This is a genomic window from Variovorax sp. GW821-FHT10D07, assembly GCF_059415325.1.
Window position 1 is genome coordinate 547,231 of sequence record NZ_JBWKMZ010000002.1, and the last position, 109,658, is coordinate 656,888.

Annotated in this window: 110 protein-coding genes, 2 tRNA genes and 2 pseudogenes (2 of these 114 only partly in view); 49 read left to right on the forward strand and 65 right to left on the reverse strand. The window is 68.5% G+C overall.

The genetic code is table 11. The features are described from left to right. On the forward strand, positions 1–448 hold the 3' end of the coding sequence (locus AC07PU_RS07860; protein ID WP_495316602.1) for a 4-hydroxy-tetrahydrodipicolinate synthase family protein. The gene continues 455 nt to the left of window position 1, outside the view; only the last 448 of its 903 coding nucleotides appear in the window; its start codon lies beyond the left edge, outside the window; it ends in the stop codon at positions 446–448. Here AC07PU_RS07860 and AC07PU_RS07865 read toward each other — a convergent pair. The 7 genes from AC07PU_RS07865 to AC07PU_RS07895 all read right to left on the reverse strand — a co-directional run bounded on the left by AC07PU_RS07865 (position 435) and on the right by AC07PU_RS07895 (position 7,620). Then, on the reverse strand, positions 435–686 hold the full coding sequence (locus tag AC07PU_RS07865) for a MoaD/ThiS family protein (protein ID WP_057595854.1): 252 nt from the start codon (positions 684–686) through the stop codon (positions 435–437). The two genes, AC07PU_RS07860 and AC07PU_RS07865, sit on opposite strands and share 14 nt — an antisense overlap. 5 nt (positions 687–691) lie before the next feature. Continuing rightward, positions 692–1,990 carry a molybdopterin molybdotransferase MoeA gene (locus AC07PU_RS07870; RefSeq protein ID WP_495316604.1) on the reverse strand — a complete coding sequence of 433 codons (1,299 nt, stop codon included), beginning with the start codon at positions 1,988–1,990 and terminating at the stop codon, positions 692–694. Next, a complete protein-coding gene (gene mobB, locus AC07PU_RS07875) occupies positions 1,983–2,522 on the reverse strand; it encodes a molybdopterin-guanine dinucleotide biosynthesis protein B (RefSeq protein ID WP_490876450.1) in 540 nt (179 codons plus the stop codon). Before mobB ends, AC07PU_RS07870 begins: the two co-directional genes overlap by 8 nt. Positions 2,523–2,604: 82 nt before the next feature. After that, a complete protein-coding gene (thrC, locus tag AC07PU_RS07880; protein WP_495316607.1) occupies positions 2,605–4,020 on the reverse strand; it encodes a threonine synthase in 1,416 nt (471 codons plus the stop codon). Further along, on the reverse strand, positions 4,017–5,339 hold the full coding sequence (locus AC07PU_RS07885) for a homoserine dehydrogenase (RefSeq protein WP_495316609.1): 1,323 nt from the start codon (positions 5,337–5,339) through the stop codon (positions 4,017–4,019). The genes thrC and AC07PU_RS07885 overlap by 4 nt, the downstream gene beginning before the upstream one ends. Positions 5,340–5,353: 14 nt before the next feature. Continuing rightward, positions 5,354–6,391, reverse strand: a complete 1,038-nt coding sequence (locus AC07PU_RS07890) for a DUF1176 domain-containing protein (protein WP_495316611.1) — start codon at positions 6,389–6,391, stop codon at positions 5,354–5,356. Continuing rightward, positions 6,388–7,620 carry a pyridoxal phosphate-dependent aminotransferase gene (locus tag AC07PU_RS07895; RefSeq protein ID WP_093342965.1) on the reverse strand — a complete coding sequence of 411 codons (1,233 nt, stop codon included), beginning with the start codon at positions 7,618–7,620 and terminating at the stop codon, positions 6,388–6,390. Before AC07PU_RS07895 ends, AC07PU_RS07890 begins: the two co-directional genes overlap by 4 nt. Before the next feature lie 133 nt (positions 7,621–7,753). On the opposite strand from AC07PU_RS07895, the gene AC07PU_RS07900 reads away from it, so the two are divergent. From AC07PU_RS07900 to AC07PU_RS07935, 8 genes are all read left to right on the forward strand, one after another. Beyond that, positions 7,754–8,137 carry an Mth938-like domain-containing protein gene (locus AC07PU_RS07900; RefSeq protein ID WP_093342966.1) on the forward strand — a complete coding sequence of 128 codons (384 nt, stop codon included), beginning with the start codon at positions 7,754–7,756 and terminating at the stop codon, positions 8,135–8,137. A gap of 199 nt (positions 8,138–8,336) precedes the next feature. Next, positions 8,337–8,813: a peroxiredoxin gene (locus AC07PU_RS07905; protein WP_057595862.1), complete on the forward strand. Its 477-nt coding sequence runs from the start codon at positions 8,337–8,339 to the stop codon at positions 8,811–8,813. A 236-nt stretch (positions 8,814–9,049) separates the two neighbouring features. Further along, positions 9,050–10,828 carry a PhoH family protein gene (locus tag AC07PU_RS07910; protein WP_495316614.1) on the forward strand — a complete coding sequence of 593 codons (1,779 nt, stop codon included), beginning with the start codon at positions 9,050–9,052 and terminating at the stop codon, positions 10,826–10,828. Positions 10,829–10,978: 150 nt separating this feature from the next. Then, complete coding sequence (locus AC07PU_RS07915) at positions 10,979–11,350, forward strand: VOC family protein (RefSeq protein ID WP_208511180.1); 372 nt, start codon at positions 10,979–10,981, stop codon at positions 11,348–11,350. A gap of 6 nt (positions 11,351–11,356) precedes the next feature. Further along, positions 11,357–11,806 (forward strand): EVE domain-containing protein, encoded by a 450-nt coding sequence (locus AC07PU_RS07920; protein ID WP_296791532.1) that lies wholly within the window; start codon positions 11,357–11,359, stop codon positions 11,804–11,806. Between the two features lie 38 nt (positions 11,807–11,844). Beyond that, on the forward strand, positions 11,845–12,294 hold the full coding sequence (locus tag AC07PU_RS07925; RefSeq protein ID WP_495316617.1) for a GyrI-like domain-containing protein: 450 nt from the start codon (positions 11,845–11,847) through the stop codon (positions 12,292–12,294). Beyond that, on the forward strand, positions 12,291–12,773 hold the full coding sequence (locus AC07PU_RS07930; protein ID WP_495316619.1) for an MGMT family protein: 483 nt from the start codon (positions 12,291–12,293) through the stop codon (positions 12,771–12,773). Before AC07PU_RS07925 ends, AC07PU_RS07930 begins: the two co-directional genes overlap by 4 nt. Further along, positions 12,773–13,549: a helix-turn-helix transcriptional regulator gene (locus tag AC07PU_RS07935; RefSeq protein WP_495316621.1), complete on the forward strand. Its 777-nt coding sequence runs from the start codon at positions 12,773–12,775 to the stop codon at positions 13,547–13,549. The genes AC07PU_RS07930 and AC07PU_RS07935 overlap by 1 nt, the downstream gene beginning before the upstream one ends. 12 nt (positions 13,550–13,561) lie before the next feature. Here the strand turns inward: AC07PU_RS07935 and dnaB are convergent, their stop codons facing one another. From dnaB to ppsA, 7 genes are all read right to left on the reverse strand, one after another. After that, the gene (gene dnaB, locus AC07PU_RS07940; protein WP_093342979.1) at positions 13,562–14,959 is read right to left on the reverse strand and encodes a replicative DNA helicase; all 1,398 of its coding nucleotides are present in this window, start codon (positions 14,957–14,959) and stop codon (positions 13,562–13,564) included. A gap of 178 nt (positions 14,960–15,137) precedes the next feature. Further along, positions 15,138–15,590, reverse strand: coding sequence for a 50S ribosomal protein L9 (gene rplI / locus AC07PU_RS07945; RefSeq protein ID WP_093342980.1), 453 nt, complete (start codon positions 15,588–15,590; stop codon positions 15,138–15,140). A 14-nt stretch (positions 15,591–15,604) separates the two neighbouring features. Then, positions 15,605–15,886 (reverse strand): 30S ribosomal protein S18, encoded by a 282-nt coding sequence (rpsR, locus tag AC07PU_RS07950; protein ID WP_007830781.1) that lies wholly within the window; start codon positions 15,884–15,886, stop codon positions 15,605–15,607. Positions 15,887–15,907: 21 nt separating this feature from the next. Beyond that, positions 15,908–16,222, reverse strand: a complete 315-nt coding sequence (gene priB, locus AC07PU_RS07955; protein WP_093342982.1) for a primosomal replication protein N — start codon at positions 16,220–16,222, stop codon at positions 15,908–15,910. Positions 16,223–16,229: 7 nt separating this feature from the next. Beyond that, positions 16,230–16,610 (reverse strand): 30S ribosomal protein S6, encoded by a 381-nt coding sequence (gene rpsF / locus AC07PU_RS07960; RefSeq protein WP_057595983.1) that lies wholly within the window; start codon positions 16,608–16,610, stop codon positions 16,230–16,232. 162 nt (positions 16,611–16,772) lie between these two features. After that, entirely contained in the window at positions 16,773–17,228 is a 456-nt protein-coding gene (locus AC07PU_RS07965; protein ID WP_431512263.1) for a hypothetical protein, read from the reverse strand. Between the two features lie 192 nt (positions 17,229–17,420). Continuing rightward, on the reverse strand, positions 17,421–19,814 hold the full coding sequence (ppsA, locus tag AC07PU_RS07970) for a phosphoenolpyruvate synthase (RefSeq protein WP_208511184.1): 2,394 nt from the start codon (positions 19,812–19,814) through the stop codon (positions 17,421–17,423). 194 nt (positions 19,815–20,008) lie between these two features. Between ppsA and ppsR the strand changes: the two genes are divergently transcribed. Then, positions 20,009–20,830: a posphoenolpyruvate synthetase regulatory kinase/phosphorylase PpsR gene (gene ppsR / locus AC07PU_RS07975; RefSeq protein ID WP_057595986.1), complete on the forward strand. Its 822-nt coding sequence runs from the start codon at positions 20,009–20,011 to the stop codon at positions 20,828–20,830. Positions 20,831–20,854: 24 nt separating this feature from the next. Here ppsR and AC07PU_RS07980 read toward each other — a convergent pair whose 3' ends face one another. From AC07PU_RS07980 to ahpC, 7 genes are all read right to left on the reverse strand, one after another. After that, positions 20,855–21,664 carry a heme ABC transporter ATP-binding protein gene (locus AC07PU_RS07980; protein WP_495316625.1) on the reverse strand — a complete coding sequence of 270 codons (810 nt, stop codon included), beginning with the start codon at positions 21,662–21,664 and terminating at the stop codon, positions 20,855–20,857. Continuing rightward, positions 21,661–22,701, reverse strand: a complete 1,041-nt coding sequence (locus tag AC07PU_RS07985) for a FecCD family ABC transporter permease (protein ID WP_490876694.1) — start codon at positions 22,699–22,701, stop codon at positions 21,661–21,663. Before AC07PU_RS07985 ends, AC07PU_RS07980 begins: the two co-directional genes overlap by 4 nt. Further along, positions 22,698–23,600 (reverse strand): heme/hemin ABC transporter substrate-binding protein, encoded by a 903-nt coding sequence (locus tag AC07PU_RS07990; RefSeq protein ID WP_495316628.1) that lies wholly within the window; start codon positions 23,598–23,600, stop codon positions 22,698–22,700. The genes AC07PU_RS07985 and AC07PU_RS07990 overlap by 4 nt, the downstream gene beginning before the upstream one ends. A 40-nt stretch (positions 23,601–23,640) precedes the next feature. Next, positions 23,641–24,738: a hemin-degrading factor gene (locus AC07PU_RS07995; RefSeq protein WP_495316629.1), complete on the reverse strand. Its 1,098-nt coding sequence runs from the start codon at positions 24,736–24,738 to the stop codon at positions 23,641–23,643. A 34-nt stretch (positions 24,739–24,772) separates the two neighbouring features. Beyond that, positions 24,773–27,049, reverse strand: a complete 2,277-nt coding sequence (locus AC07PU_RS08000) for a TonB-dependent hemoglobin/transferrin/lactoferrin family receptor (protein ID WP_495316630.1) — start codon at positions 27,047–27,049, stop codon at positions 24,773–24,775. A 195-nt stretch (positions 27,050–27,244) separates the two neighbouring features. Further along, positions 27,245–28,801, reverse strand: a complete 1,557-nt coding sequence (gene ahpF, locus AC07PU_RS08005) for an alkyl hydroperoxide reductase subunit F (RefSeq protein WP_093342995.1) — start codon at positions 28,799–28,801, stop codon at positions 27,245–27,247. Between the two features lie 91 nt (positions 28,802–28,892). Continuing rightward, positions 28,893–29,456 (reverse strand): alkyl hydroperoxide reductase subunit C, encoded by a 564-nt coding sequence (gene ahpC / locus AC07PU_RS08010; RefSeq protein ID WP_057595992.1) that lies wholly within the window; start codon positions 29,454–29,456, stop codon positions 28,893–28,895. Positions 29,457–29,729: 273 nt separating this feature from the next. On the opposite strand from ahpC, the gene bfr reads away from it, so the two are divergent. From bfr to AC07PU_RS08040, 6 genes are all read left to right on the forward strand, one after another. Then, positions 29,730–30,206: a bacterioferritin gene (gene bfr, locus AC07PU_RS08015; RefSeq protein ID WP_056583098.1), complete on the forward strand. Its 477-nt coding sequence runs from the start codon at positions 29,730–29,732 to the stop codon at positions 30,204–30,206. Positions 30,207–30,433: 227 nt separating this feature from the next. Continuing rightward, positions 30,434–31,087, forward strand: a complete 654-nt coding sequence (locus AC07PU_RS08020) for a PepSY-associated TM helix domain-containing protein (protein WP_495316632.1) — start codon at positions 30,434–30,436, stop codon at positions 31,085–31,087. A gap of 70 nt (positions 31,088–31,157) precedes the next feature. Then, on the forward strand, positions 31,158–31,658 hold the full coding sequence (locus AC07PU_RS08025) for a DUF2271 domain-containing protein (RefSeq protein ID WP_495317254.1): 501 nt from the start codon (positions 31,158–31,160) through the stop codon (positions 31,656–31,658). Between the two features lie 47 nt (positions 31,659–31,705). Further along, positions 31,706–32,515 (forward strand): DUF4198 domain-containing protein, encoded by an 810-nt coding sequence (locus tag AC07PU_RS08030; protein ID WP_495316633.1) that lies wholly within the window; start codon positions 31,706–31,708, stop codon positions 32,513–32,515. Positions 32,516–32,541: 26 nt separating this feature from the next. Beyond that, the gene (locus AC07PU_RS08035) at positions 32,542–33,570 is read left to right on the forward strand and encodes an FAD:protein FMN transferase (RefSeq protein WP_495316634.1); all 1,029 of its coding nucleotides are present in this window, start codon (positions 32,542–32,544) and stop codon (positions 33,568–33,570) included. Beyond that, the gene (locus tag AC07PU_RS08040) at positions 33,567–34,928 is read left to right on the forward strand and encodes a sulfite reductase subunit alpha (RefSeq protein ID WP_495316635.1); all 1,362 of its coding nucleotides are present in this window, start codon (positions 33,567–33,569) and stop codon (positions 34,926–34,928) included. Before AC07PU_RS08035 ends, AC07PU_RS08040 begins: the two co-directional genes overlap by 4 nt. Positions 34,929–35,069: 141 nt before the next feature. Here the strand turns inward: AC07PU_RS08040 and AC07PU_RS08045 are convergent, their stop codons facing one another. Next, entirely contained in the window at positions 35,070–35,231 is a 162-nt protein-coding gene (locus tag AC07PU_RS08045) for a hypothetical protein (protein ID WP_490876701.1), read from the reverse strand. On the opposite strand from AC07PU_RS08045, the gene AC07PU_RS08050 reads away from it, so the two are divergent. The 7 genes from AC07PU_RS08050 to hemP all read left to right on the forward strand — a co-directional run bounded on the left by AC07PU_RS08050 (position 35,230) and on the right by hemP (position 41,006). Further along, entirely contained in the window at positions 35,230–37,548 is a 2,319-nt protein-coding gene (locus tag AC07PU_RS08050) for a catecholate siderophore receptor Fiu (RefSeq protein WP_398499227.1), read from the forward strand. The two genes, AC07PU_RS08045 and AC07PU_RS08050, sit on opposite strands and share 2 nt — an antisense overlap. 106 nt (positions 37,549–37,654) lie before the next feature. Next, positions 37,655–38,335 (forward strand): Fe2+-dependent dioxygenase, encoded by a 681-nt coding sequence (locus AC07PU_RS08055; RefSeq protein ID WP_495316637.1) that lies wholly within the window; start codon positions 37,655–37,657, stop codon positions 38,333–38,335. Between the two features lie 130 nt (positions 38,336–38,465). Beyond that, positions 38,466–38,738, forward strand: coding sequence for a (2Fe-2S)-binding protein (locus AC07PU_RS08060; RefSeq protein ID WP_082322199.1), 273 nt, complete (start codon positions 38,466–38,468; stop codon positions 38,736–38,738). A 108-nt stretch (positions 38,739–38,846) separates the two neighbouring features. Beyond that, positions 38,847–39,554, forward strand: coding sequence for a TonB family protein (locus AC07PU_RS08065; protein WP_472922543.1), 708 nt, complete (start codon positions 38,847–38,849; stop codon positions 39,552–39,554). Positions 39,555–39,565: 11 nt separating this feature from the next. Continuing rightward, the gene (locus tag AC07PU_RS08070; RefSeq protein WP_057590302.1) at positions 39,566–40,279 is read left to right on the forward strand and encodes a MotA/TolQ/ExbB proton channel family protein; all 714 of its coding nucleotides are present in this window, start codon (positions 39,566–39,568) and stop codon (positions 40,277–40,279) included. A 5-nt stretch (positions 40,280–40,284) separates the two neighbouring features. Then, on the forward strand, positions 40,285–40,698 hold the full coding sequence (locus AC07PU_RS08075; RefSeq protein WP_093343007.1) for an ExbD/TolR family protein: 414 nt from the start codon (positions 40,285–40,287) through the stop codon (positions 40,696–40,698). Between the two features lie 95 nt (positions 40,699–40,793). Continuing rightward, entirely contained in the window at positions 40,794–41,006 is a 213-nt protein-coding gene (gene hemP / locus AC07PU_RS08080; RefSeq protein ID WP_093343008.1) for a hemin uptake protein HemP, read from the forward strand. 200 nt (positions 41,007–41,206) lie between these two features. Here hemP and AC07PU_RS08085 read toward each other — a convergent pair whose 3' ends face one another. Further along, entirely contained in the window at positions 41,207–41,614 is a 408-nt protein-coding gene (locus AC07PU_RS08085) for a GlcG/HbpS family heme-binding protein (protein WP_093343471.1), read from the reverse strand. A gap of 180 nt (positions 41,615–41,794) precedes the next feature. On the opposite strand from AC07PU_RS08085, the gene AC07PU_RS08090 reads away from it, so the two are divergent. Next, on the forward strand, positions 41,795–42,496 hold the full coding sequence (locus AC07PU_RS08090) for a Bax inhibitor-1/YccA family protein (RefSeq protein ID WP_093343010.1): 702 nt from the start codon (positions 41,795–41,797) through the stop codon (positions 42,494–42,496). A 92-nt stretch (positions 42,497–42,588) separates the two neighbouring features. Here AC07PU_RS08090 and rlmD read toward each other — a convergent pair whose 3' ends face one another. Genes rlmD through surE form a run of 5 tightly spaced genes read right to left on the reverse strand, consistent with a single transcriptional unit; the run spans position 42,589 to position 47,584 of the window. Beyond that, positions 42,589–44,037 carry a 23S rRNA (uracil(1939)-C(5))-methyltransferase RlmD gene (gene rlmD, locus AC07PU_RS08095; protein ID WP_495316641.1) on the reverse strand — a complete coding sequence of 483 codons (1,449 nt, stop codon included), beginning with the start codon at positions 44,035–44,037 and terminating at the stop codon, positions 42,589–42,591. A gap of 51 nt (positions 44,038–44,088) precedes the next feature. Beyond that, positions 44,089–45,102, reverse strand: a complete 1,014-nt coding sequence (locus AC07PU_RS08100) for a sigma-70 family RNA polymerase sigma factor (RefSeq protein ID WP_495316642.1) — start codon at positions 45,100–45,102, stop codon at positions 44,089–44,091. A 4-nt stretch (positions 45,103–45,106) separates the two neighbouring features. Next, positions 45,107–46,021, reverse strand: coding sequence for a peptidoglycan DD-metalloendopeptidase family protein (locus AC07PU_RS08105; RefSeq protein ID WP_495316644.1), 915 nt, complete (start codon positions 46,019–46,021; stop codon positions 45,107–45,109). An 11-nt stretch (positions 46,022–46,032) separates the two neighbouring features. Beyond that, entirely contained in the window at positions 46,033–46,824 is a 792-nt protein-coding gene (locus AC07PU_RS08110; RefSeq protein WP_208512137.1) for a protein-L-isoaspartate(D-aspartate) O-methyltransferase, read from the reverse strand. 1 nt (position 46,825) lies between these two features. Then, positions 46,826–47,584: a 5'/3'-nucleotidase SurE gene (gene surE, locus AC07PU_RS08115; RefSeq protein ID WP_093343018.1), complete on the reverse strand. Its 759-nt coding sequence runs from the start codon at positions 47,582–47,584 to the stop codon at positions 46,826–46,828. 130 nt (positions 47,585–47,714) lie between these two features. Here surE and AC07PU_RS08120 point away from each other — a divergent pair, with 130 nt between their 5' ends. Beyond that, a complete protein-coding gene (locus tag AC07PU_RS08120) occupies positions 47,715–48,701 on the forward strand; it encodes an NADPH:quinone oxidoreductase family protein (RefSeq protein ID WP_057590318.1) in 987 nt (328 codons plus the stop codon). A 111-nt stretch (positions 48,702–48,812) separates the two neighbouring features. On the opposite strand, the gene AC07PU_RS08125 is transcribed toward AC07PU_RS08120, so the two are convergent. The 3 genes from AC07PU_RS08125 to AC07PU_RS08135 form a co-directional block, all read right to left on the reverse strand. After that, positions 48,813–49,160 (reverse strand): H-NS histone family protein, encoded by a 348-nt coding sequence (locus AC07PU_RS08125; protein WP_093343020.1) that lies wholly within the window; start codon positions 49,158–49,160, stop codon positions 48,813–48,815. A 347-nt stretch (positions 49,161–49,507) separates the two neighbouring features. Beyond that, a tRNA-His gene (locus tag AC07PU_RS08130) sits at positions 49,508–49,583 on the reverse strand. A 77-nt stretch (positions 49,584–49,660) separates the two neighbouring features. Continuing rightward, complete coding sequence (locus AC07PU_RS08135) at positions 49,661–50,317, reverse strand: YbhB/YbcL family Raf kinase inhibitor-like protein (protein WP_495316647.1); 657 nt, start codon at positions 50,315–50,317, stop codon at positions 49,661–49,663. A gap of 204 nt (positions 50,318–50,521) precedes the next feature. On the opposite strand from AC07PU_RS08135, the gene AC07PU_RS08140 reads away from it, so the two are divergent. Together AC07PU_RS08140 and AC07PU_RS08145 are read left to right on the forward strand one after the other, a co-directional pair. Next, positions 50,522–50,770, forward strand: coding sequence for a GlsB/YeaQ/YmgE family stress response membrane protein (locus tag AC07PU_RS08140; RefSeq protein ID WP_093343024.1), 249 nt, complete (start codon positions 50,522–50,524; stop codon positions 50,768–50,770). Positions 50,771–50,795: 25 nt separating this feature from the next. Next, positions 50,796–51,128: a hypothetical protein gene (locus AC07PU_RS08145; RefSeq protein WP_093343026.1), complete on the forward strand. Its 333-nt coding sequence runs from the start codon at positions 50,796–50,798 to the stop codon at positions 51,126–51,128. 3 nt (positions 51,129–51,131) lie between these two features. On the opposite strand, the gene AC07PU_RS08150 is transcribed toward AC07PU_RS08145, so the two are convergent. The 6 genes from AC07PU_RS08150 to AC07PU_RS08175 form a co-directional block, all read right to left on the reverse strand. Further along, on the reverse strand, positions 51,132–51,806 hold the full coding sequence (locus tag AC07PU_RS08150; RefSeq protein WP_208512135.1) for a histidine phosphatase family protein: 675 nt from the start codon (positions 51,804–51,806) through the stop codon (positions 51,132–51,134). Positions 51,807–51,921: 115 nt separating this feature from the next. Further along, positions 51,922–53,841: a SurA N-terminal domain-containing protein gene (locus AC07PU_RS08155; protein ID WP_296801306.1), complete on the reverse strand. Its 1,920-nt coding sequence runs from the start codon at positions 53,839–53,841 to the stop codon at positions 51,922–51,924. A gap of 76 nt (positions 53,842–53,917) precedes the next feature. After that, positions 53,918–53,993, reverse strand: a tRNA-Val gene (locus AC07PU_RS08160). 38 nt (positions 53,994–54,031) lie between these two features. Next, complete coding sequence (locus AC07PU_RS08165; protein WP_007830705.1) at positions 54,032–54,304, reverse strand: HU family DNA-binding protein; 273 nt, start codon at positions 54,302–54,304, stop codon at positions 54,032–54,034. A gap of 232 nt (positions 54,305–54,536) precedes the next feature. Then, on the reverse strand, positions 54,537–55,622 hold the full coding sequence (locus AC07PU_RS08170; protein ID WP_093343032.1) for a tartrate dehydrogenase: 1,086 nt from the start codon (positions 55,620–55,622) through the stop codon (positions 54,537–54,539). Beyond that, on the reverse strand, positions 55,619–56,533 hold the full coding sequence (locus AC07PU_RS08175) for an alpha/beta fold hydrolase (protein ID WP_093343034.1): 915 nt from the start codon (positions 56,531–56,533) through the stop codon (positions 55,619–55,621). The genes AC07PU_RS08170 and AC07PU_RS08175 overlap by 4 nt, the downstream gene beginning before the upstream one ends. Before the next feature lie 70 nt (positions 56,534–56,603). Here AC07PU_RS08175 and AC07PU_RS08180 point away from each other — a divergent pair, with 70 nt between their 5' ends. Next, a complete protein-coding gene (locus tag AC07PU_RS08180; RefSeq protein ID WP_208512132.1) occupies positions 56,604–57,551 on the forward strand; it encodes a LysR family transcriptional regulator in 948 nt (315 codons plus the stop codon). A gap of 17 nt (positions 57,552–57,568) precedes the next feature. Here the strand turns inward: AC07PU_RS08180 and AC07PU_RS08185 are convergent, their stop codons facing one another. The 3 genes from AC07PU_RS08185 to uvrC form a co-directional block, all read right to left on the reverse strand. After that, positions 57,569–58,453, reverse strand: a complete 885-nt coding sequence (locus AC07PU_RS08185) for a DMT family transporter (RefSeq protein WP_093343038.1) — start codon at positions 58,451–58,453, stop codon at positions 57,569–57,571. Beyond that, positions 58,450–59,016 (reverse strand): CDP-diacylglycerol--glycerol-3-phosphate 3-phosphatidyltransferase, encoded by a 567-nt coding sequence (gene pgsA, locus AC07PU_RS08190; RefSeq protein ID WP_057590401.1) that lies wholly within the window; start codon positions 59,014–59,016, stop codon positions 58,450–58,452. Before pgsA ends, AC07PU_RS08185 begins: the two co-directional genes overlap by 4 nt. An 83-nt stretch (positions 59,017–59,099) precedes the next feature. Then, positions 59,100–61,094, reverse strand: coding sequence for an excinuclease ABC subunit UvrC (uvrC, locus tag AC07PU_RS08195; protein WP_495316649.1), 1,995 nt, complete (start codon positions 61,092–61,094; stop codon positions 59,100–59,102). A 146-nt stretch (positions 61,095–61,240) separates the two neighbouring features. Between uvrC and ggt the strand changes: the two genes are divergently transcribed. Continuing rightward, positions 61,241–63,286 (forward strand): gamma-glutamyltransferase, encoded by a 2,046-nt coding sequence (ggt, locus tag AC07PU_RS08200; RefSeq protein WP_495316651.1) that lies wholly within the window; start codon positions 61,241–61,243, stop codon positions 63,284–63,286. A 24-nt stretch (positions 63,287–63,310) separates the two neighbouring features. On the opposite strand, the pseudogene AC07PU_RS08205 reads toward ggt, so the two are convergent. Beyond that, a pseudogene (locus AC07PU_RS08205) lies at positions 63,311–63,958 on the reverse strand (M20/M25/M40 family metallo-hydrolase); the annotation flags it as partial. A 40-nt stretch (positions 63,959–63,998) separates the two neighbouring features. Here AC07PU_RS08205 and earP point away from each other — a divergent pair. The 3 genes from earP to AC07PU_RS08220 all read left to right on the forward strand — a co-directional run bounded on the left by earP (position 63,999) and on the right by AC07PU_RS08220 (position 66,805). Then, positions 63,999–65,102 (forward strand): elongation factor P maturation arginine rhamnosyltransferase EarP, encoded by a 1,104-nt coding sequence (gene earP, locus AC07PU_RS08210; protein ID WP_495316653.1) that lies wholly within the window; start codon positions 63,999–64,001, stop codon positions 65,100–65,102. Positions 65,103–65,274: 172 nt separating this feature from the next. Next, positions 65,275–65,829 (forward strand): elongation factor P, encoded by a 555-nt coding sequence (gene efp / locus AC07PU_RS08215; RefSeq protein ID WP_007830687.1) that lies wholly within the window; start codon positions 65,275–65,277, stop codon positions 65,827–65,829. Positions 65,830–65,938: 109 nt separating this feature from the next. Further along, positions 65,939–66,805, forward strand: a complete 867-nt coding sequence (locus AC07PU_RS08220; RefSeq protein WP_490876159.1) for an LOG family protein — start codon at positions 65,939–65,941, stop codon at positions 66,803–66,805. Between the two features lie 28 nt (positions 66,806–66,833). On the opposite strand, the gene AC07PU_RS08225 is transcribed toward AC07PU_RS08220, so the two are convergent. The 8 genes from AC07PU_RS08225 to pncB form a co-directional block, all read right to left on the reverse strand. Next, positions 66,834–67,535, reverse strand: a complete 702-nt coding sequence (locus AC07PU_RS08225) for a TetR/AcrR family transcriptional regulator (protein ID WP_490876160.1) — start codon at positions 67,533–67,535, stop codon at positions 66,834–66,836. Positions 67,536–67,544: 9 nt separating this feature from the next. Then, the gene (locus tag AC07PU_RS08230; RefSeq protein ID WP_093343048.1) at positions 67,545–68,000 is read right to left on the reverse strand and encodes a hypothetical protein; all 456 of its coding nucleotides are present in this window, start codon (positions 67,998–68,000) and stop codon (positions 67,545–67,547) included. Between the two features lie 97 nt (positions 68,001–68,097). Next, positions 68,098–69,636 carry an MFS transporter gene (locus tag AC07PU_RS08235; RefSeq protein ID WP_495316656.1) on the reverse strand — a complete coding sequence of 513 codons (1,539 nt, stop codon included), beginning with the start codon at positions 69,634–69,636 and terminating at the stop codon, positions 68,098–68,100. A 128-nt stretch (positions 69,637–69,764) separates the two neighbouring features. Next, complete coding sequence (locus AC07PU_RS08240) at positions 69,765–70,943, reverse strand: MFS transporter (RefSeq protein ID WP_093343051.1); 1,179 nt, start codon at positions 70,941–70,943, stop codon at positions 69,765–69,767. Then, positions 70,940–72,298, reverse strand: coding sequence for a DNA recombination protein RmuC (locus tag AC07PU_RS08245; RefSeq protein WP_495316658.1), 1,359 nt, complete (start codon positions 72,296–72,298; stop codon positions 70,940–70,942). Before AC07PU_RS08245 ends, AC07PU_RS08240 begins: the two co-directional genes overlap by 4 nt. 62 nt (positions 72,299–72,360) lie before the next feature. Continuing rightward, positions 72,361–73,341, reverse strand: a complete 981-nt coding sequence (locus AC07PU_RS08250; protein WP_495316660.1) for a 2-hydroxyacid dehydrogenase — start codon at positions 73,339–73,341, stop codon at positions 72,361–72,363. 13 nt (positions 73,342–73,354) lie between these two features. Continuing rightward, positions 73,355–74,764 (reverse strand): sodium:proton antiporter, encoded by a 1,410-nt coding sequence (locus AC07PU_RS08255; RefSeq protein WP_495316662.1) that lies wholly within the window; start codon positions 74,762–74,764, stop codon positions 73,355–73,357. A 52-nt stretch (positions 74,765–74,816) separates the two neighbouring features. Further along, positions 74,817–76,037, reverse strand: a complete 1,221-nt coding sequence (gene pncB / locus AC07PU_RS08260) for a nicotinate phosphoribosyltransferase (protein WP_093343057.1) — start codon at positions 76,035–76,037, stop codon at positions 74,817–74,819. Positions 76,038–76,230: 193 nt separating this feature from the next. Between pncB and AC07PU_RS08265 the strand changes: the two genes are divergently transcribed. Then, positions 76,231–76,464 carry a CsbD family protein gene (locus tag AC07PU_RS08265; protein ID WP_057590415.1) on the forward strand — a complete coding sequence of 78 codons (234 nt, stop codon included), beginning with the start codon at positions 76,231–76,233 and terminating at the stop codon, positions 76,462–76,464. Positions 76,465–76,512: 48 nt separating this feature from the next. Continuing rightward, entirely contained in the window at positions 76,513–76,920 is a 408-nt protein-coding gene (locus AC07PU_RS08270; RefSeq protein ID WP_203205268.1) for a hypothetical protein, read from the forward strand. A gap of 60 nt (positions 76,921–76,980) precedes the next feature. On the opposite strand, the gene AC07PU_RS08275 is transcribed toward AC07PU_RS08270, so the two are convergent. Further along, complete coding sequence (locus AC07PU_RS08275) at positions 76,981–77,436, reverse strand: acyl-CoA thioesterase (protein ID WP_495316663.1); 456 nt, start codon at positions 77,434–77,436, stop codon at positions 76,981–76,983. A 246-nt stretch (positions 77,437–77,682) separates the two neighbouring features. On the opposite strand from AC07PU_RS08275, the gene AC07PU_RS08280 reads away from it, so the two are divergent. Together AC07PU_RS08280 and AC07PU_RS08285 are read left to right on the forward strand one after the other, a co-directional pair. Then, the gene (locus AC07PU_RS08280; RefSeq protein ID WP_057590418.1) at positions 77,683–78,237 is read left to right on the forward strand and encodes a phasin family protein; all 555 of its coding nucleotides are present in this window, start codon (positions 77,683–77,685) and stop codon (positions 78,235–78,237) included. Between the two features lie 156 nt (positions 78,238–78,393). Continuing rightward, a complete protein-coding gene (locus AC07PU_RS08285) occupies positions 78,394–79,152 on the forward strand; it encodes a 3-hydroxyacyl-CoA dehydrogenase (RefSeq protein WP_057590419.1) in 759 nt (252 codons plus the stop codon). On the opposite strand, the gene AC07PU_RS08290 is transcribed toward AC07PU_RS08285, so the two are convergent. Further along, positions 79,100–80,047: a YihY/virulence factor BrkB family protein gene (locus AC07PU_RS08290; RefSeq protein WP_093343060.1), complete on the reverse strand. Its 948-nt coding sequence runs from the start codon at positions 80,045–80,047 to the stop codon at positions 79,100–79,102. The two genes, AC07PU_RS08285 and AC07PU_RS08290, sit on opposite strands and share 53 nt — an antisense overlap. An 86-nt stretch (positions 80,048–80,133) precedes the next feature. On the opposite strand from AC07PU_RS08290, the gene dnaG reads away from it, so the two are divergent. The 5 genes from dnaG (at position 80,134) to sugE (ending at position 87,687) form a co-directional block, all read left to right on the forward strand. Then, positions 80,134–82,119: a DNA primase gene (gene dnaG / locus AC07PU_RS08295; protein ID WP_495316665.1), complete on the forward strand. Its 1,986-nt coding sequence runs from the start codon at positions 80,134–80,136 to the stop codon at positions 82,117–82,119. Positions 82,120–82,428: 309 nt separating this feature from the next. After that, positions 82,429–84,804, forward strand: coding sequence for an RNA polymerase sigma factor RpoD (rpoD, locus tag AC07PU_RS08300; protein WP_093343063.1), 2,376 nt, complete (start codon positions 82,429–82,431; stop codon positions 84,802–84,804). A 108-nt stretch (positions 84,805–84,912) separates the two neighbouring features. Continuing rightward, entirely contained in the window at positions 84,913–86,148 is a 1,236-nt protein-coding gene (locus AC07PU_RS08305) for a multidrug effflux MFS transporter (RefSeq protein WP_093343064.1), read from the forward strand. Between the two features lie 52 nt (positions 86,149–86,200). Continuing rightward, the gene (locus AC07PU_RS08310; RefSeq protein ID WP_495316668.1) at positions 86,201–87,337 is read left to right on the forward strand and encodes an HPP family protein; all 1,137 of its coding nucleotides are present in this window, start codon (positions 86,201–86,203) and stop codon (positions 87,335–87,337) included. 29 nt (positions 87,338–87,366) lie between these two features. After that, complete coding sequence (gene sugE, locus AC07PU_RS08315) at positions 87,367–87,687, forward strand: quaternary ammonium compound efflux SMR transporter SugE (RefSeq protein WP_093343472.1); 321 nt, start codon at positions 87,367–87,369, stop codon at positions 87,685–87,687. 12 nt (positions 87,688–87,699) lie between these two features. Here the strand turns inward: sugE and AC07PU_RS08320 are convergent, their stop codons facing one another. The 3 genes from AC07PU_RS08320 to AC07PU_RS08330 are packed head-to-tail and all read right to left on the reverse strand — an operon-like array spanning position 87,700 to position 90,892. Continuing rightward, a complete protein-coding gene (locus AC07PU_RS08320; protein ID WP_093343067.1) occupies positions 87,700–88,686 on the reverse strand; it encodes a tripartite tricarboxylate transporter substrate binding protein in 987 nt (328 codons plus the stop codon). 38 nt (positions 88,687–88,724) lie between these two features. After that, positions 88,725–89,927, reverse strand: a complete 1,203-nt coding sequence (locus AC07PU_RS08325) for a CaiB/BaiF CoA transferase family protein (RefSeq protein ID WP_495316669.1) — start codon at positions 89,925–89,927, stop codon at positions 88,725–88,727. Further along, complete coding sequence (locus tag AC07PU_RS08330) at positions 89,924–90,892, reverse strand: hydroxymethylglutaryl-CoA lyase (RefSeq protein ID WP_495316670.1); 969 nt, start codon at positions 90,890–90,892, stop codon at positions 89,924–89,926. Before AC07PU_RS08330 ends, AC07PU_RS08325 begins: the two co-directional genes overlap by 4 nt. Positions 90,893–91,022: 130 nt before the next feature. Between AC07PU_RS08330 and AC07PU_RS08335 the strand changes: the two genes are divergently transcribed. The 3 genes and pseudogenes from AC07PU_RS08335 (at position 91,023) to AC07PU_RS08345 (ending at position 93,656) form a co-directional block, all read left to right on the forward strand. Next, a complete protein-coding gene (locus AC07PU_RS08335; protein WP_395348075.1) occupies positions 91,023–91,928 on the forward strand; it encodes a LysR family transcriptional regulator in 906 nt (301 codons plus the stop codon). Between the two features lie 121 nt (positions 91,929–92,049). Beyond that, a pseudogene (locus AC07PU_RS08340) lies at positions 92,050–92,937 on the forward strand (MBL fold metallo-hydrolase); the annotation flags it as partial. Beyond that, positions 92,931–93,656 (forward strand): DsbA family protein, encoded by a 726-nt coding sequence (locus AC07PU_RS08345; protein ID WP_495316671.1) that lies wholly within the window; start codon positions 92,931–92,933, stop codon positions 93,654–93,656. The pseudogene AC07PU_RS08340 and the gene AC07PU_RS08345, both read left to right, overlap by 7 nt. Positions 93,657–93,659: 3 nt before the next feature. Here the strand turns inward: AC07PU_RS08345 and AC07PU_RS08350 are convergent, their stop codons facing one another. The 10 genes from AC07PU_RS08350 to AC07PU_RS08395 form a co-directional block, all read right to left on the reverse strand. Continuing rightward, positions 93,660–93,959 carry a putative quinol monooxygenase gene (locus AC07PU_RS08350; protein ID WP_413763975.1) on the reverse strand — a complete coding sequence of 100 codons (300 nt, stop codon included), beginning with the start codon at positions 93,957–93,959 and terminating at the stop codon, positions 93,660–93,662. Between the two features lie 110 nt (positions 93,960–94,069). After that, the gene (locus AC07PU_RS08355; RefSeq protein ID WP_495316672.1) at positions 94,070–95,767 is read right to left on the reverse strand and encodes a tannase/feruloyl esterase family alpha/beta hydrolase; all 1,698 of its coding nucleotides are present in this window, start codon (positions 95,765–95,767) and stop codon (positions 94,070–94,072) included. A gap of 63 nt (positions 95,768–95,830) precedes the next feature. Continuing rightward, positions 95,831–96,535 carry an ABC transporter ATP-binding protein gene (locus AC07PU_RS08360; RefSeq protein WP_261213685.1) on the reverse strand — a complete coding sequence of 235 codons (705 nt, stop codon included), beginning with the start codon at positions 96,533–96,535 and terminating at the stop codon, positions 95,831–95,833. Then, a complete protein-coding gene (locus tag AC07PU_RS08365) occupies positions 96,528–97,298 on the reverse strand; it encodes an ABC transporter ATP-binding protein (RefSeq protein ID WP_431512225.1) in 771 nt (256 codons plus the stop codon). Before AC07PU_RS08365 ends, AC07PU_RS08360 begins: the two co-directional genes overlap by 8 nt. Continuing rightward, positions 97,295–98,293, reverse strand: coding sequence for a branched-chain amino acid ABC transporter permease (locus tag AC07PU_RS08370; protein ID WP_208509863.1), 999 nt, complete (start codon positions 98,291–98,293; stop codon positions 97,295–97,297). The genes AC07PU_RS08365 and AC07PU_RS08370 overlap by 4 nt, the downstream gene beginning before the upstream one ends. Further along, the gene (locus tag AC07PU_RS08375) at positions 98,293–99,165 is read right to left on the reverse strand and encodes a branched-chain amino acid ABC transporter permease (protein WP_057595671.1); all 873 of its coding nucleotides are present in this window, start codon (positions 99,163–99,165) and stop codon (positions 98,293–98,295) included. The genes AC07PU_RS08370 and AC07PU_RS08375 overlap by 1 nt, the downstream gene beginning before the upstream one ends. 150 nt (positions 99,166–99,315) lie before the next feature. Further along, positions 99,316–100,500: an ABC transporter substrate-binding protein gene (locus tag AC07PU_RS08380; protein ID WP_495316673.1), complete on the reverse strand. Its 1,185-nt coding sequence runs from the start codon at positions 100,498–100,500 to the stop codon at positions 99,316–99,318. Positions 100,501–100,663: 163 nt separating this feature from the next. Next, entirely contained in the window at positions 100,664–101,653 is a 990-nt protein-coding gene (locus tag AC07PU_RS08385) for a PDR/VanB family oxidoreductase (protein ID WP_495316675.1), read from the reverse strand. Positions 101,654–101,690: 37 nt separating this feature from the next. Then, entirely contained in the window at positions 101,691–102,467 is a 777-nt protein-coding gene (locus AC07PU_RS08390; RefSeq protein ID WP_495316677.1) for a GntR family transcriptional regulator, read from the reverse strand. Then, positions 102,464–103,570 (reverse strand): aromatic ring-hydroxylating dioxygenase subunit alpha, encoded by a 1,107-nt coding sequence (locus AC07PU_RS08395; RefSeq protein WP_495316679.1) that lies wholly within the window; start codon positions 103,568–103,570, stop codon positions 102,464–102,466. The genes AC07PU_RS08390 and AC07PU_RS08395 overlap by 4 nt, the downstream gene beginning before the upstream one ends. A 155-nt stretch (positions 103,571–103,725) precedes the next feature. Here AC07PU_RS08395 and AC07PU_RS08400 point away from each other — a divergent pair, with 155 nt between their 5' ends. From AC07PU_RS08400 to AC07PU_RS08410, 3 genes are read left to right on the forward strand one after another with little or no spacing between them, the layout of a single operon-like run. Then, positions 103,726–104,847 carry a 5-methyltetrahydropteroyltriglutamate--homocysteine S-methyltransferase gene (locus tag AC07PU_RS08400; RefSeq protein ID WP_057595676.1) on the forward strand — a complete coding sequence of 374 codons (1,122 nt, stop codon included), beginning with the start codon at positions 103,726–103,728 and terminating at the stop codon, positions 104,845–104,847. Between the two features lie 27 nt (positions 104,848–104,874). Then, positions 104,875–105,540, forward strand: a complete 666-nt coding sequence (locus AC07PU_RS08405; RefSeq protein ID WP_495316680.1) for a glutathione S-transferase family protein — start codon at positions 104,875–104,877, stop codon at positions 105,538–105,540. Between the two features lie 46 nt (positions 105,541–105,586). Next, positions 105,587–106,966 (forward strand): phospholipase D-like domain-containing protein, encoded by a 1,380-nt coding sequence (locus AC07PU_RS08410; protein WP_431512220.1) that lies wholly within the window; start codon positions 105,587–105,589, stop codon positions 106,964–106,966. Here AC07PU_RS08410 and AC07PU_RS08415 read toward each other — a convergent pair. Beyond that, positions 106,944–107,690 carry a TetR/AcrR family transcriptional regulator gene (locus tag AC07PU_RS08415; RefSeq protein WP_495316682.1) on the reverse strand — a complete coding sequence of 249 codons (747 nt, stop codon included), beginning with the start codon at positions 107,688–107,690 and terminating at the stop codon, positions 106,944–106,946. The genes AC07PU_RS08410 and AC07PU_RS08415 overlap by 23 nt on opposite strands. Positions 107,691–107,783: 93 nt before the next feature. On the opposite strand from AC07PU_RS08415, the gene AC07PU_RS08420 reads away from it, so the two are divergent. Together AC07PU_RS08420 and AC07PU_RS08425 are read left to right on the forward strand one after the other, a co-directional pair. Then, positions 107,784–108,800, forward strand: coding sequence for an HlyD family secretion protein (locus AC07PU_RS08420; protein WP_495316684.1), 1,017 nt, complete (start codon positions 107,784–107,786; stop codon positions 108,798–108,800). Further along, positions 108,797–109,658, forward strand: the 5' end (the start) of a protein-coding gene (locus AC07PU_RS08425) for an ATP-binding cassette domain-containing protein (protein WP_495316686.1). It continues 926 nt past the right edge of the window; only the first 862 of its 1,788 coding nucleotides appear in the window; the start codon lies at positions 108,797–108,799; its stop codon lies off the right edge, out of view. The genes AC07PU_RS08420 and AC07PU_RS08425 overlap by 4 nt, the downstream gene beginning before the upstream one ends.

Below are 109,658 nucleotides of genomic sequence, written 5' to 3' on the forward strand. Positions count from 1 at the left end.
CACGATCGCGCGCGACACGCTGCTGGCGCTGGCCGCCAACCCGCGCATCCGCGGCATCAAGGACTGCGGCGGCGACGCGGGCAAGACCCGCGCCGTGATCGCCGATGGCCGGCTGCAGGTGCTCGCGGGCGAGGACGGCCAGATCTTCGGCACCGTGGCCGAGGGCGGCGTGGGCGCGATCGCGGCCAGCGGCCATGTGCAGACGGCGCGCTTCGTGCGGCTGATCACGCTGCTACGCGAGGGCCGGCTGGCCGAGGCGCGCGCGCTGTGGCAGCCGCTGCAGCCGCTGGTCGAGGGCCTGTTCACGGAAGCCAATCCAGGCCCGCTGAAGGCCCTGCTGGCGCACCAGGGCGCGCTGCGCGACGAGCTGCGCTCGCCGATGACGCGCGCCTCGGACGCGCTGCGCGAGCGCCTGGTGGCGCTCGATGCGGCCCTCAGCCGCCCGTGACGGGCGGGAAGAACGCGACCTCGCAGCCTTCGTGCGGGGCCGCGGCCTCGTCGCTCATGGTGTGGTCGAGCGCCATGCGCAGCGCGCGGCCGCGCGCGAGCACCGTGGCGTAGGCGCCGCCGCGCGCGATCAGCTCGTCGCGCAGCGCGGCCAGCGTGGGCGCCGCGGTGTCGATGGTTTCGTCGCTCTTGCCGAGCGCTTCGCGCACCGAGGCGAAATAACGGAGATGGACCTTCATGCGCGTCAGGACAGCAGGGCTGCGAGGGGAATGAACTCGACCGGATCGCCGGCCCGGATGGTCTGGCCCGAGGGGTTGTCGACCAGCCCGTCGCCCCAGACCATCGAGGTCAGCACGCCCGAGCTCTGGTTGCCGAACAGGTCGAGCCCGCCCTGGGCATTGCGGCGCGCGCGCAGAAACTCGCGGCGCTTGTCGGCGCGCGGCCAGTCGAAGTCGGCGCGCATGCGCACCGGCTCGGGCGTGACGCGGCTGGCGCCTTGCAGGGTCAGCAGGAAGGGCCGCACCAGCATCAGGAAGGTCAGGAAGCTCGACACCGGATTGCCGGGCAGCCCGGTGACATGGCAGTGGCCCTGCGCGTCGCCCTGGCCCGAGCGCGGGATGGAGCCGTAGGCGAAGGGCTTGCCCGGCTTCATCGAGAGCGACCACAGCTCGATCTCGCCGAGCGCCTGCAGCGCGGCACGGATGTGGTCCTCCTCGCCGACCGACACGCCGCCGGTGGTGATGATCAGGTCGTTGTGGTCGGCCGCCTCGCGCAGCGCCTCGATGGTGGCCTCGCGCCGGTCGGGCACGATGCCGAGGTCGTGGACCTCGCAGCCCAGCCGGTGCAGCAGCGCGCGCATGAAGAAGCGGTTGGAGTTGTAGATCGCGCCAGGCTTCATCGCCTCGGGCGCGACCTCGCCGGGCATCACGAGCTCGTCGCCGGTAGACAGCAGCGCCACGCGCGGCTTGCGCGCCACCGGCAGCCGGTCGAAGCCGATGCTGGCCGCCAGCCCCAGCGCGGCGGGCGTGAGGCGCTCGCCCTTGCGCAGCACCACGTCGCCGGCCGCCACGTCCTCGCCGGCGCGGCGGATCCACTGGCCGGCCGCGGGCACGATCTCGATGCGCACGCTGCCCAGGCCGCCCTCCTCGGCGATGGCGGCGGTGTCTTCCTGCATCACGACCGCGTCGGCGCCCTCGGGAATCTGCGCGCCGGTGAAGATCCGCGCCGCGGTGCCGGGCAGCAGCGGCGTGCCGACCGTGCCCGCGGGAATGCGCTGCGCCACCTTCAGCAGCGCGCCGGGCGCGGCGCAGTCGGCCACGCGCAGCGCGTAGCCGTCCATCGCGCTGTTGTCGCGCGGCGGCACGGTGAGGCCGGCCACGAGGTCCGCGGCCAGCACGCGGCCGTCGGCATCGAAGGTGCTGACCAGCTCAGACGGCAGTGCCGGCCGGGCCTTGGCGAGCAATTGGGCGATCGCGTCGTCGAGCGGCAGCAGCGGCGGCCGGCGCGAGGAGGCGGCGAAGGGAACAACGGGAGAGTCAGCCATGGTGCTCGGGGTTGTAGTCGAAGCGCTCGCCGCTGTCGATCAGCCAGCGCGCGATGGCCTCGGCGTCGTCGAGGTCGAACACGGGCCGCTCGGTCGGAACCGGCAGGCTGGCGTTGGCGGCGATCGCGACGACGAAGGGATCTTCGGGATAGAGCGAGGGCCGCGGATCCTCGCCCTCGCCGGACGGGCGCCAGACCTCGATCTTGAGCAGGTCGCTGTGGCGGAAGCCCTCGACCAGCACCCAGTCGGCGCCGCTGTAGAGCTCGGCGATCAGCTGGTGCACGTCGAGATCGACCGGGGTCTCGAACTCGCGCATCAGCGCCAGCCGCCGGTCGGAGGCGACCACCACCTCGAAGGCACCGGCCTCGCGGTGGCGCCAGGTGTCCTTGCCCGGATGGTCGATGTCGAACTTGTGGTGCGCGTGCTTGACCACCGAGACGCGCAGTCCGGCGCGCTTGAGCACGGGAATCAGCCGCTCGACCAGCGTGGTCTTGCCGGCGCCCGAGTAACCGGCGAAGCCGACCACTTTCATCCGATGTCTCCGATGCTATTCAGGGGATAGCTTTGAATGCCAATCGGGGGCGGCCGCCCGGCCACCCCTTGGTGTCGATCGCTCAGTCGCAGTGTTCCGCGATGTAGGCCTTGACCGCTTCGGCATCGGCCGGCAGCTTGACCACGCGCTTGGGCAGCGCCTCGATGCCCTCGAACTTCGCGGGCCGCGCGGGTTCCTCGCCCAGGGCCTCGACCAGCGTGGCCGCGAACTTGATCGGCAGCGCGGTCTCGAGCACCACCATCGGCACGCCCGGCGCCAGGTGCGCGCGCGCGGCCTTGAGGCCGTCGGCGGTGTGCGGGTCGACCAGGGTGGCGAAGCGCTTCTCGGTGTCGCGGATGGTGGCGAGGCGGTCGGCGTGCGTGCTGCGGCCGCTGCGGAAGCCGAAGCGCGACGCGGCCTGCGCGAAGGCGGGATCGGCGCTCAGGTCGAAGAAGCCCTGGAGGCCCAGGTCGTCGACGAACAGGCGGCGCAGCTTGCCGCTGTCGCGGCCGACCAGGTCGAACACGAAGCGTTCGAAGTTGCTGGCCTTGCTGATGTCCATCGACGGGCTCGAGGTCTCGTGCGTGTCGGCGGCGCCGCGCACGCGGTAGACGCCGGTGCGGAAGAACTCGTCGAGCACGTCGTTCTCGTTGGTGGCGGCCACCAGCGTGTGGATCGGCAGGCCCATCATGCGCGCCACGTGGCCGGCGCAGATGTTGCCGAAGTTGCCCGAGGGCACGGTGAAGCTCACCGGCTGCTCGTCATTCGCCGTGGCCTGGAAGTAGCCGGCGAAGTAGTAGACCACCTGCGCCAGCAGCCGCGCCCAGTTGATCGAGTTGACGGTGCCGATGCGGTACTTGCGCTTGAAGGCGAGGTCGTTCGAGACCGCCTTCACGATGTCCTGGCAGTCGTCGAACACGCCCGCGATGGCGATGTTGTGGATGTTCTCGTCCTGCAGGCTGAACATCTGCGCCTGCTGGAACGGGCTCATGCGGCCGTCGGGCGAGGTCATGAAGACGCGCACGCCCTTCTTGCCGCGCATGGCGTACTCGGCCGCGCTGCCGGTGTCGCCGCTGGTGGCGCCCAGGATGTTGAGCTCGGCGCCGCGGCGGGCCAGTTCGTACTCGAACAGGTTGCCCAGCAGCTGCATCGCCATGTCCTTGAAGGCCAGCGTGGGGCCGTTGGACAGGGCTTCGAGGTAGACGCCGTCTTCGAGCTCGCGCAGCGGCACGATCTCCTCGGAGCCGAAGACCTCGGCGGTGTAGGTCTTCGCGCAGAGCGCCTTCAGGTCGGCCGGCGGGATGTCGTCGATGTAGAGCGACAGGATCTCGAAGGCCAGCTCGGCATAGGACAGCGAACGCCACTTCGCGAGCGTGGCGGCATCGACCTGCGGATAGCGCTCGGGCAGGTAGAGGCCGCCGTCGGGCGCGAGGCCCTCGAGCAGGATTTCGCAGAAGCGCTTGCGGTCGGGATGGCCGCGGGTGCTCAGGTAGTTCACTTCAACTCTTCCTTGCGGATGCGCACGATGGGCTCGAGCACGGTCGGCAGCGCCTGCAGCTCGGCCATGACTTCGTCGACCGTGCCTTCGCGCGCGTCGTGCGTGAGGATGATCAGGTCGGTCTGGGTCGAGCCCTCGCCGCCGACCTCGTCGGCTTCGCGCTGCAGCACGGCGTCGATGCTGATGCCGGCGGTCGCGAGCAGGCCCGTGACCTTGGCCAGCACGCCGGCCTGGTCGGCCACGCGCAGGCGCAGGTAGTAGCTGGTGACCACCTCGGCCATCGGCAGCACCTGCAGGTCGCTCAGCGCATCGGGATGGAAGGCCAGGTGCGGCACGCGGTGCGCGGCATCGGCCGTGTGCAGGCGCGTGATGTCGACCAGGTCGGCGATCACCGCGCTGGCGGTGGGCTCGCTGCCCGCGCCCTTGCCGTAGTAGAGCGTGGTGCCGACGGCGTCGCCATGCACCACCACGGCGTTCATCGCGCCCTCGACGTTGGCCAGCAGGCGCTTGCTCGGCACCAGCGAGGGATGCACGCGCAGCTCGATGCCCTTGGCGGTGCGCTTGGTGACGCCCAGCAGCTTGATGCGGTAGCCGAGCTGCTCGGCGTACTTGATGTCCTGCGCGGCCAGCTTGGTGATGCCCTCGATGTGGGCCTTGTCGAACTGCACCGGGATGCCGAAGGCCAGCGCGCTCATCAGCGTGACCTTGTGGCCGGCGTCGACGCCCTCGATGTCGAAGGTGGGATCGGCTTCGGCGTAGCCCAGGCGCTGCGCCTCCTTGAGCACGGTTGCGAAGTCCAGGCCCTTGTCGCGCATCTCCGAGAGGATGAAGTTGGTGGTGCCGTTGATGATGCCGGCCAGCCACTGGATGCTGTTGGCCGTGAGGCCTTCGCGCAGCGCCTTGATGATCGGGATGCCGCCGGCCACCGCGGCCTCGAAGGCCACCATTACGCCCCTGGCATGCGCGGCCGCGAAGATCTCGGTGCCGTGCACCGCGAGCAGCGCCTTGTTGGCCGTGACCACCTGCTTGCCGGCCGCGATGGCCTCGAGCACGAGTTGCTTGGCGATGCCGTAGCCGCCGATCAGCTCGATCACGATGTCGATGTCGGGGTTGGCGATGACCTCGCGCGCGTCGCCGACCACCTTGACGCCGTCGCCGGCCACTTCGCGGGCGCGCGCGGTGTCGAGGTCGGCCACCATGGTGATCTCGATGCCGCGGCCGGCGCGGCGCTTGATTTCCTCCTGGTTGCGCTGGAGCACCTTGAAGGTGCCGCTGCCGACCGTTCCTGCGCCGAGCAGGCCTACTTGGATGGGTTTCATGGGGAGAGTCGCGTTCATGGTTTGGATGGGGTGGTGGACGGCGCGGCGCTCACGACGCGGCTGACGTAGCGCGGCAGCGACCAGGCGCCACCGGCGAAGCCGCGGCACATCTGGTCGCTCTCGGCGGCCGTGCGCACGAAGCCCTGGCCGTCGAAATGCCAGGTCTCGCTGGACCAGCAGTCGCCGATGCCGCGGCCCTTGAAGCTGGAAGTGATGCTGGCGTCCTTGTCGTCGTACTCGCCGTTGGCCTCGAGCGCGACCGGCGCATAGGGCGGCTTGTCGTTGGCGAGCCATTGCAGGCTGGAGTAGTTGTAGGCCCCCATGCCGCAGCCCAGCGACAACAGCATTCTGGTGCCGGTGAGGCGATGCACCTCGAGCGACTTCGGGTCGACCTTCTCGCTGTTGTTGCAGTACTCGATGGCCTTCTTGAGGTCGAGCGAGGGGAAGATGCGCGCGGCCAGGGCGTCGTCGCCGGGCTTCGGCTTCGCGGGCTGGACCGCGCGCACGACGGGCGCGGGCACGGCCGCCGGCACCGTCGATTCGGCCTTGCCGCCGGGGCGCACCAGCGCGCCGGGGGTGTCGATGCGGCCCTGGGCCTCGTCCATCTTGAGCAGCACGGCATTCAGGCCCGAGAGCGAGAGCTGCCATTCGCGGCCGCCGCCGGCCGTGAGCTTGGCGCTGTCGGCCTTGAGCAGCTCGGGCAGCACGGTGCGGATCTGGGCGGCATCGAGGCTCAGGGCATCGTTCTTCAGGCCCGGCACCACGGCCTTGCCGACCGTCAGGCGCAACGGGCCCTTGACGTCCTCGGTGCCGATCTGCAGGTCGATCTCGAGCGCGGTGCCCGGCCCGGCGGCACGCGTGATGCGCATCGAGACCGGCTCGTTGGCGCCGGTTTCGGACTGGTAGCCGGCCGCGCGGCAGGTGCGCGTGTTGTCGCAGGCCAGTTCCCAGTCGTTGTGCGTGAAGGACACCGGCGCCTTGGCGGCAGGCCCGGCGGCCGAGGCGGACAACGCGGCGAGCGACAGGGCCGCGGCGGCGCAGGCGGCTTTCATGACTCCGTCTTGCGGCGCAGGCGGTACTGCTCCAGGAACTTCGCGATGCGATTGATGGCTTCGCGCAGGTCGTCCTCGTGGGGCAGGAACACGATCCGGAAGTGGTCGGGCGTGGCCCAGTTGAAGCCGGTGCCCTGTACCAGCATCACGCGGGTTTCCTTCAGCAGCTCGAGGAAGAACTGGCGGTCGTCCTCGATCGGGTAGACCTTCGGATCGAGCTTCGGGAACATGTAGAGCGCGGCGCTGGGCTTGACGCAGCTCACGCCGGGGATCGCGGTGATCAGCTCGTAGGCCAGGTCGCGCTGGCGGCGCAGCCGGCCACCCTCACCCACCAGTTCGTTGATGCTCTGGTAGCCGCCGAGCGCGGTCTGGATCGCCCACTGGCCGGGCACGTTGGCGCACAGCCGCATGTTCGAGAGCATGTTCAGTCCCTCGATGTAGTCGCGCGCGGCGCGCTTGTCGCCCGACACCACGAGCCAGCCGGCGCGGTAGCCGCAGGAACGGTAGCTCTTGGACAGCGAATTGAAGGTCAGCGTCAGCACGTCGCTCGACAGGCTGGCGATCGCCGTGTGCTTCACGTCGTCGTAGAGCACCTTGTCGTAGACCTCGTCGGCGAAGATCACGAGGCCGTGTTCGCGCGCGATCTCGACGATGCTCTTGAGCAGCGCGTCGGAATACAGCGCGCCGGTCGGGTTGTTCGGGTTGATGACCACGATGCCCTTGGTGCGCGGCGTGATCTTGGCGCGGATGTCCGCCAGATTGGGCATCCAGCCGTTGTCCTCGTCGCACAGGTAGTGCACCGGCGTGCCGCCCGACAGGCTCGTGGAGGCGGTCCACAACGGATAGTCGGGCGCCGGCAGCAGCAGCTCGTCGCCATCGTTGAGCAGCGCATTGGTGGACATGGCGATCAGCTCGCTGGCGCCGTTGCCCAGGTAGATGTCGTCGAGGGTCACGCCCGCGATGCCCTGCTTCTGCGTCTCGTGCATCACCGCCTTGCGCGCGGCGAAGACGCCCTTGCTGTCCGAGTAACCGGCCGAGGTGGGCAGGTTGCGGATCATGTCCTGCTGGATTTCCTCGGGCGCATCGAAGCCGAACACGGCGAGATTGCCGATGTTGAGCTTGATGATCTTCTGGCCGTCCTCCTCCATCTGCTTCGCCGCGTCCATGATCGGACCGCGAATGTCATAGAGCACGTTGGCCAGCTTGGCCGATTTCTTGAGCTGCTTCAAAGGGCCCTCCCGGGCGCGGTTCATGCAAGAAAGTGTGAAGACTGCGTGGATCGCCGCGCGGCCCGCAAAGGCCCTGGCGAGCCTCGTGTCACTAGGGAAAACCTATAATTTGACCACAGTTCCCAGTGCCCCGATGAAGCTCCAGCCCGACAAATCCGACACCCAGACCCTCACCGCGCACGGCCCGGGCTGGGTCGCCATCAACAACGAAAAGGTCGAGGGCAGCGTGGTCGTCGGCTCGCGCGGCGAGCGCTTCGAATGGAACTGCAGCCGCTTCGAGGACCTGGGCCCCGAGCACTTCGCCCAACTGGCCGCGCTGGGCGCCGAACTGGTCATTTTCGGCAGCGGCGCGCGCATCCGCTTCCCGCAGCCCGCGTGGCTCAAACCCCTGATGGCCCAGCGCACCGGCGTGGAGACCATGGACACCCCCGCGGCCTGCCGCACCTACAACATCCTGGCCGGCGAAGGCCGGCACGTGGTCGCGGCCCTGCTGGTCGAGCGGCCCCAGGGTGGCTGAGAGAGGGGTTTTCGGGGTAAAATCTCGGGTTGCGAACCGCCTGGCGCGCTCCTTTTGGGGGCCACCGGGCACCCAGAGTTAGCAACGACCAATCTTCCATCAACCGAGGACCCGAGATTTTGGCGAGTGGCACCGAAAGGCGCTTCAGCTCGACACAGGCAGGCTCGGGCAGTGGAAACAAACGGAGAAAACAAGTTTCATGGCGATCGTTGTCAACAAACCCATTCCCGAATTCGACGCCAACGCCACCGGTGGCCTCAAGGTTTCGAATACTTCGCACCTCGGCCATGTCCTGGTCCTGTATTTTTACCCGAAAGATAACACTCCGGGGTGCACGACCGAAGCCATGCAATTCCGCGATCGCTACAAGGACTTCGAAAAAGCCGGCGCCACGGTGTTCGGCGTCTCGCGCGACAACATGAAGTCGCACGACGAATTCAAGGCCAAGCTCGAGCTGCCGTTCGAACTGATCGCCGACACGGAAGAGAAGATGTGCCACATGTTCGGCGTGGTCAAGAACAAGATCATGTACGGCAAGAAGGTCAAGGGCATCGAGCGCAGCACCTTCCTGATCGGCGCCGACGGCATCCTGAAGGCCGAATGGCGTGGCCTCAAGGTGCCGGGCCACGTCGACGAAGTCCTCAAGGCCGTCAAGACCCTGAAGAAGCCGGCCTGAAGCCACCGAGTCCGCCCGGTCGAAGGTTTCACCCGCGTGTCAGGCGTGCGCAATTGCGCTTTCGCGTGGGGAATGTCCAACGAACGGCGTAAAGTGGTCCTGACGCCCCAGAGGCGGTGTGCATAATGGCCGCATGCTGTTGAGCTCCACGACCGCATCCTCCGAACAAAGCCGCCTGGGTCTTCAGGCGGCTTTTTCGTTTTCTGGTTCCCACCTTTTTGCGAGCGACCTGACACATGCCATTGCCCCCCGCCCCCACGAAACGTGCCGCACTGCTTTCTCCGGACGCGATTGACGCGCCCGCCCGTTCTTCGCACAGGGGGTCCCGCCGGTCCGGCGATGCACGCGCCGACGCCGAGGCGCCGAGCGGACCGCAAGCGCTGGAACTGTTCGACCGGCATTCGGCCGAAGTCCCCGGCGGCGGCCTCGAAGCCCCGCCGGCACCGGCCGCCCGCCCCCGCCGCAAGCCCCGCTCGACACCCGCGCCCACCCCGGCGCCACAACAGCAGCAGGCCCTGACCCGTTCGGCGCCGGCCGAAGCCCCGCGTGCCGAGGCGCCCGCGCCGCAGCCGGCACCGAAGCCTAAGCGCAGCCGCTCGAGCGGCCCCGCCAAGCTCTTCGTGCTCGACACCAACGTGCTGCTGCACGATCCGATGTGCCTGTTCCGCTTCGAGGAACACGACATCTACCTGCCGATGATCGTGCTCGAGGAGCTCGACGGCCACAAGAAGGGCACGACCGAGGTCGCGCGCAACGGCCGCCAGACCAGCCGCACGCTCGATGCCCTGGCCGCCGCGCAGGACGCCGACATCGCCAAGGGCCTGAAGCTCGACACCACCGGCCATCGCGAGGCCGGCGGCAAGCTGTTCTTCCAGACCGAGCCGCTCGACTACGCGCTGCCGCTGAGCCTGCCCCAGGGCAAGGCCGACAACCAGATCCTCGGCGTGGTGCACGCGCTGCGCGACCTCTACGCCAAGGAGGCGCCCGACCGCGCCAGGCGCGAGGTGGTGCTGGTGTCGAAGGACATCAACATGCGCGTCAAGGCGCGCGCGCTGGGCCTGGACGCCGAGGACTACCAGAACGACAAGACGCTGGAAGACGGCGACCTGCTCTATTCGGGCTCGCTCGCCCTGCCGCCCGACTTCTGGACCCGCCAGAGCAAGACGGTGGAGAGCTGGCAAAGCGGCAGCAGCACCTTCTACCGCATCAGCGGCCCGATCGTGCCCAACCTCTACATCAACCAGTTCGTGTTCTTCGAGGCGCCCGGCGAGCCGAGCATGTATGCGCGCGTCACCGAGATCCGCGAGAAGACCGCGGTGCTCAAGACGCTCAAGGACTACAGCTCGGGCAAGAACGCGGTGTGGGGCGTGAACACGCGCAACCGCGAGCAGAACTTCGCGATGAACCTGCTGATGGATCCGGAGATCGACTTCGTCACGCTGACCGGCACGGCCGGCACCGGCAAGACGCTGATGGCGCTGGCCTCGGGCCTCACGCAGGTGCTCGACGACCGCCGCTACACCGAGATCATCATGACCCGCGCCACCGTGAGCGTCGGCGAGGACATCGGCTTCCTGCCCGGCACCGAGGAAGAGAAGATGGGCCCCTGGATGGGCGCGCTCGACGACAACCTCGAGTTCCTGGCCAAGGGCGACGGCGGCGGTGCCGGCGAATGGGGCCGCGCGGCCACCAACGAGCTGATCCGCAGCCGCATCAAGGTCAAGAGCATGAACTTCATGCGCGGGCGCACCTTCCTCAACAAGTACGTGATCATCGACGAGGCGCAGAACCTCACGCCCAAGCAGATGAAGACGCTGATCACGCGCGCGGGTCCGGGCACCAAGATCATCTGCATGGGCAACCTCGCGCAGATCGACACGCCCTACCTCACCGAAGGCTCCTCGGGCCTGACCTTCGCGGTCGACAAGTTCAAGGGCTGGCCGCACGGCGGGCACATCACGCTGGCGCGCGGCGAACGCTCGCGACTGGCCGATTTCGCGAGCGACGTGCTCTAAGACACCGCCTCGCCGGCCCCGAGCCCGCGCCCGCTCCCCGGAGCAGCGCGGGCTTTTCTTCGTCGCGCGATGACAGGCTCCTGACAAGACGTTGTCAGGAGCCGGTCCGCACCATCGAGGCTCTTCATCACCAACGAAAGAGAGCCCTTCATGTCCAAGACCATCAGCTGGTTCGAGATCCCCGTCGCCGACCTGGACCGTGCCCAGGCCTTCTACGAAACCGTGCTCGGCCGCAAGCTGCGCCGCGAGACCCTGGGCGGCGACCCCTTGGCCGTGTTCCCCTACGACGATCCCGCGACCGGCGGCGCCCTGCAAGCCGGCGCGAAGGGCGCGGCGAAGGCGGGCACCGGCATCCGCATCTACCTCGACTGCGCACCCAGCATCGACGCCGTGCTGTCGCGCATCGAGGCGGCCGGCGGGCAGATCGTGGCGCCCAAGTCGGCGCTGCCGCCCGGCATGGGCTTCATTGCCCATCTACGCGACACCGAAGGCAACGAAGTCGGCCTGCACGCCCTCGCCTGAAGCGCCATGCCGCAGCGCAACTGGATTGCAGTCGCGAGCGCCGAGCATGCCCGGCGCGGGCGCGACCACCGACCGCAGGGCTTCATGCAGACCTGCCACGGCAAACCGGGCCCGCTCCGGCGGGTCGCCGCGGGCGACCGCGTGGCCTACTACTCGCCGGCCACGGTGTTCGGCGGCACCGACAGGCTGCAGAGCTTCGTGTCGATCGGCATCGTGCAGCCTGGCGAGGTCTACGAATTCGACATGGGTGGCGGCTTCGTGCCCTGGCGCCGCGACGTGCGCTATGCCGTCGCGCACGAGACACCGATCGCACCGATGATCGAGCGCCTCGCCTTCATCGAGAACCCGAAGCAATGGGGCTACAAGTTCCGCTTCGGCCTGTTCGACATCGGCGATGCCGACATGGCCTTGATCGCGCGCTGCATGAAGGCCGACCTGAAGACACTGGCGCTTTGAACCAGACAACCCGAACACCTCCGCAGGAGAAGATCCCCATGGAACCCGTGCGACTACATCACGACGCCTTCGCGGTCGCAGGCCTCACGGTCCGCACCACCAACCGCGAAGAGAACGACCCCGCGACCGCCCGCATCGGCGCGCTGTGGGGGCGCTTCTTCGGCGAACAGACCTACGAAGCGACGCCGCATCGCACGGGCGACACGCGCATCTTCGGCGTCTATTCCGCCTATGAATCCGATGCCCACGGCCCCTTCGACCTGACGGTGGGCGTGGCCGTCTCGGGCGGCGCGGACGGCGTGGCCATCGAGGCCGGCGACTACCTGGTCTTCGACGGCCAGGGCGAGATGCCGCAAATGGTGATCGCCACCTGGCAGCGCATCTGGCAGTATTTCGAGGCGCACCCGGACATCGCGCGCCGCTACCGCAGCGATTTCGAAGCCTACGACGGGCCGGACAAGGTGGCGATCCACATCGGAGTTTCATGAGCCCCCCGAAGCGCTGGCGCGACCGACTGGCCAGCTACCCCCACCTGCCGAGCGTCAAGCCGATCCCCGACGCGCTGCGCGCGCGGCGCGGCGAAGGCACCATCGCCACTCCCTCGCCGGCCGAGGTCGAGGCGGCGATGCGCGATGTGCCCGAAGGGCGGCTCGCCACGGTCTTCGGCATCGGCGAGGACATCGCGGCACGGCACCAGGCCAGCATCGGCTGCACCGTGACCACGGCGATCTTCGCGCGCATGGTGGCCCACGCGGTGGAGGAATCGGCCGGCGGCAAGGGGACGGCGCGCGATGCCGCCGTGCCCTGGTGGCGCACGCTCAAGAGCGGCGGCGAACTCAATGCGAACTACCCCGGCGGCATCGAGGCGCAGATGTCGCGGCTCGAGGCCGAGGGCCACACCGTGGTGCAGCGCGGCAAGCGCTACTTCGTCGAAGACTTCGCGAAGAAGCTGGCGGGAGCGCGCTGATGCGCCGTGCCGATCGCCTGTTCCAGATCGTCCAGCTGATCCGCGGCCGGCGCCTGACCACGGCCGCCTTCCTGGCCGAACGGCTCGAGGTCTCGGAGCGCACGGTCTACCGCGACATCGCCGACCTGCAGCACCAGGGCGTGCCGATCGAGGGCGAGGCCGGCGTGGGCTACCGGCTCGGCGCGGGTTTCGAACTGCCGCCGCTGATGTTCACGCAGGACGAGGCCTCGGCGCTGGTGGCCGCGGCCCGGCTCGCGCAGAGCTGGGTCGATCCGGCGATGGCGCGCGATATCGAGACCGGACTCGGCAAGATCCTCTCGGTGCTGCCGCCCTCGGCGCGCGTGTCGGCCGAGGCACTGGCGCTCTACGCACCCGCGCTGGGCCTCAGCGACCTGCTGCGCGAACGCCTGCAGACGCTGCGCGAAGCGGTGCAGTCGCACCACAAGCTGCACTTGGTCTACCGCGACGTGGCGGGCGAGCCCAGCGAACGCACGGTGCGGCCGCTGGGCTGCTTCTACTGGGGCAAGGTCTGGACGCTGTCGACCTGGTGCGAGCTGCGCGAGGACTTCCGCGGCTTTCGCATCGACCGCATCGACGCGGTCGAGGTGCTGGCCGAGCGCTTTCGCGACGAGCCCGGCAAGACCATGGCGGACATGCTGCGGCAGGTGAAGACCGAGGCCGCCGAGGCCAAGCGGCTGCAGAAGAGCTGGCCCGAGGGCGCTCCTACCGCATCCGATGCGGGTGTCGCGCTCGCGCGCTCCACCGAGCCGCGTTGAGGGGGCGCGAACTCAGAAGTCGTCGCTGCCCATCGCCATGTTCTCGAACTTGGTGAGGGGCTTCAGGAAGGCCAGCTTGACGGTACCCGTCGGGCCGTTCCGGTGCTTGCTGATGATCACCTCGGCCACGCCCGGCTCCTTCGACTCCTTGTTGTAGTAGTCGTCGCGGTAGATGAACATGATGATGTCCGCGTCCTGCTCGATGGCACCCGATTCGCGCAGGTCGCTCATCATCGGGCGCTTGTCGGTGCGGCTCTCGACGCCGCGGCTGAGCTGCGACAGCGCGATCACCGGGCACTTGAGTTCCTTGGCCAGCATCTTCAGGCCGCGCGAGATTTCGCCCACGGCCGTGGCCCGGTTCTCGTCGCCCGACATGCTGGTCGACATCAGCTGCAGGTAGTCGACCACGATCAGGCCGAGGCGGCCGTACTGGCGTGCCAGCCGGCGCGCATTGGCGCGCAGTTCGCTGGTCGACAGGCCCGGGGTCTCGTCGATGTGCAGTGACACGGTGCGCAGCTTCTCGATGGCCTCGGTCAGGCGCGGCCATTCCTCGTCGGTGAGCTTGCCGGTGCGCAGGTGGCCCTGGTCGATGCGGCCGATCGAGCCGACGATACGCACCGCGAGCTGCGAGGCACCCATTTCCATCGAGAACACCGCCACCGGCAGCCCCTCGTTGAGCGCCACGTGCTCGGCGATGTTGATCGCCAGCGAGGTCTTCCCCATCGACGGACGCGCGGCCAGCACGATCATGTCGCCGGGCTGCAGGCCCGAGGTCATCTTGTCGAACTCGTAGAAGCCGGTGCGAACACCCGTGATGTCGTTCGGGTTGTCGGCCATCTCGGTCACGCGGTCCAGCAACTCGACCACCAGGGCATCCATGCTCTGGAAGCCCTGCTTCATCCGCGTGCCTTCCTCGCCGATGTTGAAGATCTTCTGCTCGGCCTCGTCGAGGATCTTGTCGACCGTCTTGCCCTGCGGATTGAAGGCGTTGGTCGCGATCTCGTCGCTGGCCGAGACCAGCTTGCGCAGGATCGAGCGCTCGCGAACGATCTCGGCGTAGCGGCGGATGTTGCTTGCGCTCGGCACGTACTGCGCGAGCGAGTTCAGGTAGACCAGCCCGCCGCTCTCGTCGGCCTTGCCGAGCGTCTGCAGCTGCTCGTAGACCGTGATCACGTCGGCGGGCTTGCTGCCGTTGATCAGGCCGCCGATGGCGGCAAAGATCAGTTTGTGCTCATGGCGGTAGAAGTCGCCGTCGACCAGCAGGTCGCCCATGCGGTCCCAGGCCGTGTTGTCGAGCAGCAAGCCGCCCAGCACGCTCGATTCGGCCTCGATCGAGTGCGGCGGAATACGCAGCTGCGCGACCTGGCGGTCGGAGGGATCGTTGTCGGCGTAGGAGAAGACGGCGGCCATGGGCTTCCTTGCAACCCTCCATGCTAGCCCGCGCACCCCGCGGCGTCACGTGGACAAGGTTGTGAATAACAGGTGAACTTCCGGTGCAGCGGGCGGGACAACTTCCGCCGGCAGGCACAAAAAACAAAAGCCGCCCGAAGGCGGCTTCTGGCAGCGCATCTAGGACGCGCCGGAACGATCAGGCGGTTTCGCCGTAGACCGTCACGTTGATGTCGACCACCACGTCGGTGTGCAGCGAGACGCTGACGGTGGTGTCGCCCACGGTCTTGATCGGGCCGTTCGGCAGGCGAACCTGCGACTTCGCGACCTTGTAGCCTTGCTTGCCCAGCTCCTCAGCGATGTCGCTGTTGGTGACCGAGCCGAACAGGCGGCCGTCGACGCCAGCCTTCTGCGTCAGCTTGACGGTCGTGCCGCCGAGCTTTTCGCCCTGGGCTTGCGACTCGGCCAGCTTGGCAGCGGCTGCCTTTTCGAGTTCGGCGCGCTTGGCTTCGAACTCGGCCTTGTTGGCGGCGGTGGCGCGGCGGGCGCGGCCCGACGGGATCAGGAAGTTGCGGGCGTAACCGTCCTTGACCTTGACGATTTCACCGAGGGTGCCGAGGTTGACGACCTTGTCCAGAAGAATGACTTGCATGCTGTGTCTCCTTCTTAGACGCGGTGCTGGTCGCTGTACGGGACCATGGCGAGGAAGCGGGCACGCTTGATCGCGGTGTTGAGCTGACGCTGGTAGATCGCGCGGGTGCCGGTCAGGCGGGCCGGGATGATCTTGCCGTTTTCGCTGATGAAGTCACGCAGCGTGTCGATGTCCTTGTAGTCGATTTCCTCGACGCCAGCGACGGTGAAGCGGCAGAAACGCTTGCGCTTGAACAGCAGCGACTGGGTGTTGCGCTTCGGGCGCTTGTCTTTGTTGAATTTCTTGAACGTGGCCATTGTGGGACCTCTTGTCGAAAATTAATCTTGCTGAAAATCCTGGATGTGCAGGACCGGAAGCTTGCCATTAGCCGGTGTCGAGAGGAACCCCTGGAATCGCCAGAGACTTCCCATCGACTGCTTTGCGAGCCGCTCGGCGATGGCGCCGAACGCAACGGCCTTGAGGGCCGTCTTCACCTGCCTGGACTGTCCCGCCACCTGAAGGGTCGACTCGTGTTCGAGCTTCAGGTCGATGGCGGGCAAACCGGCCGGGGTGAATCGCAAGGCACCGAGTTCGGCAACATGGGCGGACAGCAGAAGCTGGTTGACCCCGGTTGCCGCAGCGGCAGCACTCACGCCGACATCAGTTGTTGTTGTTGGCGGCGGCGTATTCGGCCTGTTGAGCCTTGCGGGCTTCTTCGCGCTCGACCGTCTTCATCATCGACGAAGGACCGGTGTCGGCCTTCTTCTTCTGAACGGTCAGGTGGCGCAGCACGGCGTCGTTGAACTTGAAGGCGTGTTCCAGTTCGCTCATCACGGCCTGTTCGGCTTCGATGTTGACGCACAGGTAGTGCGCCTTGTTGAGCTTGTTGATCTGGTAAGCCAGTTGACGACGGCCCCAGTCCTCGACGCGGTGGATCTTGCCGCCGCCGGTCGTGATCAGGCCCTTGTAACGCTCCAGCATGGCCGGAACTTGCTCGCTTTGATCCGGGTGGATCAGCAGAATGATTTCGTAGTGACGCATGGCACTCCTTGTGGGTTTCTTCTTCCGCTTTTTGCCCGGAAGAAGGGGTTGAAGCCACCCGCAGCGTCGGCGCAGTGTGGCAAGGCAAAGCCGGCTATTGTAGCCATATCTTTGGCGAAACGCCAAATCGGGCGCTCGAGCAGTCCGGATGAGCGCCCAGATTCAGTCGTAGAGCGCCCGGTCCAGCGGTTCGGCCTTCTCGGGCCCGACCGCCGCGCGGATCTTCGGCGCCAGCGCCACGAGGTCCTCGTAGCCCCCGGCCCCCTCCACCTGCAGGTTGAGCCGCACGCCCTTGAGCCCGAGGCTGGCCGTGAGCCGCGTGGCGATGGGATAGGCGTCCGTATAGCGCTGCTGGCTGCTGCGGCCGGAACCGGCCTTGGGCGCGCCCTCGGCGGAGCTCGCGGGCGTTTCCGCGACGGCGCCGCCCAGCGGGCTCAGCAAGCCCAGCGCGACCATCTGGTCGATGTCCTCGCGCGCGATGCCCGCGCCGGCCGCGATCACGTCGTCGACCGAACGCTTGCCGTCGAACAGGATGAAAGCGGTGCGCTGCCGCGGCGACAGCGGGACCGAGCGGTCCTTGAGGACCTGCTGGCCGGTCTCCGTCTTGACAAGAATCATGCGTGTCTCCCGGCGGTGCTGTGACCGACGCCCGCTGCGCGCGGGATCGCCGCGCGCCACGGAAGGAAGGCCGGTGCGCGCCGCTTCGTGATGAATTTCACGAGTCTGACACCGGAAACGCCATTCCCGAAGATGGGCACCCGCCTGACACGGGAATCCCCCGATGGGGATTCCCGCAGGTCGGTCGCCGGCTCAGCGCTTGGCGAGCTGCTGCCAGGTGTCGATCACGCTGTCGGGATTGAGCGAGATCGACTCGATGCCCTGCTCCGCCAGCCACAGCGCGAAGTCGGGATGGTCCGACGGGCCCTGGCCGCAGATGCCGACGTACTTGCCCTTGTCCTTGCAGGCCTTGATGGCGCGGCTCAGCATGGCTTTCACGGCCGGGTCGCGCTCGTCGAAGTCGGCCGCCAGCAGCTCGAGGCCCGAGTCGCGGTCCAGGCCCAGCGTGAGCTGGGTCAGGTCGTTCGAGCCGATCGAGAAGCCGTCGAAGTACTCGAGGAACTCGTCGGCCAGGATGGCGTTGCTCGGCACCTCGCACATCATAATCAGCTTGAGATCGTTGTCGCCGCGCTTCAGGCCGTACTTGGCCAGCAGGCCGGTCACGCGCTCGGCCTGGCCCAGCGTGCGCACGAAGGGCACCATGATCTGCACGTTGGTCAGGCCCATGTCGTTGCGCACGCGCTTGAGCGCCTCGCATTCCATGGCGAAGGCCTGGCCGAAGTCCTCGCTGAGGTAGCGCGCCGCGCCGCGGAAGCCCAGCATCGGGTTCTCTTCCTCGGGCTCGTAGCGGCTGCCGCCGATCAGCTTGCGGTACTCGTTCGACTTGAAGTCCGACAGGCGCACGATCACCTTCTTGGGCCAGAAGGCCGCGGCGATGGTGGCGATGCCCTCGGCCACCTTGTCGACGTAGAAGGCGCGCGGCGAGGCATGGCCGCGGGCCACGGACTCGACGGCCTTCTTGAGGTCGTTGTCGACGTTCGGGTAGTCGAGGATCGCCTTCGGGTGCACGCCGATGTTGTTGTTGATGATGAACTCGAGCCGCGCGAGGCCCACGCCGTGGTTGGGCAGTTGCGCGAAGTCGAAGGCCAGCTGCGGGTTGCCGACGTTCATCATCAGCTGGATGTCGATCTCGGGCATCACGCCGCGCTGCACCTCGGTGACCTCGGTCTCGAGCAGGCCGTCGTAGATGTAGCCGGTGTCGCCCTCGGCGCAGCTCACGGTGACCAGGGTGCCGTCCTTCAGCAGGTCGGTGGCGTCGCCGCAGCCGACCACGGCCGGAATGCCCAGTTCGCGCGCGATGATGGCCGCGTGGCAGGTGCGCCCGCCGCGGTTGGTGACGATGGCCGCGGCGCGCTTCATCACCGGCTCCCAGTTCGGGTCGGTCATGTCGGTCACCAGCACGTCGCCGGCCTGCACCTTGTCCATCTCGCTGATGCTGTGGACCAGCCGCACCGGGCCGGTGCCGATCTTCTGGCCGATCGCGCGGCCCTCTGCCAGCACGGCGCCGCGGCCCAGCAGCTTGAAGCGCTGCTCGGCCTTGCCCTGCTGCTGGCTCTTCACGGTCTCGGGACGCGCCTGCAGGATGTAGATCTGGCCGTCGGTGCCGTCCTTGCCCCACTCGATGTCCATCGGGCGGCCATAGTGCTGCTCGATCACCAGCGCGTACTTCGCGAGCTGCTCGACCTCGTCGTCGGTCAGCGAATAGCGGTTGCGCTGCTCGGCCTTCACGTCGGTGGTCTTGACCAGCTTGCCGGAGGCCTTCTTCTCCTCGGGCGTGGCGAACTCCATCTGGATCAGCTTGGAGCCCAGGTTGCGGCGGATCACCGCGCGCTTGCCGGCGTTGAGCGTGGGCTTGTGGACGTAGAACTCGTCGGGATTCACGGCGCCCTGCACCACGGTCTCGCCCAGGCCGTAGCTCGAGGTGATGAACACCACGTCCTCGAAGCCCGACTCGGTGTCGATGGTGAACATCACGCCGGCCGCGCCGAGGTCGGAGCGCACCATGCGCTGCACGCCGGCCGACAGCGCCACCACGTCGTGGGCGAAGCCCTTGTGCACGCGGTAGCTGATGGCGCGGTCGTTGTAGAGGGAGGCGAACACCTCCTTCATCTTGTGCAGCACGTCCTCGATGCCGACGACGTTCAGGAAGGTCTCCTGCTGGCCGGCGAAGGAGGCGTCGGGCAGGTCTTCGGCGGTGGCCGAGGAACGCACGGCGAACGAGGCCTGCGGGTTGCCGGCGCTCAGGGCGGCGAAGGCGTCGCGGATGGCCTTCTCGAGGTCGGCCGGGAACGGCTGGGCCTCGACCATGGCGCGGATCTCGGCGCCGGCGGTGGCCAGCGCGCGCACGTCCTCGGTGTCGAGCGCGGCCAGGCGCTTGCTGATCTTGTCGGCCAGGCCGTCGTGGGCCAGGAACTGGCGGAAGCCATGGGCGGTGGTCGCGAAGCCCGTGGGCACGCGCACGCCCTGGGGCAGCTGCGAGATCATCTCGCCGAGGCTGGCGTTCTTGCCGCCAACCGCCTCGACGTCGGTCATTCTCAGGTTTTCAAACGGTACGACCAGGGCGGTCGCGTCGAAAAGTGCAGACATGGGAAAGCTCCAGAAGTTGAAACCTGCTGCATTCCATGCGGACGGCGCGGCACGATCGTTGTCGTTGCTTTGGGTGCGGACGCGGTGGGCATGGAAGGAAAGATACGGTGGGGGCCGAGGGGCGGAATCCCGATAATGGGGCGGATTGTAGGCGCGCCGGGGCCGCGCGCGTCGCAGGACAACACCGCCAGACCATGCACACACGAACTGTCTTCTTCGTTTCCGACGGCACGGGCATCACGGCCGAGACTTTCGGCAACGCCGTGCTCGCCCAGTTCGAGATGAAACCGCGCCACGTGCGGCTGCCTTTCACCGACACGGTCGACAAGGCCCACCAGGCGGTGCGGCAGATCAACCACACGGCCGAACTCGAGGGCGTGCGCCCGATCGTTTTCACCACGCTGGCCAACATGGACGTGCTGGAAGTGATCGAAACCGGCTGCAAGGGCATGTTGCTCGACATGTTCGGCACCTTCGTGCGCCCGCTCGAGATCGAGCTGGCGATGAAGTCCAACCACCGCATCGGCCGCTTCAGCGACGTCAGCAAGAGCAAGGAATACAACGACCGCATCGCCGCGATCGACTTCAGCCTGCAGCACGACGACGGCCAGAGCAACCGCGACCTGCAGGGCGCCGACGTCATCCTGGTGGGCGTGAGCCGCAGCGGCAAGACGCCCACCTCGCTCTACCTGGCGATGCAGCACGGCCTGAAGGCGGCCAACTACCCGCTGATTCCGGAAGACTTCGACCGCCGCCAGCTGCCGCCAGCGCTCATGCCGCACCGCAAGAAGATCTTCGGCCTGACCATCCAGCCCGAGCGGCTCAGCGAGATCCGCAACGAGCGCCGGCCGAATTCGCGCTACGCCAGCATCGAGAACTGCCGCCACGAGGTCAGCGAGGCCGAGGCCATGATGCGGCGCGCCGGCATCCGCTGGCTCTCGACCACCACCAAGTCGATCGAGGAGATCGCGACCACGATCCTGCAGGAGCTGCGGCCGGAGCGGCTGACCTACTGACCGGCTGACCGCCCGTCCGCGGTCCTAGCCGAACAGGTACTGCACCGTCCCGTCCGCGCCGACCACGCTTTGGCACGGCATGCGCCAGACCGCCTCGATCAGCCCGGGCGCCAGCACTTCGCCGGTCGGGCCCTGGCACAACCCGCCGGGCACGTCAGGCACGCCCAGCACCACCACCTCGTCGGCATAGCGCCGCGCCAGGTTCAGGTCGTGCAGCACCACCACCACGCCGACGCCCTGCCCGGCCCAGCCGCGCAGCAGCCGCATCGCGGCATGCTGGTGGGCCAGGTCGAGCGCGGCCGTCGGCTCGTCGAGCAGCAGCCAGCGCGCGGCCCCGTCGGCGGGCGGATGCCACAGCTGCGCCAGCACCCGCGCCATGTGCACGCGCGCCTTCTCGCCGCCCGACAGCGTGTTGAGGACGCGCGGCGCGAGCGCCGACACGTCGGTCAGAGCCATGGCCGCGGCGACGATCGCGTCCTCGTCGGGCGCGGGCGCCAGCCGGTGCGGATAGCGGCCCAGCGCGACCACGTCGCGCGCGCTGAAGTCGAAGGCCACCGCGCTTTCCTGCGGCATCAGCGCGCGCCGCAGCGCGAGCGCCGGCATGCCGTGGGCGCGCAGCGGCCGGCCGTCGAGCAGCACCCGGCCCGCCGTGGGCTCGCGCTGCCCCGACAGCACCGACAGCAGGGTCGACTTACCCGCGCCATTGGGGCCGAGGATCGCCGTCACCCGCCCCGGCGCCAACTGCACCGTGGCCCGCGAGAGCAGCGCCTTGGCGCCGATGCTTACCTCGGCATCCTCGCAGCGCAGCCCGAGGTTCAGGTCCGGCGCCTTCATATGCGCCCCCGGAAGTGCCGCAGCATCAGCAGGAACATCGGCACGCCGATGAAGGCCGTGAGCACGCCCAGCGGCAGCTCGGCCGGCGCCATCGCGGTACGCGCCACCGTGTCGGCCACCAGCACCAGCGCCGCGCCCAGCAGCGCCGAGGCCGGCAGCACCACCCGGTGATCGGGCCCGGCCACCATGCGCACCCAGTGCGGTGCGATCAGGCCGATGAAGCCGATGATCCCGGTGGTGGCCGTCACGGCGCCCACCGCCACCGCCGTGACGACGATGGCGCGCCGCTTGATGCGCTCCACGTCCACGCCCAGCAGCGCCGCCTGCGATTCGCCCAGCGCGATCGCGTTCAGCGGCGCGGCCAGCGAGGCCGCCGCCACGCAGGACAGCAGCACCGCCACGCCGACCAGGATCACCGCGCTCCAGCGCGCGCCGCCCAGGCTGCCGAGCAGCCAGAACTGCAGGCTGCGCAGTTGCTCGTCGGTGGCCATCACACTGAGGAAGCCGAGGCCCGCGCCCGCCAGCGCATTGACCGCGATGCCCGCGAGCAGCATCAGCGCCATGCGCGTGCCGCCCTCGCTGCGCGACAGCGCGTAGATCAACAAGGTGACCGAGAGGCCGCCGCCGAAGGCCATCACCACCAGCGTCCAGCTGCCGAGCGTGCGCGGCAGCACCGGCATGAACCAGGCGCCCAGCACGATGGTCACGCCGGCCGCCAACGCGGCGCCGCTGCTGATGCCCACCAGGCCGGGATCGGCCAGCGGGTTGCGAAACAGCCCCTGCATCAGCGTGCCCGCCATGCCCAGGCCCGCGCCGGCCGCCACGCCGAGCACCAAGCGCGGCAGGCGGATGTTGACGAACACCAGGTATTCGGGCGACCTGTCGGCCGCGGCGCCCTGCCCCAGCGAGCTCAGCACGTTCCAGAGCTGCGGCAGGCTGATCGCGTAGGCGCCCGACACCGCGCCGAGCGCCAGCGCGAAGGCGAGGAGCAGCGCGCAGCCGGCCAGCACGGCCCGCGGCGGGAAGCGCTGGCTCATGCCACCGCGGCCATGAACTTCGGATGCAGCTCGGCGATCGCCGCCGGCATGCGCGGGCCGAAGCCCAGCAGCAGCAAGGCGTCGAGCGTGACCAGCGAGCGCTTCCTGAACGCGGGCGTGAGCGCCAGTTCGGGCCGCTGCCAGAAGCGCTCGATGCCGCCATGGGCCTCGATGCTCTGGTCGCTGGTCATGACGATGTCGGGCGCGGCCGTGGCCATGGCCTCGGCCGTCATCGGCCGGTAGCCCTCGAAGCCGCCGAGCGCATTGACGCCGCCCGCATAGCCGATCACCGCGTGCGCCGCGGTCTTCTCGCCCGACACCTGCGGGCTCGCGCTGTGCGAGAGCACGAACAGCACGCGCGGCTTGCGCCCCTGGGCGGCCGCCACGCGCTGCTGCACCTGCGCCCATTCGGCATCGAGCTTCACCTGCAGCGCGCGCGCCTGCGCCTCGCGGGCCGCGGCGCGTCCCACCACCTGGATCTTGCGCTGCACCTCGCCCCAGCTGTGGTCGGCCTGCACGATCTCGACCTTGACGCCGGCCGAGCGCACCTGGTCGAGCACCACCGGCGGGCCCGACTCGTTGGTGGCGATCACGGCATCGGGCTTGAGCGACAGCAGCCCCTCGGCCGAGAGCTGCCGCATGTAGCCGACCTTGGGCGTGCCGCGCGCCGCGGCCGGATAGAGGCTGGTGGTGTCGGTGCCGACGAGCTGGCCCTCGGCGCCGAGCAGGTACACCACCTCGGTGATGGCGCCGCTCACGGTGATGAGCCGCGGCAGTTTCTTCGCCTCGGGCGACTGGGCGAACAGGGGCAGCGCGGCGGCGCCGAGCGAGGCCGCGGCGGCGAGGCGCAGTGCGTCGCGGCGGCGGACGATGGAGGGGGAGATGCGTTCTTCGGTCATGGAGAAAAAACGTGGGGCAAGGAGAAAAGCGTCCGCGCGATCAGGCCGCCGGGGCCTTCGTGGGCAGCCGCGCGAGCCCGCGCACCAGCTTGCGCCAGTCCTCGCGCTCGGGCACGCCAGGCTTGCGCGCGCCGAAGAACATCGCCATCAGCTCGCCCTCGCCGTCGAAGGCCTCGACCGAGGTCACATGGCCGTCGCTCGTGGGTTTCTCGACGATCCACACGCTCGCGATGCGGTCCTCGCGCAGGTGCAGGTTGAAGCCGGGGTCGAGCACGTTGAGCCAGCGCATCGGCGCGGCGTCGCCACGCGCCGGCATCTCCATCGGCTCGACGCACACCACCGGCCCGGTGTGGATCTGGATGCAGCCGGGGCTGCCCACGAAGACCATGATCGGCGTACCGCTGAAGGCCGCTTCCTGCAGCAGGTCGCCCACCGCATGCAGCGCGGCGCGCTGCGTGAACTCGCCCTCGGTGAGCCGGAAGCTCTGCTGGCGCTCGGCATCGAACTTCTTGAGCAGGCCGAAGAATTCGTGCGTGTCCTGCATGCCGCGCCAGGCCTCGGCCAGCGCGCCGGCGTCGATGGCGGCGTCGGCGCGCGGCGCGGGCTTGGGCTCGGCCGGCTTGAACGCCACCTGAAGCTCCGGTGCCGCATGCGCATCGATCACCGCCTGCAGCGCGCCACGGTCGGTGGCCTCGCGCACGAAGATCTTGTGCACCGCCAGGCCGTGCGCATCGAAGAACTGCAGGCTCAGCGAGGACGGCACGCCGGGATTGGCGGCCGCCTCGTCCACCGCGAAGCCCGCGTGCCAGCGGCTGAAGAACAGCCGCAGGTCGATCGCCTCGCCGAGCGCGAGCCCCATGGCCTCGCCGCCCGAGAGCTTCTCGTAGATGCCGGTCTTCTCGTGCACCGTGGTCTCGTTGCGCGTGAGCGCCAGCAGCGGCCCGCAGGCCTCGAGCGACTGCAGCAGCGCCAGCCACGGCCCGCGCAGCGGCGTGGCGCGCAGGGCCTGGTCGTGCGCGCCCGCATGGGCCGCGATCGCGGTGCCCTCGGCCAGCCCCATGGCCGCGGCGGCGTCCTTGTGGCGCATGCCCTTGGCGCGCAGCTCGGCGAAACGGTGGCGGATGTCGTCGGCATTCATCGTTGGTGGTCCTTCCTGGGTTGAATTCGGTGGCTCAGAAATCGGCCACGAGCGAGACGTTGAAGCTGCGTCCCGGCTGCGTGTAGGCGTCGCGGATCAGCGCGGTGGAGGTCAGGCCGCGCACGTCGCTCCACATCCAGTAGCGCTTGTTCGTGAGGTTCGTGATCGAGGCGTTCAGCCGCAGGTCGCGGTTGATGCGCCACTGCGCGCTCAGGTCCAGCGTGGTCGCCGAGGGCGTGAGGAACTGCACGCCGCCGGTGGTGATCTCGGCCGCATCCACGTCGGAGCGTTTCTTGGCCGCATGGTGCACCGCGTCGAGCCGCACCGACCAGGCCGGCGCCTTGTAGGCCAGGCCGAGGTTGATCTTGCGCGGATCGATGGAGTTCAGCGGCCGGTTGTTGCTGCGGTCGCGCCCGCGCGTCTGGCCCCAGGCGAAGGGCACCGAGAAGCCCATGCCGTTGTCGGTGAAATCGAGCTCGCCCTTGACCTCGAAGCCGCTGATGCGCGCGCGGCCGATGTTGACCGACTGGAAGGTGGCCGGGTTCACGCGTGAGCCGAACACGCCGCCGACCTGGCGGTCGTTCTCGATCAGGTCCTTGTAGTTGCCGCTGAACGCGGCGACGTCGAAGTTCAGCAGGCCGGTGCGCCCGCGCACGCCGAGCTCGACGTTCTGGCTCTTCTCGGGCTTGAGGTTGGGGTTCGGGATCGTGCGGTAGCCCGAGATCGTGTTCTCGAAGAAGTTGTTGACCTGGAATGCGTTGGGCGCCTTGAAGCCCGAGGCGTAGTTGCCGTAGACGCTCCATTGCGGCGTGGCGCGGAACAGCACCCCGAGCTTGGGCGAGACCGCCGAGCCCGAGAGCGAGACCGCCTGTGCGCTGAAGCCGGCCTGGTCGGCATCGAGCGAGAAGCGGTCGAAGCGGATGCCGGGCGTGATGCTCCAGCGGTCATGAATGAACTCGTCCTGCACGTAGAAGGCCGAGGAGGTCTCGCGCGTGTCGGGGAAGCGCTTGAGCGGGTAGCTCTCGCCCGCGGGCGGCACCAGGCCGGTCTGCAGGTTCTCGACGTTGGTGCGCGCGTAGTCGAAGCCGTAGGTGATCTTCTGGGCCCAGTCACCCGTGCGCACCAGCTTGTCGGCCTGCAGGCCGAACTGCCAGGTGCTCTCGTCGTAGGTGACGTCGCGCGAGCGGTCGGCGGCGCTGAAGCGGTCCTCGAAGATGTACTCGCGCGACTTCGACTTCTGGTAGCTCACCGTGGCCTGCAGGCTGTCGGCCATCACCGAATTGAGGCGCAGCCGGCCGTCGTAGGTGAAGCGGTCGCGCTGCAGGTCGGTGCGGGCGTTGAGGCCGACCACCGAGGTCGAGGCATAGGGCGGCTTCGCGAGGCCCGACAGCAGGTCGTAGCGGCTGGTCTTCTCGATGTGCTCGAAGGTGAAGCCGTGGCGCTGGTCGGCATCGGGCGTGAGGATGACCTTGGCCAGCAGCGCCCCGCTGCGGTCGCGCTGCGGGTTGGGCGTGGTGCGGTCGGCGTTGGGCGCGTTGTAGCTGCCGCGGTTCTCGAGCTCGTGCGAGCGGCCGAGGTTGGCCGAGAGCAGCCACTGCAAGGTCTCGCTGGGCTTGCCCGCGAGCGTGACGCCGGCGCGCCGGCCGTTGTCGTCGCCGCTGTAGCCCAGGCTGGCGCTGCCGCCGAAGCTCTTGCCGTCGCGCAGGAACGAGGACGGATCGCGCGTGATGAAGTTGACCAGGCCCGCGAGGCCGTCGGAGCCGTAGAGCGCGGAGGCCGGGCCCTTGAGGATCTCGATGCGCTCGATCAGGCCGATGTCGAAGTAGTCGCGGCCGAAGGCGTTGGCGCTGAAGACGTAGCTGCGCGGTGTGCGGATGCCGTCGGTCAGCAACAGCACGCGGTTGCCGTCGAGGCCGCGGATGTTGAAGCCGGCGTTGTTGTCGCGGCCGGTGTTGCCCTGGGCGAGCCCGAAGCGCGCCGGCGAGCGCTTGACCGAGACGTTCGGCAGGTCGCGCACCGCGTCGCGGATGTCGTTGATCTGCTTGGACTCGAGGGTCTCGCGGTTGAGCACTTCGACGCTGACCGGCAGCGCGTCCTTCTCCTGTTCGGAGCGCGAGCCGCTGACCACGATCTCGCCGAGCGCGGCGACCTGCTGCGGGGGCGGCTGCTGGGCCCAGGCGGGCGCTGCGGCGCCGAAGCCGCTGGCGATCAGCCAGGGCAGCAGCGCGAGGCGTGCGCGCACGGGTCGGGAAGAGGAAGAAGAGGAGAACGGGCGCTCGAAGCGCGAGGAACGTGTAGAGGTGGCGGCCACGAAGAAAGGTCCGGCAAGCGTTGGAATGGACAACGGCTTGCTGGACCTCGGCGCAGCGGAAGCTGCGCGGCTGACCTGGCTGGCGGCGGGAGGCTCGGTTCCCTTTTCTTGGTGTTCTCGCCGCGATGCGCGGCGTGCGAGCCTCTGAAAACTATTTTATGAGAATAATTCTCATCTGACCGCCGATGTACCCACTCAAGCTGGGGCTGAAGTGCGGATCAGGTGATCGAATGCACCGAGTGCCGCCTTCGCGCCGTCGCCGGCCGCGATGATGATCTGCTTGAACGGCACCGTGGTCGCGTCGCCCGCGGCGAACACGCCGGGCACCGAGGTCTGGCCCTTCGCATCCACCACGATCTCGCCGTGCTTCGACAGTTCGATCGTGCCCTTGAGCCAGTCGGTATTGGGCACCAGGCCGATCTGGATGAACACGCCCTCGAGGTCGACGCGCTTGGCTTCGCCGGTCGCGCGGTCCTTGTAGACCAGGCCGTTGACCTTCTGGTCGCCGGTGATCTCGGTGGTCTGCGCGTTGGTGAACACGTCGACGTTCTTCAGGCTGTGCAGCTTGCGCTGCAGCACGGCGTCGGCGCGCAGCTGCGTGTCGAACTCGATCAGCGTGACGTGACCCACGATGCCGGCCAGATCGATCGCCGCCTCGACGCCCGAGTTGCCGCCGCCGATCACGGCCACGCGCTTGCCCTTGAACAGCGGGCCGTCGCAGTGCGGGCAGTAGGCCACGCCCTTGTTCTTGAACTCGTGCTCACCGGGCACGTTGATGTTGCGCCAGCGCGCGCCGGTCGAGATGATCACGGACTTGCTCTTGAGCGACGCGCCGCTCTCGAGCTGCACCTCGATCAGGCCCTCGCCCGGAATCAGCGCCTTGGCGCGCTGCAGATTCATGATGTCGACCTCGTAGTCGCGCACGTGCTCCTCGAGCGCATGGGCGAACTTCGGTCCCTCGGTCTCCTTGATCGAGATGAAGTTCTCGATGCCCATGGTGTCGAGCACCTGGCCGCCGAAACGCTCGGAAGCCACGCCGGTGCGGATGCCCTTGCGCGCGGCATACACGGCCGCCGCGGCGCCAGCGGGGCCGCCACCGACGATCAGCACGTCGAACGGGTCCTTCGCGGCGATCTTCTTGGCTTCGCGCTCGACGCCGCTGTTGTCGATCTTCGCGAGGATCTCTTCCAGGCTCATGCGGCCTTGGCCGAACTCGGTGCCGTTGAGGAACACGGTGGGCACGGCCATCACTTGGCGTTCCTTCACTTCTTCCTGGAAGGTGCCGCCCTCGATCATCGTGGTGCGGATGCGCGGGTTCTGCACCGCCATCAGGTTCAGCGCCTGGACCACGTCGGGGCAGTTGTGGCAGGTCAGCGAGACGTAGATCTCGAACTCGAAATCGCCATCGAGCGCCTTGATCTGGTCGAGCACGGCCTGCTCGACCTTCGGCGGGTAGCCGCCGATCTGCAGCAGCGCGAGGATCAGCGAGGTGAATTCATGGCCCATCGGCAGGCCGGCGAAGCGCGGGCCGTGGTTTTCGCTCGGGCGGTTGACCGAGAACGAGGGCTTGCGATGGTTGTCGTCGCGACTTTCGCTCAGGCGGACCAGCGGCGAGGCTTCCGCCACGTCCTTCAGCAGCGACAGCACTTCGTCCGAGGCCTTGCTGTCGTCGAGCGAGGCGACGATCTCGATCGGCTGCGTGGCGCGGTCGAGGTAACTCTTCAATTGGGCTTTGGTGCTGGCGTCGAGCATGAGGAACTCTCTTTCGATAACTGGAAACTATCAACTGGGGACAAGAAAGCCCGGGGGCCTCGTGAGCGCCCGGGCTTTCGCGCGGAGCGCCTTAGATCTTGCCGACGAGGTCGAACGACGGGGCGATGGTCTTGTCGCCTTCATTCCACTTGGCCGGGCAGACTTCGTTCGGGTGGGCGGCGGTATAGACCGCTGCCTTGAGCTTGCGCAGGGTTTCCTTGACGTCGCGGGCGATCTCGTTGGAGTGCACTTCGGCGGTCTTGATGATGCCTTCGGGGTTGATCACGAAGGTGCCGCGCAGTGCCAGGCCTTCTTCGGGGATGTGCACGCCGAAATTGTTGGTCAGCGTGTGGGTCGGGTCGCCCACCAGCGGGAACTTGGCCTTGCCGACGGCCGGCGAGGTGTCGTGCCAGACCTTGTGCGAGAAGTGCGTGTCGGTGGTCACGATGTAGACCTCGGCACCCAGCTTCTGGAATTCGGGGTAGTTGTCGGCCGCGTCTTCGACTTCGGTCGGGCAGTTGAAGGTGAAAGCCGCCGGCATGAAGATCAGCACGGACCACTTGCCCTTGAGCGTCTCGTCGGACACATCGATGAACTTGCCGTTGAGGTAGGCCTGGGTCTTGAAGGGCAGGACTTGGGTGTTGATCAGGGACATTGCTGGTTTCCTTGGTGGTGATGAAAAAAGCGAACCATGAGTATAGCTACCAAATGGCATATTTCAATAGTTCATAGCTATTGATTGCATTGCAGCCCCCTATGTCTTGCGATGGGCGGACCGCATGCCACGCGGCATGAATCCCCCTCCGGATACGAACGTGTATCAGCATCAAACGCATGCAGAGCGCGAATGCATGGCTTTGCTTGCGCCACCCTCCTTCGCGCTCCGACAATCGCGGCCTTTACTGCTTTCATAACAAGGAAAAACACCATGAAGGGCGATCCCAAGGTCATCGAGCATCTGCAGGCGCAGCTCAAGAACGAGCTGACTGCGATCAACCAGTATTTCCTTCACTACCGCATGCTCAAGCATTGGGGCCTCGACAAGCTGGCCAAGAAGGAATACGAAGAATCGATCGGCGAGATGAAGCATGCCGACAAGCTGATGGACCGCATCTTCATGCTCGACGGCCTGCCGAACCTGCAGGACCTCGGCAAGCTGAACATCGGCGAAGACGTGCCCGAACTGCTGCGCTGCGACCTCGGCGCCGAGACCGGCGCGCAGGCCACGATCAAGGACGGCATCGCGCATTGCGAATCGGTGCGCGACTATGTTTCGCGCGACCTGCTGCAGGAAATCCTCGACGACACCGAGGAGCACATCGACTTCCTCGAAACCCAGATCGACCTGATCGACCGCGTCGGCCTGCAGAACTACCTGCAGTCGCAGATGGGCGAACTCGAGTAAGCCTCGCCCTCGCAAGCCACACGGCACGCCACGAACAACTGCGGGACTTCGGTCCCGCTTTTTTTGGCCCGGCGTTTCGCTTTACCAAACTTCACATGCTATTGAATCGATAGCATAAGACAAAGGATTTACCTTCGATCCCGAGGGATCGACCGCCTCGGCAAGGGTCGGGCCCGATTGCCAAACGAAATCAATTCTCATTTGCGAGCCTAAAATGCCGGCCGCCAATGAATGCCGCCCCGACCGACAACCGCCGCCGTGCCTACTGGCTCAAGACCCTGCACGAATGGCACTGGGTCAGCTCCGCCATCTGCCTGATCGGCATGGTGCTGTTCAGCGTCACCGGCTTCACGCTCAACCACGCGGGCCAGATTGAGGGCAAGCCGCAGGTCACGCGGCTGCACGCGAGCATCGACGAGGCGCTGCGCACTCGCCTCGAATCGGCCATGGCCGAGGTCAAGTCGAACACCGCGATCAAGGGCAAGGCCGCGCTGCCCGCCGAACTCCAGGCCTGGGCGCGCCAGCGCTGGGACATCGACACCGCCGGCCGCGAGGCCGAATGGTCGGACGACGAGATCTACCTGTCGCTGCCCCGCCCCGGCGGCGACGCCTGGCTGCGCCTGAGCCTGGCCGACGGCGAGGCCGAATACGAGCGCACCGACCGCGGCTGGCTCTCCTACTTCAACGACCTGCACAAGGGCCGCAACACCGGCACCGCCTGGAGCTGGTTCATCGACATCTTCGCGGGCGCTGCATTGGTCTTCTCGATCACCGGCCTGTTCATCCTCAAGATGCATGCGGGCAACCGCCCCTTCACCTGGCCGATGGTGGGCATGGGGCTGGTGGTGCCGGTGCTGCTCGCGCTGCTTTTCATCCACTGACTTTGGTTTCGTCCGTTTCGTGAAAGAGGTTTCTCTCGTGCACATCCGCTACTCGCTCGCACCGCTCGCCATGTCGGCGCTCTTCGCCGCCCCGGCCTTCTCGGCCAGCCTCGGCGTCAACATCGAGGTGCCGCGCCTCAATGTCTCGGAGTACCACCGCCCCTATATCGCGACCTGGATCGAGCGCGCCGACAACACCGTGGCCGGCACGCTGGCGGTCTGGTACGACGTGCGCACCAAGACCAACAACCCCGAGGGCGAAGGCACCAAGTGGCTCAAGGACATGCGCCAGTGGTGGCGCCGCGGCGGCCGCGACCTGTCGGTGCCGATCGACGGCGTGACCGGCGCGACCAAGCCCGCGGGCAAGCACCAGCTGAACTTCAGCGACGGCAGCGCGCCGATGCCGAAACTGGCGCCGGGCAGCTACAAGCTGGTGGTGGAAGCCGCGCGCGAAGTCGGCGGCCGCGAGGTCGTGAGCATCCCCTTCCAGTGGCCGCCGACCAGCGCCTCGCAGCCGAGTGCTTCGGGCAAGGAAGAACTGGGCGAGATCAAGCTCGAGCTCAAGCCCTGACCGCCGCACCGCCCCGCACCTTTGCAGCCCCATCTCAAGGAATCGCCATGAACACCCTCCGCCTGCGCGCCGCCGCCATTGCCGCCGCCTTCGTCGCCATCGCCCCGCTGTCCCACGCGCACAACGCCTGGCTGCTGCCCTCGGGCACCGTGTTCTCGAAGGCCGACACGGTCAGCGTCGATGCCGCGGTGTCGAACGACCTGTTCGTCGCCAACCATGCGCCGCTGCGCCTCGAGGGCCTGCAGATCACCGCGCCCGACGGCAGCGTCATCAAGCCCGAGAGCGAAGCCAAGCTCAAGCAGCGCAACGTGTTCGACGTGCCGGTCGCGCAGCCCGGCACCTACCGCATCGCCGTGATCAACGGTGGCGCCTTCGCGAGCTGGAAGGACAAGGCCACCGGCCAGAACAAGCGCGCGCGCGGCACGCCCGAAACCATCGCCAAGGAAATCCCGGCCGACGCGCAGGACGTGACCATCACCCAGTCGGCGGGCCGCATCGAGACCTTCGTCACCGTCGGCAAGCCCTCGGCGCTGAAGCCGATCGGCCAGGGCCTGGAGCTGATCGCCAGCGGCAGCCCGACCGACCTCGTGAAGGGCGAGAAGGCCAGCTTCACGCTGCAGCTCGACGGCCAGCCCGCCAAGGACCTCGAAGTGACGGTGACCGCGGGCAACACGCAGTACCGCGACAAGCTCGAGGAGCTCAAGGTCAAGACCGACGACAAGGGCCAGTTCAGCGTGACCTGGCCGAGTGCCGGCATGTACTGGCTCGACGTGTCCACGCGCGACAACAAGACCACCGTGCCGAACGCCAAGGAGCGCCGCCTGAGCTATGCGGCCACGCTCGAAGTGATGCCCTGACCCCGAGCGACGTTTCGCGCACCGCCTTGGGCATTTCGTTCGCCTCCCGCAGTTCCTGGCACGGCGGCTACGCCGACGCGGTCGTGCCGCGCCTTGCCGATCCGGCCCGCCTGCACCAGCTGGCCGGCCGGACCATGGGCACGACCTGGTCGCTGCGCTTCGACAACCCCGACATGCGGCCGCTCGCCACGGTGCGCGAGGCGGTCGAGTCGGCACTCGCCCGCGTGATCGCGCAGATGAGCCACTGGGAGGCCGACGCCGAGATCTCGCGCTTCAACCGCGCGCCGGCGGGCACGCGGCACACGCTGTCGGCCGAGTTCGCGCGCGTGATGGCCTGCGCGCTGCAATGGGCCGAGGACAGCGGCGGCGCGATCGATCCGACGGTCGGCGCACTGGTCGCCAGTTGGGGTTTCGGCCCCGATGCAAACGATGGCCCCATCGACACGGACGCCCTTGAAGCGGCACGCGAGCGCACGGGCTGGCGAAAGCTCGCCTTCGACATGGCCGATGACGCAACGGCCACGCTGACCCAGCCTGGCGGCTTCGCGCTCGATCTGTCGGGCATCGCCAAGGGCTTCGCGGTCGATCACGGCGTCGAGGCCCTGCAGGCACTGGGCCTCGAGGATTTCCTGTTCGAGATCGGTGGCGAGCTGCGCGGCGTGGGCCGCCGTCCCGGCGGACAGCCATGGCGCGTGCAGGTCGACGGCGAACTGCCCGCGCCGGTGCACGTGGCGCTCGACGGCCTCGCGATCGCCACCTCCGGCGACCGCTGGCACCAGCGCGAGCACGCAGGCCGCCGCTGGTCGCACACCATCGATCCGCGCAGCGGCGAGCCCGTGCCCGCCGGGCTCGCGAGCGTCACGGTGCTGCATGCGCAATGCATGCACGCCGACGCGCTGGCCACGGTGCTGACGGTGCTCGGGCCCGAGGAAGGCTTCGCCTTCGCCGAGGCGCGTGGCATCGCGGCGCTGTTCGTCGCGCATGCGGCGGACGGCGACGGACCGCCGAGCCTGCATGCGACCTCGGCCTGGACCGAACGGACTGCTTCCGCATGAACGACACGCTGCTGCGCGCGCTGGTCGCGGGCTCCACCGTGGCCGCTTACGGCGCGATGTGCCTGGCGATCTACACGCGCGAACGCCGCGCCGTCGCGGCCACCGCGCGCGCCGCGCAGGCACTGGCGGGCGATGGCACGGTGCCTTCGACGCTGGTGCTGTTCGCCAGCCAGACCGGGCAGGCCGAGGCCATCGCCTGGCAGACCGCGCGCCGCCTGCGTGCGGCCGGCACGCCCGTGCGCGTGATGGAACTCAATGCGCTCGATGCCGCCACCCTGTGCGACGCGCGGCAGGCGCTGTTCGTGGCCAGCACCTATGGCGAAGGCGATGCGCCCGATAGCGCCAGCCTGTTCGCCGAAAAGGCGATGGCCGAGCAGCCCGATCTGTCCGCGCTGCGCTATGCGGTGCTGGCCCTGGGCGACCGCCAGTACGCGAACTTCTGCGGCTTCGGGCGCCAGCTCGACGACTGGCTGCAAGGCCGGGGCGCGACACCCTCCTTCGCGCGCGTCGAGGTCGACAACGGTGATCCCGAAGCGCTGGCCACATGGCATGCCCAGTGGGGAGATGGCGAAGTCGCGCACGCCGAGGAAGAAAGCGGCGCCTTCGTTCCGTGGCGTCTCATGCATCGCAGCCTGCTCAATCCCGGCAGCGCGGGCGCACCGGTCTTCCTGCTCGGCCTGGTGCCGCAGGCCGGCGCGATGCCGGCCTGGGACTCGGGCGACCTGGTGCAGATGGCGGTCGCGAGCGATCCCACGCGACCGCGCGACTACTCGATCGCCTCGCTGTCCGCCGACGGCGAACTGCAGCTGCTGGTGCGGCAGGAGCAGCACCCCGACGGCTCGCTGGGCACGGCCTCGGGCCATCTGACCTCGACGCTGGCCATCGGCGACACGGTGGCGCTGCGCCTGCGCGCGCACCGCGGCTTCCGCCTCGAGGGCAATGCTTCGCGCCCGCTGATCCTGATCGGCAACGGCACCGGCCTCGCCGGCCTGCGCGCCCATCTGCGCGCGCGCGTCGCGGCGGGCCGGCACGAGAACTGGCTGGTGTTCGGCGAACGCCACGCGGCGCACGACTTCCTCTGCCGCGACGAGATCGAGGCCTGGCAGCGCGAAGGCGCGCTGACGAAACTCGACATGGTGTTCTCGCGCGACCAGGCCGAGCGGCTCTACGTGCAGCACCGGCTGCTGCAGCGCGCCGATGCGCTGCGCGAATGGCTCGCGCGGGGCGCGGCCGTGTACGTGTGCGGCAGCCTGCAAGGGATGGCCGCGGGCGTGGATGCGGCGCTGCGGCAGGTCGCGGGCGAGGCGCTGTGGGCCGAGCTGGTCGGCTCAGGGCGCTACAGGCGCGACGTGTACTGAGCCACGCGAGGTCCACCGGCCTCCGTGGAGGCCTGACAGCACGCCTACCAGCGACTCCGCGCTGTCAACAATTCCCCCAGAATTAGAGTTGCTTCAGTGCAACAAAGTATCTACTTTACAAAGCGCCTGCCGGCAAAAGTACTAAGCCCCGTATTGATAAACATTATCATTTGATACGGTTTTTACCTTTGCCCTTCCGCAGGTCAACTCACCCAGCCAGCCCCCGGTGCCTCCTCGGCACGCGCGCAGGGCATCGCCAGTCGAGTTCTCAGGGCCGTTTTTTCCTTCTTCGAGAACCTTCATGGCCAACTCCTATATCAAGAGCCGGAAGCACGCTGTCGCGCGCGCCGTTCCCCAGGTCTCGGGCGCCGCAGCCGCCACGCTGATCGCCCTCTCCGCCCCCGCCATCGCCCAGCAGCAGCCCTCGCGCGTGCTGCCCGAGATCCGCGTCGAGGGCTCGGTCGCCGCCGACTTCAAGGCCGACACCTCGGCCAATCCCAAGTTCACGGCACCTCTGGTGAACACGCCGCAGACCGTGCAGGTGATCAAGGAACAGGTGCTGCGCGACCAGGGCGCCACCACGCTGACCGAAGCGCTGCGCAACACCCCCGGCGTGGGCACCTTCTTCCTCGGGGAGAACGGCAACACCAACACGGGCGACGCGGTGTTCATGCGCGGCTTCGACAGCTCGAGCGCGATCTTCGTCGACGGCATCCGCGACGTCGGCTCGATCTCGCGCGACACCTTCAACATCGACCAGGTCGAAGTCGTGAAGGGCCCCTCGGGCACCGACGTGGGCCGCACCTCGCCCACCGGCTACATCAACCTCGTGACCAAGAAGCCCAAGCTCGACGACAGCTTCACGGGCTCGCTGGGCTTCGGCAGCGCCGACTTCAAGCGCGGCAGCATCGACTGGAACAAATCGCTCAGCGGCGAGAACGGCATCGGTGCGGCCTTCCGCCTGAACGCCGTGGCCGAGGACGCCGGCGTGGCCGGCCGCGATTTCGTGAAGAACAAGCGCTGGGCGATCGCACCCTCGCTGGCCCTGGGCCTGAACAGCCCGACGCGCTTCTACTTCGATCTGGTGCACGTCAAGCAGAACAACATCCCCGACGGCGGCGTGCCCACCATCGGCCTGCCAGGCTACTCGACGCCCGATCCGAAGCGCGGCTACCTGAGCTACGCCGCGCCGGTGCGCTCGAAGAACTTCTACGGCACCAGCGCGGACTTCGACAACGTCACGACCGACATGTTCACCGCGCGCGTCGAGCACGACCTGACGCCGGACATCACGATCCGCAACACGACGCGCTATGCCAAGACGCAGCAGGACTACCTGCTGACCTCCTTCATGGGCAGCACGGCCAACCTGCTGACGCCCAATCAGTTCCTCCCCCTCGGCTGGACCGTGGCGCGCAGCTCGCCCACCAACAAGGACCAGGAAAACACGATCTTCACGAACCAGACGAACGTGAGCGCGAAGTTCAACACCGGCAGCGTGGGCCACACGCTCAATGCCGGCGTCGAGCTGATCCGCGAGAAGCAGGACTCGAACGGCTACTACGGCCAGAACGTCAAGGTCTTCAACGTGCCCGGCTTCACCAACAGCGGTGCCTGGCCAGCGGCCAACGTGTACGCACCGAACCCCTATGTGTTCGGCGGCTACAACCGCATCCAGAACGGCACCACCACCTCGGGCGAGACCACCACCGTCGGCGCCTACGTGTTCGACACGGTCAAGTTCAACGAGCAGTGGATGCTGACCGGCGGCCTGCGCTACGACCACTACTCGACCAAGTTCGACTCGACGGCACTGAACGCCACCACCGGCGCGCTGACCCCGACCAACCTCAAGCTGTCGGACAGCCTGTGGTCGGGCAAGATCGGCCTGGTCTACAAGCCGACCGAGAACGGCAGCGTCTATGCGGCCTACGGCACGGCGGCACAGCCTCCGGGCGGCGCCAACTTCCAGCTGGCCGCGGGCGGCACCGGCAACAGCGCCGCGCGCACCGACTTCCTGCCGCAGAAGGCCAAGACCTACGAACTCGGCACCAAGTGGGACGTGCTCAACAAGCACGTGGCGCTGACGGCCGCGCTCTACCGCACCGACGTCAGCAACGAGGTGGTGCAAGACTCGATCTCGCAGCAGTACTACCAGACCGGCAAGAAGCGCGTGCAGGGCATCGAACTCGGCGTGTCGGGTGCGATCACCGACAACTGGGGCGTGACCACCGGCTTCACGACGATGAACACCCGCGTGCTCAGCGGCCCCTCGGTGCTGGCCGACGGCTCGACCTCGCTGGCCTACACCCCGAAGCGCGCCTTCACGCTGTGGACCACCTACCAGCTTCCGTTCGGCCTGACGATCGGCGGCGGCGCGCGCTACAACGGCAAGCTCTACCGCGGCACGGACGGCGCGGTCGGCACGCCGGCCTACGTCGAGTCGTACTGGGTGGTCGACGCCATGGCGTCCTACCGGATCAACAAGAACGTCGATCTGCAGCTGAACGTCTACAACCTGTTCGACAAGGACTACGTGGCGGCCATCAACAAGTCGGGCTACCGCTACACGCCGGGCACGCCGCGCTCGTTCAAGGTCACCGCGAACTTCGCGTTCTGATCGTTCGCCACGGCGCGCCACCGGCCAGGGCCGGTGCGCCGCGCCGCGGTGCGACACTCGAGCCCCGGCCCGCGCCGGGGCTTTTTTCCTTCCGGAGTTCCCGAAGATGATGCTGCATGTGCCCGAAGTGCTGAGCCCGGACCAGGTGCGCAGGATGCGCGCCACGCTCGATGCCACCCAGTGGGTCGACGGGCGCGAGACCGTCGGCGACCAGGGCGCGCAGGTCAAGCGCAACCGGCAGCTGTCCGAGCATTCGCCGGTCGGGCGCGAGCTCGCCAAGACCGTGCTGGCCGCGCTGGCGCGCAATCCGCTGTTCTTTTCGGCCGCCCTGCCCGCGCGCTTCGTGCCGCCGCTGTTCAACCGCTACGAGGGCGGCGAGCACTACGGCCTGCACGTCGATGGCGCGGTGCGCGCCGTGCCCGGCAGCGAGCAGCCGCTGCGCACCGACCTGTCGTGCACCCTGTTTCTCTGCGACCCCAACGACTACGACGGCGGCGAGCTCGAGGTGGTCGACACCTACGGTTCGCACGAAGTCAAGCTGCCGGCCGGCGACCTGATCCTGTATCCGTCGAGCAGCCTGCACCGGGTGCATCCGGTGACCCGGGGCGCGCGCGTGTGCGCCTTCTTCTGGGCCCAGAGCATGGTGCGCAACGACCAGCAGCGCGCGATGCTGTTCGAACTCGACCAGAACATCCAGAAACTGCGCGCCCGGCTGGGCGAATCCGAGGAAACCGTGGCCCTGACCGGCCACTATCACAACCTGCTTCGGCTCTGGTCGGAGATATAGCCGGACCACCCCTCATAGCGAATAGCTGTCGCGCCGGGCGCTGACGAATACGATAGTTATTGCAAATGCGAGGGATTCTTATTTATAATCGCTACATCCAACAGCCAGCCAAACTGCCGCTTTCACAGCCATGATCGTTTGCATTTGCCGCCGAGTCTCCGACCGCGAAATCGCACGCCATGTGCGCGCGGGGATGACCTTCGACGAAGTGCAATTCGAGCTCGGCGTGGCCACCCAGTGTGGCCAATGTGAAGGATGTGCGCGCGATATCGTCGCGCAGTGCAGCGCTTCGCACCCGGTCGCGGCCCTGCACTGCGAATCGGAACCGAAGTCGATCCAGCTTGCCAACTCCATCAAGGAAAGCAAAGCATGGAACTCGTCTCTGCACTCGGCGGCAGCCTGATCCTGGTGGCGGGCTCCGTCTGGTGGATCCTTCGTAAATAGAAGTAGACGTCGTCGTAGCGGTTTTGCTGCAATCGGGGCACGTACCCACGTGCTCGCACTCGAATGGTTGATCGTGTCTGACCGCTTTGCCCCCCCTCCCTCCGTTTTCGGCCTCTCGCGCAACGCTGCCATCGCTGGCGGCGTGATCGTCTTCCACGCCGCCGCGCTCTGGGCGCTGCAGAGCGGCCTGCTCCGCCGGGCCGCCGAAGTGGTGATCCCGGTCGAGATCATGAGCCAGTTCGTCGAGCCGCCGAAGCCCACGCCTCCCCCGCCGCCTCCCCCACCGCCGCCGCCCCAGCCGCGCGTGAAGGCGCCGCCGCCGCCCCGGCCGCAGGCCATCCGCGAGCCCAAGCCCACGCCGGCGCCGCAAGCCCCCGTGGGCGATCCGGAACCACCGCCGCCGGCACCGACACCGCCCTCGCCGCCGCCCGCGCCTCCCGCGCCGCCGGCTCCTCCGCCGGCGCCGCCCGCACCGCCCAAGGTGGTCGAAGTGACGGCCGCGCAGGCGCAGTGGCTGCGTCCTCCGGCCCCGGTCTATCCGCAGTTGAGTTCGCGGCTCGGCGAGGCCGGCACGGTGACCATTGCCGTGTACTTCAACCGCAGCGGCCTCGTGCGCCGTGCCGAAATCCTCAAGTCCAGCGGCTACGACCGCCTCGACCGCGCGGCCCGCGATGCGGTGCTGAAGTCGTCCGTGACCGTGAGCAACTATCCGAACGCGAGCGACGAGACCCTCTTCATGCTGCCCGCGCCCATCGTTTTCAACCAACCTAAGTAACTGAGACCCCTATGGATTCCCAATTTGGCTTGATGAATGTCTGGCACCAAGGCGACTTCGTCACCAAGGCCGTCGCGGTGCTGTTGATCGCCATGTCGCTCGCGTCGTGGATCGTGATCATCGTCAAGGCGCTCGACGTCATCCGCTACAAGCGTCTCGCCAAGCAGTCGCAGGACTTCTGGCACAGCGAGGATTTCGCCACCGCGCTCAACAAGCTCGGCAAGGACGACAGCAATCCCTTCCGCGCCCTGGCGCTCGAGGGCCGCGAGGCCGCCGCGCATCACCGCAACACCAAGGCGCACCTGCATGACGCGCTCGACGTCAGCGACTGGATCACGCGTTCGCTGCGCAACGGCATCGACGCCTTCACCGCGCGCCTGCAGACCGGCCTGGCCGTGCTGGCGTCGGTCGGTTCGACCGCCCCCTTCATCGGCCTGTTCGGTACCGTCTGGGGCATCTACCACGCGCTGATGAGCATCGGCTCGGCCGGCCAGGCCACGATCGACAAGGTCGCGGGCCCGATCGGCGAAGCGCTGATCATGACGGCCCTGGGCCTCGCGGTCGCCATCCCCGCCGTGCTCGGCTACAACGCCCTGGTGCGCGGCAACAAGTTCGTGCTGACCAAGCTCAACGCCTTCGCACACGACCTGCACGCCTACTTCGTGACCGGTGCCCGCGTCCAGAGCGGTGCCGAATCGATCGTGGTTCCGCTCAAGAAGGGCTGAGCATCATGGCTTTCGGAACCCAAGACGAACCTGATGAGGTGATGAACGAGATCAACATGACGCCGCTGGTCGACGTCATGCTGGTGCTCCTGATCATCTTCATCATCACCGTGCCGGTGATGAAGCACGCGGTGAACATCGACCTGCCGCGCGCCACCAGCGAACCCGAGCAGCCGAAGCCCGAGAACATCCTGTTCAGCGTGACGGCCGAGGGCGACTACTACTGGAACGACCAGAAGATCTCCGACAGCGAGCTGCCCACCCGCCTCGCCGCCGAGGCCGCCAAGGAGCCGCAGCCGGAGCTGCACATCCGCGGCGACAAGGCGGTGCGCTACGAGCGCGTGGCCAAGGCGATGTCGGAGGCGCGCGAGGCCGGCGTGCGCAAGATCGGTTTCATCACCGAGCCCGACGCGAAATAACTGCCCCGCGGGTCACAAAATTTTTCATCGCAGCGATTGACTTCTTGTTGAGAATTATTATCATTCAACCATCGCTTCGATAAGAGGAATTCGAGATGCCAGCCACCACCAACGCCTTTGCTGTTCTGAGCCACCCTTCGCTCGATCAATCGGGCGGCGGTCACGCCACCATCCAGGCTCAACGACCGGTTCCGATGGTCGAGAGCACCGAACTGCTCAAGGGCAGCAAGACCGTCGGCATCATGCACAACGGCTCGCTGTACCGCCTGCAGGCCACCAAACTGGGCAAGCTGATCCTGACCAAGTAGGTCCCGGTCAGCCCGCCCCTCGCGCAAGTTTCATCGTGGGGCGACTCCAGGAGATTCATTTCTCCGAAGGGTCGTTTTTTGCTAGCCAACGGTTCGCCGACTAGCCAAGCTTTTTTTCACGCTGAACGTCCAATGCAAAACGCCGACTCTCGAGTCGGCGTTTTCGTTCGTGCAGGGCGCCGAGGCGCCCGTGCGGCAGCTCAGAGACCGAGAGCCGCGATACCGGCCTTGGCGACCTGCGCATCCTCGTTCGACTTCACGCCGCTCACGCCCACGGCACCGATCACGTGGCCGTCCTTCACGATCGGCACGCCGCCTTCGAGCAGGCCGTGCACCAGCGGTGCCGTCAGGAAAGCGGTGCGGCCGCCGTTGATGATGTCCTCGTAGACCTTGCTCTCGCGGCGGCCCAGGGCGGCCGTGTGGGCCTTGGCCGGTGCGATGTGCGAGGACAGCGCGGCCGCGCCGTCGAGGCGCTGCAGCCACAGCAGGTTGCCCGCATCGTCGGCGATGGCGATCGTCACGGCCCAGTTGTTCTTGAGTGCCTCGGCTTCGGCGGCGGCGGCGATCAGCTTGACATCGGCGAGTTCAAGGAATGATTTGGTTTGCATGATGGTGATCAAAGTCTTGTTGCGTCGAACCCCAGAGCATACCGGCCCGCCGTGCGGCCTCCCCCTGTCGGACGGCGCGCCGTCTAAGGAACACCCCCCATACGGTCTTTGCGGGCCACGCTCTTGCAGACTTCTAGAATGCGCCCAACTGCTACGGCAGCAACCACAGGAGCTTCGGCCATGAACGACCGCGTTACAACCCTCGACACTTCCACCGGCTACGGCCAGGTGCTGCCGCAGGCTGACCGCCAACGCGTGCTGCGCAACACCTACTGGCTGCTGGCGCTGAGCCTTCTTCCCACCGTGCTGGGCGCCTGGCTGGGCGTGCAGACCGGCATCACCCGTTCGCTGACCGGCGGCCTCGGACTCATCGTCTTCCTCGGCGGTGCCTTCGGCTTCATGTTCGCGATCGAGAAGACCAAGAACTCGGCCGCCGGCGTGCCGGTGCTGCTGGCCTTCACCTTCTTCATGGGCCTGATGCTCTCGCGCCTGATCTCGATGGTGCTGGGCTTCAAGAACGGTCCCGAACTGATCATGACGGCCTTCGGCGGCACCGCCGGCGTGTTCTTCGTGATGGCCTCGCTGGCCACCGTGATCAAGCGCGACCTGTCGGGCATGGGCAAGTGGCTCTTCGTCGGCGCGATGGTGCTGATGGTCGGCGCGGTCATCAACGTGTTCGTCGGCTCGACCGCCGGCATGTTCGCGATCTCGGTCGCCGCCATCGGCATCTTCTCGGCCTACATGCTCTATGACCTGAAGCAGATCATCGACGGCGGCGAAACCAACTACATCAGCGCGACCCTTGCCCTGTACCTCGACCTGTTCAACGTGTTCCAGAGCCTGCTGGCGCTGCTGGGCCTCGCGGGCGGCGAACGCGACTAACGCTTCCTCTTTCGATGGCCTCGTAGGCCATCGATCGGTGAAAAAAGAAAGGGCCCTTCGGGGCCCTTTCTCATTGCGGCGTCAGGTCCGCCTCATTCGCGCTCGAACACCGCGATCGACTCCACGTGCGCCGTGTGCGGGAACATGTTGACCACGCCCGCGTGCGTGCAGCGATAGCCGGCCTGATGCACCAGCAAGCCGGCATCGCGGGCGAGCGTCGACGGATTGCAGCTCACATAGACGATGCGCTTGGGCGGCGTCCAGCCGCCGGTGCGCAGCTCAGGTTGCTGGTGCAGGTCGGCCATCGCCTTGGCCAGCGCGAAGGCGCCCTCGCGCGGCGGATCGACCAGCCACTTGTCGGCCTGCCCGTCGGCGACCAGCATCTCGGGCGTCATCTCGAACAGGTTGCGCGCCACGAACGACGCCGGCGACAGCGCGCGCCGCGCGGATGTCGCGGGCTGGTTCTTGCGGAAGTTCTCGGTGGCCCGCGCCACCAGCGTGTCGCTGCCCTCGATGCCCAGCACCTCGCGCGCGCGGCTCGCCAGCGGCAGCGTGAAGTTGCCGAGGCCGCAGAACCAGTCGATCACGCGCTCGTCGGACTGCACGTCGAGCAGCCGCAGCGCCTTGCCCACGAGCGCGCGGTTGATGTGGGGGTTGACCTGCGTGAAGTCGGTGGGCCGGAACGGCATCGTCACGCCGAACTCGGGCAGCCCGTAGGCCAGCGGTGTGCCGCCCTCCTCCAGCAGCCGCACCGTGTCGGGCCCCTTGGGCTGCAGCCACCATTGCACCTGCTCGTTCTTCGCGGCGAAGGCCTTGAGGCGACCGATGTCCGCAGCCGACAGCGGCTCGAGATGCCGCAGCACCAGCGCGATGGTGCCGAGCGCCTGGGTGCCTGGCGCATCGCCGCAGGCCAGTTCGATCTGCGGGCAGGTATCGCGCGCGTCGAGCGAGGCGATCAGCGCGCGCAGCGGCATCAGCATCTGGCTCACCTGCTTGGGCAGCACGGGACAGACCTGCATGTCGGCCAGGTAGCGGCTCTTGCGCTCGTGAAAGCCGATCAGCACCGTGCCCTTCTTGACCACGTGGCGCACCGACAGCCGCGCGCGGTAGCGGTAGTGCCAGGCCGGGCCCTCGAGAGGACGCAGCAGGTTCTCGGGGCGGACCTTGCCGAGGTGCCAGAGGTTGTCCTCGAGCGCGCGCTGCTTCACCGCCACCTGCGCCGCGGCGTCGAGGTGCTGCATCTTGCAGCCGCCGCAGGCGCCCGTGTGCAGGCCGAAGTGCGGGCAGCCGGGCCGCACGCGCTGCGAGGACTCGCGCCGGATCTGCGTGACCGTGCCCTGCTCCCAGTTGTTCTTGCGGCGATGCACGTTGAGCTGCACCTCTTCGAAGGGCAGCGCACCCTCGATGAACACGACCATGCCGTCGGCCTTGTGCGCCACGCCCTGCGCGTCGAGGTCCAGCGATTCCACGTGCAGCCATTCGCCGCCGGCGTTCGTGGGGGTGTCCGTGGGGGATTTATCTTTCTTGATGGATTCCGTCATGCCCCGATTGTCTCAGCGTGGGAAGAGGCACTCGCGCGGAACCCGGCAGGGCTAGAACAAGGCGTCCCGACCCACGCCCGAACGCGCGAGCTGGCGCCGCATCTTCGCGAGCGCCTCGTTCTGGATCTGGCGCACGCGCTCGCGCGTCAGGCCCAGCCGCACGCTGAGCACCTCGAGCGTCTCGGGCTCGCGGTCGTGCAGGCCGTAGCGGCCTTCGAGCACCTCGCGCTCGCGCGCATCGAGCGCGGCCACCCAGCCGTCGAGCAGGCGTTCGACCTCGTGCGCCTGGGTCGCGCCCGTGGGATCGCTCTCCTCGCTGTCGGCTGCGACCGAGTCGGACAGCGCGTAGCTCTCTTCGCCATGCGACTCGCCCGCGTCGAGCGAGCGCGGCGCCTCGGCCAGCGCCAGCAGGTCGGCCACCGACTGCACGTCCGAGCCCAGCAGCGCCGCCACGTCTTCCACGCGCACGCCGTCGGGCCGGCGCGCCAGGAACTCGGGATCGCCCTCGAGCGTGCGGCGCGCGCGCAGCACCTGCTGCAGCTCGCGCACGATGTGCACCGGCAGGCGGATCGTGCGGGACTGGGTCATCAGCGCGCGCTCGACCGACTGGCGTATCCACCAGGTCGCATAGGTCGAGAAGCGGAAGCCGCGCTCGGGCTCGAACTTGGTGATCGCGTGCATCAGGCCGAGGTTGCCCTCCTCGATGAGGTCGGAGAACGGCACGCCGCGGTTGAGGTAGGCCTTGGCGATGTTGACCACGAGCCGCAGGTTGTGCTCGATCATGGACTGGCGCGCCGCGAAGTCGCCTGCCCGTGCGGCGCAGGCAGCCGCGTATTCCTGCTCGGGGGTGAAAAGCTCGGTGCGCCGGATGCGGCGCAGGTAGACGGTGAGCGCGTCGGCCGTGTCGTCGCCGGTGCGCGCGAGCGCTTCGGCGTTCGGCTCGGGCGCGATCAGGCCATCGGGGAACGAGACGGGCGGTGAGGCCTCACCGCCGGATACCGCTTCGGCCGTGCTGCCCGCCGACCGGCGCACGGGCAGCGTGCGACGGGGGCGGGAACCGGCCATGGCATCACCGGTTCGGGAGGTAGCGCGCCGGATCGACCGGCTTGCCCTGGCGACGGATCTCGAAGTGCAGCTTCACGCGATCGGCATCGCTGCTGCCCATCTCGGCGATCTTCTGGCCCTTCTGGACCGACTGGTCTTCCTTCACGAGCAGCGTCTGGTTGTGCGCGTAGGCCGTGAGGTAGGTGTTGTTGTGCTTCAGGATGATCAGGTTGCCGTAGCCGCGCAGGCCCGCACCCGCATACACCACGCGGCCGTCGGCGGCGGCCAGCACCGGGTCGCCGGCCTTGCCGCTGATGTCGAAGCCCTTGTTCTTGGCATCGTCGAAGCCCGCGATCAGCGAACCATGGGCGGGCCAGATCCAGCCGATGTCTTCATCGCCACCCGATGCAGCCGGGCTCGAGGGCGAAGCCGTGACCGGCGGCTTGGCGCCCGCAACAGCGGCACCGCTCGCGGCCGCGCCAGGCACGACCGCGGGCTGCGGCGTCACCGGCTTGGTGACGACGCCGTTCTCGTTCGGCGCCGACGGCGCGGCGGCCACGGTGGAACCCGGGCCCGAGGGCGGAATCACGCGCAGCACCTGCCCCACCTCGATCAGGTCGGGGTTGTCGAGGTTGTTCCAGCGAACGAGGTTCTGCCAGGTCTGGCCGGTGTCGTTGGCGATGCGGCGGATGGTGTCGCCGGGACGCACGGCGTAGTAGCCCGGCTTGCCGAAGTTCTCGATGCCGGCCAGCGGCTTGCCCGAGGCGTCGGTGGTGATGGTCGGACCGCCCGGAACGGGCGCGGCCGCGCCGGGGGCGCGGGTCATCGTGCCGCGGTCTTCGACCGGTGCCGGGCCCCGCGGCGTGGAACACCCCGCGATCACGAGCACGACGGCCAACGTGACGCCAGCGTACCAACTCCGATTGCCAAAACCCTGCATTTGTTATTCCTTCAAGCAACGCCCGATTTTAGGGGGACAAAGTGAACCGCCTCAAGAATGAGGCGCTCGAGACCGCGGGCCGTCTTGTCGATCACGACGAGGGCCTGGCCGCCCTTCGCCGAATGCGTCGGCGCGACGATCCGCCCCCCCACCGCGAGCTGTTCGATCCAGGCTTCGGGCACCGCCTCGCCACCGGCGGCGGCGATGATGCCCGCATAGGGTGCGCCCTTGGCATAGCCGACCATGCCGTCGCCGAACATCAGGTGAACCGTGGCCAGCCGGAAATGCCGCAGATTGGTCCGTGCCCGCTCGTGCAGGCCGCGCAACCTTTCGATGCTGTAGACCTCCGTGGCCACGTGGTTCAACACCGCGGCCTGGTAGCCGCAACCGGTGCCGATCTCGAGCACGCGCCCCAGACGGTCCTGCGGCTTGCCACTCAGAGCCGGGGCCGCGAGCAAAAGTTCGATCATGCGCGCAACGACGCTGGGCTTGGAGATGGTCTGGCCCAGTCCGATCGGCAGGCTGGTGTCTTCATAGGCCTGGTTGACCAGCGCGCTGTCGACGAAGCGATGCCGCTCGACCGCTCCCATGGCGCGCAGCACGCGCGCATCCGAGATCCCCTGCGCGGCCAGCTTCTGCACCATGCGCGCACGCACCGCGTCGGATGCCATCGATGGCGTCGACGGGACCGGCGGCTTGGGCGGCACGGCGGGCTGCCGTCCGCGCAGCGCGGACGAAGCCGGCGTCGAAGCCGAGACGGTGGGCGCGAGGCGAGCCGGAAATCCAGGCCGTTGGGTCGCCATGTCAGTCGGCGAGCCGGACCACCGCGTCGCGCCACTGGCCCAGGTTGGCGTGGTCGGTCAGGTCGATCTGCAACGGCGTCAGCGCCACGTGGCCCTCGGCCGTGGCATGGAAGTCGGTGCCCTCGCCGCTGTCCTTGGCGCTGCCCGCGCCGGCGATCCAGTACATCGTGTCGCCACGCGGGCTTTCCTGCGTGATGACCTTCTCGGCCGCGTGGCGGCGGCCCAGGCGGCACACCTTCACCGGCTTGAGCTCGTCGAACGGCCGGTTCGGCACGTTGACGTTCAAAAGAAAGGCGCCACCCTCGAGCATGCGCTCGCGCTCGATGCGCTGCACCAGGCGGCGCGCCACCTGGGCGGCCGCGTCGACATGGGCCCAGCCCTTCTCGATCTGCGAGAACGCGATCGCGGGAATGCCGAACAGGTAGGCCTCCATGGCCGCGCCGACGGTGCCCGAATAGATGGTGTCGTCGCCCATGTTGGCGCCGTTGTTGATGCCCGAGACCACGAGGTCGGGCCGGTAGCCGAGCAGGCCCTTGAGCGCGATGTGCACGCAGTCGGCCGGGGTGCCGGTCACGTAGCGGAAGCCGTTGTGCGCGGTGTGGACGTAGAGCGGTGCGGCCAGCGTCAACGCGTTCGACTTGGCGCTGTTGTTGTGCTCGGGCGCCACCACCTCGACGTCGGCCAGATCCTTGAGCGCGTCGTGCAGTGCGACGATGCCTGGCGCCTGGAAGCCATCGTCGTTGGAAATGAGTATCTTCATGATGCGGTGCGGTGCAACGGATTGTAGGCGTCGGGTGCGTCGCAGCAGGGACAAGGACACGCGAGGGCGACGCCTATCATCGCGCGCTTCATTGCCTCAACATTACTACCCGTTTCGAAGGAGACCGAGCATGCACGCATGGCTTTGCGAGAACCCCGTCGGCGTCGACGCGCTCACCTGGAAAGAGCTACCCACGCCGACACCCGGCCCGGGCCAGGTGCTGATCGAGATCCGGGCCGCGAGCCTGAATTTCCCCGACCTGCTGATCGTGCAGAACAAGTACCAGATGAAGCCGCCGCTGCCCTTCGTGCCGGGCTCGGAGTACGCTGGGATCGTCCAGGCCGTGGGCGAAGGCGTCACGCACCTCAAGGTCGGCCAGAACGTCGCCTGCCTCTCGGGCACCGGCGGCTTCGCCACCCACACGCTGGCACCCGCGGCACTGTGCATGCCGCTGCCCGAAGGCTTCGGCCATGTCGACGCGGCCGCCTTCATCATGATCTACGCGACCTCGTGGCATGCCCTGATGGACCGCGCGCAGCTCAAGGCCGGCGAAACCGTGCTGGTGCTCGGCGCGGCGGGCGGCGTGGGCACGGCCGCCATCCAGATCGCCAAGGCGGCCGGCGCCAAGGTGATCGCGGCAGCGTCCACCGACGAGAAATGCGAGCTGTGCCGTTCGATCGGTGCCGACGCGACGATCAACTACACCACGCATGCGCTGCCGAACGGTTTCAGGGATGCCATCAAGGCCGCGACCGACGGCAAAGGCCCGGACGTCATATACGACCCGGTCGGCGGCGATTTCGCGGAACCCGCATTTCGCTCGATCGGATGGCGCGGCCGCTATTTGGTCGTGGGTTTTGCGTCGGGCCCGATTCCCTCGCTGCCATTGAACCTCACGCTGTTGAAAGGCGCGTCGCTGGTCGGCGTGTTCTGGGGCGATTTCGCCAAGCGCGAGCCGAAGGCCAACGCGCAGATGATGGCCGAATTGGCGCAATGGTATGGCCAGGGAAAGATCAAGCCGGTGATCGACAGCACGATGCCGATGGCCGAATTGAAAGCCGCCTACGCGCACATGGGCTCGCGCGGCGTCAAGGGAAAGCTGGTGATGGTGAACTGATCGCCACGGACCTGGGCATCGCTAGATGGGTGTCCATGCCCGCAATAAAAAAGCCCGCGCATGCGGGCTTTTTTATTGCGGAATCGGCCAGCGCGTGTTCGCGCACCACGCTCACTTGATCTCGAAATCCGTCAGCGACTTGCCGGCGGCCAGCGCCTCGGTCACCCAGCGCGGCTTGCGGCCACGGCCACCGGACCAGGTTTCGCCGGTCGGGCTGCGGTACTTGGCGGCGGCCTTGGGCGCCGGCGTGCTCGCGGCGCGCTTGACGGAAACGGCACGGCCGGCCGAAAGCTTCAAATCCGACGCGGTCAGACCATAGTCGGCGATCTTCTTGCGAATCTCCTCGATCACCCCGGCACGTTCATGGTTGCGCAGTTCTTCGGCCTGCTTGCGCAATTGCGCGATCTGTTCGTCGTGCTTCTGGATCTGGGAATTGATATCTGCGAGCGTCGAGGCCATTGGCGAACTCCTGTAAATGAAAACGCCCGCAGTTTAATTCAGTTTGCAATTGATTTTGAGCAAACCCGAGCAGAAAAATCCGGACCGCTTGGCGTTTTACAACAGCCGAGGGGGTAAAACGCCCCGTTCCTGGGCAAGATCGGAGGCCGGGCCAGGGTTTTGAACGCTCGGCTGCAATGGCACAGCGAAGAAATTGAATGCCGCGGTACCACTGCGGCCCGTTTCGGCTCGCTCGCGCCTATTCGGAAGAAATGCCCAGCCCGGCATTGCATGCAAAAGGCGCTATAGCCGCGCCCAAAAGAAAAACGGCCCTGGATCGCTCCAGGGCCGTTTCTTCGGAATTCATATGGGGTGGCTGATGGGACTCGAACCCACGACGACCAGAATCACAATCTGGGACTCTACCAGCTGAGCTACAGCCACCGTAATAGAGTCCACGATTATAGCCATAAAAGCCGCGCGCCCGACCCCGGTTTGAAAGAATGATGCGCGCGGCCCACTCAACCCGCCGCCAGCGGGCCGGAAGGCGCCACCTGCGGCGCCTCCTCGTGCGCGGCGTCCTTCTGCCGGATCGAACCGTCCGATCGCTCGAAGGTGCCGATCAGCAGGCCGCTGGCGATCGCATGCGCCTTCAGTTCGTCGACCACCTCGTCCCGCCCGGGCGCCACCGAGAACTCGTGTGCCCGGTCGAGCGCGAACAGCTGGAAGGCATAGCGATGCACACCGTGCCCGGGCGGAGGATCGGGCGGCAGCCAGGCGGCCTGCAGCCCGGAATTGCGCCCGGCATGCACCGTGTCCTGCCCTTCGTTGCCCTGGCTCGGCAGCGCCGCCTCGACCAGCCGGGTGTCGCCGGGCGGCAGGCTGACGACGATGGCATGCACCAGCGGGTTCGGCGTGGGCGAATCCGCGTCCTCCACCACCAGCAGCAGCGAGGCGGTGCCTTGCGGCACGCCCTCCCACTGCAGGGGCGGCGACAGCCCTTCGCCATCCGCCGTGTAGCGCGGCGGAATCGGCGCGTGATCGGCAAAGGCCACGCTGGTCAGCGAAATAGTGGCCATGCCTTCGCGCAGGCCGAGCGTGTTGAAAACGATCTTGTCCAGGCCGGCACGCACGCCGTGCAGGGCCTGGCCGATGACTTCGGGCAAATTTTCGAGCATGCCAAGGGTATAGCGCCCCGTTCGCCGCAGCCCTGTAGGACGCCACAGCGGGCCGGCCGCAGCCAGCGGCGCCAAATTGCGCAGCCTTGCATCCCGATTCGCCGGTACGCGCTTTCGCAGCGCCCGCGCGGCGCATCCGGCCGCTATCATGGCCGCGCCCTGCCATGCGGGCGCCGCTTCATTCACGAACCAAAGGGATCACTCATGAGCATCGTCTGGACCATCCTGATCGGCTTCGTCGTAGGTCTGGTGGCACGCGCCGTCAAGCCGGGCGACGACTCCGCGGGCTTCATCGTCACCACGCTGATCGGCATCGCGGGCTCGCTGATCGTCACCTACGTCGGCCAATCGCTCGGCTGGTACACCGCCGGCCAGGGCGCCGGCTTCATCGCGTCGGTGCTCGGCGCGATCGTGCTGCTGATCCTCTACGGCCTCATCAAGCGCAAGAGTTGAGCCGCCGGGCCATCGGGCGGGGCCGATGCCACGCAAACCCCGCGCGCACCACCATGTCTACGTGGTCGAACTCGACGACCGCGTCTGGAACATCGGCCGCTTCCGGCGCGCCAATCCCGATTACCAGCTCGGCAAGCCCTTCGTCTACGTGGGCATGACCGGGCTCGATCCCGACATCCGCTTCGACAAGCACAAGGCCGGCATCCAGGCCAACAGCTTCGTGCAGGACTACGGCCTGCACCTGCTGCCCGCGCTCTACGAGCGCTACAACCCGATGAACTATGAAGACGCGCGCTCGATGGAAGTCGAGCTCGGCATCGCCCTGCGCAAGGCGGGCTACGGCGTCTGGCAGGCCTGAGCTTCAGGAGTAGGTGACCCAGTCCTCGTACGCCGGCCCGTCGAGATGCGGCAGCGTGTTGTAGGTCACCAGCATGTGGCGCTTGGGCGTGAAGGCGAACTCGGTCACCGACGAGTTGCGGATGCGCAGGTTGAGCTCGATCGTGGTCTCGGGGCTGGTGCCCAGCACATGGCCCACCGCCGTGCTGATCGGGCCGCCGCTCGACACCACGAGCACCTTGGCCCCATGGTGCTTGTCGCGCACGTGATCGAGCGCGGTGGTCACACCCGCGAGAAAGTCCACGTAGCTGGGCATACCGACCGGCTTCGTGCGTCCCTGCATCCAGGCGCCCAGTCCTTCGCGCAGCAGGCGGAAGTGATGCCGGTACATCTCGGGCGAATCGGGCTTCTCGAGCTTGCCTTCGTGGATGGTGGCGATCACCGCCTCGCTGTCGTACTCGTTGAGGCCGGGCCACGGCAGCACGTCGTCGCGCGTCAGACCGAGGCCCTGCGCGATGCCTTCCCAGGTCTGCCGATGCCGGCGCAAGGTGCCGGTGATCACGGCGTCGAAACGCATGCCGCGCTCGCGCCAGTACTCGCCGAGCCGCACCGACTGCCTGTGGCCCAGTTCGCTCAGGTTGTCGTAGTCGGCCGCGCCGAAGCTGGCCTGGCCATGGCGCACGAGGTAGAGAGTTCCCATGCGCGGATTCTGGCAAGAAGCGACCGCAGCGCTTGTCCCACGCGAGACGGAAAAAGCAACGGGCCGCACAAGGCGGCCCGCGAAGGGAAGAGGAAGCGCCTCGCGGCGCGACCGGTCAGCGTGCGCCGGCGAACGGCAGTCCGTCGGTCGCGGGACGCGGCACCAGGATCTCGGCCTTGTAGCGGTCCTTCAGAAGGTTGTAGTAGGCGGCGTCTTCGGCGGCGGCGATCGACTGGCCGACCTGCGCGTTCTCCTGCTTGGCGACTTCCGCCGTCGGCGCGGTGCGCGGCACGGCCTTGGTCACGCGCACCACCGCATAGCCCTGCGTGCCGAGGTCGACGCCGACCAGGGTCGGCAGCTTGCTGGCGTCGGCACGCAGCGCGGCCTCGACCACCACGCCCGGCTGCGCCTTCGCATCGATGCGCGACACGGTGACGGGCGCCGCGAAGTTGGCGCCGTCGGCCTTCGTGGTCCAGGCCGCGAGCTTGGCCTCGCCCTCGGTCTTCGCAAGCGCTGCCGCGCGCTCGGTGACGAGCTGCGCGCGGATCTTGTCCTTCACGTCGGCCAGCGGGATCGGATGCGCGGCCGAGTACTGGGTCACGCGGCCCGAGGCGAGCTGGTTGGTGCCGACCTCGATCGCTTCGGTGTTCTGCTTGCGGCTCAGCGAATCGGGCGAGAACAGCGCGCTCAGGAAGTTGCGGCTCGCGAGCGGCCCGGTCGCACCCGGCGCGGCCGTGCGGCCGATGTTGGTCGCGGTCTGGATCGTGAGCTTGAGCTTCTCGGCCGCCGGCTTGAGGCTGTCGGGCTGCTGGTACACGGCATCGGTGAAGGTCTCGGCAGCCTTGGCGAATTCCTGCGTGGCCTGCTGGGCGCGGTAGTCGTTCTCGAGGGTGGCGCGCACCTGCTCGAACGGCGGCACCACGGCCGGCTTGATGTCGTCCAGGCGGATGATGTGATAGCCGAACTCGGTCTCGACAACGTTGCTGATCTCGCCCTTCTTCAACGCGAACATCGCGTCTTCGAAAGGCTTGACCATCGCGCCGCGCGTGACGAAGTCGAGGTCGCCGCCCTTCTCTGCCGAGCCCGGGTCCTGCGAGTTCTTGCGCGCGACATCGGCGAAGGTGTTGGGCGCCTTGCGCACGTCGGCCAGCAGTTGCTCGGCCTTGGCCTTCGCCTTGGCGCGATCGGCCGCCGGCGCGCTGGCGGCCGCGGTGATCAGGATGTGGCTCGCACGACGCTCTTCCTTGGTGCCAAAGCGCGAGGTGTTCTGGTCGTAGTAGCTCTTGAGCTCGGCCTCGTTGACCGTCACGTTCTTCTTGGCCGCTTCGAGGTCGAGCAGCAGGTACTCGATGCTCGCCTGCTCGGGCGCCTGGAACTGCGACGTGTGGTCCTTGTAGTAGGTCTCGATGTCGGCATCGCTGACCGTGACCTTCGACGCGAAGCCCTCGGGCGCGAAGCGCGACACCTGGATCTCGCGCTGCTCGTAGAACGCGTTGATGGTGGCGGCGGCCAGCGCGGGCGGCGTGAAGGTGGTGCCCGACACGCCCAGCAGCAGTTGCTGCGTCGCGAGTTCGGCGCGCATCGACGCTTCGTACTGCTCGGGGGTGCGGCCGGTCACGCGCTGGAAGGCGTCGCGGTCGAACTTGCCCTCGGGCGTGCGGAAGGTCGCGAGGCCCGGATCCTGCGCGAAGATGCGCGAGAGGCGTTCCTCGGAGACCGTCATGTTGGCCTTGTTGGCTGCCACCGTCAGCACGCGGTCGCGAACCATCTTCTCGAGCGTGGCGTAGCGCAGCGCATCGGAGTCGAGCACCAGCGGGTCGACGTTGGGCGACTGCTGGCGGATGCGGTCGGTTTCCACGCGATGCTGCGCATCCCATTCGGGCCGCGTGATGCTGGCGCCATCGACATGCGCGACGGCCTCGTCCTTGGAAAAGCCCTGGTAGCGCTCGACGCCGAACAGCACGAACGACGGGATGATCAGCAAGAACAAGACAATCATCATGATCTTGTTGTACTTGCGGAAGAAATCAAACATGCTTGAACACTCTCATGCGGTGGCTGTCGGACGGCAATAAAAAAGGCGAACCGTTGTTCGCCTTTGCATCGGGTGGTGGTGGGTGCTGAGGGGCTCGAACCCCCGACCTACGCCTTGTAAGGGCGCCGCTCTACCAGCTGAGCTAAGCACCCCACCGGGAATACTTTTCTTCCGAGTTCTCGTCGTCGACTTAGTTCAACGCGTCCTTGAGGGCCTTGCCGGGACGGAACTTCGGAATCTTGGCGGCCTTGATTTTAATCGCGTCGCCGGTGCGAGGATTGCGACCCGTACGGGCCGCACGTTTACCGACTGCAAAAGTACCGAAACCGACGAGCGACACGGAGCCGCCCTTCTTGAGCGTTGTACGAATGGCGCCGATGGTGGATTCGAGCGCGCGCGTGGCGGCTGCTTTGGAAATATCGGCGTTCTTTGCGATGTGCTCAATCAGTTCGGTCTTGTTCACAAGGGCCCCTTGTAGAAAAAAGTTGGTCGGCTTTCGTCGGCTGGCGAGTCGGTCGCGACGTGGTGCGACGCAGAAGCTTGGCAGGCCTGACGCCCCGGCAGCGCGCTGCCATCGGGGATTACAACCACTGGCCTGCGGGGTGTCAATACGACATCAGCCCGTGCGGCGCAGCGGAGCGCGCGATTCTAGGGGCGTTTCGCGAAGACCTTTTTCCGCCGGGGCCGCAGCCGTCTCACAAGGCCTCGGCGATCGCTTTTCCGAGGTCGCTGGTGCTCGCCTTGCCACCGATATCGGGTGTGCGCGGCGCACCGCTTCCGGGCGCGAGCACCTTCTCGATGGTCGACAGGATCGCGTCGTGCGCGTCCTTGTGGCCGAGGAACTCGAGCATCATCGCGCCGCACCAGATCTGGCCGATCGGGTTGGCGATGCCCTTGCCCGCGATGTCGGGCGCCGAGCCATGCACCGGTTCGAACAGCGAGGGCGTGGTGCGCTCGGGGTTGAGGTTGGCGCTCGGCGCGATACCGATGGTGCCGGTGCAGGCCGGTCCCAGGTCGGACAGGATGTCGCCGAACAGGTTGCTCGCCACCACCACGTCGAAGAAGTCGGGCCGCTGCACGAAGTGCGCGGTGAGGATGTCGATGTGGAACTTGTCGAGCGTCACGCCCGGGTAGGCCTTCGCCATCTCGGCCACGCGCTCGTCCCAGTAGGGCATGGTGATCGAGATGCCGTTCGACTTGGTGGCGCTGGTCAGGTGCTTCTTCGGCCGCGACTGCGCGAGCTCGAACGCGAACTTGAGCACGCGGTCCACGCCCACGCGCGACATCACGGTCTCCTGCACCACGATCTCGCGCGGCGTGCCTTCGTACATGCGCCCGCCGATGCTCGAGTACTCGCCCTCGGTGTTCTCGCGCACGATGTACATGTCGATCTCGCCGGGCTGGCGCGGCGAGCCGTCGCGGCGCACCACCGGCGCGACGATGCCGGGCATCAGGCGCGCGGGACGCAGGTTGATGTACTGGTCGAACTCGCGGCGGAACAGCAGCAGCGAGCCCCACAGCGAGATGTGGTCGGCGATCTTCTCGGGCCAGCCGACCGCGCCGAAGAAGATGGCGTCATGGCCGCCGATCTGGTCCTTCCAGTCGTCGGGCAGCATCTTGCCGTGCTTCTCGCAGTAGTCCCAGCTCGAGAAGTCGAAGTGGTCGAACTTCAGGTCGATGCCGAACTTGCGCGCCGCCGCATCGAGCACGCGCACGCCCTCGGGCGTGGTTTCCTTGCCGATGCCGTCGCCGGCGATGACTGCGATTCTGTGGGTGGTCATGGTCTGGGTCCTTCCGATGGGATGAGCGGTGCAAAGAAGTCGAGTGCCTCGGCGAGCAGTTCGCCCGGCGCCTCCTCGGGAACGTAGTGGCCGCAGGGCAGCGCATGCCCCTCGACCCGGTCGGCGCGCTCGCGCCACAGCGCCAGCACGTCGAAGGCGCGTCCGACCACGCCGTGCGCGCCCCACAGCACGCGCAGCGGCATCGCGAGCCGCGCGCCCGCGGCGATGTCGGCACGGTCGTGATCGAGGTCGATGCCGGCCGAGGCGCGGTAGTCCTCGCAGATCGATTCGGCGCTGCCCGGGATGGCCGCGCAGCGCTCGTACTCCGCGAGCACCTCGGGCGCGAAGGGCGCGAGCCCCGCATGGCGCCCGCCCATCACGCTGCGCACGTAGCGCACCGGGTCGGAGGCGATCAACGCCTCGGGCAGCGGCGGCGGCTGGATCAGGAAGAACCAGTGCCAGTAGGCGCGCGCGAAGGCTTCCGAGGTGTGCTCGTACATGGCGAGCGTGGGCGCGATGTCGAGCAGCAGCATGCGCTCGACCGCCGCCGGATGGTCGGCCGCGAGCCGGTGCGCCACGCGCGCGCCGCGGTCGTGCGCGAGCACGCCGAAGCGCTCGAAGCCGTGGTGGCGCATCGCCGCGAGCGCATCGAGCGCCATCGCGCGCTTGCTATGGTTCTCGTGTGCGGCATCGGCGGCGGGCCGGCCCGAATCGCCGTAACCGCGCAAATCGATCGCCACCACGGTGAAACGCTCGGCCAGCGCGGGCGCGACACGGTGCCAGATCGCGTGCGTCTGCGGGTGTCCGTGCAGCAACAGCAGGGGTGCCCCACTGCCGCCGATGCGGCCATGCACGCGCACGCCATCGCGTTCGATGTCGAAGACGGGAAAGTCGAGGAAGGAGGCGGTCACGCGGCGATTGTGCGTTGCGCACCCGGGTCCATCAAGCAACAATCGGCCAATTCATACTTTCCGTTCTGGCATGAATTCATTGGCACTGGAGCGCGGCGACCTGGCACTGGCGCTCGCCATCCGCGAACACGGCAGCCTCGCGGGCGCGGCCGGCGCGCTCGACGTCGTGCCTTCGGTGGTCACCAAGCGGCTCGGCGCGCTCGAGGCGCGGCTGGGCCAGCGGCTGTTCGACCGCACCACGCGGCGGCTCAGCGTCACGGCCGAGGGCGAAGCGGTGTGCCGGCATGCGAAGCAGCTGCTCGAAGGCTTCGCGGCGCTCGAAGGCGAGCTCGGCGAGCGCCAGAACGAGCTCACGGGCGCGGTGCGGCTGGCCGCCACCTTCGGCTTCGGCCGGCGCTGGCTCGGTCCGGCCCTGGCGGAATTCCAGGCCGGCCATCCGGCCCTGCGCATCGAGCTGCAACTGACCGAGCGCCTGCCCGACCTCGGCGCCGAAGGCTACGACGGCGCGCTGTGGTTGTGGGCGGTGCAGCAGCGCCACGCCTCGGACTGGGTCTCGCGCCGCATCGCGCGCAACCAGCGCGTGCTGGCGGCCGCGCCCTCCTACCTCGCGCGCCGCGGCACGCCGGCCAGCGTCGAGGCCCTGGCCACGCACGACTGCCTGGTCGCGCGCGAGAACGGCGAGATCCACCGGCAGGAGTACGCGCTGTGGTCGCTGCGGCACGGCCGCGACGGCAGCACGGCGCGCGTGCGGGTGCAAGGGCCGCTGTCGAGCAATTCGGGCGAGATGGTGCGCGACTGGTGCCTGGCGGGCCACGGGATCATGCTGCGCAGCCTCTGGGACATCGCGCCGCAGCTGGCCTCGGGCGCGCTGGTCCGGGTGCTGCCGCAGTACGCGATGCCCGATGCCGACATCCACTGGATCGCGCCCTGGCGGCCGAAGACGCCGCGGCGGGTGCGGCTGCTGGTCGACCACCTGGCCGAACGCTTTCGCGGCGAGCCCTGGAAGCCAGCGCGCTAGGCGAACGCCCTCGTGCCTCAGCGGGCCGCGCGCACCACCAGGCTCACGCCCACCGCCGTGAGCGCCGTGCCCAGCAGCGTGGCCAGCGTGATCTGCTCACGGAACAGCAGCCAGGCCATGAGGGCCGTGCAAGGCGGCACCAGGTAGAGCAGGCTCGTGACCGCGGTCGCGGTGCCGCGCTGGATCAGTATGTAGAGCAGCGAGCTCCCACCCAGCGAGAGCGCGAGCACCGACCAGGCCATCGCGCCGATCGAATGCGCGTTCCACGCGATGGCCTCGGGCTCGAGCAGCGCGAACGGCAAGGTCACGACCACGGCCGCCGCCATCTGCACCGCGCTGGCGCTGCGCACGTCGCAGGGCGCGACGAAGCGCTTCTGATAGAGAGTGCCCGCGGTGATCGCCCCCAGCGCCATGAGCGCCAGGCTCATGGTCTCGGCATTGACCTCCGAGCCGTCCCCCAGCTTGCGCCACACCACCAGCACCAGCCCGGCGAAACCCAGGGCCAGGCCCAGCCACTGCCGCGGCGACACGCGCCCGCCGTTGAAGGACATCCAGATCGCGGTCAGCACCGGCTGGATGCCGACCAGCAGCGCGACCAGCCCCGAGCCCATGCCCGCACGCACCGCGGCCCAAACCCCGCCGAGGTAGCCGGCCTGCATCAGGATGCCGGTGACCGCGAGGTGCCCCCACTGCGCCCGCGTCGACGGCCAGGCCACGCGCGCCAGCGCGACCCACAGGCCGAAGCAGAGGAACGAGAGCACGAAGCGCACGGCCAGGAACTTGAAGGGCGGCGCATGCGGCATGCCGTAGCGCGCGACGATGAAGCCCGTGCTCCAGATCAGCACGAAGACCGCGGGCATGGCCCGCAACCAGCCCGCCTCGCGGGCTGAGGCGGCGCTCATTTGGCCCGGGCCCGGATCTCGGGAATGGCCTTTTGCAGGTAATAGACCATCGACCACACGGTGAGCACGGCCGAGACCCAGATCAGCCACTGGCCCCACAGGCCGGTGTCGATGAAGCCGAACAGCTGCCCGTCGTAGAGCAGGAACGGGATCGCGACCATCTGCACGGTCGTCTTGACCTTGCCGATCATGTGCACCGCCACGCTCTTGCTGGCGCCGATCTGGGCCATCCATTCGCGCAGCGCCGAGATCGCGATCTCGCGGCCGATGATGATCAGCGCCACGAACACGTCGGCCCGGTTCAGGTGCACCAGCACCAGCAGCGAGGCGCAGACCAGGAACTTGTCGGCCACCGGATCGAGGAAGGCGCCGAAGGCCGAGGTCTGGTTGAGCTTGCGCGCCAGGAAGCCGTCGAGCCAGTCGGTGGCCGCGAACACGATGAACATGACCGTGGCGATCACATTGCGCATCGGGTCGGCGATGGGCAGGTAGAACACGCCGACGATCAGGGGGATCGCGACGATGCGCGTCCAGGTCATGATGGTCGGCAGGGTCCAGAACATGCGCTCGATTGTGTCACGCGAAAACGATGGATTCGAGAACGGGGACAAAGCAGTGCCGGCGCCCCGCTCCCGCGCCGGCAAGTTCAGTGCAGCGCACGGTAGATTTCCTCGGCCAGGTCGAAGGCGATACCCTCGACCGAGGCGATGTCCTCCACGCTGGCCGCCGCCACGCCGCGGATGCCGCCGAAGCGCTGCAGCAACCGGGCCCGGCGCTTCGGGCCGATGCCCGGGATGTCCTCGAGCTGGCTGCCGCCCACGCGCACCTTGGCGCGCTTGGCGCGCATGCCGGTGATGGCGAAGCGGTGCGCCTCGTCGCGGATCTGGGCCACCAGCATCAGCGCCGCCGAATCCTTGCCGAGGTAGACCTTCTCGCGGCCGTCGGCGAACACCAGTTCCTCGAGGCCGACCTTGCGGCCTTCGCCCTTCTCGACCCCGACGATCAGCGACAGCGGCAGGCCGAGCTCGCTGAAGACCTCGCGTGCCATCGACACCTGGCCCTTGCCGCCGTCGACCAGCACCAACTCCGGCATGCGCGCGCCCCGGGCCCTGGCCGGCGCCGCGGCGCCCTCGACACCCTCGGCACCCTCGGCGCCTTCGCTCTCGGCATCGCCAGGCGGCAACGCCTCGGTCTCGGCGGCCATCGCCTCGGCCAGCTTGCCGTAGCGGCGATGGAGCACTTGGCGCATCGCCGCATAGTCGTCGCCGGGCGTGATGCCCTCGATGTTGTAGCGGCGGTATTCCTTGTTCTGCATCGCGTGGTGCTCGAACACCACGCACGAGGCCTGCGTGGCCTCGCCCGCGGTGTGCGAGATGTCAAAGCACTCGACGCGGAAGTTGTCGAGGTCCTCGCTCGCGAGCTCCAGCGCATCGGCCAGCGCGCGGGTGCGGGCCTGCTGCGAACCCTCTTCGGCCAGCAGCCGCGCCAGTTGCAGGCTGGCGTTTTTCTCGGCCATCTCGAGCCAGTGGCGGCGCTGCTCGCGCGGCTGGAACACGGCCGTCACGCGCGTGCCCGACTGCAGCGACACCGCCTCGATCAGCTCACGGCCCACGGTTTCGCTGAGCACCAAAGTGGCCGGCACCGGCACGTCGATGTAGTGCTGCGCGATGAAGGCCTCGAGCACCTGCACCTCGACCGAATCGGTGACGGCGGGCGCGGCGCCCTCGCCCTCGTCGTTGTCGAGTTCACCGTGCTGCATCAACGAGGCATCCTCGACGTGCACCGGGAAATAGGGCCGGTCGCCCAGGTGACGGCCGCCGCGCACCATGGCCAGGTTCACGCAGGCCTTGCCGCCCTGCACCTTGACCGCGAGGATGTCCACGTCCTTGTCGGAGGCGATCTCGATCGACTGCTGGTGCAGCACGCGCGAGATCGCCGACATCTGGTTGCGCAGCTCGGCCGCCTGTTCGAACTCCAGCTTCTCGGCATGCGAGGTCATGCGCTGCTCGAGCGTGGTGAGCACCAGTTGCGTGTCGCCACGCAGGAAGGCCTCGGCGCTTGCCACGTCCTGCGCGTAGGCCTCGGTCGAGATGTGGTCCACGCAGGGACCGGTGCAACGCTTGATCTGGTAGAGCAGGCAGGGCCGGGTGCGGTTGGCGTAGACCGTGTCCTCGCAGGTGCGCAGCTTGAACACCTTCTGCAGCAGCTGGATCGACTCCTTGACGGCCCAGGCGCTCGGGTACGGCCCGAAGTAGCGGTGCTTCTTGTCGACCGCGCCGCGATAGTAGGCCAGCCGCGGAAACTGGTGCGAGGCGATCTTGAGATAGGGGTAGCTCTTGTCGTCGCGAAACAGGATGTTGTAGCGCGGCTTGAGCGTCTTGATGAGGTTGTTCTCGAGCAGCAGCGCCTCGGCCTCGGAACGCACCACGGTGGTTTCCATGCGCGCGATCTTCGAGATCATGTGGCCGATGCGCGTGCCGCCGTGGCTCTTCTGGAAGTAGTTGGCGACCCGTTTCTTGAGGTTGCGCGCCTTGCCCACGTAGAGCACGGCGCCACCGGCGTCGAAGTAGCGGTAGACGCCCGGCAGTTGCGGCAGGGCCGCCACTTCGCTGAGCAGTTGATCGGAATGCACGTCTGACATGGCGGCTATTGTGGCGCGCGGCGCGCGGCCCCATGGCGCGCCTGCGCGCAAACCCCGTGGTGGGTGGAATGAAATGTGCTGATGATGGATGCGGGCGCGAGGAGCGCCCGTCTCGTTTCAACACAACTACTCGGGAAACTCTCTCCATGACGAAGAAGATCCAGTCGCGCGCCTGGTGGGCGCTCTCGCCCCTGGCGGTGGCATTGACGGTGGCCGGTTGCGGCGGCGGCGGTGGCGGCCAGGACAACGCCGCGCTGATCGCGACGATCGCCGCCATCAACGCAGCCAACACTCCGCCGCCACCGCCCGCAGCCGACAAGGGCTGCCTGATCGGCGACAGCGGCACGCAGGTGGTGGTGGGCTCGGGCGATCCCGGCGATCCGGCCGCGCCCGAACCGGCCTCGGGCTACGTGGTCGGCCACAAGCTGGTCTACGCGAAGAACTACATGGTGGTGGCCAACCACCCGCTGGCCACGCGCGCGGGCTGCGACGTCCTCAAGGCCGGCGGCAGCGCGGTCGACGCAGCCGTCGCTGTGCAGGCGGTGCTGGGGCTGGTCGAACCGCAGTCCAGCGGCCTGGGTGGCGGCGCCTTCATGCTGCACTACGACGCGAAGACCAAGAAGGTGCAGGCCTACGATGGGCGCGAGATGGCGCCCGCCGCGGCCACCGAGAACTACCTGCGCTACGCGGTGCAGACCGATCCCGCCAGCGGACTGCCCAAGCCCAACGCGCGCGCCAGTGGCCGCGCGGTCGGCACGCCGGGCGCCGTGCGCATGCTCGACGTCGCCTACAAGGACCACGGCAAGCTGCCATGGAAGGACCTGTTCAGCTACGGCATCACGCTGGCCTCCGATGGTTTCCCGGTCGGTGGCCGCATGGCCGCGGCGATCTCCTCGTCGGCCTCCAACCTCAAGCGCGACGCCGACGCAACCGCCTATTTCTTCAACGACGACGGCACGCCGAAGGCCCTGGGCACCAAGCTCAAGAACCCGGCCTACGCCAAGACGCTGACCACGCTCGCCAACGAGGGCGCCAACGCGTTCTATACCGGCCCCATCGCGCAGGCGATCGTCGACAAGATCGGCATCACCACCGCGGCCAACGACGGCTCGGCCATCACGCCCGGCGTGACGACCATGGCCGACATGGCCAACTACGTGGCCAAGCGTCGCGACCCGGTCTGCGGCACCTACCGTGACTACTACGTCTGCAGCATGTCGCCGCCCTCGTCCGGCGGCATCGCGGTGGTGCAGGCGCTCGGCATCCTCGAGACCTTCAACCTGGGCCTGTACAAGCCCAGCGCGATCGACATCGAAGGCGGCAAGCCCAGCGTGATGGGCGTGCACCTGGTGAGCGAGGCCGAACGCCTGGCCTACGCCGACCGCGACAAGTACGTGGCCGACACCGACTTCATCCCGCTGCCCGGCGGCTCGGCCGACACGATGCTCAACAAGCCGTACCTGCAGAAGCGGGCCAGCCTGATCAGCCTGTCCAAGAGCATGGGCGTGGCCGCGGCCGGCGACCTCGGCAGCGTGCCGCTGGGCATCGACAAGACCGAGGAGCATGGCACCACCCACTTCACCGTGGTCGACAAGCAGGGCAACGTGGTGACGATGACGACCACGGTCGAGAGCACGCTGGGCTCGTTCCACATGACGCAGGGCTTCATGCTGAACAACCAGCTGACCGACTTCTCGGCCAACCCGAACGACACCACCGACCCGAGCATCAAGGTCGCCAACCGCGTCGCCCCGGGCAAGCGTCCGCGCAGCACGATGGCGCCGACCCTGGTGTTCAAGAAGAACACCGACGGCAGCATGGGCGAGTTCGTGATGGGCACCGGCTCGCCGGGCGGCGGCACGATCATCCAGTACGTGGTGAAGACCGTGGTCGGCGCGCTCGACTGGGGCCTCGATGCGCAACAGGCGACCTCGCTGGTCGACTTCGGCGCCACCAACAGCGTGACCACCAACGTGGGCGGCGAACACCCCGCCATCGACACCTCGAACTCGGGCAACAACGATCCGCTGATCGCCGGCCTGCGCGCACTCGGCCACACGGTGAACTTCGGCGCCCAGTCCAGCGGCATCAGCACCATCATCCGCACCAACGTGGGTGGCCAGCCGGTGCTCACGGGCGGCGCCGATCCGCGGCGCGAAGGCATCGTGCTCGGCGATACCTTCACGCCCTGATCCGGGTCCGAAGCCCGGCGGCGCCTACTTCGCGAGTTCGCTCACCAGCCGGTAGAGGAACTCGCGCCCGTCGTAGAGCCGCTGGATCTCGATGCGCTCGTCCAGCCCGTGGGCGCGCGCATCCGAGGGCTCGAGGAACATGCCGGTCACGCCGTACATCGGAATGCCGGCATTGCGCAGGAAGCGGCTGTCGGTGGCGCCCGTGCTCATCGCGGGAATCACCGGCACGCCCGGCCACATCTGCTCGGTCAGCCGCTCCACCGTCTTCACCAGGTCACCCTGCAGCGGCGACGCCGGGCTGCGCAGCGGCTTGCCGAGGTTGCGCACCACGATCTTGTCGTTGCCCACGGCCTGGGTCAGCAAACGCTCGACCTCGTCCGGATCGTCGTGCGGCAGGATGCGGCAGTTGACCGTGGCCTTGGCCGACTGCGGCAGCGCGTTCTCGGCATGGCCGGCCTGCACCATGGTCGCCACGCAAGTGGTGCGCAGCTGGGCGTTGTAGGCCGGGTTGGCCGTCATGCGCTCGAGCACGCCGGCATCGGGGTTGCCGGTGCCGATGGCGCGCATGTCCTCGGCCAGCTGGCCGGTGGCGAAGGGCGCGCTGCGCGCGAAATAGGTCTTCGTGACGTCGACGAGCTTGATCGGGAAGGCATAGCGACGGCCCCGCGCGAGGGCCATTCAGAAGAAAGGCGCAAGGTGCACACTCGCGGCCATGCAACGCGACTGGGACATCTTCTGCAAGGTCATCGACAACCATGGCGACCTCGGCGTCTGCTGGCGGCTCGCACGCCAGCTCGCCGGCCTCGGCGAACTGGTGCGGCTCTGGGTCGACGACGCCAGCGCGCTGGCCTGGATGGCACCCGACGGCTGCGCGGGCGTGCGCGTGATCGACTGGAGCGATCCGGCCGCAGTGAGCGCGGCCGCGGCCGAGCCGGCGCCGCGGGTGCTGATCGAGGCCTTCGGCTGCGACCCGGCGCCCGCGCTGATCGCGCGCTTCGCCGCAGCCTCGGCCGCCGACGATGCCCCACGCGCCTGGATCAACCTCGAATACCTCTCGGCCGAACCCTATGTGGAGCGGCTGCATGGCCTGCCCTCGCCGGTCTTCAGGGAACCGGGTGCCGGGCTCACCAAGCGCTTCTTCTATCCAGGCTTCACCGAGGCCACCGGCGGCCTGCTGCGCGAACCGGACCTGGCCCGGCGGCGCGCGGCCTTCGATCGCGTTGCCTGGCTGGCGCAACGGCAATTGCCCTGGCGCGAAGGCGAACGGCTGGTGTCGCTGTTCTGCTACGAGCCGCCGGCCCTGGCCGCGCTGCTGGCGCAACTGGCCGATGACGGCACGCCGACCCGGCTGCTGGTGACGCCGGGCCGGGCGACCGAAGCCGTCAGGGCCTGCCTTTCGAGCACGGAATGGCTCGAACGCTCGCCCAGCGAGGCGAGTGCGCTATCGATTTCATACCTGCCGCACCTCGACCAGCCCGATTTCGACCACCTGCTCTGGGCCTGCGACCTGAATTTCGTGCGCGGCGAGGATTCGCTGGTGCGCGCCCTCTGGGCCGGCGCGCCGCTGGTCTGGCAGATCTATGCGCAGGACGACGACGCGCACCACGTGAAGCTGAACGCCTGGCTCGACTGGCTGGAAGCGCCGGCCTCGATGCGGCGCTTCCACCACGCCTGGAACGGCTTCGGCAACGCAGCCCTGTCGCTCGCCGACATCGGCGAAGAATGGCGTCTTGCCGTGACCCGAGGGCGCGAGCGCCTGCTCGCGCAGGACGATCTCGTGACCCAACTGCAGCATTTCGTCGCCGGAAAAAGCTAAAATAGCGGGCTTTGCGGATTTCGGCCCGGATCCTGGGAAATTCCTGGGGGTTCGAGATGCACTCCGCTGAACCTGCCGCGGGACATGTACCGCGGGGCTTTTTCCAACCGGCACTCCTGCCCGGATTCTGGAAGTCCCGCGCACCGAGCGGCTTACATCCAGAGACCCTGATATGAAAATCGCTCAAGAAATCCGCGCCGGCAACGTCATCATGCACGGCAAGGATCCGATGGTCGTGCTCAAGACCGAATACAGCCGCGGCGGCCGCAACAGCGCCACCGTGCGCATGAAGATGAAGAGCCTGATCGCCAACTTCAACACCGAAGTGGTCTTCAAGGCCGACGACAAGATCGACCAGATCGTGCTCGAGAAGAAGGACTGCACCTACTCCTACTTCGCCGACCCGATGTATGTCTGCATGGACGCCGACTACAACCAGTACGAAGTCGAAGCCGAGAACATGGGCGACGCCCTGAACTACCTCGAAGACGGCATGGCCGTCGAAGTGGTGTTCTACGACGGCAAGGCCATCTCGGTCGAACTGCCGACCAGCGTCGAGCGCGAAATCACCTGGACCGAGCCGGCCGTCAAGGGCGACACCTCGGGCAAGGTCCTGAAGCCCGCCAAGATCGCCACCGGCTTCGAAGTGCCCGTGCCGCTGTTCGTCTCGCAAGGCGACAAGATCGAAATCGACACGCGCACCGGCGAATACCGCAAGCGCGTCTGAGCGCCGCCTTCCCCGGCTGACCACCACCCGCAAGAGGCTCCGCAAGGAGCCTTTTGTCTTTGCGGCCCGTCCGCACGCAACGAATCCCGCGCTGCACAATCCCATCCTTATGACCAACAGCACGCACGACCTTCACGACAAGCGCCTCGCCGATGCCTGGGCCACGCTCCAGTCCCATGCCGACAAGGGGCTGCCGCTCGATCCCGATCCCTCGCGCATCGCCTTCGCCGATCCCGAGTTCCTGCTGCGCCGCGAAACCCGCGGCGTGCGCATGCAGCTCGAACTGATGAAGCCCGACATCGAGCAGCGCGCCCACGGCATCGAGAACACCATCGTGGTCTTCGGCAGCGCGCGCTTTCGCAGCGAGGAAGAAGCCGCCGCGCTGATCGTCGAGGCCGACAAGGCCGGCGACACCGCCGCGGCCGAGCGCTGGCGCCGGCTGGCGCGCAGCTCGCACTACTACGAGAAGGCGCGCACCTTCGGCAAGCTGGTCGCGCGCCACAGCGAGAACAAGGAGCCGCAGGACAAGCTCTTCATTTGCACCGGCGGCGGCCCCGGCATCATGCAGGCGGCCAACCGCGGCGCGCACGAGGCCGGCGGCCTGTCGGTCGGCCTGGCCATCGCGCTGCCGATGGAGGAAGCGGCCAATCCCTACGTCACGCCCGCGCTGAGCTTCAAGTTCCACTACTTCGCGATCCGCAAGATGCATTTCATGATGCGTGCGAAGGCGCTGGTGGCGTTCCCGGGCGGCTTCGGCACGCTCGACGAGCTGTTCGAGGTGATCACGCTGGTGCAGACGCGCAAGTCGAAGCCGGTGCCGATCGTGCTGTTCGGCTCGGACTACTGGAAGCGCCTGATCGACTTCGACTTCCTGGTCGACGAAGGCGTGATCTCGCCCGGCGACGTCAATCTCTTCGAGTACGTGGACGCGCCCGAAGACGCGTGGGAAGCGATCAAGCGCTTCTACAAGCTCTGAGCCGGCGCGGGCCGCAGCGCCTCAGGAGCTAAGCGGCCTCGTCCTCATCGTCGTCGTCATCGGGCCGCAGCGCGTGCTCGAAGAAGCGCGTGAGCGCCTTGGCACGCCGGCGCCGCTCGGGCCCCGGCCCGGTCGCGAGGCCCATGGCCACGGCGTCGTCGGCCACGCCGTGCAGCGCATTGAACAGGATCACGGCCGTGAGCGTCGGGTCCTCGACCTCCCACACGCCGGCCGCGTCGCCATGCTTGAGCAGGCCGACCAGTTGCGTGATGACCGCGTTGTCGTTGCGCATGCGCCGGTCCTCGGGCCGGTACTCGTGGAACACCACGTCGTGCAGCGCGACGTTGTCGAGGTAGGTCTCGAGCCCCGTCTCGACCCAGGCCTTGATGCGGCCATGATGGTCCTCGGGACGGTGGCGGTCCATCGCCTCCTGCAGCCGCGCGCAGAAGCTGTCGACGAAGCGCTGCTGCAGCGCGCCGAGCAGCGCCTCCTTCGACGGGAAGTACAGATAGAAGGTGCCCTTGGCCACCTGCGCGCCGGCCGCGATGTCGTCGATGCTGGTGGTGGCGATGCCCTTCTCGATGAACAGCCGCTCGGCCGCGTCCATCAGCGCCGCGGCGCGGGTTTCGGGCGCCTTGACGCGGCGGCGCGGTTCGGACGCCTCCGAAGGCGGTGACGGGTCCGCCGCATCGGGCGTGGAAGAAGTGATGGTGCGGCGCCCCGTCGTCATTCGGTTCCCTCAGGTTGTGGCTGCGGCGGCACGTGCCGCCGCGATGGCCGCGTTCACCGCGGCCGCGTCGAGCGCCAGGCCGCGCGGCGCCAGCACGCGCTCGCCGAGCCAGGCGATGGCCTCGTCGGTGCGCGCGAAGGTGTCGGCCGGCACGCCGAAGAGCTTCTCGACATTCATCTTGCGGATTTTCTCGTATTGATCGGGCGGCACCACGCTGGCCATGCCCATCATATGGCGCCGGATGTCGGCGCCGCGCGCCTGCAGCCACTGCTTCGCGCTCTGCGCGCTGCCTTCGGGATGCACCAGCGCGTCGGCGTCGGCGAACACGCGCAGCGAGGCAAAAGGCTCGCCACGGTCGAGCCAGCGGTTCCAGTCCTCGGTGAAGACCTGCATGTCCTCGAGGGTCTGCAACCCCGAAGACACGCTGATGACCAGCGGCCACTGGCCGAGTTCGTGATGGATCATGGACAACTCCTTGATGACAGTCCGGGAACGAAGAACGGGAAGGCGACGCGCGGACAGGCGCAGCGGCACGCGCGCGGCGGGCATGGAGAGAAGCTCCTCAGGCGCGGGCCGGCAGCGCGGCGGTGCGCGGCCTGACGCCGAGCAGCAGCCCGGCCGCCAGCAGGCCGGCCAGCCCGGCACAGGCCACGGCCGCATGGAAGCCGCCGGCCAGCGCGCCCGACACCAGGCCGTGGGCCAGCGAAGGATCGAGCGCGCCCAGCGCGGCGGTGTCGTGCCGCGCCACGGCGGCCACCGCCATCTCCTGCGCGCGCGCCGCCGGCAGGCCGCTGCGCTCGAGTGCCGCCGCCAGCAGCGCGGTGGCGCGGCCGCTCATCAGCGTGCCGAGCAGCGCGATGCCGATCAGCATGCCGGCCTGGCGCAGCGCGTTCATCGTGGCCGAGGCCATGCCCGAGCGCTGCGCCGGCACCGAGGCGATCACCGCGGTGCTGGTGGCCGGCACCGCCAGCCCGGTGCCGGCGCCGAGAACCACGAACAGCAGCGCGAGCACCACGTAGGGCGTGTCGGCCGCCAGCAGCGTCATCGCGAGCATCGCGGCGCCGATCAGGCCGTAGCCCGCCACCATCAGCGCATGGACGCCATGGCGCCGCGACAGCCGGCCGAACTGCGAGGACACGATGCCGGTCGCGACGAACTGCGGCACCATGCGCCAGCCGGTGTCGGTGGCCGACCAGCCCTGCACCTGCTGCAGGAACAGCGAGAAGAAGAACAGGCTCGCGTAGGCCGAGAAGCCCAGCACGAAGGACGCGAAGTTGGTGACCGAGAAGCGCGCGTCGCGAAACAGGCCCAGCGGCAGCAGCGGCCGCTGCACGCGCGCCTCCACCGCCAGGAACAGCACGAGACCGAGCGCGGCCAGCGCCAGCGATACCGTGGTGCGCCCCGACAGCCAGCCGTGCTCGCCGGCCGCGATCAGCCCGAAGGTCAGCGCGCCGAGCCACAGCACGCTGAGCACCTGCCCCGCCGGATCGAGCGCCGCATGCTCGGGGTGCGAGGTCTCGCGGATGCCCCAGAGCCCCAGGCCCACGGTCAGCAGGCCGATCGGCAGATTGATCAGGAAGATGCTCTGCCAGCCCGTGTGGTCCACCAGCAGACCACCGAGCATCGGCCCGAGGATCAGCGAGATCGCGGTGAACGAGGACCAGCCGCCGATCACGCGCGCGCGGCTCGCCGGCTCGGGAAAGGCATGGGCCAGGATCGACAGCGCGCCCGGGATCAGCAGCGCGCCCGCGATGCCCTGCACCGCGCGGCCGGCCAGCAGCGTGCTCAAGGTGCCGGCCATGGCGCACATCGCCGAACCGATGGTGAATACCACCACGCCGGCCAGCCAGGCGCGCTTGCGACCGTAGCGGTCGCCAAGCGGACCGGCCGAGAGCATGAAGGCCGACAGGCACAGCGCGTAGATGTCGATCACCCACTGCAGGCCCGCGAGGTCGGTGGCGAGCGCGCGCTGCAGGGTGGGCAGCGCGACGTTGACGATGCTCACGTCGAGCGTGGCGATGAAGCTGCCGAGATAGACCGCGGCGACGAGCGCGAGCCGGCGGCGCGGATCGTCGATCGCCGCCCGGGATGGGGAGTCCATGGGACCGCCTTCGGGATTCGTTGAAGAGGCGGCGATACTGACTTCAAGTCACTATCTTGTCAATCAGATGAGAATTGATCTTATTTGGATCAGGATTTCCTGGAAGCCGGCAGTGGCTTCGGCGCCGTTCAGTGCCCCTCCTCCCGCACCTTCAAGCCCCAGGTGGCGCGCGCACCGAGCGCCACCACCCCGCCCACGACCCAGAACACGCCGCCGATGCCGATCAGCGCACCCAGCGAGCCGAACAGCATCGGCATCGCCACGCTCGAGGCATTGATGGTCATCAGCCGCAGCCCCAGCGCCTCGCCATGGCGGCTGTGCGGCGTGATCTGGTGCAGCATGCTCATCACCATCGGCTGCACCGCGCCGAGCGCGAAGCCCAGCACCACTGAGCACACGCCCATGCTCAGGGCCGAGGGCAGCAGCGGGTAGACCAGGAAGACGCCAACCGTGACCAGGGTCGAGACGAAGATCACGCTGCGCTCGGAGGCGCGCGAGGCGATCGCCGGCAGCACGATGCGGATCACGGCCGCCGCGATCGCGAAGGCGCCGAGGATCGAGCCGATCACCGAGGCGCTGATGCCGCGCTCGTGCCCCAGCACCGGCAGCACGAAGGCATGCACGTCCCAGCTCGAGGACTGCAGCCAGTTCACGAACAGCAGGCGGCGGAACATCGGTTCGCGCAGCAGGTCCCAGGCGCGCGTGGGCACGGCCCCGGGCAGCGGCGGCGTGGGCGGCGGCTCGTGGGCGCCGCGCGCCATCAGCCAGCACAGGATCGGCAGCAGCGCCATGGCCGCGAAGCAGACGCGGAAGGCCAGCATGTCGGCGGCCGCGCGGCCCGCGTGGTCGATCAGCAGCCCGGCCAGGAACGGGCCGACGAAGTTCGCCACCGCGGGCGCGATCGCGAGCCAGCTGAACACCCGCTTGAGCTCGGTCGGCGTGGTGGCCGAGCGGCCCACGTGGCGCTGCAGCGCGATCACGGTCGCGCCGGTGGCGCCACCGGTCAGCAGCGCCGCCACGCACATGGCCGGAAAGACCGGGAACGCCCAGACCAGTCCCGCACCCAGCGAGGCCGCGATCACCGACAGCAGCAGCGGCCGCTTGAAGCCGTGGCGGTCGGCGAAGCGCCCGGCCGGCAACGCGAGGAAGACCTGGGTCAGCGCGAACAGCGCGATCAGCACGCCGACGGCCGCCGCGCTGTAGCCCTGCTGCAGCGCCAGCAGCGGCGTCGCCAGCCGCATGCCGGCCATGGTGGCGTGGAGGCAGACCTGCGCGCCGATGACGCGCAGCAGTTCGCTGCCCTTCACGGCTTGCCGCCGCTGTCGGGATCGGCGTCGATGCCTTCGGCGCCCGCGGCCAGCGGCGGCAGCAATGCCTGCGCCTGGCCCTCGGGCAGCGCCTCGACCTTGCGCAGCGCCAGGCGCATCTGCCTGGCGCGCGTATCGGCCTTGTCGAGCGTGTCGGAGGCTTTGGCCACCTGTTCCTTCACGCGCTCGACCCACTCGCCGTAGCGCTCGAACTCGGTCTTGACCGCGCCCAGCACCTTCCAGACCTCGGAGGCCTGGCGCTCGAGCGCCAGCGTGCGAAAGCCCATGTGCAGGCTGTTGAGCATCGCGAGCAAGGTGGTCGGGCCGGCCAGCGTTACGCGGTGCTGGCGCTGGATCGCGTCCATCAGGCCCGGCCGCCGCAGCACCTCGGCATAGAGGCTCTCGACCGGCAGGAAGAGGATCGCGAAATCGGTGGTGTGCGGCGCCGCGAGGTAGCTCTCGGCGATGGACTTGGCCTCGGCGCGGATGCGCGCCTCGAGCGCCTTGGCGGCGAGCTCGGCGGCCACCGCGTCGGCCTGCTCGTGGGCCTCGATCAGGCGCTCGTAGTCGTCGCGCGGAAACTTAGCGTCGATCGGCAGCCAGACCGGCGCGCCCTCGTCGCCGCGGCCCGGGAAGCGGATCGCGAAGTCCACCCGCTGCCCGCTGCGCGGCTTGGTCTCGACCTGGCGCGCGTACTGCTCGGGCGTCAGCACCTGCTCGAGCAGCGCCTCGAGCTGCACCTCGCCGAAGATGCCGCGCGTCTTCACGTTGGTCAGCACGCGCTGCAGGCTACCGACACCGACCGCCAGCGTCTGCATCTCGCCCAGCCCCTTGTGCACCTGCTCGAGCCGCTCGGCCACCTGCCGGAAGCTCTCGCCGAGGCGCGCCTCGAGCGTGCTCTGCAGCTTCTCGTCGACGGTCTTGCGCATCTCGTCGAGCTTGGCGGCATTGCCCTGCTGCAGTTGCGTGAGCTGGCTTTCCATCGTGGCGCGCACCTCGGCGAGACGGCGCGCATTCGATTCCGACAGGCCCTGCAGCTGCGACGCCAGCGTGTCGGCCAGCGTCTTCTGCAGCGCGGCGAGCTGCAGCGCGAAGGCATCGAGCTGGGCGTTCTGCGTGCGCGTGGCCTCCGCGCCCTGCATCACCAGCGACTGCTGGAAGGTGGCGAAGGCCTGCGCGGTTTCCTGCCGCGCGCCGCGCGAACTCTCCGCGATCTCGCGGCGCAGTTCGCGCTCGGTGCGCTCGTTGGCGGCGAGCAGTTCGCCATGATCGGGCGGCGGCGCCCGGCGGGCCAGCAGCCAGACGAGGAGCACGAGCTGGATGACGGCCACGACCGCCAGGGCCAGAAGAATCAAGTCGGTGAGTTCCAAGGGGATCGCGGGGCGCTTTCTATTCTTTTTTGTTCGGCGGAGATGGCTTACCTGGCGGCCACCGGCGTGACCGGCGTCAGCGGGCCCTTGCCCGTGAAGAAGGCGATCAGGTTGTCGGCCGCGAGCCCGGCCATGGCCTTGCGCGTGGGCACCGTGGCGCTCGCGATGTGCGGCGTGAGCACGACGTTGGGCACGGTCAGCAGGTCGGGATGGACCTTGGGCTCGCCCTCGAACACGTCGAGCCCCGCGGCGGCGATGCGCTTCTCGCGCAGCGCCACGGCCAGCGCCGCGTCGTCGACGATGCCGCCGCGCGCGATGTTCACCAGCGTGGCGGTGGGCTTCATCAGCGCGAGTTCGGCCGCGCCGATGGTGTGGTGCGAGGCGGCCGAGTACGGCACCACCAGCACCACGTGGTCGGCGGTCTTGAGCAGATCTTCCTTGCTCGCGTAGGTGGCCTTGCATTCGGCCTCGAGCGAGGCGTCGAGCCGCGAACGGTTGTGATAGATCACCTTCATGCCGAAGCCGTGCGCGCCGCGCTTCGCGATGCCCTGCCCGATGCGGCCCATGCCGATGATGCCCAGCGTGGCGCCGTGGATGTCGGAGCCCGCGAACATGTCGAAGCTCCACTTCTGCCACTTGCCCGCGCGCAGGAAATGCTCGCTCTCGGCGATGCGGCGCGCGGTGGCCATCAGCAGCGCGAAGCCGAAGTCGGCGGTGGTCTCGGTCAGCACGTCGGGCGCGTTGGTGCCGACCACGCCGCGCGCGGCCATCGCGTCGACGTCGAAGTTGTTGTAGCCCACGGCCATGTTGGCGCAGATCTTCAGGTCGGGGCAGGCGTCGAGCAGCGCGGCGTCGATGCGCTCGCTGCCGGTGGTGAAGGCGCCCTGCTTGCCCTGCAGCTTCGCGGCGAGCTGCTCCCTGGTCCAGCTCTCGTCGGACTGGTTCGACTCGATCTCGAAATGCTGCGCCAGGCGCTCGAGGGTCTCGGGAAAGATCGCGCGGGCGACCAGGATCTTGGGCTTGCTCATGGGCTTTGTCTCGCTAGCGGAAGAAAAGGAAGGTGGAGAGGACGAACAGCGGCAGCAGGATGGCCATCGACCAGGCCATGTAGCCGAAGAAGCTCGGCATGCGCACGCCGCGGCTCTCGGCGATGGCCTTGACCATCAGGTTGGGCGCATTGCCGATGTAGGTGTTGGCGCCCATGAAGACCGCGCCGGCCGAGATGGCCGCGAGCGTGGTCGCGTAGGTGGTCATCAGCGCCGCGGGATCGCCGCCCGCGGTGTTGAAGAACACCAGGTAGGTCGGCGCGTTGTCGAGGAAGGAACTGAGCGCGCCCGTGGCCCAGAAGTACATCGCGGGGTCGGGCTGGCCGTCGGGCCGCGTGACCGCCGAGACGACCGCGCCGAACGGCCCCTGCGTGCCGGCCTTGAGCATCGCGATCACCGGGATGATGGTCAGGAAGATGCCCGCGAACAGCTTGGCCACCTCGGCCATCGGACCCCATTCGAACTGGTTGGCCTGGTGCACCGACTTCGCCGTGATCTTGAGCGAGACCAGCGTGATGGCGATCAGTCCGGCATCGCGCAGCAGCCCCGGCAGGCCGACCTCGGTGCCGGCCACGTCGAAGTGCACGCCGGACTTCCAGAAGCCGCTCATGAGCACCAGCGCCACCACGCCCGCGAGCAGCCAGAAGTTGGCGGCGCCGTCGAAGCCGATGCCGCGCGTGTCGGGCGTGGGGTCGACCGGCAGGATGCCTTCCTTGCGGTAGTAGTGGCGGTCGATCAGGTAGAACAGGACCAGCAGCACGCCGAGCACGAACATCGTGTCGGGCAGGATGTTGCGCGCGGTCCAGAAGAAGTCCACGCCCTTGAGGAAGCCGAGGAACAGCGGCGGATCGCCCAGCGGCGTGAGCGAGCCGCCCACGTTCGAGACGATGAAGATGAAGAACACGACCACGTGCACCCGGTGCACGCGGTTGTCGTTGGCGCGGATCAGCGGGCGGATCAGCAGCATCGAGGCGCCCGTGGTGCCCATGAAGCTCGCGAGCACCGCGCCGATCGCGAGGATGGCGGTGTTCAGGCCCGGCGCCCCGTGCAGGTTGCCACGGATGTGGATGCCGCCGGCCACCGTGAACAGCGTGGTCAGCAGCACGATGAACGGGATGTACTCGGCCACCAGCGCATGCATGAGCTGCGTGCCCGCGAGCGCCGGGCCGTGCAGCGCCGCGAAGGGCAGCAGGAAGGCCAGCGCCCAGGCCGCCGAGACCTTGCCGTAGTGGTGGTGCCAGAAGGACGGCGCCAGCAGCGGCATCAGCGCGATCGAGAGCAGGATGCCCGCGAACGGCACGCCCCACAGCGGCGACAGCGAGCCGCCGTCGAAATCCGCGGCCAAGGCCGGCCCGGCAACGAGCAACGGCACCATGGCCGCCACGAGACGCATCGATTTTTTCATGGGGCCGTACCGTAACAGAGCCAGGCCCCGCGGCGGCCCGCGTGAACCCGCATCAGGCGGCAGGCTGCTCGATCTCGAACACCTGGCGCAGGTAGGCCAGGTACTTCTCGTCCTCGCACATGTTCTTCGACGGGGTGTCCGAGAGCTTGGCCACCGGCTGGTCGTTGCAGCGGATCATCTTGATCACGATCTGCAGCGGCTCGTAGCCCAGGTCGTTGGTGAGGTTGGTGCCGATGCCGAAGGCCAGCTGGCAGCGGCCGCGGAACTGCTGGTAGAGCTCGATGGTGCGCGGCACCGTGAGGCCGTCGCTGAAGATCAGCGTCTTGGTGCGCGGGTCGACGCGGTTCGCGAGGTAGTGCGCGATCATGCGCTCGCCCCACTGGAACGGATCGCCGCTGTCGTGGCGCGCGCCGTCGAACAGCTTGCAGAAGTACAGGTCGAAGTCGCGCAGGAAGGCGCTCATGCCGTAGACGTCGGACAGCGCGATGCCCAGGTCGCCGCGGTATTCGCGCGCCCAGCTCTCGAAGCCGAAGATCTGGCTGTCGCGCAGCCGCGGGCCCAGCGCCTGGCAGGCCTGCAGGTATTCGTGCGCCATGGTGCCCAGCGGGATCAGCCCGAGCTTCATCGCGTAGAGCACGTTGCTGGTGCCCGCGAGCTGCGGCAGCCGGCCGCCGGGCTGCGAGCTCGAGGGCGGCGAGGTCACCGCGCCGAGCCGCGCGTTGAGGGTGCGCAGCACCTCCTCGTGCCAGTCCTTCGAGAAGCGGCGCCGCGTGCCGTAGTCGGCGATCTTGAGGTCGCCGAGGCCGGCCTCCTGCAGCTGCGCGATCTTGATCTCGAGCCGGCGTCGGCCCTCGTCGAGGTCGGGGCGCTTCTGCGTGTTGCGGAAGTAGACCTCGTTGACGATCGCCAGCACCGGGATCTCGAACAGGATGGTGTGCAGCCACGGGCCCTGGATGCGGATCTCGAGCTCGCCCGAGGGCTGGGGAATGATGTTGATGTACTTCTCGTTGAGCCGGAACAGGCCGAGGAAGTCGATGAAGTCGCTCTTGATGAAGCGCATCGAGCGCAGGTAGGCCAGTTCTGCATCGCGGAACTGCAGCGAGCAGAGGCTGCGCACCTCCTCGCGGATCTGGCTGGCGAACTGCGCGAGGTCGACGCCGGGGTTGCGGCACTTGAAGCGGTACTCGACGCGTGCCCCCGGGAAGTGATGCAGCACGACCTGCATCATGGTGAACTTGTAGAGGTCGGTGTCGAGCAGGCTGTGGATGATCATGGTGCGGCGCGCGTTGTCTCTCTGTCGTCCCGGCCCGAAGTTTTTCGGGCGCCGCTCGATTATCACGGCCCCCGTCGGCCTGTGCCTACGGACCCTGCACTGCACGTCCTACCACTGGGGTGAATGCACCTGTAGACAGTGTTTTTCACGGCGGCGAAATGGCCCGCCGAATCAACCTCTCAAGGAGATTCGCATGAACAAGGACACCATCGAAGGCAACTGGAAGCAGCTCAAGGGCAAGGTCAAGGAGCAATGGGGCAAGCTGACCGACGACGACTTCGACGTCATCGCCGGCAAGCGCGACCAGCTGCTGGGCCGCATCCAGGAACGCCACGGCATCAGCCGCGACGAGGCCGAGAAGCAGGTCAAGGACTGGGAATCGCGCGACGGCCGCACGCCCGACGCGCTCTGGTTCGAACGCTACTGAGGTCCTGACTTCCGCTTTCCCTCATCCATCGACTAGGAGAACTCCAAAATGAAGAAACACCTGCTCATGCTCGCGCTCGCCTCCACCTGCTTCGTCGCCACCCAGGCCGGCGCCCAGATGAACAAGGACGAGCACAAGGTCGCCAAGGAAAAGATCGAGGCCGACTACAAGGTCGCCAAGACCCAGTGCGACACGATGAAGGACAACGCCAAGGACGTCTGCCAGAAGGAAGCCAAGGGCAAGGAGAACGTCGCCAAGGCCGAGCTCGAACAGCAGTTCAAGCCCAGCGACAGCAACGCCCGCAAGGTGGCCGAGGAAAAGGTGAAGGCCACCTATGAAGTCGCGAAGGAAAAGTGCGACGACCAGACCGGTGACGCCAAGTCCGCCTGCGTGAAGCAAGCCAAGGCCGACGAGGACAAGGGCAAGGCCGACATCAAGGCGATGGCCAAGAAGTAAGCCGCTTCTCTTACCTCGCAACGACAACGGCGCCTCGAGGGGCGCCGTTTCTCTTGGGGCTCAGGCCCGCAGCGAATCGACCACGCGCTGCAGCGCCTCGGGCAGCGGCACCGGCCGCTGGGTCGTTCGGTCGACGTAGACATGCACGAAATGCCCCTGGGCCGCCGCGGTATCGGCACCCTGCGCGAACAGGCCGACCTCGTAGCGCACGCTGGAACGGCCGGCCTGCGCCACGCGGATGCCGGCCTCGATGGTCTGCGGGAAGGCCAGCGGCGCGAAGTAGTTGCACTGCGTCTCGACCACGAAGCCGATGGTCGAGCCCTGGTGGATGTCGAGGGCGCCGCGCTCGATCAGCAGCGCGTTCACCGCCGTGTCGAACCAGCTGTAGTAGACGACGTTGTTGACGTGGCCGTACATGTCGTTGTCCATCCAGCGCGTGGGAATGCTGCGGAAGACGGGGTAGCTGGCGCGCGGTTGCGGCACGGGCTTGGGGCTGGGAGAGGCAGGCGTCGTCATCGCGCGAGATTCTGCCAGCGGCCCTCGCCGGCTCCAGGCGACTGCGCGACACCCGCGGCCGCCATTGCGTTTCAAGGCCGGCCGGCCCGGTTTAGAAAGCCGCTTCTAAATTGCTGCAAAGCAACAAAAACCCCTTGCCCGGAGATTTCAGCTGCCTATACTTGAGCCCATGCTGCACCGCAACAAAGCCGACGAGGCGCAGCGCAACGTGAATAGACCAACCATCATCCCTTTCGGAGATTCCAAATGGCCCTGACCGCTGACCAGATCCTCGCCGCCCAAAAAGCCAACCTCGAAACCCTGTTCGGCCTGACCACCAAGGCATTCGAAGGCGTCGAGAAGCTCGTCGAACTCAACGTGACCGCCTCCAAGGCCGCCCTGTCCGAAGCCGCCACCACCGCCCAGGCCGCCCTGAGCGTGAAGGACGCGCAAGAACTGCTGACGCTGCAAGCCAGCCTGTTCCAGCCCCTGGCCGAGAAGACCGCCGCCTACAGCCGTCACCTGTACGAAATCGCCCAAGGCACCGGCGCCGAATTCACCAAGGCCTTCGAATCGAAGGCCAGCGAAGCCCAGCAAGCCTTCGTCGGCCTGGTCGACAGCGCTTCGAAGAACGCTCCCGCCGGTTCGGAAACCGCCGTCGCCGTGCTGAAGAGCGCCGTCGCCGCCGCCAACAACGCTTTCGAATCGGTGCAAAAGGCCGTCAAGCAAGCGTCGGACGTCGCCGAAGCCAACTTCAACGCCGTGTCCACGCAAGCCGTCGCCGCTGCCAAGACCGCGACCGCTTCGTCGCGCAAGCGCTAAGCCGCCGACCACCACCAGTTGTCTCCTTGGGTCCTCACGGATCCAATTCAGGGCCTCGTCTTCGGACGGGGCCTTTTTTTTATGCGCGCGCCGAAACCGCGGCGCGCCGGGCCGTCTTCGATAATGCAAGGCTTTTCTTCCTCAGGAGACTCCTACATGCAGATCGACGGCAAGGTTTTCATCGTGACCGGTGGCGCTTCGGGCCTCGGCGAAGGCGCGGCACGCATGCTGGCCGGCAACGGCGCCAAGGTCGTCATTGCCGACATGCAGGCCGACAAGGGCGAAGCCGTCGCGCGCGACATCGGCGGCGTGTTCGTGAAGTGCGACGTGAGCCAGGAAGCCGACGGCCAGGCCGCGGTGGCGGCCGCGCTGCAGCTCGGCAAGCTGGTCGGCCTGATCAACTGCGCGGGCATCGCGCCGGCCGAGAAGACCGTGGGCAAGAACGGCCCGCACGCGCTGGCGGTGTTCAGCAAGACCGTCACGGTCAACCTGATCGGCAGCTTCAACATGATCCGGCTGGCCGCCGACGCCATGAGCAAGAACGAGCCCGAAGCCACGGGCGAGCGCGGCGTGCTGATCTCGACCGCCTCGGTCGCGGCCTACGACGGCCAGATCGGCCAGGCCGCCTACAGCGCCTCGAAGGGCGGCGTGGTCGGCATGACGCTGCCGATCGCACGCGACCTGGCGCGCAACGGCATCCGCAACATGACGATCGCCCCCGGCATCTTCGGCACGCCGATGCTGTTCGGCATGCCGCAGGAGGTGCAGGACGCGCTGGCCGCCAGCGTGCCCTTCCCCTCGCGCCTGGGCACCCCGGCCGACTACGCGAAGCTGGCCAAGCACATCATCGAGAACGACATGCTCAACGGCGAGGTGATTCGGCTGGACGGAGCGATTCGACTCCCGCCCCGCTGAGCGGCGCACGCGGCGGCTTGGCGCTGCCGGTGCGGTCCAGGCGCTCGTAGTTCGCGATCACCTGGGCGCCCAGCAGCACCAGCGTGGCCGCGATCTCGAGGCTCAGCAGCACCACGATCGCCGTGGTCAGCGAGCCGTAGACGACGTTCACCTGCGACAGCGTCGAGAAGTACCAGATCAGGATCCGCCGCGTGGCCTCCCACAGCAGCGCGGCGGTGATGCCCCCCAGCAGCGCATGGCGCAGCGACATCCGCCCGGCCGGCATCACGAGGTAGAGCGAGGTCAGCATGAAGATCTCGCCGCCCAGCCCCAGCAGGTACAGCAGCAGCCCCGACACGCCCGACAGCGACCAGCTGCGCCCCAGCAGGTCGACGCTCTCCTGCCCCACGAGCTGCAGCGCGCCCGACACCAGCGTGACCAGCAGCAGCCCCACGCACAGGCACAGGATGTAGACGTAGGGCATCGCCACCGACACCAGGAAGTGGCGTTTGTGGTCGGCCTTGCGGTGGTGGAAGATCACCGCCATCGCGCTCTCGAGCACGCTGAAGGCCAGCGAGCTGAAGAACACCATGGTCACCAGCAGCACCGGCCCGAGCACGTCGCGGTGGTCCAGGAAGCTCGAGAGCTCAGCCACGATGGCCTTCGACTGGCCCGGCAGCAGCCATTCGAGATAGCGGCCGATGGTGCGCAGCAGCTCGGCCTGGTCGATCACGTGCGACAGCGCGATCACGCTGACGATCAGCAGCGGCACGATCGACAGCAGCGCGTAATAGGCCACGGCACCGGCCAGCAGCAGCCCCTGGTTGGCGCGGAACTCCTTCAGGGCGTCCCAGCCGAAGCGAAGCGGGTGGCGCAGCAGCGGGGCGGCGTGTTTCAGCGGATTGATCGTCGTCATGCGGGCGGGGTGGTCGGTCGCCGCCAGTATGCCGTCGGGTCGCGGGGGACCCGCGGCTTGCGTATGATTTGCCGCTCCCCGCCTACATGACCATCCCCGCTTCATTCATCCAGGAACTCATCGCGCGCGCCGACGTGGTGGAAATCGTCGGCCGCTACGTGCAGCTCAAGAAGGCCGGCGCCAATTTCATGGGGCTGTGCCCCTTCCACGGCGAGAAATCGCCCTCCTTCTCGGTCAGCCCGACCAAGCAGTTCTATCACTGCTTCGGCTGCGGCGCCCACGGCAACGCCATCGGTTTCCTCATGGAGCATGCCGGCATGGGCTTCGTGGAAGCCGTGCACGACCTCGCGGGCCAGTACGGCCTGCAGGTGCCGGAAGACGACGCCTCGCCGGCCGAGCGCGCGCGCGCCGCAAGCCAGCGCCAGAAGCAGGCCACGCTGACCGACGTGCTCGAGAAGGCCGGCGACGCCTTCCGCAAGCACCTGCGCCAGGCGCCCGGTGCCATCGACTACCTGAAGGGCCGCGGCGTCTCGGGCGAGATCGCCAAGCAGTTCGGCATCGGCTACGCGCCGCCGGGCTGGCGCACGCTCGCGGGCGTGTTCCCCGACTACGAGGACCCGCTGCTGGCCGAGAGCGGCCTCGTGATCGTCAACACCGAGGACGGCCAGGTCGAGGCCAGCGAGGCCAAGCGCTACGACCGCTTCCGCGACCGGGTGATGTTCCCGATCCGCAACGTCAAGGGCGAATGCATCGGCTTCGGCGGCCGGGTGCTCGGCGACGAGAAGCCCAAGTACCTGAATTCGCCCGAAACCCCGGTCTTCAGCAAGGGCCGCGAGCTCTACGGCCTCTACGAGGCCCGCGCGGCGTTCCGCGACCGCGGCTACGCGCTGGTCACCGAGGGCTACATGGACGTGGTGGCGCTGGCCCAGCTCGGTTTCCCGAACGCGGTGGCCACGCTGGGCACGGCCTGCACCACCGAGCACGTGCAGAAGCTGTTCCGCTTCACCGAGTCGGTGGTGTTCAGCTTCGACGGCGACGCCGCCGGCCGCCGCGCGGCGCGCAAGGCGCTCGACGGCGCCATGCCCTATGCCACCGACACGCGCAGCATCAAGTTCCTGTTCCTTCCGGCCGAGCACGATCCCGACAGCTTCATTCGCGAGTTCGGCGCCGAGGCCTTCGCGCGCTTCGTGCAGGAGGCCACCCCGCTGTCGCGCTTCATGATCGAGGCCGCGCGCGAGGGCTGCGACCTCGGCACCGCCGAGGGCCGCGCCCACATGAGCAGCAACGTGCGCCCGCTGTGGAGCGCGCTGCCCGACGGCGCGCTCAAGCGGCAGCTGCTGAGCGAGATCGCCACGCTGGTGCAGCTCGACGCGGCCGCGCTGTCGGACCTCTGGGCCACGGCGGCGGCGCCGCGCGGCGGTGGCGGGGCCTCGCGCCAGGCCGAGCGCAGCCAGGAGCGCCCGCCCGACGACGACGGCTACTTCCCCGAACCGCCGGTCTACGAAGAGCGCGAGCGTTACTACGAAAACGATAGCAAGAAACGACCGTTCAACAAGCGCTTCGGCCGCAAGGAGCCGCCGCGCGAACCGATGCGCGGGCGCAGCCAGCCGCTGAGCCGGCCCGACATCGCGGTGCGCCTGCTGCTCGCCAACATGGCGCAGTGGGAGCCGCTGTCGCACGAGGTGCACCTGATGCTGTGCGAACTGCCCGGGCCGCACGGCGCGCTGTTCACCTGGCTCGACAGCCAGCTGCACGAGCACGGCGCCCAGCCCTGGGCCGCGCTGCGCGAAGGCATGCGCGGCCAGGAGTTCGAGGCGCTGGCCGACAAGCTGATGACGGCCTCGGAAGGCGGCGCCCCCATCGATCCGGAAGCGAGCGAGAACGATCTGCTGGCCGAGGCCGCCCGCGAGCTGGGCAGCGTGCTCGATTTCATGCTCGACGACCGCCTCAAGTTCCAGCAGAGCGAGGCCATCGCGGCCGTCGGCAAGGACCCGAAGGCGCTCGAACGCTACAAGGCGCTCGAGGCGCGGCGGCTCGAATTGCGTGCCCGCATGCGTCCCAAGACGGTGTAATTGCTTGAAATTTGCGCAAGACGCTATAATGTAGGGCTTCGCAACTGGCGAAATCGGCAAGAGCGACAGCAGCACCTCCGGGCCGGCCCCTCGCGCAACGCACTCCACGGCAACCCCGCTGGAAAGGGCCAATAACCGCAAGGACTGCACACCAAATGATCGCCCGACATCTTGCCTATTGAGGATTTATTCCTCTTTTGCCCAATTGTTCCTGTCCGGCTGTGCCGGGCTGGCGGCGCTGTCTTCGCGGACCGCGCCCGTGTGATTTCGTGTGATCCCGCTTGTCCATTCTTGTTGTAACGAGGTCGTATGCCCAGTTCAAAGAAGCCTGCTCCTTCACCCGCCAAAAGCGCCGCCGCCAAGCCTGCAGCCGAAAAACCGTTGAAAGCAGCCGCTTTGCCGGCAACTAAGACGGGTGCAGCCGCGTCAAAGGCGGCAGCCGCAACGAAAGTGAAAACCGTGCCCACGAAATCGACGACCACCACCGACGACACCAAGAAGACAGCCGCCAAGACGGCTGCGGCAGGCGCTGCCGCCCCCGCCGCCAAGAAGGTCGGCCGCCCGCCCAAGGCCGCCAGCACCGCTGCCGCCGCGCCCGCCACCGGCGCCAAGCGCGGCCGCAAGCCCAAGGCCGACAAGGATGCGCCCGAGAGCGACGTCGACCTGTCGGACATCGAGGACGACCTGGCCGGTGACGAGCCGGTGGCGGCCGTGGCGACGACCGAAGAGAAGGTCAAGCCGCTGCGCATGAAGATCAGCAAGGCGAAGGAACGCGCCTTGATGAAGGAATTCGGCCTCGACGAGACCGTGCTGTCCGAGGAAGACCTCGCCAAGCGCCGCTCGCGCCTGAAGACCCTGATCACGCTGGGCAAGACCCGCGGCTACCTGACGCACGGCGAAATCTCCGACCACCTGCCCGACAAGCTGGTCGACGCCGAGACCATGGAAGTCGTGGTCACCATGCTCAACGACATGGGCGTGGCCGTCTACGAGCAGACCCCCGACGCCGAAACCCTGCTGCTGAACAACACCGCCCCCACCGCCACCACGGTGGAAGAAGCCGAGGAAGAAGCCGAAGCGGCTCTCTCCACGGTGGACAGCGAATTCGGCCGCACCACCGACCCGGTTCGCATGTACATGCGCGAAATGGGCACGGTCGAACTGCTGACCCGCGAAGGCGAAATCGAGATCGCCAAGCGCATCGAAGGCGGCCTGATGGCGATGATGGAGGCCATCTCGGCCTCCCCCGCCACCATCGCCGAGATCCTGCGCCTGGCCGCCGAGATCCGCGAAGGCAAGGTCGTCATCTCGACCATCGTCGACGGCTTCTCGAACCCGAACGAGGCCGACGACTACGTGGCCGAGGAAGACTTCGACGAATTCGACGAGGAAGACGACGACGACGGCAAGGGCGGCTCCAAGGCCCTGACCAAGAAGCTCGAGGAACTCAAGAACGAGGCCCTCTCGCGCTTCGACCGCATCGCCGAGATGTTCGAGAAGGTGCACAAGGTCTACGACAAGGAAGGCTACGGCACGCCCTCGTACACCAAGGCCCAGCAGTCCCTGTCGGACGAGCTGATGACCATCCGCTTCACCGCGCGCACCATCGAGCGCCTGTGCGACCTCGTGCGCACCCAGGTCGACGACGTGCGCAAGAAGGAACGCGAGCTGCGCCGCATCATCGTGGACAAGTGCGGCTTCCCGCAGGACGAGTTCATCCGCGACTTCAGCGGCTTCGACAAGAACGGCAACCGCATCGCCTCCAACCTGCTGAACCTCAAGTGGGTCGAGAAGCAGGCCGCCGCCGGCAAGCCCTGGAGCGCCGTGCTCGCGCGCAACATCCCGCCGGTGCAGGAACTGCAGCAGAAGCTGGCCGACATCCAGTCGCGCGTGGTGGTGCCGCTGACCGAGCTCAAGGACATCAACAAGCGCATGAACGAGGGCGAATCGTCCTCGCGCGATGCCAAGAAGGAAATGATCGAGGCCAATCTGCGCCTCGTGATCTCGATCGCCAAGAAGTACACCAACCGCGGCCTGCAGTTCCTCGACCTGATCCAGGAAGGCAACATCGGCCTGATGAAGGCGGTGGACAAGTTCGAATACCGCCGCGGCTACAAGTTCTCGACCTACGCCACGTGGTGGATCCGCCAGGCCATCACGCGCTCGATCGCCGACCAGGCGCGCACGATCCGCATCCCGGTGCACATGATCGAGACCATCAACAAGATGAACCGTATCTCGCGCCAGCACTTGCAGGAGTTCGGCTTCGAGCCCGACGCCGGCATCCTGGCCGCCAAGATGGAGATCCCGGAAGACAAGATCCGCAAGATCATGAAGATCGCGAAGGAGCCGATCTCGATGGAAACCCCCATCGGCGACGACGACGATTCGCACCTGGGCGACTTCATCGAGGACAGCAGCAACACGGCCCCGATCGAGGCCGCGATGCAGGCGGGCCTGCGCGACGTGGTCAAGGACATCCTCGACTCGCTGACGCCGCGCGAAGCCAAGGTGCTGCGCATGCGCTTCGGCATCGAGATGTCGACCGACCACACGCTGGAAGAAGTCGGCAAGCAGTTCGACGTGACGCGCGAGCGCATCCGCCAGATCGAGGCGAAGGCCCTGCGCAAGCTCAAGCATCCGTCGCGTTCGGACAAGCTGCGCAGCTTTATTGATACGCTCTGAGCCGGTCTCCCGGTATTTCCCCGACAAGGAGGCGCCCGCAAGGGCGCTTTCTTTTTTGGGCCCCTCTGCGACAGACGCACAGATAAGAAGAATGGAGCAATCCTCATCATGAATCCCGATGCAGACAAACTCTGGCAAGCCCCGCGCTGGGCGCTGGCCGTGCTGCTCGCGGTGCTCGGCATGCTCGGGCCCTTCTCCATCGACACCTACATCCCCGCCTTCTCGGGCATCGCGCGCTCGATCGGCGCGACGCCGGCCGAGATGCAGCAGACGCTCTCGGCCTACCTGTTCGGCTTCGCGTTCATGAACCTGTTCCATGGCGCGCTGTCCGACAGCTTCGGGCGCCGGCCGGTGGTGCTGTGGGGCCTCGCGGTGTTCACGCTGGCCTCGCTGGGCTGCGCGCTGTCGCAGACGATCACGCAGCTGGTGCTGTTCCGCGGCCTGCAGGGCCTGTCGACCGGCGCGGGCATCGTGGTCTCGCGCGCGGTGATCCGCGACATGTTCCCGCCCGCCGAGGCACAGCGCGTGATGAGCCAGGTCACGATCTACTTCGGCGTGGCGCCGGCCATCGCGCCGATCGTCGGCGGCTTCCTGTTCGTGCACGCGGGCTGGCACGCGGTGTTCTGGTTCCTGGTGGCCGTGGGCGTGGTGCTGTTCGCCGCCAACTACAAGCTGCTGCCCGAGACGCTGCATCCCTCGCACCGCCAGTCCTTCCACGTGCGCCACCTGCTGCGCGGCTATTGGGACCTGTGCTCCGACCCGCGCTTCCTGCTGCTGGCCTTCGCCAGCGGCGTGCCCTTCAACGGCATGTTCCTCTACGTGCTGGCGGCGCCGGCCTTCCTCGGCGACCACCTCGCGCTGCAGCCGCAGCAGTTCTTCTGGTTCTTCCTGCTGACCATCGGCGGCATCATGCTCGGCGCGCGCGCCAGCGGGCGCATGGCCGGCAAGGTGGCGCCCAAGCGCCAGATCCGCGACGGCTTCCTGATCATGCTGGTCACCTCGGTGGTCAACGTGATCGCCAACACCTTCTTCCAGGCCCACGTGGCCTGGGCGCTGTGGCCGCTCGCGGTGTTCGCCTTCGGCTGGGCGCTGATGGTGCCGGTGGTCACGCTGCTGGTGCTCGACCTGCATCCCGAACGCCGCGGCATGGCCTCCTCGCTGCAGGCGGTGATCGGCTCCACCGCCAACGGCATCGTGGCCGGCGCGGTGGCGCCGCTGGTGATGCACTCCACGCTCGCGCTCGCGCTCACTTCGACCCTGATGCTGGCCATCGGCCTGGTGGCCTGGGTCTGGCTGCACGGCCGCTGGCCCGACATCGGACGGCGCGTCGCCCACGAGGGCTGAAGCGGCGGCAGGCGAACGAACAAGAACAACACAGAGACACTCTTCGATCCGCATGTCCTCCGCCAACAAGCTCCTCGTCTATCTGCGCGCCTGGCTGCCGGGCCGCACCACCGTCGATGCGCGCGAGCGCCTGCGCGCCATGGGCGGCGCGGCCCTCGGGCTGCTGATCACCGCGCTGATCTGCCGCTGGATCGCGCAGACCCTCGGCGGCAACGCCGTGTGGCTGATCGCGCCGCTGGGCGCCAGCGCGGTGCTGGTGTTCGCGGTGCCGGCCAGCCCGCTCGCGCAGCCCTGGTCGGTGGTGGGCGGCAACACGCTGTCGGCCATCGTGGGCATCGCCAGCGTCAACTGGATTCCCGACCCGGCCGTGGCCGCCGCGGTCGCGGTCAGCGGCGCCATCGGCCTGATGTTCGTCGCGCGCTGCCTGCATCCGCCGGGCGGCGCCGCGGCGCTGCTCGCGGTGCTCACCCACACCACGCACCTGTCGTCGGCCTTCTTCCCCTTCTTCGTCAACTCGCTGCTGCTGGTGCTCGCGGGCGCGGCCTACAACAGCTTCACCGGCCGGCGCTATCCACACGTGCAGGTGGCGCAGCCGCCGCGCGCCGACGCGCGCTTCAGCCAGGCCGACATCGATGCCGTGCTGGCGCGCTACAACCAGGTGCTCGACATCAGCCGCGACGACCTCGAGTCGCTGATCCAGCAGACCGAGCTCGAGAGCTACAAGCGGCGGCTCGGCACGCTGCACTGCGACGACATCATGTCGCGCACGCCGATCACGGTGGAGTTCGGCACGCCGCTGCAGGAGGCCTGGGCGCTGATGCACGAGCGCCGCATCAAGGCGCTGCCGGTGGTCGACCGCACGCGCCGCGTGGTGGGCATCGTCACGCAGGCCGACTTCTTCCGCCAGCTCGACCTGGCGCACCACGAAGGCATCGCGGGCCGGCTGCGCGACTTCATCCGCGCCACCCGCACCGTGGTGTCGAACAAGCCCGAGGTGGTGGGCCAGATCATGACGCGCCAGGTGCGCGTGGCCAGCGCCGACCGCCCCGTGGTCGAGCTGGTGCCGCTGTTCTCCGAGGGCGGCCACCACCACATCCCGATCATCGACGCCGAGAAGCGCCTGGCCGGCATGATCACCCAGTCGGATTTCGTGCGCGCGCTCTACAGTGCGGTGCGGCCCGGGAACTGACTCCCCTTTTTCTTCAAGGAGGCATGCGCATGGCCTGGATCGTGTTGTTCTTCGCCGGCCTGCTCGAGGTGGGCTGGGCCATCGGCCTCAAGTACACCGAGGGCTTCAGCCGCTTCTGGCCCTCGGTGGGCACCATCGCATCGATGGCGCTCAGCGTGGTGCTGCTCGGCTGGGCGATGCGCACCTTGCCGGTGGGCACGGCCTACGCGGTGTGGACCGGCATCGGCGCGGTCGGCACCGTGGTGCTGGGCATCGTGCTGTTCCAGGAGCCCTCGAATGCCGCGCGGCTGGTCTGCGTCGGGCTGATCGTCGCGGGCATCCTCGGCCTGAAGCTCACGAGCGCGCACTGAGCGCCCGCGCGTTCACTCCAGCACCACGTTGGCCTTCTTCACCAGCGCCGCATAACGCGCCGCCTCGCTGCGGAAATAGGCCGCCGCCTGCTCGGGCGTGGTCGGCTTGATGAGGTTGCCCTGCTTGTCCATGGCCTCGCGCACCTCGGCGCTCGCGAAGGCCGCGGCCACGGCATCGTGCACGCGCTGCACCTCGGCCGCCTGCATCTTCGCGGGCCCGATCACCGCGAACCAGCCCTCGACCACGTAGTTCGGCAGCCCCTGCTCGGCGATGGTCGGCATCTCGGGCGCGGCCGGCGAGCGCGCCGGGCCGCACAGACCGATGGCGCGCAGCGCGCCGCTCTTCAGGTGCGGCTGCACGGCCGGCAGCGCGACCACGCCCATCTCGACCTGGCCCGCGATCATGTCGGTGACCATCGGGCCCGTGCCCTTGTAGGGAATGTGCCGCGCCTTCACGCCGGCCTCGTCCATGAACATCTCGCCGGCCAGATGGATGATGGTGCCGTTGCCCGAGGAAGCGTAGTTGTAGCCCTCGGGCTTCGCGCGCAGCAGCGCCACCAGCTCCTTCACGTTCTTCGCCGGCAGCTTCGGGTTCACCGCCAGCACCAGCGGCGTGGCGCCCACCACGCTGATCGGCGTCACGTCGGCGATCGGGTCGAAGGGCATCTTCCTGAACACCGCCGGGTTGATGACGTGGTTGTTCGACACCATGCCCAAGGTGAAGCCGTCGGGCGCGGCCTTGACCACGGTCGAGGTGCCCGTGATGCCGCCCGCGCCCGGCTGGTTCTCGACCACCACCGGTTGGCCGAAGGCCTTGCCGAGCGCGACCGTGGCGGCGCGCACGATGGCGTCCACGCCCGAGCCCGCGCTGATCGGCAGGATGAAGCGCACGGGCCGGTCGCCCTGCGCCCAGGCGGGCCAGGCGGCGAGCGCGGCCGCGCCGGCACCCAGGCCCAGCAGCGCGCGGCGGTTGATGAAGGAAGGCAGTGGGTTGCGCATCGTCTTGTCTCTCGTTGTAGTGGGGAAAGAAAACCGGCCTAGGCCACGGCCGCGTCGTCGAGCAACGCCTGCATCTGCGCCTCGTCGTAGCCGAGCTCGACCAGCAGCTCGCGCGTGTGCTGGCCCAGCGTCGGCGGATCGAGACGCACGCCCAGGCGCTCGCCGCCCAGCGTGATCGGGAACAGCGTGGTCTGCGCGGTCTGGCCCGCGCGCTCGCCGTCGGGCAGGCGGATGTCGGCCAGGCCGCCGGTGGCCAGCAGGTGCGGATCGGCGTAGAGGTCCTCGGGCCGCACGATCGGCGCGAACGGCAGGCCGCGCGCCTCGAAGAGCGCCGACAGCTCGGCCGCCGGGCGCGAAGCCAGCCGCGCGCGCAGGTCCGCCAGCAGCGTGGGGCGCAGCCGCACGCGGTCGTTGTTGGTGCGCAGCGCCGGGTCGGCCTTCAGGTCGTCGAAGCCCAGGGCATCGCAGAAGCTCTGCCACTGCGCGTCGCTGACCGCGGCCAGGAAGATCTGCTCGCCGTCCTTCACGGTGAACACGTCGTACAGCGCCCAGGCCGAGATGCGCTCGGGCATCGGCGCCGCGGCCTGGCCCGTGATCGCGTACTGCAGCATGTGCTGGCCGACCAGGAACACGTTGTTCTCGAACAGCGCCGAATGCACCTCCTGGCCCTCGCCGGTCTGGCCGCGCTGCATCAGCGCGGCCATGGCGCCGATGGCGCCGAACATGCCGCCCATGATGTCGTTGACGCTGGTGCCCGCGCGCAGCGGGTCGCCGGGCCGGCCCGTCATGTAGGCCAGCCCGCCCATCATCTGCACCACCTCGTCGAGCGCCGTGCGGTGCTCGTAGGGGCCGGGCAGGAAGCCCGTGTGGTTGACGTACACCAGCCGCGGGTTGAGCCGGCGCAGCGCGGCGTAGTCGAGGCCGTACTTCCCCATGGTGCCGGGCTTGAAGTTCTGCGCCACCACGTCGGCGCCGGCGCACAGGCGCAGCGCGGCCTCGAGCCCCTGCGGGTGGCGCAGGTCGAGTGCGATGCTCTTCTTGTTGCGGTTGAACATCGGGAAGAAGCCCGCGCCCGCGCCCAGCAGCTGGCGCGTGCGGTCGCCCTCGATCGGCTCGACCTTGATGACCTCGGCGCCGAGGTCGGCCAGCACCATGCCGCAGGTCGGACCCATCACCATGTGGGTGAACTCGACCACGCGGATGCCGGCCAGCGGCAGGCGCTTCTCTTCGAGGGCGCTCATGCCGCCACCTCTTCCTGCGCGAAGGTCTTCGGGAAGCCCGCGCGCCACAGCGTGCCCTGCAGGGTCTCACCATCCAGCCATTGCGCCACGCGCCCGCGCAGCGCGAGCAGCTGCCGCAGGTCGACGCCCGTGGCCACGCCCATGCTCTGCAGCATGAACAGCAGGTCCTCGGTGTCGACGTTGCCGCTGGCGCCCGGCGCATGCGGGCAGCCGCCGATGCCGGCCAGGCAGGCGTCGAAGCGCGCGATGCCGACCTCGAGCGCCGCATAGACGTTGGCCAGCCCCAGCCCGCGCGTGTCGTGGAAATGGCCGCACCACAGCCGCTCGCCCGCGATGGCCCGCGCGCGCTCGAACAGGCGGCGCACCATCGCCGGATCGGCATAGCCGACGGTGTCGGCCAGGCTCACGCGGTCGGCGCCCGCATCGAGCAGCGCCTGCATCAGCCGCAGCACCTCCTCGGGCGCCACGGGGCCCTGCAGCGTGCAGCCGAAGGCGGTGCCCACGCCGCCCTCGATCAGCGTCCTCGAGCCCGCGGCATCGCGCGCGGCGCGGATGCGGCCGACCTCGGCCACCACCTCGTCGGGCGTCTTGCGCAGGTTGGCGAGGCTGTGCGCATGGCTGGCCGACAGCGGCACCACCAGCAGATCGGCCTCGCCCTCGATGGCGCGCTCGGCGCCCTTCAGGTTGGGCACCAGCACCGAGGCGAACAGGCCCGGCAGCGTCTTCGCGAAGGCCAGCAACTCGGCCGTGTCGGCCAGCTGGGGCAGCAGCCGCGTGGGCACGAAGGAGCCGACCTCGATCTCGCGCTGGCCGGCCGCGTGGGCGGCGCGGATCCACTCGCGCTTGTGCGCGGTGGGCAGGGTGCGGGCGATGCTCTGCAGGCCGTCGCGCAGGCCCACTTCGCGCACGGTGGCGCGCGGCGGCAGGAAGGCGTGCGGGCGCGCCGGGGCGGAAGGTTCGGTCAAGGCGGTGTCTCCGTGGGATGTGGGTCTGGAATCGGCGTCATTCTTAGACTTTCCGATTCGATGCAGAAGCTATATTTCGGAAGCCGATTCGTTCCAAATCGGAACACCACGAAGCCACGGAGCCGACGCCATGCGCGACCTCGACCTCACCACCCTGCGCCTGTTCGTCTCGGTCTGCGAGACCCGCAGCATCGCGCGCGCCGGCGCCCAGGCCAGCATCGTCGGCTCGGCCATCAGCAAGCGGCTGGCCCAGCTCGAGGACACGCTGGGCACGCCGCTGTTCGTGCGGCGCCGCCGCGGGGTCGTGCCCACGGCCGCCGGCGAAACCCTGCTCGAGCATGCGCGCGCCATGCTCGGCAGCGTGAACCGCATCGAGCGCGACATGGCGGCCTATGCGGGCGGCATGCGCGGCCACGTGCGCATGCTGGCCTCGGCCTCGGTGATGGCCGAGTCGCTGGCCGAGGACGTGGCCGATTTCCTGCAGGACCCGGCGCACCGCAACATCCGCGTCGACATGGAAGAGCGCGTGAGCCCCGAGATCGTGCGCGGCATCCGCGAGGGCGTGGCCTCGATCGGCCTGTGCTGGGACGCGGCCGACCTCGAGGGCCTGCAGCGGCGCGACTACCGCAGCGACCACCTCGCGGTGGTGGCGCATCCCTCGCACCCGGTGGCGCGGATGCGCGAGGTGCGCTTCGAACAGCTGCTCGACCACGAGTTCGTCGGCATGCCCGCGCTCAGCGCGGTGCAGCTGCTGCTCGCGCGCGAGGCCACGGCCGCGGGCAAGCCGCTGGTGCACCGCGTGCTGGTGTCGAACTTCGACGCCGCGTTGCGCGTGGTGCGCGCCGGCCTCGCGATCAGCGTGGTGCCGGCCGAGGTGGCGCAGCCCTTCACCGAGGCCTACGGTCTGCGCCTGATGCCGCTGGCCGACCCGTGGGCGAAGCGCCGCTTCGCGATCTGCTTTCGCGACGAGGCCTCGCTCTCGCCCGCGGCGCAGCTGCTGGTGGCGCACCTCGAGAAGCTGGCGCGGCGCGACTGAGCCGGCTCATTCGTCCGGATTCCGAAACGATCCTTTACGCGGGAGCCGGTTTTTGTTTCGTTCGGCGCAATCCACACTGCGGGCTTCACCTGTCACACCCCCATCCGCAGAAAGAATCGCCATGTTCCGCCGCAGCTTCCTCGCCGCCACCGCGCTCGCCGCCCTCTCGACCTTTCCCACCTTCGGCATCGCCGCCTCCGCCGCGCCCCTGACCCTCGAGGTCTACAACCCGGGCGCGGCCTCGCTGTTCCCCGTCTCCTCGAGCATCGTCTCGGGCGAGAAGGAGGCCGTGCTGATCGACGCCCAGTTCCAGAGCAACGACGCCCAGGCGCTGGTGAAGAAGATCCAGGCCGGCGGCCGCAGACTCGCCACCGTCTACATCAGCCACAGCGACCCCGACTACTACTTCGGCCTCGACGTGATCCGTGCCGCCTTCCCCGACGCGAGGATCGTCGCCACGCCGCAGACCGTGGCCGCGATCCAGGCCTCGAAGGACGGCAAGCTGGCCCACTGGGGCCCGATCCTCAAGGACAACGCGCCGCAGTCGCTGGTCGTGCCCGAGCCGCTCGCGGGCGACACGATCGAGCTCGAGGGCCGCAAGATCCAGGTCGTCGGCCCCACGCCCGCGCGCACCGTCGCGTGGATTCCCTCGCTCAGGACCGTGGTCGGCGGCGTGCCGGTATCGGCCAACATCCACCTCTGGGTGGCCGACACGCAGACGCCCGAGTCGCGCCGCGACTGGCGCCGCACGCTCGACCGCATCGCGGCGCTCAAGCCGAAGACCGTGGTGCCCGGCCACTACCTGCCGAACGCCGACGGCTCGACGCCCTCCACGCTCGCTTCGGTGAACTTCACGCGCGCCTACCTGCAGGCCTTCGAGACCGAGGCCGCCAAGGCCAAGGACTCGGCCGCGCTGATCGCCGCGATGAAGAAGCGCTACCCCAAGCTGGAAGACGCCTCCTCGCTGGAACTCAGCGCGAAGGTCATCAAGGGAGAAATGAAATGGCCGCAATGAACCCGGGCAGCCACGAAGGCGCCACCCTGCACTGCATCTTCGACCCGCTGTGCGGCTGGTGCTATGCCGCCGCGCCACTGGTCGAGGCCGCGCGCGAGGTGCCGGGCCTGCGGGTCGAACTGCATGGCGGCGGCATGATGACCGGCGCCAACCGCCGCGCCATCACGCCGCAGTGGCGCGACTACGTGCTCCCGCACGACCGCCGCATCGCCGAGCTCACGGGCCAGCCCTTCGGCGAGGCCTACTTCGAGGGACTGTTGCGCGACGGCACGGCCGTGATGGACTCGGAGCCGCCGACCACCGCGATCCTCGCGGCCGAGTCGCTGCGCGCGGGCGGCGCGCTCGACATGGCCCATCGCGTGCAGCGCGCGCACTACGCCGAGGGCCGGCGCATCGCCGATACCGAAGTGCTGCGGGCGCTGGCCGTGGAACTGGGCTTCGACGGCGAAGCCTTCGCCACGGCCTTCGCGCGGTTCTCGGGCGAAGCGACCGCGCAACACATCGAGGCCAGCCGCGCGCTGCTGCGCCGCGTGGGCGGCCAGGGCTTTCCGACCTTCGTGCTCGCGCGGCCCGATGGCAATGCGAGCCGCGTCGACATCGGCCCGTGGCTGGGGCGGCCGGACGCGTGGAAAGCGCAGCTCGCGAGCTTCGCGGCGCCGGCGTCAACCTCGTCGGCAACGCCGGCCTGCGGCCCGGACGGCTGCGCGATCTGAGCGCTACGCGACCTGCTCCAGAAAGACCAGCCGGATCGGCTCCTCGAGCAGTTCGTCGAAGCGCTGCTCGAAGGCCTTGAAGTGCGGCGTGGCCAGATGCGCATCCAGCGCGGCCTGGTCCCGGAACGACTCGCGCATGTAGAAGCTGCCGGGTTCGTCGCGCAGTTCGAACAGCGTGTAGTCGAGGCAGCCGGGCTCCTGGCGCGTGGGCGGCACCAGCGCGCTCAATGCGGCGCGAAGGGATTCGCGCCGACCGGGCCGGGCTTTCAGAACGGCGATGCCGATGATGGGGGTCGTGTTCATGGGGCGTGGAGGGTGTGACAGGGACCCCGCAGTGTGCGAGCAGGCCCGCGCATGAAAAAGCCCTCGCGCCCGGAAACTCTTTCAAGCGCCGCTTGAAGATCGGCCCGGCGCTAGCGCGTGCACTGGAAGCTCGCCGCCTGCGCCACATCGCCTCCCACGTAGCGCGGCCACAGCGGCCATTCGCACAGCGGGCGCGCGCGCACCGTCCTGAAGGGCGGCTGCAGCTCCTGCTCGAGCAATTGCAGGCCGGCGGGCGCTCGGCCGCGCTCGACCCAGTCGACCAGCACGCCGAGCATGTCGACGTTGGCCGGTGCCCCGCTGCCCACGTGGTCCACGCCGGGCGCGGTGTACAGCCGCATGAAGCGGTCCACCTCGGCGCGGCCCATGCGCGCGACCACCGACTCGTGGTAGCGGATGCCCGCGAACGGGCTCTGCGCATAGTCGGCCATGTGCTCGAGCATCAGCAGCTTGCCGCCGCGCGCGCTGAAGGCGCCGAGGTCGGGGTCGGTCGAATCCATCAGCCGCGAGACGGTGGCGATGCGCGCCGCATGGTCCTCGGCGCGGTAGTTGCGCACGTCGAGCGACGGATCGCGGGCATAGAAGTACTGCAGCGCGCCGCTGCCGTAGAACCACGCGATGCCGTTGCTCGGCTGCGGCGGCACGGTCGGCGCGGCGCTGCCGGTCCACCAGGCGTTCCAGCCGCCCATCGAGGCGAAGGCCGGCGTGGCCTCGCCGCCGATGCCCCAGCCCGGGTACTCCGCGATGCCGTTGGCCAGCGGCACGGGCGAGCGCCACGGCGAACGCAGCGTGCGCACCGCCTGCACCAGCGCGTCGTTGAGGCAGTCGTCCCCGCGCGTGCCCGCCGCGCAGCGCAGGCTGGCCGGATCGAAGCGCTGCAGGCAGGCCACCGGGTTCGACACGATGCGATCGGCCGTGCCGTCGGCGGCATCGCAGGCCGCGAGCACGGCCTCGTGCACCCGCTGCACCTGCGCGGGCCGCAGCCAGCCCTCGCCGAAGGTGGCGATGCCGTTGCGCGTGCCCGCATGCTGCAGCCCGGTCCAGTTGATGACGGGCACGCGGCTGAAGATGCCGTCGAAGTCGCGCGGATAACGCTGCGCCATGGTCAGCGCCTCGCGCCCGCCCTCCGAGCTGCCCATGAAGTAGAGCTTGCGCGGCGCCTGTCCGTAGGCGCGCTGCATCAGTGCCACGGCCACGTCGCGCACCTTCTTGTACGAGGCATGCGCGAAGTTCTCGAGCGCCTCGTCGTTGAGCGCGAAGGCCTGCGGCGGCTGGCCGGCCACGTTCTGGTGGCCGGAGTCTGTGCCGTAGGTCACGTAGCCCTGCGCGAGCGGCGTGGGCTGGTCGAAGCGGGCCGCCGGCACCAGCGCCAGGCCGGTGATCAGCACGCCGTTGAACCCGCCGCCGCCGTACTGCAGGCTGCGGCCGTTCCAGGCCAGCGGCAGGTTGACCTGGAACAGGATCGGCGGCGCCGCGGCATCGAGCGGCGCGATGCGCCCGAGCAGCCGGCAATGCGCGGGCGTGGCCGGCGTGATGCGCGCCGCCGGACTCGGGCCGCGCTCGGCCACCGCCAGCGGCGCGGCGGCCACGAGGGTGGCGGTGTCGATGGTCGCCATGCCGCTGGGCAGGCCGATCGCGCCGGGCGGCACCGGTGCCGCGAGGCGCGCGCAGGCCGCGGCGGGGTCGGGCCCGAGGCTCAGGCTTTGCGGCGCGGAAGGGCCGCCGGTGCCGCAGGCGGCGAGCAGGCCCGCGGCGATCGCCAGGGCCGACAGGCCGGCGGTTCGTCGCATCGTCGTGTTCCGGATCGTCATGGTCTTCTGTCTCCTTGTCTTTCCGGCCGATGCGTCGACCGCCTAGCGCGCCACGCCCAGCAAGCGATCGAGCACCTGCGGCTGCGCGCGCAGCGCGGCCGCGCTGTCGGCATGCACGATGGTCCCGTGGTCGAGCACCACGGCCTCGTCGGAGATCGCGAGGATCGCCTGCGGATGCTGCTCGACCACGATCGCGGCCAGGCCCTCGTCGCGCGTGATGCGGCGGATGGCGCGCAGCAGCTCCTCCACGATGATCGGCGCCAGGCCCTCGAGCGGCTCATCGAGCAGCAGCAGCTTCGGGTTCAGCACCAGCGCGCGGCCCACGGCCAGCATCTGCTGCTCGCCGCCCGACAGCTGGGTGCCGAGGTTGGTCTTGCGCTCGGCCAGGCGCGGGAACATCTCGTAGACGCGGCGCGGATTCCACGGCCCGGGCCGCTCCACGGCCGTGAGGTTCTCGTGCACGGTGAGCGACTTGAAGATGTTGCGCTCCTGCGGCACCCAGCCGATGCCGGCCGCCGCGCGCTGGTGCGGCGCGAGCCGGTGCAGCGCCTGGCCGCCGAGCGCGATGCTGCCGCCATGCTGGCGCGTGGCGCCCGCCAGGGTGTTGATCAGCGTGGTCTTGCCGGTGCCGTTGCGGCCCAGCAGCGCGAGCGTGCGGCCCTCGCCGAGCGCGAAGGACACGTCGTGCAGCACCACGGCCTCGCCGTAGCCGGCGCTCAGGTTCTCGATGCGCAGCAGTTCAGACATGGGCCGCCTCCGCGGACTGGCCATGGCCGAGGTAGACCTCCTTGACCCGCGGGTCGTTGGCGATGGCCTCGGGATCGCCCTCGGTCAGCAGGGTGCCGTTGACCAGCACCGTCATGCGGTCGGCGAAGCTGAACACCAGGTCCATGTCGTGCTCGATCAGCAGCACCGACACGTCGGCCGGCAGCGCGGCCACGGTCTGCAGCAGTTCCTCGCGCTCGCCCGCGGGCACGCCGGCCACGGGTTCGTCGAGCAGCAGCACGCGCGGCTCGCAGGCCAGCGCGATCGCGATCTCGAGCAGCCGGCGCTTGCCGTAAGCCAGATGCTTCGTCTGCTGGTGCGCCACGTCGGCCAGGTGGAACTGCTCGAGCAACTGCCCCGCGCGCTCGGCCACCGCCTTGGTCGCGCCGAGCGGGCGCCACCATTGCGCGCCGATGCCCTGGTGCTGCGACACGACCAGCGCCAGCGTCTCGAGCGGCGTCATCGAGTCGAACAGCTGGTTGATCTGGAAGGTGCGCACCAGCCCGCGCGCCACGCGCTTGTGCGGCGCGAGGCGCGTGATGTCCTCGCCGAGCAAGGTGATGCGGCCCTCGGAGGGCGTGAGCACGCCGGTGAGCTGGTTGATCAGGGTGGTCTTGCCGGCGCCGTTCGGGCCGATCAGCGCATGGCGCGCGCCGCGCCGAAGTTCCATCGAGACGTTGTTCGTCGCGGTGATACCGCCGAAGCGCATCACCAGGCCATGGGTGGAAAGCACGGTGTCGGTCATGCCGCACCGCCCTTCTTGCCGGCACCGAACCAGGTCCAGGGCTTGAGCAGACGATCGCGGCCCACGAGCACCAGCAACACCAGGATCAGGCCGATCCAGAACATCCAGTACTGCGGCGTCACCGATGACAGCCAGGTCTGCAGCAGCTTGAAGACGATGGCGCCCGCGACGCCGCCGTAGAGCCAGCCCACGCCGCCGATCACCAGCATCAGCAGCACGTCGGCCGAGCGGTCGAAGGCCAGCACGTCGAGCGAGGCGAAGCCGGTGGTCTGCGCGAGCAGCGCGCCCGCGGCGCCGGCCACGCCGGCCGCCACGGTGTAGATCACCGCGAGCCGCGACACCACCGGGATGCCGATCGCCATGGCGCGCAGCCGGTTGTCGCGGATCGCCTTGAGCGTGGCGCCGAAGGGCGAATGCACGAGCCGGCGCATGACGAGGAACAGCACCAGCATCACGGCCAGCGAATACCAGGCGGCCGTGCGGCCGTAGAGGTCGAACTCGAACAGGCCGAGCACCGGCCCCATCACCACGCCCTGCAGGCCGTCGGCGCCGCCGGTCAGCCAGTCGAGCTTGTTGGCGAGCTCGAGCAGCAGCAGCGCGGTGCCGAGCGTGACCATCAGCCGCGTGAGGTCGCTGCCACGCAGGATGGTGACGCTGGCCACCAGCCCGAGCAGCGCCGACACGACGATGGCGAACAGCAGGCCCACGGTCGGGTCGGGCATCACCAGCTTGGCGAACAGCGCCGCGGCATAGGCACCGAAGCCGAAGAAGGCCGCATGGCCCAGCGAGACGATGCCGGTGTAGCCGAGGATCAGGTCGAGCGACATCGCGAACAGCGCGACGATGGCGATCTCGTTGACCAGCAGCGAGTGCGAGGGCGTGATCAGCGGCAGCGCGAAGGCCACGGCCCACACGACGAACTCGACCGGATGCCAGCGCGCCTTGCGCAGCAGCGGCGACTGGAAGTCGGAGGAGGAAGAAGAAGGCGCGCCCATCAGCGGCCTCCCTTGCGCGTGAACAGGCCCTGCGGGCGCCACATCAGGATCAGGATCATCAGCAGGTAGACGGTGAAGGCGCCCATCTTCGGAATGAAGTACTTGCCGGCCACGTCGGCGATGCCCAGCAGCAGCGCGGCCGCGAGCGGACCGGTGATCGACGAGGTGCCGCCGACCGAGACCACGATCAGGAAATAGATCATGTACTTGAGCGGGAAGGTCGGATCGAGGCCGAGGATCTCGGCGCCGAGCGCGCCGCCCAGCCCGGCGAGCCCCGACCCGACCGCGAAGGTCAGCAGGAACACCACGTTGACGTTGATGCCCAGGCCCGCGGCCACGCGCGGGTCGTCGACCGCGGCGCGCAGCCGGCTGCCGAAGCGGGTCTTCGAGAGGATCAGCTGCAGCACCACGGTGAGCACCGCGCAGACCGCGATGATGAACAGCCGGTAGTGGCCCATGCCCAGCATCAGCGCGCCATCGCCGAGCTCGGTGCGCCCGCGCAGCCACTCGGGCAGCTGCACGTTCTGCTGCGAGGAGCCGACGAAGTAGTCGATGGCGGCCACCGCCATGAAGGCCAGCCCGATCGAGAACAGCACCTGGTCGAGGTGCGGCTTGCCGTACATGGGCCGGTAGAGCGTGCGCTCGAGCAGCGCGCCGGCCAGCGCCACGACCACGAAGGCCAGCGGCAGGCACAGCATGAACGGCACGCCGAACTTCTGCATCGCGAACACGGTGAGATAACCGCCCGCCATCGCGAAGGCGCCGTGCGCGAGGTTGATGAAGTTCATCAGCCCCAGCGTCACGGCCAGCCCCACGGCGAGCACGAACAGCAGCATGCCGTAGGCGATGCCGTCGAAAAGAATGGTGAGCATGTGCGCTTGTTCGCGGCTGCTGAATGCGGGCTGACCGGACGCGAAGGACGCGAAAACTACGCGAAGGACGCGAAAGAATTCAAATGAAGTTTCTTTCGCGTCCTTCGCGCAACCTTCGCGTCCTCTGAGTCCGGCTGCTCGATCCCGTGTTTACTTTGCCTTGCCCGGGTCCTTGACGCCCTTGATGACGTCGAACTCGACGTTGTAGAGCTGCCCGTCCTTCTTCTCGACCTTGCGCAGGTACACGTCCTGCACCACGTCGCGGGTCTGGGCGTCGATCAGCACCTGGCCGCGCGGGCTCTCGAAGACCTGGCCCTTCATGCCGGCCAGCAGCGCCTCGCCACCGCCCTGGCCCTTGCTGGTCTTGAGCGCCTCGTAGATCACGCGCATGCCGTCGTAGCCGCCCACGGCCATGAAGTTGGGGCGCAGCTTGGGGTTGGCCTTCTCGAAGGCCTCGACGAACTTCTTGTTGGCGGCCGAGGGATGGGCAGCCGAGTAGTGGTGCGAGGTGACCACGCCGAGCGCGCCGTCGCCCATGTCGTTGAGCTGGTCGTCGTCGGTCACGTCGCCGGTGGCGATCAGCTTGATGCCGGCCTTGTCCATGCCGCGCTCGAGGAACTGCTTCATCACGGCGGCGCCCGCGCCCGAGGGCACGAAGACGAACAGCGCGTCGGGCTTGGCGTCGCGCACCTTCTGCAGGAAGGGCGCGAAGTCGGGATTGCGCAGCGGCACGCGCAGCTTGTCGATCACCTTGCCGCCGTTGAGCGCGAAGCGCTCGCTGAAGAACTTCTCGGCGTCGTTGCCGGGACCGTAGTCGCTGACCAGCGTGACCACCGTCTTGATGCCGTTCTTCGGCGCCCAGTCGCCCATCGGCACCGACACCTGCGGCAGCGTGAAGCCGCTGCGCACGATGTAGGGGGAGGCCTCGGTGATGCTCGAGGTGGCGGCTGCCATCACGACCTGCGGCGTCTTCGACTGGGTGGCGATCGGCGCCACCGCGAGCGCCAGCGGCGTCAGGCCGAAGCCCGCGAGCACGTTGACCTTGTCGTTCACCACCAGCTCCTGCGCCAGGCGCTTGGTGACGTCGGGCAGGCCGGTGTCGTCCTTGACGATCAGCTCGATCTTCTTGCCGGCCACGGTGTCGCCGTTCTGCGCCATGTACAGGCGCGCGGCGGCCTCGATCTGACGGCCGGTCGACGCCGACTGGCCGGTCATCGGCAGGATCAGGCCGATCTTGAACTTGTTGTCCTGGGCCTGGGCGGCCGTCACGGACAGCGCGCCGGAAAGCGCGAGCGCGGCGAGGCTCGCGGACTGGATGAGTTGACGCCTTTGCATGAGTTCTCCTTTGGGGGCGACGAGCGGAATCGGCCTATTTTTCAACACTTTGCAACATTCCTTGTCGCGGACCTTCACCTAGGCGCGGGCCCGCGCGGCGCTTTGTTGCGCGATAGACAAATGAACTGCGCGATGATCGCGCAACGGGGTGGATCGGTGCCGGTCAGGCGTCCGCGCGGTACGCGGAATCGAGCGTGAGCGTACCCACCGCGCGTGACACGCAGGCGCAGATGCGGGTGGTGGCCTGCTTCTCGTGCGCGCTGAGGAACACGTCGCGGTGGTCGATCTCGCCGTCGACGGCCAGCACGTCCATCGCGCACAGCCCGCATTCGCCGCGCCGGCAGTCCCACAGGGTCTGCACGCCGGCCGCGTCGAGCGCATCGAGCAGCGAACAGTCGGCCGGCACCGTGATCGCGAGGTCGTGCCGCGGCACGCGCACGGTGAAGGCCTGCGCGGCCAGCCGGCCGCTGCTGCCGAAGGTCTCGAAGCGCAGGTCGGCCGCGGCGCGACCGGCCGCCGCCCAGGCGCGCTGCACGGCCTCGAGCATCGGTGCCGGGCCGCAGGTGTAGAGCTGGCCGCCCGCGGGCAGCGCGGCGATGGCGGCCGCGAGGTCGATGGCCGCGACGCCTTCGTGGGTCTGCAATGCCGTCTCGCCCAGCGATGCGCGCAGTTCGTCGAGGTAGGCGAACTCGCCCGCATGGCGCGCGCCGTAGTGCATCGCCAGCGGCACGCCGCTGCGCCGCGCATGGGCGCTCAGCCGCCGCGCCATCCCCACCAGCGGCGTGATGCCGATGCCGCCCGCCACCAGCAGGTAGCCCGGCGCCGACAGGTCGAGCGCGAAGTGGTTCTGCGGCGCGCTGACCTGCAGGCGATCGCCCACGGCCAGCCGCCACATCGCGAGCGAGCCGCCACGGCCGTCGTCGAGCCGCTTGACGGCGATGCGCCAGCCGCCGTGCTCACCCTGCCCCACGAGCGAATACGAGCGCGTCTGCAACTGGCCCTGCGCGCTCGTCACCTGCACCTGCAGATGGGCACCGGGCTCGTGGCCGCCGGCCGAGCCCGCCTCGGGCCGCAGCTCGAATTCGCGCACGGTGGGCGTGAGGTCGCGCAGCGCCACCACCTGCGCCTGCATCCATTGGAGATCGCTTTTCATCGGGGAACCAGGACCGGAAAAAAGAAGGAAAAGCCGCTCAGCCGCGGCGGCGGATCAGTTGCACGCCGGGCAACGGACGCTGCTGCTCGGCGGGTGCGCCGTGCAGCGCCTCGCGCAGGTTGCGCCGCGCGATGCGGCTGTGCTCGCGCATCAGCGCCTCGGCGCGCGAACCCTCGCCGGACTCGATGGCGTCGAGCACCTGCAGGTGCTGGTCCTGCGCGATCACCAGCATGTCGCGCGCGGCCGGCGAATTGGCCTGCACGATCACGAAGCCCGAGGGCGAGGCGAACGGCAGGTTGATCACGCGCTCGAGCTGCTGCGCGATCACCGGGCTGCCGGCCATCTCGCACAGCAGCGCATGGAAGCGCTCGTTGTGCGTCACGTAGCGCGAGAAGGCGGCGTCATCGAGCGCGGGTTCGCGCAGCAGCTCGTCGATGCGCTGCAGGCAGCCGCGCGCCTCGCGCAGCACCACGGGCGCCGCGCCGCGTTCGGCCGCGAGCCGCGCGACCAGGCCCTCGAGCGTGCCGCGCAGCTCGATCGCATCGGCCACGTCGCGTTCGGAAAAAGTGCGCACCGCATAGCCGCCGTTGGGCAGGGCCTCGAGCAGGCCTTCCTGCTCGAGCCGCATCAGCGCGGTGCGCACCGGCGTGCGCGACACGCCGAGCTGCTCGGAGATCGCGACCTCGGCGATGCGCGCGCCGCCCGGCAGCTCGCCGGCCAGGATCATCTCGCGCAGCCGCAGCTGCGCCTTCACGGCCTGCGAGGCGCCGCTGTCGCCGGGCTCGCCGGCGGTGCTGCTGGCGGCGACCTTCATGCGGCCTGCCGCTGGTCGACGCGGATCGGGATCGCGGCGCGCGCGGGCCGCTCCTTGTCGACCATGCGGTCGATCAGCCGCCGCGCCCACATCGAGCCGGCGTCGATGTTGAGGTTGTAGAAGCGGTGGTCGGGATGCTCGTCGATCGCCTTCTGCTGCGCCTCGAGCACCAGCTCGTCCTCGCGGAAGATGCCCGACACGCCCTCGCGCAGCTCGTGCGTGAGGCGCTGCTCGCCCAGGCAGTAGTTGCGCGCGAAGGCCCAGAAGTAGAGGCAGGTCTTGTCGGTCTCGGGCGTGATGGTGTTGAGCACGTAGCCGTTGACGCCCTTGCCGCGGTCGCCCGGGTTGCCGTTCTTCGGCACCGCACCGCTGCCGGCCTCGGCCACGCCGACGTCGATGTTGACGGTGCACGGCGCCTCGAAGCGGATGATCTGCCAGCGGTCGACCTTGCCCGCGTAGCCGCGCGCATGGCGGATCTGGCCGCCCCAGAACGGCGGCGCCTCGATGTTCTCCATCCAGCGCGTGACGGTGGCCGAGCGGTCGCCGTGGGTGGCGACGAAGGGCGCCTCGGCCACCTCGCGGTTGCCGATCGAGGAGCCGTGCACGAACGTCTCGTGCGTCAGGTCCATGAGGTTGTCGACCACCAGCCGGTAGTCGCAGTTCACGCGGATCATCCTGCCGTCGCCGGCCCAGGCCGGGTCGTCGTTCCAGTGCATGTCGGGCACCAGCGCGGGGTCGGCCAGCGCCGGATCGCCGGGCCAGATCCAGATGAAGCGGTGCTTCTCGGCCACCGGGAAGCTGCGCACGCAGGCGGAAGGATTGAGCGTTTCCTGGCTCGGCATGTGGGTGCAGCGGCCCTGGCTGTTGTAGACCAGGCCGTGGTAGCCGCAGACCAGCTCGTCGCCCTCGAGCCGCCCCATCGACAGCGGCAGCAGCCGGTGCCAGCAGGCGTCCTCGAGCGCGGCCACCTGCCCGTCGGTGCGGCGGAACAGCACCAGCTTCTGGTTGCAGACCGTGCGCGGCAGCAGCGCATGCCGCACCTCCACGTCGTAGGCGGCGGCGTACCAGGCGTTGAGCGGGAAATGGGGCGATCGCGTGTCCATGGATACTCAATGTATACAGAAATACGAGAATTTCCAGCCGATTCGGCCAATTCAAGGGAAAACACCGATCTCACTGTACACATCAACGTCGTCACACAAGGCGATACGATGTTCCGTTCCACCTTTTCGTTCAGACAAGCCGGAGTTCCATCCTCATGTCACAGCACGCCACCCTGCCCGCCCGCTACGACCACGTGGGCAGCTTCCTGCGTCCCCAATACCTGCTCGAAGCGCGCGAGCAGAAGGCCAGGGGCGAGATCACGCCCGAGCAACTGCGCACGGTCGAGGACAAGGCCATCGCCGAGATCGTCAAGTTCCAGGAAGACATCGGCCTCAAGAGCATCACCGACGGCGAATTCCGCCGCACCTACTTCCACATCGACTTCCTGGACCAGCTCGGCGGCGTGAAGACCGACATCCCGGTCACGATCCGCAAGCCCGACGGCAGCGAGGAACTGGCACCGCCCGCCATGCGCGTCATCGACAAGGTGCGCCACGTCAAGAACATCCAGCTGGCCGACTTCGAGTACCTCAAGAGCCAGGTCTCGGCCGGCCGCACGCCCAAGGTCACGATCCCCTCGCCGACCATGCTGCACTTCCGCGGCGGCCGCGCCGGCATCAGCAAGGAGGCCTACCCCGAGCTCGACCCCGCGTTCTACGACGACGTGGCCCAGGCCTATGGCGACGAGCTGCGCTCGCTGGCCGCGGCCGGCTGCACCTACGTGCAGATGGACGACACCAACCTCGCCTACCTCTGCGACGAGCACATGCGCGAGGCGGCCCGCAAGCGCGGCGACGATCCGAACGAGCTGCCGCACCGCTACGCCGCCTTCATCAACAAGGTGGTGGCGCAGAAGCCGCCGGGCATGCTGCTGGCCATGCACCTGTGCCGCGGCAACTTCAAGAGCACCCATGCCGCGGCCGGCAACTACGAGCCGGTGGCCGAGGCGCTGCTCCAGGAGATGGACCTCGACGCCTACTTCATGGAGTACGACGACGCGCGCTCGGGCGACTTCAAGCCGCTGCGCTTCCTGCCCAAGGGCAAGACCGTGGTGCTGGGCCTGGTGACCACCAAGTTCGGCCAGATGGAGGACAAGGACGAGCTCAAGCGCCGCATCGAGAACGCCGCCATGTACGCGCCGCTCGAGCAGCTCGCGCTGTCGCCGCAGTGCGGCTTCTCGAGCACGGTGCACGGCAACAACATCGCGGTGGAGGCGCAGCGCGCCAAGCTGCGGCTGGTGGTCGAGACCGCGCAGGAAGTCTGGGGATCGACCTGAGCCGCGCTTTCTGCTGAACTCGGGGCCATGACGACCCACATCTTCTCCGGCCCCCTCAGCATGTTCGGCGCCAAGGTGCAGATCGCGGCGCTCGAGAAACGCATCGCCTTCGAGCTCGTGATGGTGCCCTTCGACCGCGACGACAACTACCGCCCCAAGCATCCCGAGGTGCTCCGCATCAACCCCAAGGGCCAGGTGCCGGTGCTGATCGACGACGCGGTCGAGCTGTTCGACTCGACCCAGATCTTCGAGTACCTCGAGGACCGGCATCCGCAGCCCGCGCTGTGGCCCGCCGAGCCGGCCGCGCGGGCCCGCGCGCGCCAGCTCGAGCACCGCTCGGACGAGGTCTTCTTCCCGCAGGTGGTCAAGCTCTTCGGCCTGCAGGAGGCGATGCAGAGCCCGCCCGCGGTGGAGGCCTGCGCCGCCTGCGCGCGCTTCTACGGCCAGCTCGACACCCTGCTGGCCGACGGCCGCGCGTTCCTGGCCGGCGACTACGGCTATGCCGACATCGCCTTCTACATGGCCCATGTGTTCGCCGACCGCAAGGGCGCGGGCATGACTGACGAGACGCCGCGGCTCGTGGCCTGGCGCGACCGCGTCGGCGAGCGGCCCGCGGTGCGCGCGGTGGTCGATCCGATGATGGACTTCCTGGCCTCGCAGGGCCGCGGCGTGCCGGCCTTCCTTCGGCGCTGAGGGGGCAAGCGCGGCGGCGCGCGGCCGCCTCAGGCATCATCGGTCCATGCCGAAAAACGGGTTCGACTGGCTTCCCTCTCCGTCCCAGCATTTCCTCGTCGTCACCTTCGCGCTGCTGGTCTACGTGCTGACCACCCGCGCGCGTCGCGAGCAGCGCGCGCCCACCACCGCCATCGCGTGGGTCATGGGCCTGGTGCTGCTGCCCTACCTGATCCTGCCGATGTACCTGCTGTTCGGCCAGCGCAAGCTGCGCCCCGCGGGCTCGGCGCGGCCGCCGCGTTCGGCGCCGGCCGGCCACTGGGCGGCCGACCTGATCGAGAGCTTCGGCCTGGCGCCGCCCGGACGCAGCGCGATCCGGCTGCATGCCGACGGCGAGCATGCGCGGCTCGCGCTGTTCGAGGTGATCGACGGCGCGCGCGAACGGCTCGACGTCTGCACCTTCATCATCGGCAACGACGAACTCGGCCGCTCGGTGATCGAGCGGCTCGCGCGGCGCGCGCGCGAGGGCATCAAGGTGCGGGTGCTGCTCGACGGCTTCGGCGCGCTCACGCTGCCGCGCCACCACTTCGACCCGCTGCGCGCGGCCGGCGGCGAGGTGGCGGTGTTCCGGCCCTTCTTCAGCCTGCGCCGCATCGGGCCGCGCAACCTGCGCAACCATCGCAAGTTCACCATCGCCGACGACGGCTGGCTCTGGTCGGGCGGGCGCAACCTCGCCTGCGAATACTTCAACGGCGACGCCGCCCATCCCGAGGCCTGGCACGATCTCTCGTTCGACCTGCGCGGCAGCGTGGCGGCCGCCGCGGCGCGCCAGTTCGACCACGACTGGGCCTCGGTGCGCAGCCGCAAGCCGCGCGCGATCACCGCCGAAGACGTGCCCGAGGGCCCGGGTGCCGCGATGGCGCAGTTCCTGCCGAGCGGCCCCGACCAGACCGAGGACACCGCGCATGCGCTGCTGATCGACGCCTGCTTCCGTGCCGAGCACCGGCTGCTCGCGATCACGCCCTACTTCGTGCCCGGCGACGGCCTGCGCGACGCGCTGCGGCTGGCCGCGCGGCGCGGCGTGCAGGTCACGATCGCGATCCCCGCGCAGTCGAACCACCGGCTGGCCGACTTCGTGCGCGCGCGTGCCATGCGCGACCTGGCGCGCGCCGGCGTGAGCTTCCGCATGCTGCCGTTCATGGCCCATGCCAAGGCGGTGGTGGTCGACGACCAGCTCGCGATGTGCGGCTCGATCAACCTCGACCTGCGCAGCCTGCTGCTGAACCACGAGGCCAATGTCGTGTTCTACGGCGAGCACGAGATCGAATGGCTGGCCGAGTGGATCGAAACCACGGCCTCGGCCGGCGAGGCCTACCGCGCGCGGCGCCCGGGCCTGCTGCGCGACGTGGCCGAGGGGCTGCTGCTCACCGTCGCCTTCCAGCTTTGACGGGCGCGGCGGCCTGCTGGCCGCCCGCCTCCCGCGCCACCGCGTCGAGGCCCGCGAGCACGTAGCGCATCAGGTCGTCGACCAGCGCCTCGGTGTCGCGCACCGCGGGCAGCACGCGCTGGCCCAGCTCCTTGGGCGCGACCATCATCACGATGCACGGCAGCACCGTGAACATCACGCTGCGCTGCACCGAGGGATGGTCGTCGGCCAGGCCCATGATCTCGCCGATCAGCCCGCGCACCACCTTGGCCTTGGGCAGCACCGCCTTCTGGATCAGCACCGGCATCGCGCTCGACGGCGACAGCGCCTCGCGCAGCATCACGCGAAAGCCCCAGGGTGCCTGCGGCTGGTGGCCCATCTCGACTAGGTGGCCGAGGAAGGCGCGCAGCCGCTGGCGCGGATCGGCGCCGCTGCCCGCCTGCGCCACCAGTTCGTCCACGCTGACGATCTGGCGGTGCGCCTCGACCAGCACCGCCTCGTAGAGGCCGTCGCGGCCGCCGAAGTGGTAGTTGACCGCCGCCATGTTGGTGCCGGCGCGGGTGCAGATCTCCTTGCTGGTGCTGGCCGCGAAGCCGCGTTCGGCGAACAGCCGGCCCGCGGTCTCGAGGATGTGGGCGCGGGTCGTGTTGCCGTCGGTGCGCGGCGCGCGCACGGCCGGTTCGGCCTCGACGGCGGACGGTGCGGAGGAGGCGGTCGAACGAGGAGAACGGGAGCGGCTGGCCATGGCGCGAGCCTACCCCAACTTCCGGCCTACTTCAAATTCAAATTTGAATTTGATACGATCCGGACGCTCCTTCCGCTTTCGCCAAAAAACGCCATGACCAAGAAACCCCTGATCGCCCTCGCCGTCGTCGTGCTGGCCGCCGCGGCCGCCGGTGCCTGGTACTTCGGCCGCTCGCCGGCACCGTCCGACCGCATCGTGCTCTACGGCAACGTCGACCTGCGCCAGGTGTCGCTGGCTTTCAGCGGCAGCGAGCGCGTGGCCGAGCTCGCGGTGCGCGAGGGCGACCGGGTGCGCGCGGGCCAGGTCATCGGCCGGCTCGACACCCGCACCCTGGCGCTGCGCGTGGCGCAGTCGCAGGCGCGCATCGGCGTGCAGGAACAGGCGCTGCTGCGGCTGAAGACCGGCAGCCGGCCCGAGGAGATCGCGCAGGCCGAGGCCCAGGTGAGCGCCGCCCAGGCCGATGCCGAGCTCGCGGCGCAGCAGCTCGCGCGGCTGCAGGCCATCGGCCAGTCGACCGCGGGCCGCGCGGTGAGCCAGCAGGACCTCGAGAGCGCCCAGGCGCGGCGCAAGGTCGCGCAGGCCCAGCTCGACAACGCGCGCAAGGCGCGGCAGTTGGTGGTGAGCGGGCCGCGCAAGGAAGACATCGGCCAGGCCCAGGCCCAGCTCGAGGCGGCGCGCGCCGAGCTCGCGCTGATGAAGCACGAGCTCGAGGAGGCCGAGCTCAAGGCGCCGATCGACGCCGTGGTGCGCGCGCGGCTGCTCGAGCCCGGCGACATGGCCTCGCCGCAGCGCCCCGCCTTCACGCTCGCGATCACCGATCCCAAGTGGGTGCGGGCCTACGTGGCCGAGCCCGACCTCGGCCGCATCCAGGCCGGGCAGGAGGCCAGCGTGAGCACCGACAGCCAGCCCGACCATGCGATCGCGGGCAAGGTGGGCTACATCGCCTCGGTGGCGGAGTTCACGCCCAAGACCGTGCAGACCGAGGAGCTGCGCAGCAGCCTCGTCTACGAGATCCGCGTGATGGTTGACGACAGGGAGGACCGGCTGCGGCTGGGCATGCCGGCCACCGTCACGCTGCGGCTCGCGTCCTCCGGAACGGCCGGCAAGTGAACGCGCCCGCCGTCCTCGCGCGCGGCCTGCACAAGCGCTTCGTCGTCAAGCCCGCGAAGAAGACCGTGCACGCGCTCGAAGACATCGCGCTCGAGGTGCCGCCCGGCACGCTGACCGCGCTGGTCGGCCCCGACGGCGCCGGCAAGACCACGCTGCTGCGGCTGATGGCCGGCCTGCTGCGCGTCGATGCCGGCGAGCTGCGCGTGCTCGGCATCGACGTGGCCGCCGATCCGCAGGCGGTGCAGGACCGCATCAGCTACATGCCGCAGCGCTTCGGCCTCTACGACGACCTCAGCGTGCAGGAGAACCTCGACCTCTATGCCGACCTGCACGGCGTGCCGCGCGCCGAGCGGCGCGCGCGCTACGGCCGGCTGATGGAGATGACCGACCTCGGCCGCTTCACCGACCGGCCCGCGGGCAAGCTCTCGGGCGGCATGAAGCAGAAGCTCGGGCTGGCCTGCACGCTGGTGCGTTCGCCCGAGCTGCTGCTGCTCGACGAGCCCACGGTGGGCGTCGATCCGCTGTCGCGGCGCGAGCTGTGGCAGATCGTGCAGCAGCTGGTGGACGACGAGAAGCTCTCGGTCATCGTGAGCACCGCCTACCTCGACGAGGCCGAGCGCTGCGCGCGCGTGTTCGTGCTGCGCGAGGGACGGCTCGTGGCGCAGGGCGCGCCCGAAGAGATCCGCGACCGCGCGCAGGGCCTGTGCTTCGTGGCGGCGCCGCCGGCCGGCGAGCCGCCGCGACGGCTGCAGGCCCGGCTGCTCGATGCGCGCGCCGAGATCGTGGACGCGGTGCCGCAGGGCGGCGAAGTGCGCTTCGTGCGGCGCGACAACGCGGACGAGGCAGGCATCGAAGCAC

Bases quoted from the DNA above. Each gene is read 5' to 3' on its own strand.
- AC07PU_RS07865 (WP_057595854.1), bottom strand. From the start codon at position 686: ATGAAGGTCCATCTCCGTTATTTCGCCTCGGTGCGCGAAGCGCTCGGC.
- AC07PU_RS07870 (WP_495316604.1), bottom strand. From the start codon at position 1,990: ATGGCTGACTCTCCCGTTGTTCCCTTCGCCGCCTCCTCGCGCCGGCCG.
- mobB (WP_490876450.1), bottom strand. From the start codon at position 2,522: ATGAAAGTGGTCGGCTTCGCCGGTTACTCGGGCGCCGGCAAGACCACG.
- AC07PU_RS07885 (WP_495316609.1), bottom strand. From the start codon at position 5,339: ATGAAACCCATCCAAGTAGGCCTGCTCGGCGCAGGAACGGTCGGCAGC.
- AC07PU_RS07890 (WP_495316611.1), bottom strand. From the start codon at position 6,391: ATGAAAGCCGCCTGCGCCGCCGCGGCCCTGTCGCTCGCCGCGTTGTCC.
- AC07PU_RS07900 (WP_093342966.1), top strand. From the start codon at position 7,754: ATGAAGCTCCAGCCCGACAAATCCGACACCCAGACCCTCACCGCGCAC.
- AC07PU_RS07905 (WP_057595862.1), top strand. From the start codon at position 8,337: ATGGCGATCGTTGTCAACAAACCCATTCCCGAATTCGACGCCAACGCC.
- AC07PU_RS07910 (WP_495316614.1), top strand. From the start codon at position 9,050: ATGCCATTGCCCCCCGCCCCCACGAAACGTGCCGCACTGCTTTCTCCG.
- AC07PU_RS07915 (WP_208511180.1), top strand. From the start codon at position 10,979: ATGTCCAAGACCATCAGCTGGTTCGAGATCCCCGTCGCCGACCTGGAC.
- AC07PU_RS07920 (WP_296791532.1), top strand. From the start codon at position 11,357: ATGCCGCAGCGCAACTGGATTGCAGTCGCGAGCGCCGAGCATGCCCGG.
- AC07PU_RS07925 (WP_495316617.1), top strand. From the start codon at position 11,845: ATGGAACCCGTGCGACTACATCACGACGCCTTCGCGGTCGCAGGCCTC.
- AC07PU_RS07930 (WP_495316619.1), top strand. From the start codon at position 12,291: ATGAGCCCCCCGAAGCGCTGGCGCGACCGACTGGCCAGCTACCCCCAC.
- AC07PU_RS07935 (WP_495316621.1), top strand. From the start codon at position 12,773: ATGCGCCGTGCCGATCGCCTGTTCCAGATCGTCCAGCTGATCCGCGGC.
- dnaB (WP_093342979.1), bottom strand. From the start codon at position 14,959: ATGGCCGCCGTCTTCTCCTACGCCGACAACGATCCCTCCGACCGCCAG.
- rplI (WP_093342980.1), bottom strand. From the start codon at position 15,590: ATGCAAGTCATTCTTCTGGACAAGGTCGTCAACCTCGGCACCCTCGGT.
- rpsR (WP_007830781.1), bottom strand. From the start codon at position 15,886: ATGGCCACGTTCAAGAAATTCAACAAAGACAAGCGCCCGAAGCGCAAC.
- rpsF (WP_057595983.1), bottom strand. From the start codon at position 16,610: ATGCGTCACTACGAAATCATTCTGCTGATCCACCCGGATCAAAGCGAG.
- AC07PU_RS07965 (WP_431512263.1), bottom strand. From the start codon at position 17,228: ATGATTCTTGTCAAGACGGAGACCGGCCAGCAGGTCCTCAAGGACCGC.
- ppsA (WP_208511184.1), bottom strand. From the start codon at position 19,814: ATGTCTGCACTTTTCGACGCGACCGCCCTGGTCGTACCGTTTGAAAAC.
- ppsR (WP_057595986.1), top strand. From the start codon at position 20,009: ATGCACACACGAACTGTCTTCTTCGTTTCCGACGGCACGGGCATCACG.
- AC07PU_RS07980 (WP_495316625.1), bottom strand. From the start codon at position 21,664: ATGAAGGCGCCGGACCTGAACCTCGGGCTGCGCTGCGAGGATGCCGAG.
- AC07PU_RS07985 (WP_490876694.1), bottom strand. From the start codon at position 22,701: ATGAGCCAGCGCTTCCCGCCGCGGGCCGTGCTGGCCGGCTGCGCGCTG.
- AC07PU_RS07990 (WP_495316628.1), bottom strand. From the start codon at position 23,600: ATGACCGAAGAACGCATCTCCCCCTCCATCGTCCGCCGCCGCGACGCA.
- AC07PU_RS07995 (WP_495316629.1), bottom strand. From the start codon at position 24,738: ATGAATGCCGACGACATCCGCCACCGTTTCGCCGAGCTGCGCGCCAAG.
- ahpF (WP_093342995.1), bottom strand. From the start codon at position 28,801: ATGCTCGACGCCAGCACCAAAGCCCAATTGAAGAGTTACCTCGACCGC.
- ahpC (WP_057595992.1), bottom strand. From the start codon at position 29,456: ATGTCCCTGATCAACACCCAAGTCCTGCCCTTCAAGACCCAGGCCTAC.
- bfr (WP_056583098.1), top strand. From the start codon at position 29,730: ATGAAGGGCGATCCCAAGGTCATCGAGCATCTGCAGGCGCAGCTCAAG.
- AC07PU_RS08020 (WP_495316632.1), top strand. From the start codon at position 30,434: ATGAATGCCGCCCCGACCGACAACCGCCGCCGTGCCTACTGGCTCAAG.
- AC07PU_RS08025 (WP_495317254.1), top strand. From the start codon at position 31,158: ATGTCGGCGCTCTTCGCCGCCCCGGCCTTCTCGGCCAGCCTCGGCGTC.
- AC07PU_RS08030 (WP_495316633.1), top strand. From the start codon at position 31,706: ATGAACACCCTCCGCCTGCGCGCCGCCGCCATTGCCGCCGCCTTCGTC.
- AC07PU_RS08040 (WP_495316635.1), top strand. From the start codon at position 33,567: ATGAACGACACGCTGCTGCGCGCGCTGGTCGCGGGCTCCACCGTGGCC.
- AC07PU_RS08050 (WP_398499227.1), top strand. From the start codon at position 35,230: ATGGCCAACTCCTATATCAAGAGCCGGAAGCACGCTGTCGCGCGCGCC.
- AC07PU_RS08045 (WP_490876701.1), bottom strand. From the start codon at position 35,231: ATGAAGGTTCTCGAAGAAGGAAAAAACGGCCCTGAGAACTCGACTGGC.
- AC07PU_RS08055 (WP_495316637.1), top strand. From the start codon at position 37,655: ATGATGCTGCATGTGCCCGAAGTGCTGAGCCCGGACCAGGTGCGCAGG.
- AC07PU_RS08060 (WP_082322199.1), top strand. From the start codon at position 38,466: ATGATCGTTTGCATTTGCCGCCGAGTCTCCGACCGCGAAATCGCACGC.
- AC07PU_RS08070 (WP_057590302.1), top strand. From the start codon at position 39,566: ATGGATTCCCAATTTGGCTTGATGAATGTCTGGCACCAAGGCGACTTC.
- AC07PU_RS08075 (WP_093343007.1), top strand. From the start codon at position 40,285: ATGGCTTTCGGAACCCAAGACGAACCTGATGAGGTGATGAACGAGATC.
- hemP (WP_093343008.1), top strand. From the start codon at position 40,794: ATGCCAGCCACCACCAACGCCTTTGCTGTTCTGAGCCACCCTTCGCTC.
- AC07PU_RS08085 (WP_093343471.1), bottom strand. From the start codon at position 41,614: ATGCAAACCAAATCATTCCTTGAACTCGCCGATGTCAAGCTGATCGCC.
- AC07PU_RS08090 (WP_093343010.1), top strand. From the start codon at position 41,795: ATGAACGACCGCGTTACAACCCTCGACACTTCCACCGGCTACGGCCAG.
- rlmD (WP_495316641.1), bottom strand. From the start codon at position 44,037: ATGACGGAATCCATCAAGAAAGATAAATCCCCCACGGACACCCCCACG.
- AC07PU_RS08100 (WP_495316642.1), bottom strand. From the start codon at position 45,102: ATGGCCGGTTCCCGCCCCCGTCGCACGCTGCCCGTGCGCCGGTCGGCG.
- AC07PU_RS08105 (WP_495316644.1), bottom strand. From the start codon at position 46,021: ATGCAGGGTTTTGGCAATCGGAGTTGGTACGCTGGCGTCACGTTGGCC.
- AC07PU_RS08110 (WP_208512137.1), bottom strand. From the start codon at position 46,824: ATGGCGACCCAACGGCCTGGATTTCCGGCTCGCCTCGCGCCCACCGTC.
- surE (WP_093343018.1), bottom strand. From the start codon at position 47,584: ATGAAGATACTCATTTCCAACGACGATGGCTTCCAGGCGCCAGGCATC.
- AC07PU_RS08120 (WP_057590318.1), top strand. From the start codon at position 47,715: ATGCACGCATGGCTTTGCGAGAACCCCGTCGGCGTCGACGCGCTCACC.
- AC07PU_RS08125 (WP_093343020.1), bottom strand. From the start codon at position 49,160: ATGGCCTCGACGCTCGCAGATATCAATTCCCAGATCCAGAAGCACGAC.
- AC07PU_RS08135 (WP_495316647.1), bottom strand. From the start codon at position 50,317: ATGCTCGAAAATTTGCCCGAAGTCATCGGCCAGGCCCTGCACGGCGTG.
- AC07PU_RS08140 (WP_093343024.1), top strand. From the start codon at position 50,522: ATGAGCATCGTCTGGACCATCCTGATCGGCTTCGTCGTAGGTCTGGTG.
- AC07PU_RS08145 (WP_093343026.1), top strand. From the start codon at position 50,796: ATGCCACGCAAACCCCGCGCGCACCACCATGTCTACGTGGTCGAACTC.
- AC07PU_RS08150 (WP_208512135.1), bottom strand. From the start codon at position 51,806: ATGGGAACTCTCTACCTCGTGCGCCATGGCCAGGCCAGCTTCGGCGCG.
- AC07PU_RS08155 (WP_296801306.1), bottom strand. From the start codon at position 53,841: ATGTTTGATTTCTTCCGCAAGTACAACAAGATCATGATGATTGTCTTG.
- AC07PU_RS08170 (WP_093343032.1), bottom strand. From the start codon at position 55,622: ATGACCACCCACAGAATCGCAGTCATCGCCGGCGACGGCATCGGCAAG.
- AC07PU_RS08180 (WP_208512132.1), top strand. From the start codon at position 56,604: ATGAATTCATTGGCACTGGAGCGCGGCGACCTGGCACTGGCGCTCGCC.
- AC07PU_RS08185 (WP_093343038.1), bottom strand. From the start codon at position 58,453: ATGAGCGCCGCCTCAGCCCGCGAGGCGGGCTGGTTGCGGGCCATGCCC.
- pgsA (WP_057590401.1), bottom strand. From the start codon at position 59,016: ATGTTCTGGACCCTGCCGACCATCATGACCTGGACGCGCATCGTCGCG.
- uvrC (WP_495316649.1), bottom strand. From the start codon at position 61,094: ATGTCAGACGTGCATTCCGATCAACTGCTCAGCGAAGTGGCGGCCCTG.
- ggt (WP_495316651.1), top strand. From the start codon at position 61,241: ATGACGAAGAAGATCCAGTCGCGCGCCTGGTGGGCGCTCTCGCCCCTG.
- earP (WP_495316653.1), top strand. From the start codon at position 63,999: ATGCAACGCGACTGGGACATCTTCTGCAAGGTCATCGACAACCATGGC.
- efp (WP_007830687.1), top strand. From the start codon at position 65,275: ATGAAAATCGCTCAAGAAATCCGCGCCGGCAACGTCATCATGCACGGC.
- AC07PU_RS08220 (WP_490876159.1), top strand. From the start codon at position 65,939: ATGACCAACAGCACGCACGACCTTCACGACAAGCGCCTCGCCGATGCC.
- AC07PU_RS08225 (WP_490876160.1), bottom strand. From the start codon at position 67,535: ATGACGACGGGGCGCCGCACCATCACTTCTTCCACGCCCGATGCGGCG.
- AC07PU_RS08230 (WP_093343048.1), bottom strand. From the start codon at position 68,000: ATGATCCATCACGAACTCGGCCAGTGGCCGCTGGTCATCAGCGTGTCT.
- AC07PU_RS08235 (WP_495316656.1), bottom strand. From the start codon at position 69,636: ATGGACTCCCCATCCCGGGCGGCGATCGACGATCCGCGCCGCCGGCTC.
- AC07PU_RS08250 (WP_495316660.1), bottom strand. From the start codon at position 73,341: ATGAGCAAGCCCAAGATCCTGGTCGCCCGCGCGATCTTTCCCGAGACC.
- AC07PU_RS08255 (WP_495316662.1), bottom strand. From the start codon at position 74,764: ATGAAAAAATCGATGCGTCTCGTGGCGGCCATGGTGCCGTTGCTCGTT.
- pncB (WP_093343057.1), bottom strand. From the start codon at position 76,037: ATGATCATCCACAGCCTGCTCGACACCGACCTCTACAAGTTCACCATG.
- AC07PU_RS08265 (WP_057590415.1), top strand. From the start codon at position 76,231: ATGAACAAGGACACCATCGAAGGCAACTGGAAGCAGCTCAAGGGCAAG.
- AC07PU_RS08270 (WP_203205268.1), top strand. From the start codon at position 76,513: ATGAAGAAACACCTGCTCATGCTCGCGCTCGCCTCCACCTGCTTCGTC.
- AC07PU_RS08275 (WP_495316663.1), bottom strand. From the start codon at position 77,436: ATGACGACGCCTGCCTCTCCCAGCCCCAAGCCCGTGCCGCAACCGCGC.
- AC07PU_RS08280 (WP_057590418.1), top strand. From the start codon at position 77,683: ATGGCCCTGACCGCTGACCAGATCCTCGCCGCCCAAAAAGCCAACCTC.
- AC07PU_RS08285 (WP_057590419.1), top strand. From the start codon at position 78,394: ATGCAGATCGACGGCAAGGTTTTCATCGTGACCGGTGGCGCTTCGGGC.
- AC07PU_RS08290 (WP_093343060.1), bottom strand. From the start codon at position 80,047: ATGACGACGATCAATCCGCTGAAACACGCCGCCCCGCTGCTGCGCCAC.
- dnaG (WP_495316665.1), top strand. From the start codon at position 80,134: ATGACCATCCCCGCTTCATTCATCCAGGAACTCATCGCGCGCGCCGAC.
- rpoD (WP_093343063.1), top strand. From the start codon at position 82,429: ATGCCCAGTTCAAAGAAGCCTGCTCCTTCACCCGCCAAAAGCGCCGCC.
- AC07PU_RS08305 (WP_093343064.1), top strand. From the start codon at position 84,913: ATGAATCCCGATGCAGACAAACTCTGGCAAGCCCCGCGCTGGGCGCTG.
- AC07PU_RS08310 (WP_495316668.1), top strand. From the start codon at position 86,201: ATGTCCTCCGCCAACAAGCTCCTCGTCTATCTGCGCGCCTGGCTGCCG.
- sugE (WP_093343472.1), top strand. From the start codon at position 87,367: ATGGCCTGGATCGTGTTGTTCTTCGCCGGCCTGCTCGAGGTGGGCTGG.
- AC07PU_RS08320 (WP_093343067.1), bottom strand. From the start codon at position 88,686: ATGCGCAACCCACTGCCTTCCTTCATCAACCGCCGCGCGCTGCTGGGC.
- AC07PU_RS08325 (WP_495316669.1), bottom strand. From the start codon at position 89,927: ATGAGCGCCCTCGAAGAGAAGCGCCTGCCGCTGGCCGGCATCCGCGTG.
- AC07PU_RS08335 (WP_395348075.1), top strand. From the start codon at position 91,023: ATGCGCGACCTCGACCTCACCACCCTGCGCCTGTTCGTCTCGGTCTGC.
- AC07PU_RS08345 (WP_495316671.1), top strand. From the start codon at position 92,931: ATGGCCGCAATGAACCCGGGCAGCCACGAAGGCGCCACCCTGCACTGC.
- AC07PU_RS08350 (WP_413763975.1), bottom strand. From the start codon at position 93,959: ATGAACACGACCCCCATCATCGGCATCGCCGTTCTGAAAGCCCGGCCC.
- AC07PU_RS08355 (WP_495316672.1), bottom strand. From the start codon at position 95,767: ATGCGACGAACCGCCGGCCTGTCGGCCCTGGCGATCGCCGCGGGCCTG.
- AC07PU_RS08360 (WP_261213685.1), bottom strand. From the start codon at position 96,535: ATGTCTGAACTGCTGCGCATCGAGAACCTGAGCGCCGGCTACGGCGAG.
- AC07PU_RS08365 (WP_431512225.1), bottom strand. From the start codon at position 97,298: ATGACCGACACCGTGCTTTCCACCCATGGCCTGGTGATGCGCTTCGGC.
- AC07PU_RS08370 (WP_208509863.1), bottom strand. From the start codon at position 98,293: ATGGGCGCGCCTTCTTCTTCCTCCTCCGACTTCCAGTCGCCGCTGCTG.
- AC07PU_RS08375 (WP_057595671.1), bottom strand. From the start codon at position 99,165: ATGCTCACCATTCTTTTCGACGGCATCGCCTACGGCATGCTGCTGTTC.
- AC07PU_RS08380 (WP_495316673.1), bottom strand. From the start codon at position 100,500: ATGCAAAGGCGTCAACTCATCCAGTCCGCGAGCCTCGCCGCGCTCGCG.
- AC07PU_RS08385 (WP_495316675.1), bottom strand. From the start codon at position 101,653: ATGAAAAGCGATCTCCAATGGATGCAGGCGCAGGTGGTGGCGCTGCGC.
- AC07PU_RS08390 (WP_495316677.1), bottom strand. From the start codon at position 102,467: ATGAAGGTCGCCGCCAGCAGCACCGCCGGCGAGCCCGGCGACAGCGGC.
- AC07PU_RS08395 (WP_495316679.1), bottom strand. From the start codon at position 103,570: ATGGACACGCGATCGCCCCATTTCCCGCTCAACGCCTGGTACGCCGCC.
- AC07PU_RS08400 (WP_057595676.1), top strand. From the start codon at position 103,726: ATGTCACAGCACGCCACCCTGCCCGCCCGCTACGACCACGTGGGCAGC.
- AC07PU_RS08405 (WP_495316680.1), top strand. From the start codon at position 104,875: ATGACGACCCACATCTTCTCCGGCCCCCTCAGCATGTTCGGCGCCAAG.
- AC07PU_RS08410 (WP_431512220.1), top strand. From the start codon at position 105,587: ATGCCGAAAAACGGGTTCGACTGGCTTCCCTCTCCGTCCCAGCATTTC.
- AC07PU_RS08415 (WP_495316682.1), bottom strand. From the start codon at position 107,690: ATGGCCAGCCGCTCCCGTTCTCCTCGTTCGACCGCCTCCTCCGCACCG.
- AC07PU_RS08420 (WP_495316684.1), top strand. From the start codon at position 107,784: ATGACCAAGAAACCCCTGATCGCCCTCGCCGTCGTCGTGCTGGCCGCC.